This window comes from Paenibacillus sp. cl123 (assembly GCF_900101595.1).
Lineage (GTDB): Bacteria > Bacillota > Bacilli > Paenibacillales > NBRC-103111 > Paenibacillus_G.
This window is the reverse complement of the sequence record NZ_FMYY01000024.1, coordinates 1-103,641: the sequence shown is the minus strand read 5'-3', so window position 1 is coordinate 103,641 and position 103,641 is coordinate 1. Positions and strand designations below refer to the sequence as shown.

The window sequence follows — 103,641 nt, the reverse complement described above, 5'->3', positions numbered from 1 at the left end:
TAATGCTAGCGAGAATTTTCATTCTCTATTTAACACTCACTCGTTGTTCAGTTTTCAAAGGGCAATTTCTTCTATAAATCCTTACTGTTCCGATCGGCTTGTCCACCTCTCGAAGCAGCTCATTTATATTAGCACACTTCCGATGTCGAATGCAAGTTATTTTTTTAAAATTCTTTTCATTCGCTCGTAATCTGCCGGCCGCCTGTTGAAGCGACAAGGAGTAATATATCAAATACAGATAGAAAATGCAAGCTAATTGTCCCAGGAATCTTTTCCCATAAGAACAGCTCCTGATCGGAGCCTATTCGGGGAAGATACATTCGTGTTTAGCGGTAGCTTTTCTTGCGAGAAGAAAGTCCCACCACACTCTATCACTTTTGTGAAGTTAACTCTCAAGAAAACCGTTGAGCGGCAGATGCATACGCCTGCAGCCAACGGTTTCTCATTCGGCAATGTTCTGCTCTAAACGTTCCAACCCAAAAATCTACGACACCGACCACGCTTCCAGGCTGAGCAGCGGCTCGGCCTTCAGATCCATCGGCGAGAACTGCCCCCGCCGGAATTTAAGAAAAGCAGCGGCGGCGATCATCGCCGCGTTGTCCGTGCACAGGGACAGCGGCGGCGCCAGCAGCGGCACGCCGGCCTGTGCGCAGCGCGCCTCCAGCGCGGCGCGCAAACCTTTGTTGGCGGCCACTCCGCCCGCCAACAGCAGCTGCTTCGCGCCGTATTCCTGAACGGCGCGCAAAGCCTTCTCAACCAGGACCTCGACAACCGAGTCCTGGAATCCTTTGGCCACGGCCTCCGGAGCCAGTGGCTGCCCCTTCATGGCCGCGGTGTTCAGCGCGGCCAGCACGGCCGACTTCAGCCCGCTGAAGCTGAAGTCGTACGAGCCCGGCTCCAGCCAGGCGCGCGGAAGAGGCACCGCCTCTTCCGCAGCATGGGCAAGCCGGTCAATATGCGGGCCGCCGGGATACGGCAGCTTGAGCGCGCGGGCTACTTTGTCGTAGGCTTCGCCGGCCGCGTCATCCCGGGTTTGCCCGATAATGCGGAATACGCCTTCGGACTCCACATACACCAGCTCCGTATGCCCGCCGGACACTACCAGCGACATACACGGATACTCAACGCGGTGGACCAGTTCATTGGCATAAATATGCCCCGCAATATGATGAACGCCAATCAGAGGCAGCTCCAAGGCGCATGCAAGCGTCTTGGCGGCTACGACACCGACCAGCAGCGCCCCGATCAAGCCGGGGCCATAGGTCACCGCAACCGCGGACAGCTGACCGGGCCGGACGCCCGCTTTGGCGAAAGCCTCCTCAATGATCAGGGTGATCATCTCGACATGCTGGCGCGAGGCCACCTCCGGCACGACGCCTCCATAGAGCCGGTGCGTCTCGACTTGACTGGATACGACATTGGCCAAAATCTCCGTGCCGTCCCGGACAATGGCCACCGATGTCTCATCGCAGCTCGTTTCGATCGCCAATATATAAACAGGACCGGACTCGGCTCCTGAGCCGCCTGCCTCTTCCTTCCTCATCAAAGCCATCGCTCCCTCATTAATTACGTACTGAATGCCAGCTTACCGCTTCGGCAAATCGGCCCACATAATCAGGGCGTCCTCCTGGTTATCGGTGTAATAGCCCCGGCGTACGCCTACGGAGCGAAAGCCTTTTTTGGCGTACAGCCCCAGCGCCACCTCATTGGAAGGCCGCACCTCAAGGGTCATACGCTCGGCCCCGAGCAAACTGGCTGACTTTTGCATCTCCGTAAGCAGCTTCTCTCCCAGCTTGCGGCCGCGGTAGGCTGCGCCTATCGCAATATTGGTGACATGGGCTTCTTCCATGATCAGCCACATTCCGCCATAACCGGCGATCTCGCCGTCATATTCCAAAACCATGTACTTGGCGAACTGGTTATTCGTCAGCTCATTGTGGAAGGCGGCTGCCGTCCACGGCGTCGTAAACGACTCTTTTTCTATACGACAAATGGCAGGTATATCTTCTACACGCATCTCCCGAAAAGATGCCGTCTCCGCACCGCTTTGTTTCGTCATCCGGCTGTCCTTCACTTGCAATAGCCCCCCTCCCTTACTTGCCTTTGGCGAGAAGCTTCGCTTCGGCTTCCGCCAGCTGCGTATAGTTCGGAACCAATGCATGAACATGCTCCAAATCCCCTCGCTCCCAGCGCATCCTTCCGAGCTCCGCGACAAACCTCGCCCGAATGCCATGCTCTGTCTTACTTACCCGCTCGCCCCATACCCCTTCAAGCGTACCGATCGCTTCCTCATGCATGGCCGTTTCGCCCGCAAACAGCACCCTGTCCGGTCTGTCCTGCTCAGCCATTTGCGTCCACTCGGCGATCCACGGGGCAGTCAGCCTGATGCTGTCTGCCGCCACGCAGCGCCACCCTGCCGGAGATGCTTCATAAACAGACGTAAAAGCTTGTCCACGTCTGGCTTCAATCATCGGCACGATCCAGATCGTCTCCCCCGTATGGCGCACATGGGCGAGCACAGCATCCATCGCATGCAGCCTGCCGCCGTGGACGAGGACGGTGTCCTCCTGTGCGGGCTCTGCTTGCCGGATAGAAAAATAGGCCCCTCCCAGCGCCATCGCCTCCAGCGAAGAAACGCCAAGCAGCGCCAAGCCGTGCGTCCAGGCGAAGGTTTTGGCGACCGTCACGCCAATGCGGACGCCGGTGTACGACCCAGGGCCTACACCTATGGCGAACCCGCCCAGCTCCCGGGAACGAATACCGGCTTCGTCCATCAGATTCTGCAGCGCAGGCACCAGATAAAGCGAGTGATTGCGCTCGGCCCTTGATGTCAGCTCGCCCGACCACAACTCGCCTTGCGACAACGCAGCCGTCATGTAGGCCGTAGAAGTGTCCACAGCCATCATCCATTTATGCTTCTCATAAAGCGGTTCCGTCATCTTCATCTTAACAATCCGTTCTCCTTTAATCGGCTGCACCAGTGAATATAAGGCTCTCCGACCGGCACTAGCCGGAAACGCCTTGCGTGCTCGCTCATATACTCGATGTAGATCGACAGTCTCTCCGCAGGCAGCAGGTCATCGATCAAGGAAGCCCATTCGACTAACGTGACGCCATCCCCGTAAAAATATTCGTCAAGCCCCAGTTCATCGGCCTCTTCCATCGACAGTCTGTACACATCCATATGATAAAAAGGGAGCTCCGTCCCTTCATATTCCTTAATAATCGTAAATGTGGGGCTGACCACCACCCCGCCGACTCCAAGCGCTCGCGCCACCGCTTGCGAGAAAGCCGTTTTCCCGGCTCCCAGATCGCCGTCAAGCGCTACCACCGTTCCCGGCCGGAACAGCGAGGCAAGCTGTGAAGCCAGTTCGGCGGTTTGCGATAAGTCGTCCGCGATGAATTCGTAGGTGTCCATCCGCCTACCTTCCCCTCTCTCATCCTTCGACAAAATGATTATACCCTTTCTTCGCAAGCTCGCTGATTTCTCCCGCATTCCCGACAAGCCGGACGCCGGTATGCTCGTCAGTCACATGTCCGATCAGCTGAAGCGTTAAGCCCGCCTCGGCAAGCTTTAGCCGCAAAGCTTCGGCTTGAGCTGCCGGCACTGTCCCCAGCAGCTCATAATCTTCTCCGCCGCCCATCACGTACTCCAACGGATCACGGCCGACGCTAGCCGCATAATCCCGCAGCTCGTCTGCAATGGGGATCTGCTCTTCGATCAGATCGATGCCGACGCCGGAAGCTTCCGCGATCTCCCAGGCTTCGCTGGACAAGCCGTCGCTTACATCGTTAAGCGCATGGCACATGCCGGACTGGCTGAGCGCCAATCCCGCCTCGATCTGCGGAAGCGGGCGGCAATGGGCGGCGACCAGCTTCGCATAGATGTCTGGCGGGAAGTTAGCGCCCCATTGCACAGAAGGCGTATTCTGCCGCAGCAGCCATTCCAGCCCTGCGGCAGAACGGCCCAAGAAGCCCGTGACAAACACGGCATCGCCAGGCCGGGCGCTGCTGCGCAGCAGCGCCCGGCCTGTCTTGACTTCACCGATGACGGTAACGGATATCGTGATCCCGCCCGCCGACGAGGTTGTGTCTCCACCGACGATGGCTATTCCGTACCGGTCCGCACAATCATATAGCCCGTCATAAATGCGGCGAACCCGCTCCACATCGCTGTCCTTGGGCAAACACAACGCTACGAGGGCGAACCTCGGCCGGCCGCCCATAGCGGCGATATCGCTCACTGCGGAGCCCATCGCCTTGAAACCGATGTCCGCATCCCGCATCGTAATAGGCTTAAAATGAATTTCCTCCGTCATCGTATCGCAGGTCAGAACCCATTGGATGCCGGGATTCACATGGACCACCGCAGCATCGTCGCCGATACCTACCTCGACGCCATCTTCATGCCGGAAGGCATTCGTTTGCTTATCACCCGTGAGCAGTCGGATTAGCGAAAATTCGTCAACAGGGGTCACCGGCTTCCCCTCCACTCCGTATGTATTGACCATTATTATAGACCTTCTTCTGTGCCTGCCGCAAGAACAATCCCCGGGGGTTCGGCGTCCATGCGCAGCATTCGCTGTCCTATCCCGGGCGCGCTTCCGCCACGCAAGCGGGTCGGCTTATTCCGTTTAGTAACCGAAAAAAGGTCGAGCCGGGGCTGATAGCTTGTCCCTGATCTCGACCATTTTGGTTTATGGGTTCCCTGATTGGAGCAGCCCTTGCCAGACGCTTCGGGAGTGGAAGCCGACCGGCAGGCCAAGCGGCTCGGTTCAAGAGTCCATGACCGCCCGCGAGCTTAAACGCTAAAAACAACGACTTCACCCTCGCTGCAAGACCAGCGACTGTCTTACAGACCTGTTCTGCATGCCAAGCGCTAGGATCGAGCGCGCAAGACCGCATGTTCACAACGAGGCCGCGCCGCTTGCGCCATCAACCGTATCGGGAGTTCCGGCGCTCAATCGCGAGACCACTCTGCGCTGCCGGACTTGACCCGGCTATTGTATCTCCTGCAGCCGCTCCACCGGGACAACCCTGGCAGCGGCCGGCCGCTCTTCATCGTGGATCTTGGCGGTTGCCTGCGCTTCATCCACGCTGTCTATCCAGACGGCAACCCCGTTAAGCTCCACATCGATCTTTTGGTCCGCCTGCAAAATTTCCAATGCCCGGTGGACGTTCACTGGTCTTCACCTCTGCTAATAACCGATTCCGGATGGTCCATCGTATCGGTGGTGGAATCGTCGATCAAGCCATTATGCATAGATACTGTGCCGCCGCCAAGCCCTTCGTTGATCATACGGTCGATATCCATAAAATGCGATTCGCGGCCTTCATGGGCGGCATCATCCGGATTGGCATTTGCCGAAGTACCTGCTTCGCTCATGTGTTTGTGCTCCTTTCGCTCTCGATTGGATAAGGTTGAGCTCCAGCCGAAAGGCTCGGCCCACGGGCTTTAGCTTCTCCGAATCTCTGCCCGCCCATGCGCACGCGATTGATTCCTGGGGCATGTAGGCTAAAGGCGGGAACCGTTGCCATACCTGATGATCCGCCCAGCAACGAGCCATACTAACTCCTACAAAGCGTAAACACAGGAGGAACCCTTCATGCATACCGTCTGGAAAGGCGCCATCAGCTTTGGCCTGGTTCATGTCCCGGTCAAGATGTTTTCGGCTACGGAGGATAAGGACATCTCGATGCGCATGATTCATAAGGCATGCAATACCCCTTTAAACTTTGTCCGCAAGTGCCAGCATTGCGACCGGGAGGTGGAGTGGGAGGAAATCGCGCGCGGCTACGAGTATGAACCGGGAGCCTTCGTGCTGTTCGAGAAGGAGGAGCTGGAGAAGCTGACGGGAGAAATCACGAAGGAAATCAAAATATTGGACTTCGTCGACTTGAACGAAATTGACCCGGTTTATTTCCATAAAACCTACTACCTCGCTCCTAACGAAACAGGCTCCGGAGCGTACAGTCTGCTGCTCGAGGCTATGCGGCAGACCGGGAAGATCGGAATCGCCAAAGTATCGATCCGCTCCAAGTCCTCGCTGGCAGCAATCCGGATCATCGACCGCTGCCTTGCGATGGAAACGATCTTCTACCCCGACGAAATCCGTCCGGTCGCTCAGGTGCCGAATTTGCCCGAGGCCAGCAGCATTAACGAGAAGGAACTGGATATGGCCAAGGTGCTGATCAGTCAGCTGTCCACCCCATTTGAGCCTGAGAAATACAAAGACACCTACCGTCAGGCGCTGCTGGACGCAATCGAGCAGAAAGTATCGGGCAAGCAGGTGAGTGTAGCTCCTGAGCCACAACGGGCCAATGTGGTCGATCTGATGTCCGCCCTGCAGGCAAGCCTGGAGGCTGTCGCTCCAGTCGCAACCGCGCCTACGCCTAAAACCAAGCCGAAGAAGAACACAGCCGCCGGTAAAAGCAAGGCCAAAGGAAAAACCGCCAAAGAGACGATTTCCTAAAGCAGCTCGTTTTCAAGAGGCTTGCAGGCTTGTTGTCAAAAGCAATAGGCACAGGCATCAGATACTTTCCAGACGCCAGACCGCGGCGCCAAAGCCGCAAGCGAGTACCGCTTAAGCCCGCCACCTGACTTTTACGGAAACCTGATCTGATCCATGGTACAAGACTCGAGCGGTACATCGGCGAACGCCTGGATGCTGGGGTGCCTCATCGTCATGCCCCCGGTCCATTCGAGAAATTGCACCTTCACGGTCATGCGAGGCTCGAGCCAGACGGCATCCTTGCTCCGCTCCGGAACATTACGGAAGGGGCGCTGCCGAACGATCAGCGGTGCAGCGCGCTCGGTAAGCTCGTACCATTCCCGGACGCTTACTTTGCCCGTCCCTGCGTGCCCGATGTAGATCAAGTCCCCTTGGCTGTTGTACAAGCCGAGCAGCAAGGCGTTGACGACCTTGTCCCGGTAAGTCACACCGCCTACGACCGCATACAGATCATGCATAATTTTGCGTTTCTGCCAGCGCTTGTCCTTACCGCCCATTGTGTAGGTGCCGCTCAAGTCTTTACAGACGACTCCTTCCATCCCGTGCCTAACCATAACTTCCATCAAGGACCCGGGGTCGGAGAAGCTCTGAACCAGTTGAACGTCCGGCTGGGGGATAAGCGCCTCCCCCAGCAGCCGCTGGCGCTCGGCCAACGGGCGGTCCGTTACCCAGACGCCGTCCAGAAACAACAGGTCGAAAACCATATAAGTAACCGGAACTTGGCTCCTCATCCGCTCGACAGACGAATCCCGACGCAGCGCATCGCGTCTCATAATTTCATGAAAGGATGGCCGGTTATTGGCCGGGTCCAGAGCGATCAGCTCTCCATCCAGAATAAATGAAGAAGCGTTGCAGTAACGGGAAGCATCGAGCAGTTCGGGATACTGCGCGGACCGGTCATTCAACCGCCGGTTGACAAGCCGGACATCGGAGTTTTCCCCGTAAGCGAGCATCCGGACGCCATCCCACTTGATTTGCGCGATCCAGTTATCCCCTTCTGGAAAGCGATCGGCGCTTATCGGTTCGAATGGAACGACAGGCTTCATATGCATAGCATTTTAGAGCTCCTTTCTTATGTGCAAGCCGCCGCTGTCTGCAGCAAAATACACCATTTTACTTGAAGGAGGGGCAGAGATGGCGACATCCGCCAAGAACCGGCCGGCAGCCCGAGGCATCGTAACCATCGAGGGCCAGGAGCTGACCATCACGAATCCCGACAAGCTGCTGTGGCCGGAGCAGGGAATTACGAAAGCCGTCTACCTGGAGAAGCTGGCCCTGCTCTCCCCATATTTGCTGACCTATTGCAAGGACCGCTACCTGACTACGATCCGATATCCGCACGGTTATAACGACAAGTCATTTTATCAGAAAAATGCGCCCGAGCCTCTTCCTCCGTTCGTCCATACGGCTGAGCTTGACGGCATCAACTATGTGCATTTGGATTCCCTGCCCACGCTCCTATGGCTGGGTAATCTCGCGGCGCTGGAATTCCATCCTTCGTTTCACCGGATCGGAGAGACGCTGCCTGTGGAATGGCTGATCGATATCGATCCGAGTATCGACCCGGAGCCTCGCATCATGGAAGCGGCGGGCATCATCGGCGAAATTCTGGATGGGATGAATATCCGCTCCGTACCCAAAACCTCCGGCGCGACCGGGGTGCAGATCTATATTCCGCTCCCGCTGGAGAAGGGCTATTCGTTCGAGGATCTGCGCCGGATCGGAGCATTTGTAGCCAAGTATGCGGTGCAAAAACATCCGCGGCTGTTCACGATAGAGCGATTGAAGAAGGACCGCGGCACCAATATTTATATCGATTATTTGCAGCATTGGTACGGCAAAACATTGTCCGCTCCTTATACGCCCAGAGCCAGACAAGCCGCCAGCGTCTCCACCCCGCTGACTTGGGACGAGGTGGCGCTCCGGTGCGATCCCCGGGACTTCAATCTGCATAATATCGTCGACAGGCTCCGGCAGAGAGGCGACCTGATCGCGGCCTTGCCTCCGCAAAATCTGGATCATATCCTCTCCTTTCTTCCGGGAGGCTGAGCAAGAGCCAAGCGTTCGCCTCCCCTTCCCTCAAGCATCTGATAGCAAGTTTACGCCTGAACTGAACTACAGCTCCCAGCCTCGCCAGCCTCACCTGCCTGCCTACCCCCTACATCAACGGAGACAAAAGCCTTCCGGCGACCTCCTTCAGCCGCTGGGACTTGGGACGACGCTCGAATTGGGCCAGCTTCAATTCGCGGCTGTCCTTCAAGTCGAGCAAAAAATCCGTCTCCAGCCGGTGCAGCGTCTCTTTGTCGAACATGACGGCATTGAGCTCGAAATTGCTGTAGAAGCTGCGCATGTCCATATTGGCTGTGCCTACGGAAGCAAGCAGATGATCGATCAGCATCACCTTCGCATGGATAAAGCCTTTCTGATAAGCGTAGAAGCGGACTCCGGCCTGCATCAGTTCCTCCATAAAGCTGCGGGAAGCGTAGTTGACGATTTTCGAATCGGGCGTCTCCGGAAAAATGATGCGAACATCCACCCCGCTGACCGCTGCAGTCTTCAGCCCCATCGAGATGCTGGGGTCGGGGATAAAGTAAGGCGTCGTAATATAAATGCGTTTCTTGGCTGCGGTTATCGCTCCGAAATACATCTCCAGCACGGCATCCCAATGCGCGTCCGGCCCGCTGGACAGGATTTGGACCGGCTTGTTGCCCCGGCAATCATGCTCAGGGAATAGACAGGAATCCGTCAGGCGCTGCCCGCTGGTGAAGTGCCAGTCCGTAAGAAAAGTGTTCTGCAGGGAAAATACGGCATCCCCTTCCAGCTCCAGATGCGTATCGCGCCAAAAACCCAGCTTCGGATTGCCGCCCATATATTCGTTGCCGATATTGATACCGCCCAAGTAGCCTTTGACTCCGTCAATTACCACAATCTTCCGGTGGTTGCGGTAGTTGATCCGTTTGTCGAAGAAAGCTATCAGGGCGGGAAGAAATACATACACCTCGCAGCCGGCTTGCTTGAGTTCCGCGATAAAGCGTTCGCTCAGCTGATAGCTGCCGATTCCGTCAAACAGGCAGCGCACCTTCACGCCTTCTCTCGCCTTGCGGATCAGCACCTCCTGGAATCGGCGGCCTTCCTCATCGTGGCGAATGGTATAAAACTCAAAATGGATGAACCGGACGGCCTGCTCCATCGCAGCCAGCATGGCGGGATACGCCTCGACCGCATCGGTCAGCACCCGGACTTCATTGCGCATCGTAATGAGGGAGCCCGGGATATTGTTTAACAGAGCGAACAGCCGCGGCTCCGAGCGCCAGCCCCGGATGCGGTCCTCATCTATGCCCATCGCCTGGGGCTTCTGTTTCTTCCCGTAATCTTTCAGATCGCTTACATAGCGGTGGCCGATCCGCTTCACTTTCCTGCGCTGCGTATAGTCCTTAGCCAAGAAATAATACACGGCGAATCCGACAACCGGCACGATAAACAAGATGAAGAGCCAAGCCATGGCTTTGGACGGGTTGCGAACCTCTACGAGCAGAATCGTCAATATTTGCATGATAAACAAGACCAGAGCTATGACAAGCCATATCAAAGCACATTCCTCCCACGCATGCCTGCTTTTTCCTCACTAGCTTTCTCCAGTACGCTTTGCCCTATTCGGGCTTCTCTTTGCCTCGGGCCCGCTCCTTTATCCGAGGAAACCTCTGGAAGCTGTCATAATTGGCGGAACTTCGTGCCATAATAGGCAGGACATGCCATGGGCGGGAGCAAGCAAGTATGGCAGCGGAAAGGAGGATGGCTGGCCGTGTTCAGAAAGAAGGGAAACCAGGCAGGCAAAGAAAGCGAGCACTCTTTACTAACCAAGGACTACCGGTTCATCGATGAACTGCGCAAGGTTCCCATCTCCATGGAGCTGGATGACAATCGCGAGTATGTGAAGGGGCTGTTCGACAACTGCTCCGACTTTGTCGTCCGCGACTTGAAGCTGCAGAACAGCGAACAGGCCATTCTCTTCTTCGTGGACGGTATGGCCAAAACCGAGGAAGTCAACGAAGCGATGAAGGCGCTGATGATACTGGAGGGCGGAGAAAGGTTCATCGACGACATCTCCGAATCGGTGCTGCCCGTCTCTCAGATCGGTAAAGTCGACAACTATGGCGACCTGCTCCATGCCGTGCTCGGGGGCGATACGGGGCTTATCGTGGAGCATAACAACAAGGCGCTGCTGATGGGCGTCCGCGGCATGGAGAAGCGCTCGATCAGCGAACCGGAGACCGAGTCCGTCGTGCGCGGTCCGCGGGAAGGCTTCGTGGAAAATATACGCACCAACACATCGATGATCCGGCGCAAGCTGAAGACGCCGCATCTGAAGATGAAGCCGCTTGTCATCGGACGGGAAAGCAACACGAACGTCATCGTGACTTATCTGGAGGATATCGCCGAGGCGTCGATGGTCGAGGAAGTGATGCGCCGGCTGGAGAAGATCGATATTGATGCCGTGCTCGAATCCGGTTATCTGGAAGAGTTTATTCAGGATTCGGCCTACTCGCCGTTCCCCCAGGTGCAGTATACGGAGCGGCCGGATATGGTCGCCGCCGCCCTGCTGCAGGGTCGTGTCGGCATTATTGTCGACGGAACGCCCTTCGTGCTGCTGGTCCCCTTCGTGTTCGCCGAAATTTTGCAGGCGACCGAGGACTACTACGAGCGCTTCCAGATCTCTACTCTGATCCGCTGGCTGCGATATCTGCTGCTCTTTCTCTCTTTGCTCACGCCCGGCATGTACGTGGCTGTCACAACTTATCATCAGGATCTCCTGCCTACCACCCTGCTGCTGTCCATAGCCGCAGCCCGCGAGGCGATCCCTTTCCCTGCGGTGGTGGAGGCGTTAATGATGGAAATTACGTTCGAAGCGCTTCGCGAGGCCGGGATTCGCCTGCCGAAGACGATAGGCTCCGCCGTCTCCATCCTCGGCGCGCTCGTCGTCGGGCAAGCCTCGGTACAGGCCGGGATCGTCTCGGCGCCGATGGTTATCGTCGTCTCGATCACGGGGATCGCTTCCTTTACGATTCCCCGGTTCAACGGCGCGATCGCCATCCGGATGCTTCGCTTCCCGATCATTATCGCCGCTTCGCTGTTCGGCATCTACGGCATTATGACGGCTTTGCTGCTGATCATCGGCCATATGGCCAGCCTGCGTTCATTCGGCATCCCCTACCTATCGCCTCTCGCGCCGCAAGTCGGCTCGGATATGAAGGATATCCTGATCCGGGCTCCCTGGTGGTCGATGGATGAACGGCCCAGCTTCGTCCCTACGCTGGATCAAACCAGGATGGACGGAGAGTTGCAGGATGAGATCATGCAGCAAGCGGGCCAGCGCGGGAAAACAATACAGCATGAGGATCATCGAAAGGAGGAAACGTGATGGCTGCCTTCGGCCGGCTGATCCTGACAGGCGCGTTGCTGCTGCTCTTGACCGGCTGCTGGGATCGGACGGAAATCAATGACCTTGCTTTTATTTTGTCCACCGCTATCGATCTGGAGAAGGACGGGAGCATCCGCTACTCGGTTATGGTTCCGCTGCCGGGCTCGATGGGAGGCGCTTCCGGGGGCGGGGGCGGGACGGCCGGCGGCGACAAAAGCTATTACGTGGACTCGGAGATAGGCTCGACATTCCGCGAAGCGCAATCCAAGCTGCAGAAACGCATGGCGCGCCGCATGGTGCTGGCGCATCGCCGTACGGTTCTGGTCGGCGAGGCGGCGGCCCGGGAGAAAGGCGTGCTGGACATTTTCGACGCTACTCCCCGTTCCCCTGAAAGCCGGATGACGACATACTTCATCATCACGAAAGGAAAAGCCTATGAGATGCTGCAGACCACGCCACAGTTTGAAAGATTCCCGTCCGAAGCGATCCGTGAGCTGGCCAAGTCCAAGATGGTCATCGATATGAATCTGAAGGATTTCGCCCTCGCCTTAAGCATGCCTGGAGGCGATCCCATCGCCATTCATATGGGAGTGAAGGAATCCGAGAAAGGGCTTAAGGATTCCCGCGAGGTAGAAGTGCTCGGTTACAGCCAATTCAAGAGGGATAAGCTTGTCGGGACGATTGAAGGCCGTGCGGCCGCCGGACTGACCTGGCTGCGGGCTGGCAGTATCAATATTTTCGCCGTGCTGCAGATGGACCGTGACCAAGCTATCAATGTAAGAGTGTTCGATACGGCCAGCACAATCAAGGCCAGGCTGGAGAACGGGCAGCTAAGCTTCGATATCAAAGTCAATACGAAAGCCAAAGTCGTCGAGAGCACCCGTTATTACGACTTCAGCCAAACGGATAAGATCAATCAGGTAGAAAAACGGTTGTCTGCGTACATCCAGGAAAGCATCCAGGAAACCTTGAAGCGCATGCTGGAGAAAAATACGGATTCCGCGCAGCTCGGCCAATATGTCTGGCATGCTTATCCCCGCGAATGGAACGAAAAGTATGCGAAATCTTGGCCGCAGGCTCTGAAAACCGCCGAGTTCCATATTGACGTAAACAGCAACCTGACGGAAACCGGCTTGATTTACGACAATATTACGAAATCGGAGATGAAGCCATGAGTGTCAACGAGTTTCTCATCTGCTTCTTCCTTTTGATGTGCTTGCTGCTATTTCTGGACAAAAAGCACTGGAGAACGATGCCCAGAGGGATCAAGAGAGCTTATGTAGGCATGTATATCATTACCCTCGCCTTGTACATGACGGTGGCGCTAGGCATAGATGTTCCGATGCCGACACGTTTTTTCATTAACCAGGTATCCCCCTGGGTGTTCTCCATCGTGCATCCGTAACACACTATGACTTCTGGGAAAAGGAAGTGCTTTTCCGTGTCCGCAAACGTACAGATCATCGGCCAACGACAATTCGCCTGGCTTATCTGCTCGCTGCTCACAGGGGGCGGGCTGCTGAGCATTCAGCATGAAATATTCCGGATAGCGAAGCTGGACGCCTGGATGACCTACTTGTTTCCCATGATTTACGCCTTGTTAGTCGGTTATGTGCTGACGAGGCTGGCCATCCGCTTTCCGCGCAAGCATCTGTTCGAGATCAACAGCATCGTCTTCGGCCGTTTCTTCGGCACATTCGTGAATGTGGTCATCCTGCTTCACTTCTGGTTCATCTTGATGCGCACTACGAAGACGTTCAATCAATTTATCGGGACGACTCTGCTGCCTAACACGCCTCCCGGTATTTTGATCATGCTCTTCATGCTGCTGCTGCTGTTCTATGGAAAAACGAGCGTTGAGGTGGTGGCTCGGGTCAACGAGTTGTTCTTCCCGTTCTTTCTCCTGCAGATTCTTCTGTCGCCGATCGTGCTGTCCAACGAAATAGACCGTCATCTCATCCAGCCGGTGATGACGCTGGATATGACGAATTACTCTTTCTCCAGCATTCTTGGGATCGGCTGGTTCGGCGATATTCTCGTTGCCGGAGCTTTCCTGCACACCTTATGGAGTTCCGGGCAGCTCCGCACTTCCTTGCGCCATGGCATCATTTTGTCGGCCGTGCTGCTGAGTCTGTCCATGTTCATGCAGTTGGTCGTGCTTGGACCTGTCATTCCCGGCAATATGATCTATCCTAATTACAGTCTGGTGCAGCATATCCATATTACCGACTTCCTGGACAGGGTGGACCTCTTTATTCTCAGCATCTGGTATCCAATAACGGCCTGCAAGATCATCCTGATCTATCTGGCCTTCCTTACCGGCATCGCCAGCCTGTTCAAGCAACGCGATTACTCCGTCATCAATTCACCTATCAGCCTCTTCCTGCTGCTGACGACGTTTCTTGCGTTCCGCAGCACGACCGAGGTGCTCAGCTTCGAAAACTTCAGCTCGCCCGTCATCGCGCTCAGCTACCAGCCTTTGCTTCTGATCATTCTGATGATCGGGGCCCGCCGCTTCCCCATAACCAAGGAGACGGAGCATTCCCCGAAAGCAAAGGAGCAGGGACGGCAGGGTGGCCGGGGCGGGCGCAGGAACGAAGTCCGGGAAGGCTGGCTGGAGCGGAGGCCCCCGGCGGTTTGGGGGCTGCTGGGCAATGGACTGCTTGCTCTATGCGTGATCCTGTCGCTTATGGGGTTGGCGCTGGGGAAGAGCTATGCGCTCGCAGGCATCCTGTGCGCCTCCGGGTACGCGCTTTGTCTGCTGATCGCTTTTGCAATCTCGCAGATCGAGCTGAAGCAGACGGCCAAGCTGAATCCAAGACCCCCTTCCGTCCGGTAGCAAGCGGCTATTCCAGCTTCTCCAGACTGACAATCTGCCCGAAGGGGATGAGCATCAGCAGCTCTTCTTCCTCCTCCTCGCGGGTGACAAGCAGCTCGACGAAGTCAAGTCCGCTGCGCACCAGCTTTCCTTCGAACGCGCCGGCGTATACCGTACGCACGATGGCCGCTGCTCCGGTCGCTTCGTGCGGAACGCCGAGCAGCACGATTTCCTGCAAGGTATGCGGGATGAAATACTGGCTGCCGACACGTATGAACCGCTTGCCTGCCTTCTGCAAAACTTCGGGTCCGCCGGCGAAGCCCGGCGCTTGAACGGCCGCCTCATACCCGATATGCAGAGCAAGCCGTTCCCGCAAGGTCATGCGGCTTGTTTTCAGAAAAGACATCGATATCCCTCCAGGACCAACATAGTCGTGTTGTTTCCAAGTCTATGTACGCGCCGGAGATTTCTTGACTGCCCAAGCAGTCAGGCTAAGAAAGAAAATGGATGAAAGGAAGACATCATGAACTTCAAGTGGTTTCGAAGCAAGCTGACGTTCCTCATCATTCCCGGTGCGGACGAAAGCGTGGTACGCTTCAAGCTGTCGCGCGGAGTTGTCTGCTGCGCGCTGCTCTCCGCCCTCCTGGCGGCAGGCTCCGCCGCCTGCCTGCATATCCGTCATCTCAGCTCCGCGGCGTCGACATTCCATCGCACGAGCGAGCTGAGCGGCAAAGCCGTCAAGCTGGAGCAGGCTCTGCAAAGCAAAGACCGCCGAATCGAAGAGCTGCAAAGCGAGGTGTTCGCCCTGTCCAGGCAGGCTGCCGAGGTCCGGATGCGGATCGAGGCTATGAAGAAGCTGGAGCGCGATCTGCATCAGCTTGCCCCCGGCGCTCTGGACCGGAACGCGGGAGAAGGCGCCGCCGCGCTGCCTCTTCCCGCCTCCCAGGTCTTTCTTGGCATGGGCGGCCCCAACTTCCCCGCAGAGCCCGAGGATACGATCCGCATCGCCGCGGCGACAGGCCATACGTTCACCCTGCTGGAACGCGAGATAGACCGCATCGCGACAGGATTGTCGGATTCCCGAAGCCGGCTGCTGGAGAAGCGGGAGCGGCAGCGGCGCACGCCGAGCCTGTGGCCGACCGTCTCGCGGATCGTTACTTCGAGCTACGGATACCGGGAAGATCCCTTTACCGGGAAGCTTAGCTTTCACAGGGGCATCGACATCGCGGGCAAGCTGGATGATCCGGTGTTCGCCGCCGCCAGCGGAGTCGTGCATCAGGCAGGCTACGACAAGCTGCACGGCCATCACGTTATCGTCGAGCACAGCAACGGCTTGCGCACGTGGTACATGCATCTGAACCAAGTAGCCGTCACCCAAGGGGAGCAGGTGGAGCAAGGACAAACGATCGGCGGACTCGGAACAACCGGCAGAAGTACCGGCCCTCATCTTCATTATGAGGTGCTGCTGGATGGGAAAAGCACCGACCCGCGCGTCTATTTGCCAAGCAAACAGATAAGGAAGGAAGGATAATTGTCATGATCGGATTGCGGAAGAAAAGCAAACGCCAGCCGCGGATGGGCAGCGCCGTGACCCTCATCGGCGAAGGCTGCCGGGTGCAAGGCGAGCTCATGAGCGAAGCGGATTTGCGTATCGAAGGAGAGTTCACCGGGACGATTCATGCAGCCGGCGAAGTAGCGGTCGGCGAGCGGGGCGTGCTCCGCTGCCGGGAGCTGCAAGCGAGAGATGTAGTCGTGGCGGGCCGGCTGGAGGGCTCGGTGCAGGCAACCGGCACAGTCCGTCTCACTTCTACGGGCAAGCTTACCGGGCGGTTGTCCGCAGGGACGCTGGTCATCGAGCCGGGCGCCGTGTTCGAGGGGCAAAGCTTCATGACCGGCGAGCGGAAATCCGCCCAAGCGGATATCCCCGAAGCGGACGGGCTGACAGCGGCAAGCGAAGGCGGCGAGAGCGGCATATCCGCCTCTGCCGCCGGCTGAGAGCCGCAGCGGAGCAAGCCCGGATAGCGCCCTCTGCCTGCGCTTCGCCGTCTCCGGGTGCAGCGCTGACGCAAGCCGTGCTATAATGAAAGGCAAAATGCGACAGCGCAAGCGACAGGAGATAAAGCCTTATGATCAAGCAAACGATCCTTTTCGATATGGACGATACGTTGATTCATTGCAATAAATTTTTCGATATGGTGATAGACCAATTCGCCGACCAGATGGAAGCCTGGTTTCACGGCTACCATCTGTCGATCAGCGAAGTGAAGAAAAAACAGGCGGAGCTTGATCTGAACCGGGTGCTGGCCAGCGGCTTCTCGCCCAGCCATTTTCCCGAATCGTTCGTCGAGACATATGATTATTACTCCGACCTGACCGGCCGCCGCAAAACCCAGGCCGAAATCGAGCGGCTGACGGAGCTGGGCTCCTCGGTATATGGACACAGCATCGAGCCTTATCCGTATATGGAACAAACGCTGAAGACGCTGGCGGCGGAAGGACATGAGCTGCATCTGTATACCGGCGGGGATCCGGCCGTCCAGATGCGCAAGATCAAGGAAGCGGGGCTTGAGCGGTTTTTCGCCGATCGCATCCACATTACCCGCCATAAAAATACCGAGTTTCTGGAAGGCATACTGAGCAATAACGGCATGGACCGCAGCCGTACCTGGATGATCGGCAATTCGCTGCGGACCGATATGATCCCCGCCCTGACCTGCGGGATTCACGCGATCTTCATGCCCGCAGAGCTGGAATGGTCCTACAATGAGGTGGAAGTGACCGTTCAGCCGTCGGGCGCCTACTTCACGCTTTCTTCCCTGCACTTGATTCCCGAGACGATCAAAGGATATGTGGAAGGGAACCTGCAAGTCCCGGATACCGGCCTCTCCTCTTCCCCTCCGGCTGCCGCCGAGGAACCGGACGGCTTCAAGAAGTAGCCGCCTCCGCCTGCAAGTCCCGCCAGGCTCTCCACTTGGACAAGTTGAACTCCGTCCAGGCCGGAGGGCTTTTTTTCTCCAGTCTGCTTCGGAACTCCTGCAGCGCCTCGCCCGCCGCCTCGGGCCGCCTGCGGTTCAGCTCCAGAAGATGAGGCACCGCCTCGTAGCCGAGCGAACTCAGATAATCGGCGTCCAGCACCCCCGTCTGCTCGTAGCGGACTACATTGTTTTTCACGATCATCGCGTCGATGCCTATATAGTTCACGATGATATATGAGGCGACCGCTGCGATCAGATAGCTGCGCCCGAGCGGGAGACGATCGCTCCACAGCTTGACAAGCGCCAGGATGAACAACACGAGCAGGAAGATCATGAAGGCATGCACAAGCAATCTGGCTATCGTATAGCCGTAGGCTTCCTCATACATGGACAGCCTTATATAGGCAGAGCTGAGCATAACGCCGGTGCAGCCGACGAGCAAAGCCAGCAGAGCGCGCAGCCAGGTCCAGGCGGGCGGGGAAGGCCGTTTGATGCCGTACAGCGCTCCGACCAGCACCGACAGATTGATCAAGGTGACGACCACCAGCTCCGCGAAGCCTCTGCGCGCATAAGCGGCGTAGGTCACGCCTTCGGGAAGCTCGGCCGCGCCTCCTCCAAAAAAGTAAGAGAACTGAATAAAAACAAACAGCAGATACACGCTATTGAGCAGGATCAGCATCGTGGCGGCTACGGTTGCGTCCATCCTGGGTGCTGCGGTCCGGGGCCGCACATAGGCGGCAGGCGGGCCCGGGTCCCAGGCCGCCGGCGCGGACGAATCGCTTCCTGTCTCCGGCGGCCGAGAGCCACCCGCCGAGGACTGTTCCTCCTGCCCCCGGTAGGCGGATGGCATGAGCTTGGGCCGCAACAGCCCGGCTATATATGCGAATAAGCCCGTCATGATGAATAGCACCCAAAGGATGCGCATGACGGCCGTGAACACATCGACGCCGTTCAGCAAATCAGGCAGCAGCCGGATCGAGCGGCTGAACATGGCATCCGCCGAAGCGAGCAGCCACAGCACGGCCCCCAGCAGAGGAGCGGCCAGCAAGAAGCCCAGCAATACTTTGCCGAAGGCGCGGGAGCTTCCTTTGCCAAGAAGCGAAGACAGCCAGCCGAACACGAGCGCCGCCGGCCGCGGCACATACAGCAAAGACTGGACAAGAACCTGCTCCAGCAAAGAAGCGAGCGGATTGGGCGGCCGATCGGCGCGATAAGCGGTTGTCGTGTGCTGAACGATAAGCAGCGGGATCGCCAAAGCGTTCAACACTGCGAATACCGGATTCGTGTACAGCGCATAGGTAAGCGACAGCAGACCGATCGGCAAAAGCCAGATGGACGACCGGTCGGAGCGAAGCTCCCTGATCCCCGTCCCCGCGGTCCAGAGGAGCAGCAGATAGAAAGCAAGCACGAACAACGGGAAGGATATTCCCCAGCTCCGGTCACAGAAAAACAGATAATGCAGCAAGCCGCCGGCAAGCGATCCCGCAAGCAGCCGGCGTTCGCTAAAGGATGAAGCCGGCGGCAGCGTCACTGTGCTTCCCTCCCGTTCCAGCGCTCGGCCGTCTGTACGGACGCGGCGCTGCTGTTCTCAGCAGAGCCAGCATCTGGCGGCCCATCGCCCGCAGCCTGCCGGCGTGCAGCGTCAGCACGGGCAAGCTGACGGGAACGTCAGCGTCAAGCTGCGCTTCGTACTGCGACAGCATGCGCAGCTCCTGCAGCAGCTGGGCCGGTGTCCGGCTGTACGCGGCCCAACCGCGAAGCAGCTCGCCCCCGCCTGCTCCGGCGCCCTCCAGCAGCGATCCCCCCGCCAGCTTCCCGTAGCCCAGGCGGACCAGACTCCAAACCGCGCGCGCCAGCTCCTCCTTGGCGGAAGCCGCGGACAGCTCGCGTTCGGCCTCCATCAGCAGCTGGTCCTCCCAAGATATCGTTAACGATATGGCAGACATGAATATCTCCTCCCGTTGATTGGATAATCGAATATAAATTGGTTTATTGGCATCGTCGACTGACAGTGACCGCGGTTCCATCCGCCTATAGATTCTATTGTAGCTTGCAAAATAGGAATAAAAGATGTAACTTTTGATTCATGAATTTCGTATTTTCGAAAATTCCGAACGGGGAGGAGATTCGATGAGATTATCCTCGCACTACATGCGCCTGCGCCAGCTTTATCCGTATGCCTCCTTGGATCAGGAGCTGACCGTCACGCTCGGCGAGCTGGCGGACGCCTTGCAGTGTACGCACCGCAACGCGCAGCTGCTGATGAACAAGATGCGGCAGCAGGGCTGGCTCGACTGGGAGCCGAAGCGCGGCCGCGGCAGCAGGTCGTCGCTCATCTTCCGCTCTCCCAGTGAGGACATCGCCTTGTCTGTCGCCAAGGAGCTGGTCGAACACAAGGACCTGCGCGGAGCGCTGGAGCAGCTGAGCCTTTTCTCGCCGGACAGCGCGGTGAAGGAAACGTTTCACCGCTGGCTCGGCGGACAATTCGGATACTCCAGCGAGGTGCAGAACAACAAGCGGCTGGATACCCTGCGGTTCCCGTTAACGCAGCAGCTCCAGTCCCTGGACCCGGCCACCATCCACTTCACGACGGAAGCCCATCTCGTGCATCAGCTGTTTGATCCGCTCGTGCGCTACAATCGGCTGACGCAGACGATCGAGCCTCATCTGGCCCATGCCTGGGAGGTAAGCCCCGACCGGACCGTGTGGACCTTTCATCTGCGCAAAGGGGTTCTGTTCCATCATGGCCGCGAGTTGGCTGCGGGCGATGTGACCTATACCTTCGAGCGGCTGAAGCGGCTGGCCGGAGGCGCCTTGTACAGCTGGGTCCACCGGCAGGTCGAACGGGTCGAGGCCGTCGATCCGATCACGGTCAGCGTCCGGCTGCAAGAGCCGAATGAGCTGTTTCTCCAGTTTGCCGGCACGAACCGCGCTTCGATCGTGCCGGCGGACCGCTGCGCCGAGCTGGGCGAAGCCTTCGCCCTATCGCCGGTAGGCACAGGTCCCTTCAAGCTGTCGCACCGGGACGATACCTTGTGCATTCTCGATGCCTTCGCCCCCTACTTCCAGGGCCGGGCCCATCTGGACCGTGTGGAGCTATGGCATATTCCGGATTTGCAGAAGCAGGACTACGACCGGACGCTGGGCAGCTTCCAGGTGCTGCATAATTACCGGCTGCCTGACGAGGCGTCGGACGCCTGGCAGCAGATCCAGCAGAAGGGCGCAACCTGCCGGTTCCTCACCTTCAATCTCCTGAAGCAGGGGCCTCTGCTCGACCCGGGCGTGCGGGGCCTCGTTATGGCCGCCCTCGACCGCGCCAAGCTGCTGGCTCGCATCGGCGGCGATGCCGTCGGAATCGCCGACAGCTTCCTGGCCGCCGGACAGGTCCCCGGTGCGGAGTCGGCCGCTATGCCTTGCCGCTATGGGACGGCGCGCATCCGGGAGCTGGTGAAAAGCTGCGCCGGCTATCGCGGCGAGCGGCTTCGGCTCTGCACGATCACGCAATATGAGGAGGATGCGCTGCATGTCCAGGCGCTGCTGCAGGAGGCCGGCTTCGCGTGCGAGCTTCAGCTGCTGTCCGCGCAGGAGTTCAAGAGCGAGCAGCGGCTTCACGCCGACCTGCTGTTGTTCTCGCTGATGCTTGATACGGATGTCGAGCTGCGCTTGTTCGACTTGTACACGAGCATGCAGCGGCATCTGGAGCCATCGGTCAAGCAAGCGGTCGGCTCCCTGCTGCGGCAGGTTTTGCTCGAGCCGACGGAACGCGGACGGGCCGAGCTGCTGCAGCGGATCGAGGGGCATCTAAGCGCCAAGCGGGTGCTTTGCTTCCTCTACGAGAAGCGGCTGAAAACGATCTATCACGCGTCGGTCAAAGGCATTTCACTGGACGCCCTGGACTGGGTGCCGTTCAAAAACATCTGGCTGCGGCCATAGGCCAAGCCTTCCGCGCATATGTATGGTAAGAGCATGCATGGCGAAAGGAGCGGAGAGCATTGGCCAGACCGACCAAATTGATTTATAAAAATGACAAATACGGCTTTATCCTGCGATTCCCCTCGTGGTGGAGGCGCTACTGTGTCATAAGCAAGCGGCGGAAAGACCCGGACAGCGAATATGAGCTGCACTTTCGCTTCAAATACAAGGGAAAGATCTATGACGATATTTTTGCTATCCTGGTCTATCGCATGTCCAAGGAGGAGTGGGTACGGCGAGGATACAAGGATTCCCCGCTCACCTATCTGGGCGCGTATGACGGGCGCGTCTTCGCCGCGCTCACCCCGGAGGAGCTTCCCTATGCGTTCGTCGATCCGAAGACCGGCGATTACGACTATAGGAAGTACGGTACCGCGATCGGGCTGCTGAAAAGAATGGTTAACCGGGATGTGCCTGCGCTTGTCAAGACGATTTCATTCCCGCGCAAGCAGATGACCCTGGAGTCCATGCCGCTGCGATCCCGGCAAATTTGCGGCTGCCGATTGACGAGGCGGACTCGCAAGCGCAAGACTTGAGAAGCACAGGACAACTGGCTTGAGCCGCAGGCAGAGCTTGCCCCCCAAGCCGCCGCTTCGATATCCGACCGCCCGGCTCCTGGAAGGAATGAGACCGTGCAGCGCTCTATGCGCCGCACGGTCTATGCGCCCCCAGGCAGGCTGCTAATCCCCTCCGAACCCCCTTCCCTTCCGAAGCTTTTCGCCTATTTTTGACAAAGCCCGACTTGTCCCGTTCTCCCGCTTCCTATCGGATGCTGTCGACATAAAACATCCCGGTTGCCCCCCGCAAATTTTGTGATGATCCTCATGCAGCCCAGCAGGAAATTGTAGATTTTTGACGAATGTTATTGACATATAGCAAATAATGGAGGAACTTCTGGCATGAATGACCGGTTCCGTTCTGAACAAATTACCCGAAGACTGCAGCTCGAAGGCAGCGCCAGTCTGGAAGAAATGCTTGTCGAGCTTTCTCTCAAGCACTTCACCAGCTCCCATGCGGGAGCGTTATTGCTGGATAAAGAATGCAATCTGGTCATCGCCGGAGAATCGCTGTCCAGACAACTGGGCTACAGTCCCGAGCAGCTGCAGACCATGAATCTGCAGGCGCTGCTGCATCCGGGAGAGCTGCTGCTCGGCATGCATCATCTGAGCCAGCTGCTGAGCGGACAGCTCCCGCGCTACGAAGCCGAGATGCGCTGGATCAAGGCGGACGGCGAGGTGATCTGGATGAGCGTCAACGCTTACGGCCTGCAAGGGCAAAATCATTCTCCCGCCTACCTGTATATGCAGACGCAGGACATCACGCAGCGCAAGCGGCTGGAGGAGCAGTCGCGCGCGGCTCTCTCGCAGATGAGTCTGCTCATGGAGATGCTGCAGGATGCTTACATCATGCTCAGCCGCAGCGGCGATTTCGTCTATGTGAACAAAGGCGCCGAGAAGCTGCTCGGACACAGCCGGGACGGGCTGCTCGGGCATAATCTGCATACGGTATTGCCGGAGTGGATCAATTCCGGGTTCTACAAGCAGTGCATGCGCTCGATGGAGGACGCCACTCCCCTCTTCTTTCCTTATTACTTAACGATGCTGGGCAAGTGGCTGGAAGTATCCTGCTACCCTTCCAAGGCAGGTCTGTCGATTTTCATGCGCGACATTACGGCGATGAGGGAGCAGGAAGAGACGCTGAAGGCTGTCAAACAGCAGCTTAACTCCATGATCGAGCATACGGCCGACAATATCGCGATATTGGACAACGAATGCCGCCTCGTTCAGGTCAATCGGACGTTTCTGAAGACATACGGCTACACGGAGCAGGAGATTATCGGCTCCCGGCCTCCCAACGTGCCTGATCATCTCTGGATCGAATCGGAGCTGCTGTTCAGGCAAGGATTGCAGGGCAAGCAAATATCCGGCTTCGAGACGAAACGCCGGCGCAAGGACGGCACGCTGCTGGATATGAGCTTGACGATCTCGCCGGTGGTTGGCCTGGACAATGAGATTACAGGCATCTGCATCATCGGAAGAGACATTACCGAGCGCAAGAAAACCGAAGAGCTGCTCCGAAACTCCGAGAAACTGTCCGTAGCCGGCCAACTGGCCGCCGGGGTCGCCCACGAGATCCGCAACCCGCTGACGGCGCTCAAGGGATTCACCCAATTTATGAAAGCGGGCGCCCGGTATAAGACGCAGTACCTGGATATTATGATCTCGGAGCTTGATCGCATAGAACAAATCATCAACGAACTCCTCATCTTGGCCAAGCCTCAAGCCGTCACCTTTCAGAACCGACCGCTGACGCCCATTCTCCATCATGTGCTGTCACTGCTCGAATCCCAAGCCAATATGACCAATATCGAATTCCATGCGCAAATTCCCGACGAGCTTCCTGCCGTGCACTGCGAAGAAAATCAGCTCAAGCAGGTATTCATCAATATCCTCAAAAATGCTATGGAAGCTATGAGCTCCGGAGGACGAATCGTCATCTCGGCCGTCCAATCGAGCCCAAGCGCCCTTACGATCCAGTTCGCCGACGACGGGCCCGGCATCCCCGCAGACGTGTTGAACCGGCTGGGCGAACCTTTTTTTACCACCAAGGAAAGCGGCTCCGGCCTCGGCCTTATGATCAGTCAGAAGATCATCACCGAGCATAACGGCTGCTTGAAAATAGAGAGCGAGCCCGGCGAAGGAACTGTCGTGCAAATCACACTCCCTCTTACATAAGTGCCTGGAGCCGGCGGACATTCCGCCGCCGGCTCCTTGAGAAAAATGCCTGACGCAGCCTTTAGATGGGCAAAAGGACCGGCAAATGGTCTGTTTGGCTTGACTAGGAGACTCCGAGTTCCGTTTCAAATGGCATTTCGGCCGATTGCATGCGCTTCGGGCGGATGAGTTCCGCTGCGCCCCCTGCTTCCGCAACCTTCCTTTCCGGAAATATTAAACCTGTTATAACGAGTTGGAAAAATCCTTTTATGCTTTCGTTCTGAGCGCATGTTCAGATAGGCGCAGAAAGACCGTCCGGATTTCGCCGGGTCTTGTTCTCATGCGCTTCGCCGCCGGCGCCTCCCCTTGTCTGCATCCGGACCCCGGTGCGAAATATGCCGAAAGCGGGCCTCAAATTTCCCGCCCGTTTTGTCGATATATGTCATGGATAAACCGACATAACAGACGGGGGATGAGGCTATTGACCTGGTTCACAAACAGAAGACTGGGAGTTAAATTAAGCATGGCTGTAGGGGGTGTCATGCTTCTCGTATTCGCGCTGCTGATAGGACTGAACTTGCATCAGCTGTACACCGTCAGCTTGGCGAAAGGCGAACTTGAAGCCCATGCGAAGGGCCAAACGTTCGTGGCCGATCTGGAACGGGAAACCTCCGTTATCCAGTCGGATCTGCTTCTTCTATCGGAGACGATGCAGAGCATGCGCGAACAAAACATGGCAAGCCGCGACTATGTGGTCGGCCTGCTGCAGCAGCATCTGTCTTCCCAGAATGGCCTGGTGGCCTTGTATACGCTGTGGGAGCCGGACCAATTCGACAACCAGGACCGGCTTTATACGCAGAAGAGCGTTTATAGTGACGCTTCGGGCCGCTTCATGCCCTACGTCTATCGCTCGGACACCTCGATTCAGATCGAACCTCTCAATGACTTCGAGAAAGAAGGCAGCTACTATACGCTGACGAAAGCCAATAAAAAGCTGACCATCATGGAGCCCTACCTCTATCGGATCAACGGAGAGGATGTGCTGATCACCTCCATCCTGGTGCCCTTGCTGGATAAGCAAGGACAGTTTCTCGGTATCGTCGGCGCGGACATGACGCTTGATTCGCTTCAGCAGCGCGTAAAAAAATCAAGCGAGCCTTCTTCGTATGTGACTATTCTCAGCGGTACGGGAACCTACATCGCCCATGGCACCGACGACCAAAAAGTGAACGTCCCGTACGGCGATCGGCAGGAAAAGATCGATCTATGGAACGGCGTCAAGAACGGGGTCATGAAAGCCTATTCCTTGAATCCCCAAGGACTGCCGGTCGGCCGAATCTTTGAGGAAATCAAATTTCATGGAAGCGATCAATCCTGGTTTGTGGAGACCGTGGTGCTGAAGGATGAAATTATGTCCACCTTCAACCAGGTGCTGCGCTCCTCCCTGCTGCTGGCCGCCGTGTCCTTGATCGCGATGGCTCTGCTGATCTACGTGGCGATGCGCACGCTTGTAACGCGCAACCTGAACGAAGCGAACCGGATGCTCGGCGTGATGGCGGCAGGCGATTTCACCCAGCAGATGACCGTCCGAAGCCGGGATGAGTTCGGCCAGATGGCCGAGCATTTCAATCACATGCTCGGCTCCCAGCGCAAAATGCTGAACATGGTCTCCGACCTGTCGATGTCAGTGGGAGCGACAAGCGAGCAATTGGCCGCCAGTGCGGAGCAGACCGGACGAGCCGCCGAGACGATAGCGGAATCGGCGCAAAGCGTAGCCGCAGGCGCCGAGCTGCAGGAGACGCAGTCGAAGGAAGCTTCCCGCGCCATGACCGAGATGGCCGTCGGAATCGGCCGGGTGGCGGAATCCTCCTCGGGCGTCACCGAATCTATCCAGGATGTTGCCCGGCAAACGAAGGCGGGAAGCGACCGGATTCATCAGGCTATCCGTCAGATGACAGCCGTGCAGGCGGCCTCGGAGCAATCCGAAGCGGCTATCGCCCGGCTGCAAGTCCTCTCCGTCGAGATCAGCTCAATCATGGGACTTATCTCGCAGATCAGCATGCAAACGAATCTGCTGGCGCTGAACGCCGGCATTGAGGCCGCCCGGGCAGGCGAGCATGGACGCGGCTTCGCTGTCGTGGCCGGCGAGGTTCGCAAGCTGGCCGAGCAGACGAAGGACGCCGCGGTTAAGGTCGAGGAGCTGCTGGATGAGATCCGCACCGATACGGATAAAGCGGCCGCAGCCGCCCGGGCAGGCGCGGACGAAGTCAGAATGGGCGTCCAGTCCGTAACGGAGACCGGGAACATCTTCGCTTCCATCGCCGGCGAGATGGAGTCTGTCCAAGGCCAGATGGAGGAAGTGTCGGCAGCTGCCGAGCAGATGTCGGCCGGCGCCGAGCAGGTGACGGCAACGGTGGAAGAGCTGTCCCGGATTGCCCAGGATGCCGCGAGCCACTCCCAGAGCGTGGCCGCCGCCTCCGAGGAGCAGCTCGCGTCCATGGAGGAGATTTCTTCCTCCTCCTCCGCGCTTAGCGCCATGGTGCAGGAGCTGCTCGATCAGCTCAGCCGGTTCAAAGTATAAACGTATCACGAGGGCAAGCCCGGCAAATGCGGACGTTCCGCTGTGCCGGGCTTTTCCATGGCTCCACGTCTTCTTCAGCGCCCTCACCACGTTCTTCTCCCCCAGCCTCGCCTCACGCCCCACGCAAATAAAAGCACCGGCCGGTATCGCGGAGAAAACCGGAGCTGCCCGCATTTTTCCACGTTAGCGCATATGCCCTGAGCCGCCAATTATGGTATGATAGCCTTCGGATTATAACGGATAACTTACATGAACGGGGTGTTTTCCATTGGCCCAGCTCTATTTCAGATACGGCGCCATGAACAGCGGCAAATCCATTGAGATTTTGAAGGTAGCCCATAACTACGAGGAGCAAAATAAAGAGGTGCTGATGTTCACTTCGGCTGTGGACGACCGCGATCAGGTCGGCTATGTGTCCTCCCGCATCGGCCTCCGCCGGGAGGCGAATCCCATCCATCCGGATACGGATGTGCTGGAGCAGGTAAGACTTCATCCAAGGAAAGTGTCCTGTATTTTGATCGACGAGGTCCAGTTTCTGAACAAACGCCAGATTCTTCAGCTGGCGGCTATCGTCGATGAGCTGCGTATTCCGGTAATGGGCTTCGGCCTCAAAAATGACTTCCAGAACGAGCTGTTCGAAGGCAGTAAATATATGCTGCTGTACGCTGATAAAATTGAAGAGATGAAAACCATCTGCTGGTTCTGCGAGCGCAAGGCGACCATGAATCTGCGGGTGGACAGCCAAGGCAAGCCGGTATATACCGGCGAACAGATCCATATCGGAGGCAATGACGAATATTATCCGGTCTGCCGCAAATGCCATGCCGAGCCCAAACTTTAAGCAAACAGCCGGACATCTGCGTATCGCGGGAAGGGCGAGAAGCGAACTTGTCATTCTTTCCCATCCCCCGCTCTGATTAGCTCCGCTCCTCCCGGTGTATAAAGTAACTAAAAGACCAGCAGATGCCGAGTGAGGAGCGATCGTGGCATGGAACGCATTCAAATCGAAGAAAAGCGGCTCGAAGCCGCTTTATTTCAGTTTATATTTCCTTTCTCGCTGAATACCGAATGTCAGAAGGACTTAAGGAAAACGCTGCTGGACGATGGCTTCATTTTCTTCTCCTTGCCCCAGAGGGAGCACGAAACCGGCTTCTACGGAGAAGGGTATCAGGTTTCCCATCCCCGGCTGGAGCGCTGCTTTCTGCCCTTCGCCAAAGCGATGATCTTCCCCCAGCAGCCAAGCCCGCATTCTTTTCTGCGGTTCTCCAAACGGATGAATCTGGACGCTCGCATGAGCTCCGAGCACTCCGACTGGTCCTTCCGCATCCATGCCGCAGACGTGCTGCATTGTCCGTTCGATATAGGCTTTATTACGCTGCGGGTCGAACTGGAGATGCCGCAGACGCTATCGTCGGCCTTGGAGTTCGCCAGTCTTTTCCGCCGCCTGCAGAGCCTGGAGGAGGAGACCAAGCCGATTCGGCTGACGATAGACGGCTTCGAGTGCCGGGAGGTCGAGATATTTATATTCCAGGCGCTGCTCCCGGCGCTGCGGGGCTTCATCGACGAATCCGACCTGGAGGAATCCGTGTTCGAGGAGCTTCCTTATTTCGTAGACGAGCGAATGTATGTGCAGATGCTGCTGGCCGGAGCCGAAGGCGAAACCTTCACCGATGCGGATCTGTACCGTGCGGTGCGGGTGGACGGATTCAATGAGCAGGGAGAACCGCGGATCAGCGCGGTAAATAAGGATTATGTCGACCGCTTCTGCCGCAGCCATGCGTATGACCGCTGGAGCCCGACTACGTCTTACATCATCGACGAGACCTGCTTCGCCTGCTTGACCAGCGAAAACGGCCCGCGGCTCAAGCAGCTCGCGAGCCATCTGTACGGGGAGTATTATTATGGACTGCTGATCAATCTCTTTCACAAAATCGTCCTGCTCAAGCTGTCCAACCGCTACTCTCATGTCCAGCTGGAGCGGGACCCCGAGAAGATCGAAGCGCTGATCCGCGATATTACGACCTTCTCGGCCAAAAACTATTTTATGGAAGCCACCTCCCAGTCGCAGGGCAAAGAGATGTACACCCGGCTGCGCGATGCGCTGTCCATCCATACGCTGTATGAGGATGTGAAGCGGACGCTGACCGATCTGTTTAAATACCAGGAAAATTTCAGCTCCCGGCGTTCGGAATACTTGCTGCTGATTCTGACCATCTACACGGTCATAAGCGGAATCTTCGGCATGAACCTGGTTACAGACGATCTGGAGGGACCGGTGAATTTCAATCATTTCAAGGAATACTCAGTTTTCCAGCACTTCGCCCTGGTCATCATGGCCTCAGGCATACTCATCGCGCTGGGCCTCGGGATTCATGCCCTGATCCGCCTGATGGCGGAATGGCGGAAGTCCCGGCAGGATTAGCCTTCTCTTCGGTCCTCCAGCAGCCGTGCCAAGCATGCGAGGAAGAAAGCATTTTCTTCCTCCGTACCTACGCTGACGCGGATGGCATGGGGAAGTCCCCAAGCTCCGCCGTACCGGGTGATAACCCCCATGGCCATCAGCGCCTCATAGCGGCTTCCCCCCTGCTCGCCCAGCTCGATCAGCACGAAGTTGCTCATGCTGACCGTATAGCTCAAGCCGAGCCGGTCCAAGGCGGCGTACAGCTGCTTCCGGCCTGCCGTATTGACCTCGCGGGAAGCCGCCAGATGCTCGCTGTCCGTGACGGCCGCCGCCGCTGCAACCTGGGCGAGCGCGTTCACATTAAACGGCTCCTTCACCTGCAGAATGCGCCGGATCACCGCCTCCGGAGCCGCGCCGAAGCCCACGCGTATGCCTGCCAGCCCATAGGCCTTGGAGAAGGTCTGGAGCACGATCAGAGGCAGACCGGCGCGCACGAATTCCAGGCCGTCACTGTAGTCCTCCGCCGTCGCAAAGTGGGAATAGGCGGCGTCGCAGACAAGCACCGCCTGCGGCGGGAGCGCATGCAGCAGACGCTCCAGCTCCCCTCGCGGCAGGTAAGTGCCTGTAGGGTTGTTCGGAGAGCACAGCCATACAAGCTTGGTGCGCTCCGTAACCGCGGCGAGCAGCGCGTCCGCATCGTACCGGTAGCCCGGAGCGAGCGGCACGGAGACCAGCTTGGCGTCCATCAGCAATGCGCCGAATTCATATTCGCTGAACGTTGGGGACGGCGCGACGATCTCATCCCCCGGCTCCAAGAACGTTTCCGACAGCAGCGTAATCAATTCGTCCCCGCCGTTGGTGACGATCAGTTGGCCGGGAGAGAGCTCCAGCGCTTCGGCCAGCGTTTCCCTGAGCGATACGGCCTGCGCATCCGGATACCGGTGAATGTCGGGAAGCGCCGATTGAATAGCAGCCACAGCTTTGGGCGACGGGCCAAGCGGATTTTCATTGGAGGCCAGCTTGACGACCCGCTCTAGTCCCAGCTCGCGCTGCACCTCCCAGATCGGCTTGCCGGGTGAATAAGGCTTGATGCGGTCCAGTACTTTTCTCGTTCGAAGCTCCGTAGACATAAGGCTTTGGCGATCCTTTGATTTCTCCGGTTTGGCAGTTGACATGGCAGCTGCTCCCTCCCTATTTACTTTATCACGATAATGAGATAGTACACTAACGCGTTATTAAAGTAAAGTATTTTCTGTAAGTTATATTCGCTATTTGAATGCGTGAATAGGTCAGCCCGGACCGGGTGCCGCCTTCCTGCATATCCTGCTATCAGGGGTACAAGCAAAGGAGGGGAAGCTGTGATGGCAAAATTTCCGCGTCTATCCCCTCAGCAATGGATCAGCCTGCTCATCACCGTCTATCTGGTCATCTGCTTCATCGGCTGCTTCTGGCTCGGAGGCATGATCAGGAGCGGGCAGCTGACTCACCTGCTCGGCATCCCTTTGCTCAGCTTGAAGCCCTATATTTACTACGCGCTGGCTGGCGCGATCGGCGGCACTTTGTATGCGCTTCGCCTGGTGCATCTCTACTATGACACGCTGGACATGCGCTGGATGTGGTGGTACATGCTGCGCCCTCTCCAATGCGCCGGGGCCGCGGTGATGACGATTGTGCTGTTCCAGAGCGGGATCATGCTGCTGCAGACGGGGGACAGCCTCTATGCCAAAATAAGCATCTCGTTCCTGGTCGGATTCGGCTACGGCAAGCTGATGGATAAGATCAAGTCTCTTACGGAAACGCTGTTCAACGGCTCCAGCTCCAAAGGCCAGCCGCCCGATGACAAGCGCCCGCCCGCTCCATAGCCCGCACCCTTGTCCGTTCCTCCATCACAGCCGGGCCGGTTCGCCGCAGGATGACAAAAAGCAGCATCACCCTCACGGGGCGATGCTGCTTCTCTATAAGGCAAGCCGGAGAAAGCGGATGACGCTTCCCTAGGCTCTTCTAACTACTTCATTCACGACGCGCAACGACAAGCCGGTATGATGGCATACATCCATCAAGCTGGCGCGGGGGTTCTTGGTTAAGAACGCTTTTACCCGATGAGACCGGTCCAGATGCTGCTTGAAACAATCCTTGCACAACGCCGGACTTGAATTTAATTGAAGCTTCCCACAGCCGCTGCAATTCGATAGCTGCATGTCCTCTTCCTCCTCCGGACAAGCCTGGTGCCTGATCCGCTCTCGCTTCACTTTTGTTGCTTCTATCATACCCGTTTCCTTCCCGTCCCGGCCATCCATCATTCCTCCTGTTTATTGCCGCCGGGCCGCATATGTCCGTGTTCACACGTTTTTCCTATTTTTTGATTCCTTAGACCTAACATTCATGATATAACATAATTTAGGAAGATATGGTAAGGAGAGTGGTTGTGATGAGCGCGAAAGTTGTCATATTGGGCGGCGGCGTCGCAGGAATGAGTGCGGCGCATGAGCTCGCCGAACGGGGATTTGAGGTGGCCGTATACGAGATGAAGCGGCTGCCGGGCGGCAAAGCCCGTTCGATGCCGGTGCCGGGGAGCGGCACGGAAGGACGGAAGGATTTGCCCGGCGAGCACGGATTCCGGTTTTTTCCCCGCTTCTACAAGCATATTGTCGATACGATGGAGCGGATTCCTTACGGGACGAACGAACGGGGCGTCGCCGACAATCTGGTGGAGGGCACCCGACTGGGCCTCGCCCGGACCGACGGTCCTCCTGTCGAATTTTTGACCGAGTTTCCTCATTCGCTGAAGGACCTGCGCGATGCGTTCAAGTCGCTGTTCGACAATGGGTTGGGCTTGTCCGAAGAGGAAGTCGAGCATTATTTGGAGCGCATCTGGCAGGTTATGACAAGCTGCGACGAACGCCGGCAGCAGCAGTACCAGAACATCCCCTGGTGGTCGTTCATCGATGCGGATGAGCAATCCGCTCAGTTCCGCCGGGTGTTCGCCGGCATGACCCGCATTCTTGTGGCCGCCAAGGCCAGAGAAGCGAATACCGCCACGGTCGGGACGGTCGGCGCTCAGATCATGCTGGATATGGTAATGCCCGGAGGCAGCGCGGACCGTCTGCTGGACGGCCCTACCAATGAAGTGTGGCTGCAGCCTTGGCTGGACTATTTGCGTCATATGGGGGTCGACTATCATCTGGATGCGAAGGTAGAGAGCATCAGCTGCGATGGAAAGTGGATCACCGGAGCTACGGTAACCGAGCAGGGACGCACCTATGAGGTAAAGGGAGATTATTACATAGCGGCCTTTCCGGTCGAGGTCATGGCGAATTTCGTGACGGATGTTATTTTGGAGGCGGATCCTACGCTCGACGGCATTCGGCAGCTGGCCGATGATGTCGACTGGATGAACGGCATTCAATTTTATCTGAAATCGGACAAGCCTGTCATTCATGGCCATATGATCTATATGGACTCGCCGTGGGCATTGACCAGCGTCTCTCAGAAGCAGTTCTGGCCGGAGTTTGACCTGAGCGATTATGGAGACGGCACTGTGCAGGGCATCCTGTCGGTGGACATCTCCGACTGGGAGTCGCCGGGGGTGCTGTACGGCAAGCCGGCCAAGCAGTGCACCCGCGAGGAAGTCATGCAGGAAGTATGGACTCAGCTGAAGCAGAGCCTCAATGTGAACGGCGAAGTCGTCCTGGAGGACGATAATCTTCATTCCTGGTTTCTCGACGAGGATGTGCAGCTGTCCGGGCCGGACGGCGTCGCAGTGAATCTGGAGCCGCTGCTGGTCAATAAGGTATATACATGGAACCTGCGTCCGCATGCTTACACGGCGATACCGAATCTGTTCCTCGCCGCCGACTATGTGCGGACCAACACCGATCTGGCGACGATGGAAGGCGCAAACGAAGCCGCGCGCCGGGCCGTCAATGCGATCCTCGAACGCTCCGGCTCCCCGGCTTCCTTGTGCAAAATCTGGGACATGTACCCGTTCACCGCACTCTCGCTGTACCAGCTGCATGACGAATCCCGGTTCAAGAAGGGTTTGCCGTGGGACGGCAAAATGTTTGCTTCGATCGGCTAAACCAGGTCCTGCCGGAGTCTTGGCAGTCACAACAGCGCGGAGGACAAGACGCGAGCCACCGCCGTGCCCCGGCCGCCGGGTCCGCCGGCTGCTTCCGCTAATCCAGCCCAGGCTCCAGCTCGCGGTAAAACTGCGTCAGGTACGCCTCCATAAAGGCATGCCGTTCCTCGGCCAGCCTGCGCGCCGTCTCCGTGTTCATCAGATCCTTCAGCTTCAGCAGCTTCTCGTAGAAATGGTTGATCGCGGTGCTTCGCTCCTGACGATACTGCTCGCGGCTCATCGTCGCACGAGGCTTCAGCTCAGGGTCGAAGATAAGCTGTCCCTTCCAGCCCGAATAAGCAAAGGTGCGGGCGATTCCGACAGCTCCGAGCGCATCCAGCCGATCGGCGTCCTGAACGATGCGCCCCTCCAGGGTGGGGAGCTTCCCGCCTTGGCCGCCGCCGTATGACATGCTGCCGATAATTTGCAGCACATGCTCAAGTACGGGCGAAGCTGCCTGCTGCTCCTTCATCCAAGACTCCACCTTGCTCAGCCCTGCTTCCTTGCTCGGATTCAGCTTCTCGTCGGCTATGTCATGCAGCAGCGCCGCCAGTTCGCAGACAAAGGCATCCGCGCCTTCCGTCCGGGCCAGCGCGCAAGCCGTATGCGCCACGCGGGCCGTATGCTGCCAATCATGGCCGCTGCTGTCGGCTTCCAGCTCCCTTCGGGCGAATGCCCTTGCTTCAGTCAATATCGTATCCGTATTCATAAAAAAAGCCTCCCGTCTTGACGATTAGATAAGAATAAAAGCGATAGGCATCCCGCCTATTTTAGCCAGAAAAGGCAGGCGCCCACCCCCAAGGAAGGGCAGGCGCATAGAATGCATTATGTGTCGGGGCTGAAACACCGGCGCAGACGCAGCCTTCGCGGCGGCACAGCCAAGAGGCTTACGACAAATTTTATTCCCGAGGAGGAATGAACGATGGGTGCAGTAGGTGGAGCATACACGAGCACGGGCGCCATTCTGGTTCTTTTCATTTTGTTGGTCATCATCAGCAGCGCATTTGTGATCTAATTGGGGCCGGACTTACCGGACCGCGGCAAGCCAAGGGAATCCCCTTGGCTTGTTTTTCTGCGTCCCTGTCCGGAACGCCGCCGCCCCCTCGCAGCGGGACAGATTGCGTGCATGTTGGACTTGCCTTCGCGCATAGGGTAGTGAAGTAAATCTCTGAGTGAGGTGATGTGATGACAACGGACCAATCCCAAACGTTCGGAGACACGGCTCCGGTAATCTCCGTCCGGCACTGGCTGCTCACCCTGATCGTGCTCGCCATCCCGATCCTGAATCTGGTAATGCTGTTCGTCTGGGCCTTCGGCGACGGCGCCAATCCGAACAAGCGCAATTACTCCCGGGCGGCTCTGCTGCTGTCCGCCATCGCGCTGGCGCTGTACCTGATCTTCCTGCTCGTATTTGTCGTCTTGTTCAGCGCTGCCTTCGGATCTTAGGGCCGCACGCAGAATCGGCCATGGCGGGGCTTATTCGTAAAGCGCCCCGCCGGTGGAGCCGTCCGGATACACAATATAGGTGTAGATGCGGCGCTCCCCGCCGGTCCCTGTCTTCACATACCAGAGGTCATAGCGGTCCACCTGGCCCGCCGAGTTCCACCCGACAAACAGCTGAGCCTCCAATTCCCCTTTCTCCAGCCCCTGCACATCGGCTTCATTCAAACTCCCAAAGCGGTAACCGGGCTTCGCTCCGAAGTCGAAACGCCATATCTGCTGATTCGAGCTGTCCACCCAGGTCACCTGATCCGGGTTTCCGAACAGCTGCTTCACATCCCGGCTTGCCATCCCACGCTCCAGCCGGTAGTGAACGGACCAGACCATCTTCTCCGCTTCCGTCCCGTCCATCGGCTCCTTGTCCACCGAAATGGTCCGGGTCTCCGGATCATATTGGGCGCCTGCGCCAAGCTGCTCAGCCATATATCTCAGCGGCACGTACGTATGCCCCTCATAATTCAGCACCTGATAGCGCGGACCGATCTCGCGGCTTTCGCCGTCGAACTGAAATTTCACCGGGAAGAGCAGCGCCCACACGCCATCGGCGGCATTTATAGTTGTAGTGGCGGTGAGTGCAACCCCGCACAGCAATCCAAGCCAAAACTTCTTCAAGGTATCTCCTCCTTTTTATCCATTATACAGCGGCGGGCGACATCTACATACTCCTTATGTCGAAAATGAAAAAAGACCGTCCCGGTTCCGGGACAGCCTCGCGGCATTTGTCGAAGATTCAGCTGAGCTTAGTTGCGGCAAGCCGCGCCGTTCTTGGCATTCAGCCACTCGCATGTATCGGCGCAATCGCAAAGCGCCTTCTTCACCGAGCACCACGAACGCTTGGCATAATAGATAGGCACTTCCTGCTCCTTGGCCTGCTGCTTGATGACCTTAGTCAAATTATGGTTGACATAATCGGTCAGCACGAGGACGGCGACTACTTTCTCCGGAATGCCCTTGCGCACCATTTGGCATTTGCGGCCGGATACATGCATAACGTCATCGAACCCAATCTCCGCCAAATGATCGGGCATGTTGCCCAGATGATCGGCGCCTACGACTAATATGGAAGCCATGTTACATCTCCTTTGCTTATGTATGTGATCCGTTATCTAAAGGTCGCTGTTCGTCGCCTGATTGGCAGATTCCTAAGGTGATAATCATTCTCATTTCTGTATCTATAGTAATGATAATCGTTCTCAAATATAAAGTCAACCTTTGACGCCATTTTCGGCAAAGGCGGCTTTGCCTTCTGGCAGTACGGAAAAAAACCGCACCGCGCGATGCGGTACGGCTTCTCTCTCAGGTTCTTAAGCCCAGAATACTCCGGCAGACAAAATAATAACCAGAAGAATATACAGCACCAGAATAACGCCAGTGCTCGTGTACAGTCCGCCTACACCAGTTCCGCAACCTACGCCTCCAACACCCACTATGATCCACTCCTTATCGGTACTTGAGCCTGCAGGCTCTAATCCCTTAAGCTCATGGTTCATTATATGACGGGTGCTTCGATCGGTATGGACGATGGCCCGGTGCGGCCAATTATTGCTCCAAATTTACAGAAACAAAATAACGTAGAACACGGCGGCCAGTACGAAACGATAATAGGCGAACCAGGATAAGCTGAGCCGCTTGATGATATTAAGGAAAGTAACGACTGCGATCATTGCAACTACAAACGACGCTACAAGGCCCGCGATAAAAATACCGAGGTCATCCATGGACAGCAGATCCCGGCTCTTATACAGATCCAATCCCGTCGCGCCAAACATAACCGGTACGGAAACCAGAAAGGTGAATTCCGCCGCGGCCTTCTGGCTTGTCCCCAGAAGCATCCCGCCGGAGATGGTGGACCCGGATCTGGAGAAGCCCGGCCACAGGGCCAAGCACTGGAACAATCCGATCCCGAACGCCTGCTTGTAGGAAATATCGTCCATCTTCTCTGCGGTTATCCGCACCCTCGCCTTATCGGCCACGAGGATCAGCAATCCTCCGACGACAAGGCTGACCAGTACGGTAGCGGGTCCGAACAAATGCTCCTTGATCCAGCCATGAATGGCAAGGCCGACAATCACAGCCGGCAGCATAGCTAGCGCCATATGAATCAGATTGATTTTCCCATGATTGCTGAAGCTTTCCTTGAAGTTCAGAAAGCCGATAAACCTCCGCCAGTACAATACCAGCACGGCCAGCACCGCCCCCAGCTGCACGACGATCTCGAAGGTTTTCGCCTTCTCCCCCGTGAAGCCCAGCAGATGCCCGGTCAAAATCATATGCCCTGTGGAAGATACGGGCAGGAACTCTGTCAAGCCCTCTACGATGCCCAGAATTATCGCCGACCAAAAATCGCTCACAGCACTCACACTCCTATACGCACTTAATCTATTCTATTTTTCCACCTCGTCTATTATAGAGGATAGCTTCCCGGGAGAGAAGCGCACAAGGAAGGAATTAAGTTTCTTTTAAGAAAGGTCCCGAATCGAGGAGCTTCCCAGGTACGTCTTGTCTCGGCAAGAAGGGCTTGACGGCATCGCTGCGCTTGTCCTTCCGGCGCGATTTAGGATATGATCCTCTTAAATAGAAACCTGTATAGGAGAGACCTTCATGCGCCTATCCGACGAACGCCTTGAGCTCTGGATGTCCGACCGCTACCTCCGCACGGCGGCTCGGCAGGCGGGGGCGGTCCGCCTGCTCAGTCTCGATATTTTTGACACGCTGCTGCTTCGGGCTTGCGCCCAGCCCTCCGACGTGTTCTTGCTGACCGCCCGGCGCTCCGCCGAAGCCGGCCTGCTGAACGCCGCCATCTCGGCTCATGAATTCCGATCGGCCCGGCAAGCCGCGGAGCGAAGCGCGCGCGACCTTCGGACCCGCGAAGCCGGTCATGATGAGGTGACCCTCGAAGACATCTATGCCGGGCTTCCGGACTTCTTCGGCCCGCGCCGCGCCCTCATGGAGATCGAGCTGGCCGCCGAGCGGGAGGTCTGCTACCTGAATCCCCATATCGTCTCCTTGCTGGAGTGGTGCCGTGCGCGGGGCGTAAAGATCGCCCTGCTCTCCGATATGTATTTGTCGTCCCGGCAGCTCTATGAGCTGCTCGCGGCAGCCGGCCTCGACCGGACAGCGGTCGATACGCTGCTTGTATCCGGCGAGCATGGGATTAACAAATCGACAGGCGGGCTGTTCGAGCTGCTGATGTCGCTGTACCCGGGAATCGCGCGAGCGTCCGTCCTGCATATCGGGGACAATGAACGGGCCGACGTGGACGGAGCTGCCCGGGCAAGCATCCCGGCTCTGCACTACGAGCTGGTGCCGGAGTATGCCGACAGCCCCTATCATTGGGAAAGCGTACGCCATCCCGGAGCGCTCGGACAGCTGAGATCGCTGCGCAAGCTCGCCGGAGCTGCGGTCCCTCCTGCCGGGGCGGCTGGCTCGGCGGCCGACGGCCCGGGCGTGGGCAGGACGGCGACTTCGGCCTCGGCTGCGGGCCGAGCCACGGGAAGCGCTTCGGCTGAGGCGGCCGAAGCGGAAGCGGGTTTTGTCGCTGAGGACAATGCGATCGGTGTGGCGGATGCTGGCGGTGTAACTGGTGAGACTGGTGCAGCTGATGCGAGTGATGCTGAAGACGTGGAGAACGAAGCTTACCGTAGAATCGGAGCGGAGCATGCAGGACCTTTCCTCACGGCATTATGCGACTGGGTCGTCGATATATGCCTGTCGGAAGGGCGTACAGAGGTGCATCCCTTGATGAGGGAAGCGGTTCTGCTCGGTCCGATGCTGGAGCAGGCCGCCAGGCTGAGAGGCGTGCAGCTCCGCGTCATTCCCCTCTACGTTTCCAGGCAAGCCACGTATTTGGCTGCTCTGGAACGGTTCGGAGAAGAGGAGCTTGATCGCCTGCTCCTCACAGGGGGGACGGTGCGGGAGCTGCTGCTTACGCTCGGCATCCCGGAGCTGGCTTCTCTGCTGCCTGTACCGGTCGATCAGTCGCTGCAAGGGGGCGGGCCGGCTTGCCATGAGGCGGCATCCATGCGGGCTGCGCTGCGCGAACGGCTGCTTCAGCCCGATATGCGGTCCGCTGTGGAGCATGCCATCGCCGAAAGCCGACGGCTTCTGCGCGCCTACGTGCTGCGGACGGCCGGCCAGACGGACCGGCTCGTTACCGTAGATATCGGCTTCCACGGGACGATCCAGCGTTCGCTGCATCAGGCGCTCGGCTGCGCGAACAGGGCGGACGCTCAACTGGAGCCGTCCGGCGGAGAAGCGGCCGGCTCAGCATCAATCCATCTGCTAGCCGCAGGCGGCTCAGGCATCGGTGAACTGAAGCTGAAGCATCGGATCGACATCCGCTGCTTCCTGGGCAGCTCCGGCGAGCATGATGAGCTGAGCCGGGCGTTTATCCGCAGCCCTGCTTTCATTGAGGAGCTGAGCATGGGAGAGCTGGGTTCGACGGAGCGTTATGCCGAGAACGAACAGGGCGAAGCGGTTCCCGTAGCCGCCGCTCTGGACTTGCCTGCCTATGAGCTCGCCTGGAAGCGGGCATTTCAAGCCGGTGTCTTATCCTTCCAGCAGTATTACTACGCCTGGGCTGCCGGTTCAAGCGCGGGTCGGCGGACTGCGACCGAGCCCCCCTCCGCCAGTGATTGGTTCAAGCCGCTGCACCGGCTGATCGATATGCCAACCCCCGAGGAAGCGTTCCGCCTTGGCCGGCTGCGTCACCGCGACAATCACTTCGGGGCGGACAGCCGCATCTGCGAGCCTGTAGACGGGCGATGGTTCGCCCAAGGAGGGCTTGCATTTCTGGAAGCCTGCTCGTTCGACGCATCCGTTATGAACGTTTATTGGCCGCAAGGCGTCTTGACGCTCAAGCAGCCATATGAGCTGTATTTGCACCACCTGCGGCAGCTTGACGGCTACGGCCGGCAGGCGATGCTCTGGCGGATGTGCCGGCAGATTGACGGGCAGCTGTCTTCGTCTGCGGACAGGCCGCTGGTCTTGGTCGGCTCCGGTTCCTTCGCCGCAGACGCGCGGACGGCGGCGCTGCTGCACCGGGTTCGCATATCCGGGCAGCTCGATCCCTCCGACAGCGAAGCTTGGCGGCAGGCGCTCCGCCGGCTGGAGCACGCCGCGGAGTGTGCGGAGCCGCTCCCGCTCTTTTGGCTCGCTACGCTGTCGGAAGCTCAGGCGGTCAGTTGGAAGGAGCTGCTGCTGCAGGCTGTCGGCCGAGGCGACAGCTCAGAGGGCAGGCGCTCCTTGGACTTCCTGGACCCCTTTGCCGCATGGCGGGAGCGGTGGTGCTAAAGCGGAGCCAAGAGGAGTTTAATCAAGGCTGGGGCGCTTCCAATCAGCCGATAAGCTCCGGATGCGAAGAATTGGCCGAAGACGCGCTGCTCCAGAAGAACCGGCAGAGCATGCCGGGCCTCCGCACGGGCGGCGAATCCAAATCGGAGGAGAAAACCACTCTGCCTTTATCCGCCCACCTATAGAATGAAGCTGCCAAAAAAGCCCCTCATCTCCCGGGAAAGGATACTGAGGGGGTTGCGGATGACGCCGATTCGGGCCGATTCAATATTTGTAATGAAAATGAAACAAAACTTTGATGTGTCCTTAATATTCAAGGGGTAAGATATAAGCAACCCCCCTTTTTGAAATATAGCAAGCTTGGATGGCCCGCCGTACATAGGCGGGTCTTTTTCTTTGGAAGCCGGGACAGTCTAGGAAACTTGGCGCAGCGCTTCTTCCGTCTTCTCGATGTTCGTCAAGCTTGTCTGATTGCCGTCCAGCAAGGATTCGACCGTAGCCAGCAGCTCCTGCAGAGAAGCGCTTGTCTGTTCGCTTACCGAGGCCAGATAGCCTGTAGAGTCGTTGATCACGCCCACGGATTGCTGGACGGACTGCATCATGCGGTTGTTATTGTCGGACAGCTCGTTGAGCCGGGCAATCGCCTGATTGATCGAGTCAAAGGAGTGGCTGGTCCGCTCCGTGATGCCGAAGTTTTTATCCATGCCCGCGGCTACCTGCTCCATCCGCTGACGGGTCAGATTGGACTGCTCGGACAACTGACGAATTTGCTCTGTAATATGATCGGCGGACGAAGAGGTCATATCCGAAAGCTTGCGGATTTCCTGAGCGACGACAGCAAAGCCTTTGCCCTGCTCACCTGCCCGGGCCGCTTCGATGCTCGCATTCAGGGAAAGCAGATTCGTCTGGTTCGCGATCTCCTTGATCGTCGTGCTGAACGCATTGGTGGAATCAAGCTTGCCGATCAGCTCGCTGATCTCCCCTGACATCGCCTCGATCTCCTTGTTGAATTGCTTAAAGGTTTCATTCAGCAGATGAATATCTTGAGCTCCGGATTCGGACAGCCTGCTCGTCGTTCCCGTCTCCTGCTGCAGCTGCTGCATCGACTCCGACATATGCTCGACCAAGCCCAGCATATGCTGCACCGATTCATTAATCTCAATGGTCGATTCCATCTGGGAGGTGGAGCCCTTCGCAATCTCTTGAAAGGCCGCATTCATCTCCTGGAGCGCAGTCGTGTTTTCTTTGGCTGCCAGAGTGATAACCCCCATATTGCGCGATACGGCTTCAACCAGCTGGAGGATCGATTCCTTCTGCTGTTTTTGCTGGAGCATCAGGCTTTCGGCGTCTCGGCGCGACTCTTCCATCCGGCCATTAAGATGCTGGGTAACCCTGAGAATGCAGAAGACCAGAATATTGATCAGCATAAAATAAATCAGGTAGGTAGGTATGGAGTCTGCCGCCCAGTTAATCTGCTCCGTCTGACCGAACAGCATATAGAGAAGCAATCCGAATGTAATCAGCTGAACACCTGCTGTAAGCTTGAAGTCCATATAGACCAAGGCGAGCAGAATCAAATAATACAGCGTAAATACGTTCATGCTGTCCGGGTTCATGAAGATGGAGAGGACCGACGTGAGGACCGATCCCAGCACGGCTATGTATTTGGTATGCCTAATCAGCTTGCGCTTCAGATGCACATAAGTCATCGTCAGCCAGAGAAGCAGCATGAACGCCAGCAGCGCAACTTTGAACATGCCCGCTCCGGCTTCCATCGAACTTGTGCCCGCAATCGTAAGCAGCGACACGAAGCTGAGCGCTCGGTAAACAATCGCGTTGCGGCGCACCATGTCTCTTTCGGCTGGACTAAGCTTTGAGTCGTCTGCCGTGAACCGTTTCCATACGTTCATCCTGGATTTGGCCGGATTAAGCTCCATCGTTGTCTGCTCCTTTGTTTATGAGGTCTCTCATTGTCGGCAAGAAAGCCATGTATCTCGCTAAGCTTGCGCTGTCGCGCCGCGTAAGACCCGGCTCATTTTCCGGCGCGCCGGTTTTCCCGGATAGCCTACGGCTTGCCTGCAAGTATGTACATCTCCTCTTCTTCGACATGATTCGACCAAGTTATTTGAATCATTTCGACATTTTTCTGGGAATTCCTCCTTTTCCGTGCCTTGAAATAAACAAAAAACCGCCCGTGCGTGTCCGCCGGACGATCTTTGATTAGCTTATAGTTCCTGCTCCGCGCGCTCCAAGCAGCGCTCGTATTCGGCGTGGTCATTGAAGCTGTCTGCCCACTGGGTGAAAAGTCCCACTTCTGCAAACTCCTCCTCCGTCAGCAGCAGAGAAGGGATGCCGCTCAGCCAGCGGATCAGTCCCGTATGAGGCGAGTGCAGCGCTGCCTCCAGCGAAGGCAGGCAGTCGGCGTGATAGACGGCATGCAGCGGATGAAGCCGGCTGCCGATGGACGGGACGGCCGCCCATCTTCCACTCGCGCGAAGCCGGTCCAGCTGCCACAGCGCGGCCGCGCCCGAGATAAATGGCATATCGCTGCCCACCGCCCAGAACCAGCTCCCTTCCGACTGAGCGAGGGCGGCATGCAAGCCGCTCATCGGTCCTCTATGCGGGATCAAATCGGTGATGATGCGAACGGCGGGGTCTGCGGCGGCGGCGAAGGCAAAGTCGGACGGCTCATTGGTCACAATCAGCAGCTGTCCGCATACTTGCTTCATGGCGGCAATCGACCTGAGGACCAGAGGCTGTCCTGCAAAAGGCATCAACCCCTTTACCCGGCCCATTCTTGTATTAAGCCCTCCCGCGACGATGACGCCGGTTAGCGCTAGGTCACACGTGCTCCTTTCTCTTGGCCAGGTCATCGTCCTTCACCTGGCGTCCACATGTTGCCCAACTGCTCATCAATCACGGCAGCGGCAGCTTCCAAAAGCTTCTCCATGTCCTCGATGGGGACAACGGGCAATTCTCCTGCGTACGGTCGCACTTGTTCGACAGGCAGCCAGGTAGCGATGATAGCAGCCGCTGTGACCGTCTCCAGCAACTTCAGATGCTCGGGCTCGCGGATCAGCACCAGCTTCGGATACCGTTCCCGCTTGAATCCTTCGACCAGCACGACCTCCACAGAGGTCATACGGTCCAGCAGCTCGTCCAATGCCAGCGTTCGGGTCTCCGTCATAAAGGTAACACCGGACTGCTCCGAAACGACAGCCGCCACCTCAGCGCCGGCCTCCCGATGCAGCCAGCTATCCTTGCCCTCCGTATCCAGCTCCAGCCGGTGAGCGTCATGCTTCACAGTACCGACGGACAAGCCCTGCTCCTTGAGCCTCTTGATCAGCTCGCATGTCAGCGTCGTTTTGCCGGAATTTTTATAGCCTACGACTTGCAAGATCGCCTGCTTTCCCATTTTCCGTCCTCCCTTCGCGCCTGTCTGCACGCGCTCACAGCCCGGTGATCGACCGCCCGGCCCCCGTCAGCAGCACCTCTACCGGTTCCCCAGCCTGCATTCCGCTGCCGCCTGCCGGCAAAACGAGCAAAGCGGTCGTGTCCTTGATAGATCTCAGGCTGCCCGACTTATCATGCGCGAGCGGATGCGCATACACCCGGCCCTCGCGAAACTCCAGTCTGCTCCGCAAGTAACGCGGATAGGCGTTGACCTTGCCGCAATCTTGACCGAGCAGCGCCTGGATGCGGGGCATTCCGGGGCGCGGAGCGCCCAGCAGCCGATCTACCACCGGCCTGACGAACAATTCAAACCCGACATAACAAGCCCCGGGGTTGCCCGACAGCGCAATAACAGGCTTCCCGTTCAAAATACCGGCGCTGGTCGGGCTTCCGGGCCGTATCGCGACCTTGTTGAATAAGGTATTGCCCTCCCAAGCGGACATCCACTGAGCCATGACATCGTAGTCGCCTACGGATACTCCCCCTGAGGTGACAATCGCATCCGCCTCGGGGATCGCCTCCCGGATGAGGCTGCTTACCGGCTCCACCTCATCTCGAACGGTGCCAAGCAAACGAGGAATCCCTCCCAGACTGCGGACCAGATCAGCCAACATCAAGGCATTGCTATTGCGGACATGCCCCGGTGACAAAGGCTCATTCGCCGACAGCAGCTCGGAGCCCGTCGATGCGATCGCGATGACCGGCCTGCGGCGCGCCCGTACGCTTGTACAGCCAAATGCGGCGAGCAGCGCCGTTTCTCCCGCTCCTACCAAGCTCCCCGTCTCGGCAATAAGCTCTCCTTCGGCCGCCTCTGCGCCGACGGGCGTCACGTTGGCTCCGATCTCGATCGGCTTCGAGATCAGCACGATCGAACTTCCTGCCCGCTGATCGGCAGTTGTCATCTCGAACATGATGACTGCATCCGCCCCTTCGGGCAGCATCGCCCCCGTCATGATCTTGGCAGCCTGTCCGCTCTCCAGCGCCGCTACCGGCACGTCCCCACACGCGATGCAGACGGTTACTTCAAGCGCAACGGGACAATCCCGGCTCGCTCCGGCCACATCCGCAGAGCGGATGGCGTAGCCGTCCATGCCCGACCGGCGGAAATGAGGCAGCGGATGCGGTGCATATACCGGCTCAGCCAAACGCCGTCCGGACGCTTCAGCAAGGGAGACTTCTTCCGCTTCGACCGGACGGATATGAGCTTGGATTCGCCGGACAGCTTCTTCCACCGAAACCGCCCTCCGTGAACCCTGCGCATAGCCATTGTCCATCGTGAACCCTCTCCTTTCAAGTTTGTTTAATTGTTGCGACCGCTTGTTTCTGTATGCTTCATTATGACGGATTCCGGGCCAAAAGGACAGACCTGCTGCTATTTTACCAAGCGGCAGGGATGGACCCGCAAGTCGAACACGGGAAGGTTATCTTGCGGGCGGCTGATGCTCGTGGGCTTGCTTGCGGGGAGGCGGGGGCAGGGGCGCGTTGCTTCGGTGCCAACTTGTCGTTTGTAGAAAAACGAGGAACTCCGGGACGAGTATTCAGTAGGTTGCCGTCTGGGGACTTAAGCTCATTAGAGTTCAGATACGGCTTCGTTCGACGCCGCAGCAGACCAGCTGTCGTTTTACTCAGAAAGGACAGCGCTTGTTAAGCGTCAGCCATAAGCGGCATTGATTTAAACCGAACTTGTTTTACTTCACCTGACGGTGTCCATACGCACAAACGGACGAGAGGCGGATGACGCGACCCATGCTTTTGAACGCGCCAGTCAGACGCATTTATACGGTTTTCCATACAACTCTCATGCCTTTGAACGCCAATCGGACGCATTTATACGGTTTTCCGTACAACTCCCATACTCTTGAACGCCAATCAGACGCATTTATACGATTTTCCGTACAACTCTCATGCCTTTAAACGCCAATCGGACGCATTTATACGATTTTCCATACAACTCCCATGCCTTTGAGCGCCAATCGAACGCATTTATACGATTTTCCGTACACTCGCTTCTCCACTTCAAGCGATTTTTCGGTCGCTGCTCAGATGCCCAGCCCCTTACGAAGGAGACATGAGCAGCAGCAAACTAAAAAAAGCCCTTCTCCACCGCTTCCACACGGTGAAGAAAAGCTTTCTCTCGCTACGAGCGCAGTATGCGCGTGATCGACGCGACGGGCGAAGGAAGGAGCGGCGGGAGTCGGCCTCCGGGCGCTCCGCCCCCCGCCGTCTAACACGCCCGCTCCGGTCAGTCCGCCGCGACCGGCGTAACCGCGTGGTACAGATGCCGCTCCAGCTCGGCGGCGTAGTCTTCCCGCTGCTCGGCTGTATAGCCCAGCAAATCGCTCATCGCTTGGAGCACGCCTTCTTTCCAGGCTCGGACTGCGTCTACCTGGAAGAACAAAGCTCCTGTGCGGCGGATGAAGAAGTCGGCAGGCTTCGCCACCATTTCCCGCTGGATGCCATATTGCAGCGCGGCATAGACGGCGGATGGCAGCCCGTAACGCCCCGCCTGTTCCGCCGCTGCCGGCAGCAGCGCATAGACGTCACGGATGTTCGTTCCGTAGCGCCGGACCAGCTGCTCGGCTTCCGCCTGCGTAAGCCCGAGCCGTACCCCTTGCTGTACCTGCTCGCGCACGAAGCTCGGGAACTTCGCTGAGCCGCCGACATCTCCTCCCGAGATCGGCAGCGTCTTCGTCGCACACGGACGGAAAGGCCCTTGGCCCTCAGCCTGAAGCTCCGCAGCCAGCATGTCCGTGACTGTCTCGGCCATCTTGCGGTAGCCGGTCAGCTTGCCGCCGGCGATCGTGAAGAGGCCGGAGTCGGAGCGGAATACTTCGTCGCGGCGGGACACTTCAGAAGGCGACTTGCCCTCCTGATAGATCAACGGCCGTAAACCGGCCCAGCTGGACTCCACATCCGCTCCCGTCAGCTTAAGCGTAGGGAACATGAAGTTCGCCGCCTGCACGACATAATCCCGGTCGGCCGCCGTCATCAGCGGGTTGGCCGTATCCCCGGTGAAATCCGTATCGGTCGTGCCGACATAAGTTTTCCCGTCGCGCGGAATAGCGAACACCATCCGCTTGTCTGGCGTATCGAAGTAGATAGCCTGCTTCAGAGGGAAGCGCGCCCCGTCGAATACGAGATGAATCCCTTTGGTCAAACGCAGCGTCTTGCCCTTCTTGGACTTGTCGAGCTCCCGCAGCGTATCCACCCATGGACCTGTCGCATTGACGACGCGGCGGGCGCGGATCGTGTAGGTGCCCCCGCCGATCCGGTCGACAGCCTGCACGCCCACCAATTTGCCGCCTTCGTACAGCAGCTGCTCAGCCTTCGTATAGTTGACCGCCAGCGCCCCCGCCTCTACCGCGCGCTTCATGACCTCAATCGTAAGCCGGGCGTCGTCGGTCCGGTATTCCACATAATAGCCTCCGCCCTTCAGGCCGTTTTGCTTCAGCAGCGGCTCCCGCTCCAGCGTCTCGCTGCGGCTCAGCATCTTCCTGCGCTCCGAACGCTTGACTCCGGCCAAATAATCGTACAGCCGCAAACCTACCGAAGTCGAGAAGGCGCCAAACGTCCCGCCCTCATGGAAGGGCAGCAGCATCCACTCCGGCGTCGTCACATGGGGGCCGTTCTCGTAGACGACCGCCCGCTCCTTGCCGACTTCTGCGACCATTTTAACCTCGAATTGCTTGAGGTACCGCAGTCCCCCGTGCACAAGCTTGGTCGATCTGCTGGAGGTGCCCGCCGCAAAATCCTGCATCTCCACCAGAGCGGCGCTCATGCCGCGCGTCGCCGCATCCAGGGCGATGCCCGCTCCCGTGATGCCTCCCCCGATAATCAGCACATCTACAATCTGGCTTTCCATCCGCTTCAGTACGTCCTGTCTCGTCTTACCCGAAAAAAGCTCGCTCATCTGTCATTCCTCCGCATCTTTATTCTTGGCGTCCAGAGCGCCGCTTAATCACGTGCTTGTTCAACCGTTGGTCCGACTCCCGCCCTTCCGTATGGTTGCCGGCATGTTCTACTGGAGCGATTGGTCATGTGACCGGCGGAATGCCGGCATCTGCCGCTCTCCTGCAGCAAATGAAAAAAAACCACAAACAGCCCGCTCCCTGCAGCCGCTGCCGCAGGAGGGGTGTTGTGGTTTTCTCCGCTTCTCCAACCGAAATATTAACTTGTATTCAGTATACCAGCTTTCCGCTATCATTCACAGGCTTTTCGGCAAATAATTTCAGAGCTGCCGAGCGTCGTCTTCCCGCATCGGCCGTCCTTGCTCGGCTTACGGCGAATGCAGTTGAAAGCCAACTCTCCATCCGACTGGAGAAGCCAGGCCGCCCAAACCAACTCGTCCCGGCTTCCCTGCCCGCCTAGCCCCTGGCCGGCTCCTCTCTCCGCCCCTTAACCGAGCGCTGCTGCGCTTAACGAAACGCGGCATCGCGCCATGCATCTGCATCTCTTCGTCCCTTTAAACAAAGGCCATGGCGGCCTTCACCGCTTTCCTCCAGCCGCTGTACAGCTCATCCCTTGTCGATGCCGCCATCGCCGGCGCAAAGGTGCGCTCAGACCGCCACCGCTCGGCGATCTCGCCCCGGTCCTTCCAATAACCGACCGCAAGCCCGGCCAAATAGGCAGCCCCAAGCGCCGTCGTCTCGTTCACTGCCGGACGCTCCACATCGGTCCCGAGCAGATCGCTTTGGAACTGCATCAGGAAGTTGTTCCGGACGGCTCCGCCGTCTACCCGCAGCGTGCGCAGGGTCAGGCCGGAGTCCTCCTCCATCACGCTCGTAACATCCTTCGTCTGGTAAGCCAGCGCCTCCAGCGTTGCCCGAATGAAATGCTCCTTGCTCGTGCCCCGCGTGAGACCGAACACCGCGCCTCGCACCTCACTGTTCCAGTACGGCGTGCCAAGTCCGACGAACGCCGGCACGACATACACGCCTTCGGTCGAAGTAACGCGGCTGGCGTACGCCTCGCTGTCTGCGGCCGACTTGATCATCCGCAGACCGTCGCGCAGCCACTGCAGGGCCGAGCCGGCCACGAAAATGCTGCCCTCGAGCGCATACTCCACTTTGCCTCCGATGCCCCAGGCGATCGTCGTCAGCAGCCCATGACGCGAAGCTACCGCCTGCTCGCCCGTATTCATCAGCATAAAGCAGCCGGTGCCGTACGTGTTTTTCACCATCCCTTTCTCAAAGCAGGCTTGCCCGAACAAGGCGGCCTGCTGATCCCCGGCCATCCCGGCGATCGGCGTCCGGCAGCCGAAGAAATGATGCTCCACCGTATGAGCGTACACTTCGGAGGAGGATCTCACTTCTGGCAGCATAGCGCGGGGGATGCCCAGGATATCCAGCAGTTCCTCGTCCCACTTCAGCTCATGGATGTTGTAAAGCAGCGTGCGGGAGGCATTCGAATAATCCGTCACATGGGTTTTGCCTCCGCTCAGCTTCCATACCAGCCAGCTGTCGATCGTGCCGAAGAGCAGGTCCCCGCGCTCCGCTTTTTCCCTGGCTCCGTCCACATGATCCAGAATCCATTTGACCTTGGTGCCCGAGAAATACGGATCGATCAGCAGTCCCGTCTTGCTGCGGAACAGCTCTTCATGCCCCTGCCGCTTCAGTTCCTCGCAAATGCCGGCCGACTGCCTGGACTGCCAGACGATGGCATGGTAGATGGGATGCCCCGTATGTCTGTCCCAGACGACTGTCGTCTCCCGCTGATTCGTAATGCCAACCGCCGCGATCCGGTCAGCCCGGATCTCCGCCTCGGTCAGCGCCGTAGCCAGTACGCCAAGCACGGATACCCAGATTTCACTCGCGTTATGCTCCACCCAGCCCGGCTGCGGATAAAATTGCTTGATCTCCTGCTGCGCCGTGCTGACGATGTCTCCCTGCCGATCGAAGATGATGGCTCGCGTGCTGGTCGTGCCTTGATCGACGGCTACAATGTACATATCCTGCTCCCCAGTCAACATCTGCTCCCCCTATTCCTTCACCTGCTCGAAATGCTTCCACAGCTCGGCTCTCGATGTCGTCACCGCGGACGCCCCCGCCGCTATCGCCTGCTCCACGTCCTGAACGGAACGAATAAGGCCGCCCGCAAATATCGGGATGCCCGTGCGTTCATGGACTTCCTCGATAATATGCGGCATAACGCCCGGCAGCACCTCGATATAGTCCGGCTTGGTACGCTCCAGCAGCACATAGCTTTTTTCCAATGCATTCGTATCCAGTAAGAACAGCCTCTGGATAGCGAGCAGTCCGTTCTGCTTCGTCTTGGTGATGACGCCCGCCCGCGTCGAGATCAGTCCGGCCGGCCTCACGACTTGACACAGAAACTCGGCTGCGTACTCGTCATTTTTCAATCCCTCGATCAGATCGGCATGGAGCAGCGCCTTCTTCCCGTGCGCTTTCGCCAGATCGACGATGGGCTTGATCTGACTGATATGGCTATCCAGGATGACCAGGTATTCGTAGGAAAGCTTCAGCAGCTTCTCCAGATCCTTCATCTGTCTCGCTGCGGGCAGTATCAGCTGCCGGTGAAACGCCATGAGCCGGCCCCCTTTCTCCAGATGCGCTTTGAAAGAAAAAAGACCACGACGAATCCCATCCCGCTAAGAATGTCATTCGTGTGATCTCCGTCTCTCCGTCACCTGCTATTAACTTGGTTTCATTATATCGACAACGGCCGCTGCAAGTCAACGCTAATCGAAAACAGCTTCCGCTCAAGCCTTCGAACGGGCCAGCAAGTACAAGAAATAGGGAGCCCCGATAACCGCAACCACGATTCCCGTCGGAATCTCCGACGGCTGCAGGAGGACCCGCGCGACCAGATCGGATACGATCAGAAGCAGACTGCCTACAAGCGCGGAAGCCGGCAGCAGATACTGATGCCTCGGACCGACCAGTTGTCTGGCCAAATGCGGGCCGATCAGCCCGACGAAGCCGATAGCTCCGCCGGCGGCTACGCAGGAGCCCGCCAGCGCGACGGCCGCGGACAGCAGCAGCAGCCGCTCGCGGCTAACCCGGGTTCCGAGTCCGATCGCGGTCATATCGCCCATATTCATCACATTCAGCGTCCGGGCCTTGTACAAGACGAAGGGCAGCAGCACAATCACCCACGGAAGCAGCGCCACGACAAATTTCCAGCTCGTTCCCCAAATACTGCCCGCCAGCCAGGTGGCGACAAACTGGTACTGGTTCGGCTCCAGCCTGATGGTCAGGATGATCATGGCGGCTGAGATGCCCGCAGCGACGGCAATCCCCGACAGCACCATGCGAGTGGGCGAGATGCCCTTGTCCTTTTCATAGGAAAGGGCAAATATCAGCGCCGCCGTAGCTCCTGCTCCAAGCAGCGCCAGAAACGGCAGGAAGAAGATCGGCGGCGACTGATTCATCGGGAAAAACGCAATGAACAGCACGACCATCAGACCGGCTCCGGCGTTAATGCCGAGAATGCCCGGATCGGCCAGCGCATTGCGCGTCAGTCCCTGCAGGATGCATCCGGATACGGCGAGCCCCGCTCCGATCAGAATGGAGATAACGATCCGGGGCAGCCGGAATTCGAACAAAATCAGATTCTGCTTGGCCGTACCGGCCCCGAACAGCGTCTTGATCACTTCGACCGGCGACAAGCGGATGAAGCCTGTATTCATACTGATAACAAAGGCAATCACGATCAGGCCCGCCAGAATCGCAAATACGAATAAAGCCCTGATCAGTTTGCGGCGCTCCGTGTTCGACTCCAGATAAGGAAGGGAGGACATTACAGTTCTCTCCTTTCCCTGCGCACCAGGTATAGGAAAAACGGCACGCCCAGAACGGCAATCAGCGCTCCCACCGGCGTTTCAAAAGGAGGGTTGACCATCCGTGCGCCGATATCCGCCAGTACCATCAGCAAGCTGCCCAGCACGGCGGAGCAAGGAATGATCCAGCGATAATCGACTCCTACCAAGGCTCTGGCCACATGAGGGATCATCAAACCGACAAAGCCGATCGAGCCGACGGCAGATACGGCCGCTCCCGCAAGCAAGAGCACGACCAGCGTACAAGACAGCTTGATCAAGCCGGTACGGCCGCCCAGACTCTTGGCGATATCTTCCCCGAGGCTGAGCAGAGTAACCGATCTGGACAACGCCAGGGAGGCGGCCAGCGCAGCGGCCACCCAGGGAAACATCAGCTTCACCTGCATCCATTTCACACCCGCAACTCCGCCCGCGTACCAGAAGGCCAAATCCTGGCCGATCCGGAAGAAGATAGCGATCCCTTCGCTAAGCGCCGACAATAAAGCGGAAACCGCGGCCCCGGCCAGCGCCAGCCTGACCGGCGTTAAGCCTCCCTTGGCCAGCGAACCGACCCCGTACACGACGGCCACCCCGACAGCGGCCCCCAGGAAGGAATACAGGATCAAGTGTTGAAACGGCAGGCCCGGCGCAAAAGCAAAGCATAGCGCAAGCACAAAGCCCGCGCCCGCGTTAAGTCCGAGCAGCCCCGGGTCGGCCAGCGGGTTCCTCGTCATCCCCTGCATGATGGCGCCCGCAACGGCGAAGCAGGCGCCCACCATCGCACCGGCCAACGCCCGCGGCATCCGAAGCTCCTGAATGATTTGATGCTGAGTAAGTTCCGGATTAAAGCGGAACACCGCTTCCCATACGGTGGCGAGGCGAATATCCGCCGCTCCCAGCGAAATGGATACCGCGAGCGAGAGCAGCAGCGCAGCAAGCCCGGCAAAGAGGATGATCGTGGCGGCAAGCGGTCTCGTTTTAAGCACCGGAGACGCTTTGACCGCCTTGGAAGCCGGGGATGATCCCGTAGAAGATGCCATTGAATTCATACCTTTCTTGTCCACTCAAATATGATAACGATTCTCATTGTCATATTAACAGACTGGGACTGTCGTCGCAATTGATTTTTATCATTCGACAATATCCCGAACCCGCGCCGCGCCGCCGTCCAGGCCTGCCTTCTTCATGGAGCGGAAAGCTGCTGCCGGATAGTAAGAAAACCTTCAATCCAATTTCGCCATGGATTGAAGGTTTTCGATTATAGGGGCCTATTCAATTCTCGGTGAAGGCACCAGCCGTTCGTACAAATAGTCAACGACATGCTCCGCCTTCATCCGGCCGCTCAGCCCCTCGCGCTCGATTCCGAGCTGCATCTGCAGCAGGCAGCCGGGGTTGCTGGTCAGCACGATATGGGCCTTCGTCTCCTTCACATGCTCCATCTTGTGGTCCAGCACCTGCATGGACATGTCCGGCTGGGTCAAATTGTAGATCCCAGCCGAGCCGCAGCAGCGGTCCGCTCCCTGCAACTCGACCACATTCACCCGGCCGACCCGGCCGATCAGATTGCGCGGGGCATTGCCGGCCTTCATGACGTTACGCAGATGGCAGGAGTCCTGATACGTAACCGTCTCCCATCCGGCGGCATCGGCGGCAGAGCCTGCCGGCGAAGTCGTCTGCGCCGCGCTCTCCTGGAGCGCGGCCGCCGCTTCTTGCGCGCGGCCGGCTGCGGCGCCCGCCCCGGCATCGAAGTTCAGCCGGTTCGCGCGCTCCAGCAGCAGCTGGCTGACATCCTTCACGCGCCCGGCGAACGCCAGCGCCGAGCTCGCATATTCCGGATCATCGTGAAGCAGATGTCCGTACTCGACCAGCAGTGCGCCGCAGCCCCCTGCATTGGACACCACCGCGTCCATCTTCGCATCGAGGAAGGCGCGGATATTGCTGCGGGCCAGCTCGCGGGCCTGATCCAGCTCACCGCCATGCGCATGAAGCGCGCCGCAGCAGTTCTGCGCCTCGGGGATGATGACGTCATAACCCGCTTCGGACAGCAGGCGCGCCGTGCGCACATTCGTCTCGGTGTACAGGATATCCATGATGCAGCCCCGGAACAAACCGACGCGTCCGATCGGGTTTCCCTTGGCCGGGACGAAGACGCCGAGCTGCTCCACAACGCCGCTGCCTGACGCGTCGGGCAGAATCCGCTCCATCTGGCGCATATGCTCGGGGAACAGGTCCATCATCCCGGAGGAGCGGACAAGCCCGCTCATGCCGGATTTCTGATACAGCCGCAGCGCCTTGCCGAGCAGCTTCATCCGCTTCTGCCGCGGAAACAGATGCTTGAAGGTAATACCGCGCAGAGCGCGAACCCACAGCCGATGCTCGGCTGTCTGCTCAAGCGCCTCCTTCGTCTGCTCGAGCAGGCTGCCGTACTTCACGTCAGCCGGGCAGACCGGCTCGCAGGCCCGGCAGCCGAGACAAAGGTCGATCTGGTCGCGGAACGACTGGTCCGGCGTCATCACATCGTCGACGACAGCCTTCATCAGCGCTATACGCCCCCGCGGGGACGCAGCTTCGAGGCCCGTCTCGCGAAAGGTGGGACAAGCCGGCTGGCAGAAGCCGCACCGCATGCAGTTCGTCAGCTCGTCATAGTCGAGCGCCAGCTTCATGCGCTCGGCGACGGGGGAGCCGCCTTCGCGGGCAAGCTTTTCTTTGATCGATACGGAGCTGTTCACCGGTTCACCACCACCCTTTTGCGCGACTCCTTGGCGAACATTTTGCCCGGATTCATAATATTGTTCGGATCGAAAGCCAGCTTGAGGCTGCGCATCAGCGCAATGCCTGCCTCGCCGACCTTCCACTCCAGGAAAGGCGCCTTCACCGTACCGACGCCATGCTCTCCGGTAATCGTGCCGCCGAAGCGAATCGCCGCCTCGAATATTTCCTCGAAGGCCTGCTCCACGCGGTGAATCTCCTCGGTATCCCGGGCGTCCGTCGTACAGGTCGGGTGAAGATTCCCGTCGCCGGCATGCCCGAACGTGCAGATCTGCAGTTCGTACTTGCGGGCGATCCGGTTGATCTCCAGCACCATGTCGGCGATCTTCGAGCGCGGCACTGTCGCATCCTCCAGAATCGTCGTCGGCCGGATGCGGGACAGCGTGGACAAGGCGCTGCGGCGGGCTTTCATCAGCCGCTCCGCTTCCTCGGCGTCACGGGCCATCTGCACGCTGGCCGCGCCCTCCTCCCGGCAGATGCGGATAATCTCTTCCATATCCTTCGCTACGACAGATTCATCGACGCCATCCTGCTCGATCAGCAGCACGGCCTCCATATCGGTTGGCAGTCCGAGCTTGTTGTAGGCTTCGACGACACGCAGTGTCGGATTGTCTATGAACTCCAGCGTCGCAGGCACGATACGGTGGCGGATAATGCTCGATACACTCCGCGCCGCCGCATGAATATCCGTGTACAGCGCAAGCATCGTTTTCTTATAAACGGGAGCCGCCACCAGCTTCACGGTCGCCTCCGTAATGATCGCCAGCGTACCCTCCGAGCCGACCAGCAGCTTGGTCAAGTCATACCCTGCGACATCCTTGTACAGCTTGCCCCCGGTCCGGATCACTTCCCCCGAAGGCAGCACAGCCTCGAGCCCGATCACATAGTCCTTGGTCGTGCCGTATTTCAGACCGCGCAGCCCGCCTGCGCATTCCATAATATTGCCGCCCAGCGTCGAGATGACCATGCTGCTCGGGTCCGGCGGGTAGAACAAGCCCTGCGCCTCCACCGCCATATGAAACTCCTTCGTATTCAGCCCGGGCTGGAAGGTAGCCGTGAGATTATCCGTATCGATCTCCAGCAGCTTGTTCATCCGGTTCATCACCATCACGATGCCGCCCTCCACCGCCACCGTGCCTCCGCACAGATTGGTGCCGGACCCGCGGCCCACGATAGGAATCCGGTGCTCGTTCGCGAGCTTCAGGACGAAGGCGACCTCCTCCGTCGTCGCGGGAAATACGACACCGTCCGGCATATGCTGGAGCATCGGCGTCGCGTCATAGGAGTAGGAGACAAGCGTCTCCTGATCGTCCCGGAAATAGCGGTCGCCCAGCCGTTCGCGCAAAGCCTGGCGCACTTGTTCATTCAGCATGTAACCCTCCTACTTTCTGTCGACAGCTTTATTTTCCATTTCATTTTGATCAGGTGATCTGATGACTTTTGTTCCATTATAGCTTATGCTTGAATGAGTTGTATAGACGTTTTGTGCGGAGGTACGATAATCACGTGACAATCAAACCGGTTCGCCCCCAAAAAGGAAGCGATCTCGTCCTTCATCATCTGGCGGAGCAGATCCGCTCCGGCCATTATCCGCTCGGCTCCAAGCTGCCGACCGTCGTGGACCTGGCCGCAGGCTTCGAGGTCGGCCGCTCCACCGTGCGCGAAGCGCTGAGCGGTCTGAAGGCGATGGGTCTGGTCGATATCCGTCATGGCGGAGGCACTTATGTGTGCGAGACGCTGCCCGCCGAGACGGCCGGGCAGGAAGGCATGGATTTCTTTCGTCCGATCGAGTCGCTGAAGGAAGTGCTGGAGGTGCGCAAATATATCGAATCCGGCTGTGCGGAGCTGGCTGCCCTGCGCCGGTCGGAGGCCGATCTGGCCGCTATCGAGGCAGTGCTTGTGCGGATGAGGGAGACGCTTGGAGACGAGAAGCTTGCCGAGAAGGCCGACGTGGATTTCCATGTCAAAATAGCCGAGGCTTCTCATAATACGCTGCTGCTGCAAATGATGCTCTCCTTGACTCAGCGGCTGCAGGAGAATATGTCGGACTCTCGCCGGTTGTGGTTTTTCGCCGAGCGGAGCTCGGTCGAGCTGCTGCTGGCTGAGCATACGGGCATCTATGAAGCGATCCGGGATCGCAATACCGCGCTGGCCGGCGAGCGCATGTCGGCGCATATCGGCAAAGTGGACCGGATCGTCCGGCAGCTGTCCCGGGAAGATAAACAGGAGTAGGCTGCCTCTTTACCAGACGAGGCAGCGGAAGGAGACTGTATTTCTATGGCGTTCGGCATACGACGCGAGGAGCTTGTACGCTGGAAGGAAGCGGTCAGCCGCGGCGAGCTTGCCTTTTTGACCCACTATTGGCTGGATGACCGGTTCCCGGGGATATCGACCGTGACCAAGGTCGGCTGCTCCGATCTGGTCCGTCTCTCCGACTGGTGCGTCCGCAACGGACTGAACCCGGCTTATATCCATCATCGCCCGCCCTATCCCCACTTCGACCTGATCGGTCCGAAGCAGAGAGACGTGCTGGAGCGGCAGGGGCTGCACGATCATATCGCGAGGTTCAAGCTGTAACCTACTGCTGCTCGTCCTGCACGACCATCGCCCGGATCGCTTCGAAGGCTACGGGCAGATAGTCCCAGTGCTCGACGCTTACATTCACGTATTGGGTCCCCTCATATTTCTGCCCGTGGATATGTCCGTGAATGTTGACATACGGCATATGCTTGTTCATATACATCGGTTCGTGGGACAGAAAGAAGAAGCCTCCGTACACCAGCGGGTATTCGCTTACCTCGTCAAATCCCGCCTCCAGCCACCAGGCTCTCGGCCGTCCCCGGTCGTGATTGCCCAGCACCAGCGTCTTATTTCCGTTCAGACGCGAGACGATCGCCTTCGTCTTCTCCAGATTGAGGAAGGAGAAGTCCCCCAGATGGAACACCTTGTCCTCCGGTCTCACCACGCTGTTCCACTTCTCAATCATCGCCTCCGTCATCTGCAGGCTGTCCGCAAACGGCCTGGACTCGAAATCGATAATCCCGCCGTGCCCGAAATGATGATCTGACGTTATATAAACCTCGCTCATCGGATGCTCCCCCTTCATGCGCCTAATTGAAGTTGCAGATCAGCTCTGCTATGTGGAATATTACACAGATTTTTACTGTGATTTCTGCTATGATTAAGGTTAGTTTGCAATCTTACATTAAGCCGGATTGGAAGTGAAATTAACGGTATGGAAAGTCAAGAAACCAAGATTATGGCCGCTATCGGCTACATTTTGTTTTTCGTTCCGCTGCTTGCCGCCAAGGACTCTTCGTTTGCCCGTTATCATGCGAATCAAGGGCTGGTGCTGCTGCTGACGAGCTTCGCGGTCAATATCGTGCTCGGTCTGATTCCTTTCATCGGATGGGTGCTGATGTTCCCAGTCAGCGTGGTTATCCTGATATTTGTCGTGATTGGCATCCTGAATGCCGTCAACGGACGCACCAAGCCGCTGCCGGTCATCGGCGGGATTACTATCATCAAGTAGCGCGACCGTCTCTGCACGCTCTGCGTCCGCGCGCTGCCGCGCGGACGAGCGGACGGAGCGCCGGTGGCCGATGCTATCTCCCTCGCTCTCGATCCGCTACCTGCGGCAGGCTTTCCCCTCGCCCTACCATTTCCACGCCTTCCCTGCAGACGCCGTACTGCTCCCATGGACAAGAAGAACAAATCACGCGAATATCATCCGGCTCGATACAGGCCGCTACCTCCGCCAACACCTGCGACCAGACCACCGGCTCGGCCAGCTTCAGTCCCAGCTTCTCCAGCACCAGCGCATCCCGCCTGCCGACGCCCGCTTCCCGGCAATGAACCGGCCGGTCCTGCGGATAATGCTCACAGATGTCATCCGGACCCTCCACCATGACGATCATAGTCTCCGGGTCGATTCGCAGACGCTCATAGATCGCGGTCATATTCACACAGAAGTCGTCGGAATATCCCATCCCCCGATAGCCGAGCAAGCATAATAGATGATGACCCCTCAGCTTGATCACTGCCTTACGCACCTCCCGGCTCGAACACATACAGCTTGCCGTTGGCCGCCGTTCCGAAACGGGGACCGCTATAGCCTCTGCGCAGCAGTTCCCTGCGAAGCTCCATCATCAATGCCGCGTGACTAACGATCAGCACATTCTCCTCATCCCCGGCCAATATGTCATCCAGCATCGACGCCGCCCTTCTGCGAACATCCGCCCTGCTCTCCGGATATACCCGCGGCGCAGCATACCAGCATAACCGGACAAGCACCGCCCATAGCAAAAACGGAAGACGCCGCTGCGAAATTTTCCCGAAATCCGGATAAGGCACCTCGCGAAGCCGTTCCGTGACCTCGATCGGGCCAGCGAACAAATGCCTGGCTGACTTAACGGCCCGTTCCATGCTGCTGGCATAGCAGCGGGCCCATACCATCCCCCGCAGCTCCGTCGTCTCCAGCTCAACGTCCGAAGCATCGTAAGCCTCGAACCAGGCCTTCAGCTCCTGCGGACTTAATATCCCGTGAGTAGGAAACTCATGTTTAACCTTGTAATGTCTGACCAATCCAATTCTCATGCCTGTTACCACAATCCCTTATCCCCAATAAGTCAAGCTTGCTGCTGCAAGCCTTTCTGCCGGTTATTGTACCATATTCTGGCGGTTTGGAACGAAATTCTCCCGGTCCTGACCTTCAGCCGGATACAAAATGATGCGTCCCCGTCCATGCCCGCTTTCTCCCAGCTCGTGAGCTTGTCTGGCTTCCGCCAGAGGGAAGCTGCGAGACGTGCAGGCTTGAAGCGAACCGTCGGCCAGCAGTTCGGCTATGTCCTGCATAATATCCGGATCGGCCAGCTGGCTGTTGAACCGCGTGCGGACCCCCATCTCCTCCGCCAGCTCTGCAAAGGGCAGCCCTACGAGCGATACCAGCGCACCGCCCGGCTTCAGCACCGTCAAGGAGCGCTCCTGCACGCGGCCGCCTACCGTATCCAGCACAAGGTCCACGCCGGAAAGTTCCTGTTCGAATGCGGCGGACATGTAGTCGATCACCTGCTCCGCCCCCAAGCTCCGAACGAAATCCACATTGGAAGCGGAGCATGTCCCGACGACTTTCGCCCCCATCCGTCGGGCAAGCTGAACGGCGAACATGCCGACCCCGCCGGCAGCGCCGTGTACGAGCACTTTCATCCCGGCCTCCACTCCCCCGAATGCCGGCAGCGCCGTCCAGGCCGCCGCCGCTCCTCCCGGAATGGCGGCGGCCGCTGCGAAGCTTAACCCGGCGGGCTTCTGGGCAAGCCGGTCCGCCGGGACCGTCGTATATTCGGCGTAAACGCCGTTCCAGCTTCGCCCGAATACGGCGTCGCCCGGCTTGAATTCGACTGCGCATTTGCCTGCCGACTCGACTATACCCGCGAATGCCGAGCCTGGAATATAGGGCAGCACATGGGGGCGTATATGTTGAAAAATACCCTGTCTCATCCGCCAGTCCGTAGGCAGCACTGCGGCTGCCTGTACCCGCACGAGCACTTCGCCCTCCCCCGGCTTCGGGACAGGCACTCGCTCCAGCCGGAGAACCTCCGGCCCGCCATAGCGATGTACACGTACGGCATTTTGCATCTGATCCGACATCGAGCACCACTCCTTCCGGCAATGCGTCTTTTTCTCCTTCTTACTAGTGTACGCCAAATGACAGTCATATAGAAAGCGTACGCCGCATGCTCAGCTTCGCATCGTCATCATATTGCCAGACGTATACCGTCTAAGCCCGCGGTAGAAAAACCATGTCCCGCCCACGCTCAGCAGCGCCGTCACTCCGAGCGCGCCGAGCAGGAAGGGCAGCTCTACGCTGCGCAGCAGACCGATCGGCAGGTAGCTGATAAATCCCGCCGGGACGACGGTAAACAGCAGCAGCCTCCCCCAGCTGCGGAAAATATCGGTCGGGTAAGTCGCAAAGGCCAGCATACATTGAAACATCTGGTGTGCCAGCCCTTCGGCATTGCCCATGTAGAACGCAAACGCATTGACGATCACGATAAAAAACAAAAAAATCAGCGTGGCGATCAGCAGCGCCAGCCCGAACTTCAGCGCGCCAAGCCACGTCTTCTCGCCAAAAATCGCGAACAACAGAAAGCCAAACACGATATCTCCAATGGCGGACACCGACATGCGGCTGACCAGCACATGAAGCAATACAGGCTTCGGCTGGGCCAAATACACGTCCAGTTGCCCGGTCGAGATCAGCTGGGCGAGCCGATTGGCATTGCCGAAAAACACCGCCATAAACCCGAAGCCCCCGGCGCTGATCGCCCACATCATCATCACATCCTGGAACGCCCAGCCGTTCACCACCGAGAAGCGCTGGAAGTATACGCCCCAGAAAAACACCCACACGACATTATTCACCAGCATCATACCCGCCGTAAGCAGAAAGCTCATCCTAAACTCCATCGCACCGGCCAGATTCAGCTTCCAGAATGTCCAGACGAATGCCGGCAGGCCGCGCCATTTACCCCCCATTGACATGCAGCTTCTTCACTCCCCTCCTGTATACGAGCACAGCCGCCAAACCCAGCACAACAAGCCAGAGCATCTGAATGGCAAGCATCTGAGGCACGCTGCTGCTCTCGTATTGCACGGCCGCCTTGGCCGGGAAATAAAGCACGGCCTGGAACGGCAGCCAAACGCATATTTTTTGCAGCAGCTCGGGAAACATCTCGAGGGGCATCAGCATCCCGCCGATCGTGAACAACAGCTTGTGGTAGACAAATTCAAGCCCCCTCGTCTCCTCCACCCAGAACGCGCAAAGCGCCAGCAGCAGGTTAAGAAAGAAATTGACGCTGAAGCCGAAGACCGCAAGCAGGAAAAACACCGCCCAGCCGGCACCGAAGCCGGGAGGTCCCAGCACCAGCCAGCCGAGCAGGGAGCCGACAGCGAGATTCACCGCGAAGCGGACAGCGATCTCGCTGACATACCCCATATAGTGCAGGCCGATATAGCTGATCGGCTTGGTCAGCTTGTAGCCTACATCGCCGCTTTTTACCTCCTCTTCGATCCGGGTGCACAGGCTTGGACAGGCCATCGTCATCGATTCGGTCAAAATCAAATACCAGACAAGCTGCTTGAAGCTGTATCCGGCGATGACCAGCTCCCCCTCTCCCCGGAAGGTAGCCTGCCAGAGCTGGGTGAAAATATACAGAATAAAGACCAAGAATACCGTCCGCATCAGAAAATCCGCAATGTAGGCCAGATGACGGCGTATAGTGATGCGGCCGACAGCCGCATACTTCGCCGCGATAAGCGCCGCGTTCATGCCGGTTCCCCTCCTTGCCCCTCGCTCGCGTCGGCCCCGGCCTGCGCATAGATGTGGGTAATGACCTCCTCCATCGGCGGATCTTCGATCGTAACGTCCCGGATCCGCACCTGCCCGACAAGCCGGGCCAGCACTGCCTCGATAGGGATGCGCGACGTATTGACCGACAAAGTGACCTTCACGCCTTCATGCGCCTTCACCTCAGCCCCCGGTATATTGACCGCCGCCAGGCCGTGTTCATCGGCCATGATCAGACGAATCGTCTTGTAGGTCAGCAGCTCCCGCTTCATCGACGCTACCTTGTCATCCAGAATCATCCGCCCGTGATTAACGACAATGGCGCGCTCACATAGCTGCTCGACATCTCCCGCATCGTGGGAGGTCAGGAAAACGGTCATCCCCTCCTCCCGGTTCATATCCCGGATCAGCTCGCGGATGTTCAGCTTCACGACCACATCAAGACCGATGGTCGGCTCGTCGAGGAAGACGATGCGCGGACGGTGCAGCAGCGATACGGCAATCTCGCAGCGCATTCGCTCGCCGAGCGACAGCTTGCGCACCGGCGTGTTCCAGTACGGCTCCAGCTCGAAGCGGCGCACCAGCTCTTCCTTTCTCGCCAGATAGTCGCCCCGGGGCAGCTCATACATATGCCGCATCAACTCGAAGGTATCCGCAGGAGGCAGGTGGTACCACAACTGCGATTTCTGTCCGAATACCGAGCCGATCCGGTACGCGAGCTTGTTGCGCTCCTTCCACGGATTACAGCCCAGCACCTCGGCTTGACCGGAGGTCGGATGCAGGATGCCGGTCAGCATCTTGATCGTCGTCGATTTCCCTGCGCCGTTCGGCCCCAGGAAAGCAAGCATCTCGCCCTGCTGAACCGAGAATGAGATGCCGGAGACCGCCTGCTTCTGCTCGTAGACGGGCTTCCAGAGGCTGCGCAGGCTTCCCGCAAGCCCCGGCTGTTTCTTCTTCACTTCGAAGGTTTTGTTCAACCGCTCGATTCTAATGGCCGTCATGCTTTCTCCCCGCCTCCTCCTGTTCCTCTGTCAGGGTAACGCAAAAAAGACCTCCGGCAAATTCACCCGGGGCTTGAATCCGGGCGGAACTTGCCGAAGGTCTTTTATCCCTACGGTGTAGCGCTGCAATCGCGGCGCCGACTTCGCTCGGTTCGGCTTGACCCGGCTCCCTAGAAGTCCTTCCCTGACATATTTAAAAGAGACATTACCACAATCCGGGACCGTCCTGCAACCCTTTTTTGAAAATGTTTCCTACCTTACCGGTAAGAACGGTTGCGGTACGAATCGCCCATAAACGAAGTCACGAACAAAATAATGGCGGTTAAAATATGCATCACCATGCCGACAAACGGAATCCACGCGATCAGCGAGGTCACAATGCCGGCAAGGCTGCCGATCTTGGGACCGCCCTCCCGCAGGACAAGCGCCAGCGTAATCACATGGAGAATAAACATAATGACAAGCGGAGTATAAGACATGCCTAGCACGATCGCCCCTCCCAAGACAGGGATACCGAGAATCGCTTCCAGCAGCGCGGTGATCAGAATAAACACCCGAGACATTTTCATGGAGCATCCTTCCTTTTCGTTTAATGGCTTTATGTCAAGTATAGGTGTTATTTCCTGTTCGCGCCATACCCTGCTTGCTTCTCTTTGGAAACGGGATGGCCCGCTTCTTCTAAAGGTTGCTGTCTGCTGCCCCTGTCCGCTGAATGCCCTCGGCCCTGGCCCTCACTTCCAGCACTCCCCGCGTATCGCCAACCACCCCTTGGACCCGCAGCAGATCGCCCGGCCGCAGAGCCGCGCCAAAATCGCCCAGGACAAGAATGTCGCCGGTTTCATCCTGCAGCTGCACCAGCTGACGCTCTCCCGAGACTGGCCTGAGATTGTGTTTGACGATGCCTTCGACAGCTACATTTTGCTCCAGCATATGTCTGGCTTCCAGTACGGATACGGACGGATACACAGAGTGATCCGGCACGGAGAGCGTGGAATCTCCGGCTGAGGCGGAGGATTTTTGCCTCTCGGAGCCCTCAGGACCGGCTGCGGCGAAATGCTCGCTATTCATCATCCACTGGACAGCCTGGGCCGGCAGGCGGGTTATATTGTTCTTAACGGACAGCGGCAGCGCAGATACGATCAGAAGCGCAAGCAGCAGCCACAAGGCGTATAGTCTCACTATCGGGTTCACTTGAATCGTCCCCTTCCGCAATAACCTTCCTATCTACTATTTCATCATAATTGGCAGATGTTAAACGGGGACGCTGATTAAGTTAAATTCTTGTTAATGCTGCGGGAAGAAAGGGTTGCCTTGATAAACGGAAAAAGACATAGACTCGTCCTGAGTCTATGTCGGTTAATCCCCTCTATGCTATGAAAAGGGATGCTAGCGACATGATTCTTCTAGTATCCCTATGCGGCCGGTTATTATGCGGATTGCAAAATTTTCTCCAGCAGATTCTCCTTAATCATCTTGATCCGCTGCTTGACGTAGAAATCGTAGCTGGCTCCCTTCAGCTCACTGAGAGGCACCTGCAGATCGGTATCATTGTCCGTGATCGTCATCGAACCGTTCTCGAAAAACTTGAACGTATAATCAACCCATGTTTTACCGATGGAATCGAGAACTTTCTCGACCTGCTGATCGCTCAAATGCTCGCTATTCTCCAGGATGGCGCTTCTGAAATAATCCCGCTCGATAAATCTGATCTTAACTGTACCCATGATCTACACCCCTCTCATAATTAGGAACGTTTGTTCTCATATCTCTATTATACCAATTTTCCAGGGCTTGTCAACATTTTACAGAACTTTTGTTCCCATTTTTTCATTCGAGTCCTCTCCGGCGCTTTTTGGGTATGTGCAGCTGGAAAAATTGGCAAGCTATCCTTAGTTGCCTGCTCGGATCTGCGTTGCACTGCCCTGCTCTATTCTGCCTGCTTCATGTCCGCTTTTCTTTGTCTTGACAGACCCCGGTTCCGTTTTTATAATAAAGCGAAACCAAATGGTTTCATTTCAATTCTGCTAGGAGGTATATGAAGATGTCAACGCCAACACATGGGCCTGTTCCCGATATTGTCAAAACCGCTCTGCTCAACGCGCCTATTCAAAAAGTATGGGACGCTGTCGCGACCGCGGAAGGAATCGCCGCCTGGTTTATGCCCAACGACTTCCGGCCGGAGCTTGGCTCTGAATTTTCGCTGCATTCGCCTTACGGAACTTCGCCCTGCCGGGTCGAGGAGCTTGATCCGCCGAACCGTCTCGTCTTCACCTGGGGGGACGAATGGATCGTTTCGTTTAACCTGATCGAGCAGGATGGCAAAACGGAATTCACACTGACGCACTCGGGCTGGGGAGAAGCTCAGGACATTATCGCCCCGACCGGCCAGAAGCGCGGAGAGGTCCGCGACCGGATGGACCACGGCTGGGAGGAGATCGTTGGACAAAGACTGCGCAAGCATGTAGAGGCTTAAACGATGGAAGCGCCTGCGCCTAAGCACGACGTGTTTCAAGCCATCGCAGATCCCACCCGGCGTCAGCTGCTCCGGCTGCTCGGGGAGCAGGAGCTGCCCGTGACTGTGATCAGCAGCCATTTCCCGATGACCCGCACGGCCGTGTCCAAGCATCTGCGCATACTGTCCGACGCCGGACTCGTCAGCGAGCAGAAGGTGGGACGGGAGAAGCGGTACAAGCTGCAGGCGGAGCCGCTGCTGGAGCTGAAGCGCTGGCTTGCCTATTACGAGCGGTTCTGGGACAACCGGCTGGCCGCTCTCAAGCTGCTGGTCGAATCGGATGACTCCGAGGATATCCAGCCCCGAGGTCCTCGCCCGATCAAACAGGAAGAGTAGCATGAGACGGCAAAAAACCTTCGCGTCCGCTGCAGCAGCGGGACGGAAGGTTTTTTGCCGCTTAACTACTTGAGCGGCCTGGCATCCGAGACGGATCGACTCGGACTCGATCAGCCCGGCAGGCGAGCCCTGTCGGCATGCCTGGCCCCTGGCCGGTTTCAGATTCTGACATTACGGAGGCAGCCCGCTATAGTTACCGGCAAAGCAGCGTCTGCGTCACAATATCCGCGTACAGCTCCATGCCGCCCGTCTCCGCTACATGAATAACGTCAGCGAACCGTTCGCCGCCCGGCAGCAGGGCGGCTAGTCGGTTCTCTCGCTCCAGTACGGCTTCAGGATGGAACCGGACATCCCGCCGTCCGTCGAAGATGGCCGCATAGAAGATGCCCGTCTCCACGAGATCCTGGAAGAAATGACTGCCGTACGACAGCTCCGGCGTAAACCCGGCCTCCTCTGACGCAACCTCGCAGATGGCCGTCATATAACACAGCTCCGAGAAATGAACGGGCACGCCAAGCGACGGCGTCGTCGTCCCCCAGCGGCCCGGGCCGATCAGCATCGCCTGTTTCCCCTGCAGCGCGCGGTTGATCTTCCCGATCTGCCGGGCCACCGCATATTTGCCCTGCTCGCTGCGCTCCAGATACGGCTGCGGCCGGACAAAGACCACATAATCGATCGGCAGTCGCACATTGCCGCCCATGAAGCTGCCTTTGGACGAAAAGAAGCATGGATCGCCGTCCGTCAGCTGCGGCAGCTCCACCTGCTGACCCAGCCCCTTCGTTTGCAGCGGACGGCACTGCAGCAGATTGACCTTGAACCGGTTATCCCTCGTAAAATTGGCGGTAAATTCGATATCCACCGGATACTCGTAGACGCGGGACAGCAGCGCGAGCATTTCTTTCATTACTTGCGGGAACTTCGTATGCTTCAGCAGGCGCTGAAAGTCTACAATATGCGGCGTCGGCCGGTCGGTATAACCCAGCTCGCGCAGACGGCCGGCCGTCTCGTCATCCACTGTCGCAAACAAGGTTTTATCCGCCTTCAGGTCATAGGCCAGAAGCTGATCCGCCTTGAGGCTCGCCACGGTATTATCCGTAAGGGAAAGCACGTCCACCCCATGCTGGGAAAACTTCCGGATATCCTCCGCATCCATCGGCGAAGGGCGCAGGGGATTGTCCAGCGCTACAATTTTCACATAATCCCCGACCGTCCGGTCCACAGCCCGCGTACCCAGCCCGAATACAAGCCGGAGCATCCCCGCATCCATATCGACGCCCGAATCCCAGACATACAGATTGGAGGAGTTGCCCACCCCGGCGATATGAGGAAGGAAGGCATCGCGGTAATGATCGCCGGAGACACGCTGCACGAGCAGCGCCATCTGCTCGTCCTTCTCCAGCAGTCCGCGGTTCATCCGGTAAGCGAGCGCGTCCTCGTTCATCATGCTCGCGTACACGGTGCGCACCGCCTGCTCGAACGCTTCGTACCGTTCCTCCGGCGTTCCCTGGTTGACGCAAAACACGCTTTCGTATTTGCCGGCGAACGCATTGCCGAAGTTATCCTCCAGCAGGGAGCTGGAGCGGACGATAATCGGCGACTGGCCGAAATACTCCAGCAGCTGCACGAAGCGCCGGCGGATGCTCTCCGAGAACTTGCCTTGCTTCATCTTCTCCTGCAGCTCGGGCGCCAGGGTGAAGTAACCCTCCTGCGTTCTTTGCCTGGCTCGCAGCTTCCACCAGCCGTTCTGCACCATGTAGGTGTAAAAAACATCCGCTCCGATATAGTAGGAGTCATGCGGCTCCAGCACATCGCGGAGTCCCTCTCCTCCCTCCCGCTCCACAATCTTGCGGGCCAGCAGCATGCCCACGCTCTTGCCTCCGATGAGGCCGGTGCCGACCTCGCGCGAGGCGAGCAGCAGCAGATCCTCCAGCGTGAAATACCGCTCGCACAGCTCCTGCATCCGGGACGCCGGACCGACCAGCAGCGACAACAGCAGCTGCTTCGCCGCCTCCTGCTGCTCGGGCTCCTGCGCAAGCGCCTCCCGCGCCTTGCCGATCGTCGTATCCCAGTAATCCAGCCGCTCCTCTCCGCGGTGTATGGCGGAAAACAGCTCGGCCGCCTGCACGCTGGACGTAATGCTGACGGCTTCCTGCCCTTGGATGAGATGGGGGAAAAACATGCTGGGGGAATACCGGTTCCACACCTTCAGCGGATGAATGTACATATGGCCGTTAACATGGTAGAGATCCAGCAGAAGCTGAGTCGTCTCGCGGATGCCCGCTATCGTGGCGTACGTATGGGTATTGCGAATAATCGCAAAGTAAGCGATCGTGTCCAGCTCATACAGGAACGGACAAGACACGTTGAAGAAGTTCCCGATCATCGCATCGGAGTACCAATACTCCAGCAGCCCGGTCAGGCAGTCGAACACATAAAATGCCCGGCGCCCTTCCTCCTCGATCAAGGAGTGAACCGCTGCCGCGAAGCTTTCGAAGCCCTTCCCGGCATCCAGCACAACCTTGCGAATCCCGGGGTCCTCCTCCAGCAGCGGCTCATGGCTGCCGAAGCGGACATAGATCAGCTTTCTCCGGTCCAGCTTGGCCTGAGCGACGAATGGCTCGATCATCGTCCGGTAATGAGCGACCGAATCGACCTGCCAGACGACGTTATCTCCGAGACGCAGCTTGTCGATCACCTGATCGAAGCCTGTTAAGCCGGTGCTGACCTTATCGTGCATGGAAATATTCATGGGCAGACCTCCTGTTCGGTATGCGGGGGTTGTTTATGTCTCGCGCTTGCCATCGATTCGAGAGGCAGATTTCGGCAGACGGTGCCTGATACGTTGCTTCAAGCCTTCTCTGCTGTTAAGCGGGAAGTGTTTCGTCCGCCAGAAAAATACCTGGGTTCATCTTCACTTGTTCAATCATATGGCCAATACTGCCTTCCCCTGCAAATACGGTCATGTCAAAAAAATTTTGGTTCAAGTCTGACCAATATAAGTCATTTTCATCACCCGAAACCTCTACCTCATCCTTCAATCTGCCGGCATAAACTTCGACATAACAATGCTGGATGTAGTAGGTAAAGTCCATGAGGTGATGCAAAACAATATGCTCTTTTGAAATGCTCGTTTCTTCCAAAAGCTCTCTATAAGCAGCTTCCATTCCGGATTCGCCGATTTCGATTTTACCGCCGACAAAGTTATTTAATCCTTGATAAGGATTTTTTAGCCGCTTGCACATCAACAGACGATCCATATTTTTATTGTATATCATAAGAACATTATAACCTTGCATAAGCTGCTCTCCTCACACTGTTAAATTTTAACTATACTAATATTCAACAGAGTTGCCAATCATCCTGCTCCTTAGCTAATCAAACAACCCTGGCCGTATAGGCGCAGGGCTGCTACATCTTCTTCCTTCAAGCGGCCGTTACTGGTCTCTACGCGGCTGCTTGCCATACATGATGTCAAAATCGAACGTAATCTCGGCAAACCTTTCGGCCGTAGCCTCCCGCACGAGCTCCTGCGGGGCTCCCCAAGCCAGCGGCGTCATCTGGACGATCTGCTCCAGCAGAAGCGGGTCCATCGCCGCCTTATAGGTGACGCGCTCCGTATCGATCAGGTCGAAATAGCGCCCAAACCGCTCTACGACCCGCTCATTGGAGTAGTCTTGACGGGCAGTTTCCCTGTAGAGCAGCTCTCTCAGCTCCCGGAGGTAGCCGCTTGCCGGAACCGCCTTGATAACCGTGCCCTCGTCTGCGAGCATTCTTCCGAACTCGGCATAGTTGGAGGGCGAGCATATGCTAAGCACGAAGTCGAATTGCTTGTCCGCGAACGGGCATCGGGCCAGATCGGCTGCGCACCAGATGGCTTGGACATTCTCCCTGACGGCGAGTCGAATGCCTTCCTTGGACAGGTCGACGCCCACTCCCAGCCAATCGATGGCCGGCGCCTGTCCGGCAAGCCGGTTCAAGATACGGCTCAGATGCGAGCCTTCCCCGCAGCCCGCGTCTAGCATCTTGATGCTTCCCGTTTGGGAAACGATCCGCTCCTGCATACCTTCGCTGATGCGGTCGAGCAGCGGGTCGAAGACGCCGGCGGCATTCACCGCGTTTCGCGCCTTAAACAAGCTCTTGTCATATTTACTCTTCGGAGAGCGGACCAGTAGAGAAATATATCCGGTCTTCGCCATATCAAAGCAATGCCTACGCGCACAAACCAAGCTTTTCCCTTGAACAAGCTGCATCGGAGTCGTGCAGATCGGGCAGGCAAACATCGATGCATATCGAAAAAAAAGGGACGCATCCCCCGGCTGTTTATCCGTTGTGGACATGAAAACACCTCATTCATTCGTTTATAGGGAATGAAAAAGGCACAGTTAAATAAACCTGCGTCATTTTACCAAAAAATGACTGAGGCTTATTTCTTCTGTGCCCTTTTATCCGCGATAACGAATGAACCGGATCATGCCCTTACGCATCATTAACACTCCTAAACTCAAATAGAACGGCTGTCTTCCTTAGGTGAAGACAGCTCTAAGTATATCATAGGCGGAGGAGGCGGGCTTTAAAAACATTCCATAATTATCTTTTTAAAAGTACTATAAAGAAAACTATGTTAATTATTGAGGAGGTAGATATTTTTGTTTGGCATCTCATGGTTTCATCTGATTCTTAGTATTTTTATCATCGCCCTTTTCATATTTTGGATATATAGAATAATAAACAAAAGACAGCGATAAGCGCATCAATGATAATGCCATAATGACCGAGATCCGCACCCATGCGGACCTCGGTCTCCTTCGCTCAAACGCTCCTACTCTGCCGCCGCTGCCAACGCCTCCGCAGCCGCGCATAAGTAATACGCTAGTCCTGTCTGCTGCCCCTCCAGCATCTGACGATGGAAATCATCGCTCAGGAAGAAGCGTGTCTGCGCTGCAAAATCCGCCGCCGATACCGCATGACCATGGCTGTTCATGAACGCAAGATGGGTGCGGATCGCCTGCTGGAGCTGCCCATGATCATGCCGGATGCCCGCCTTCAGCGAATCCGCCATTTCCTTCATAAACGCCGCAGCCTCGGCGGCCTGCTCGTTCATGTCCGGCACCCCGCCCTCCTCTACCTGGAGCGGCTCCATCCCATACGTTTGCCCCAGATGCTGATTTTGCTCCTTCAGCGCTTCGTTCCACGCCTCTTCCGTTTCGAATCCCTTGAACATCTCCCGATCATTCATTGGTTTGCCCTCCCTTATACTTGTCACAGAATGTCTCAATGTGGCGATGACGCCTTCCAACCGCTGCTTGCGCTGCAGCAGCTGCTGCTCCTGCCGCAATAGAAGCGTCAGCCGGTCGTCTTCCTTCTCCAGCAGCTCCTTGATTTGCTCCAGCGGAAATTCCAGCTCCCGGTAAAACAAAATATGCTGCAGACGCTCCAGCTCCTTCGCCCCGTACAGCCGGTACCCGGCTTCGCTGATTTCGCACGGCACGAGAAGTCCAAGCTTGTGGTAATGATGCAGCGCTTTGACCGTTACATGAGAGATGGCGGACACTTCTTTGACGGTGTACAGCATGCGGTTTTCACTCCTTTCTGTTTCTAGTAAAAGGGCTGACCTAAGAGGAGGGTCAAGAGGGGCTGGGAAAAAAGTTGGCGCCGCCTCCCGCCTTTACCAGAACCGGACCAGCAGCGCCATAGCGGCAATACCAACAACGACCGTGGGCAGCAAGCGCCGGGTGAGGACCGCCGCGAGCAGCGTGGGCAGGAGCGCGAGAAGCTTAGGATTGCCGGCCGGAGACAGCCATTCCCCCTCTGCCGTCAGCACTTCCTGCGCCAGCAAAGCGCTCATCACGGCTGCCGGCACATAATGCAGATAACGCAGCAGCCACTCGGGCAATGAAACGCGGCTCAGCACAGCGAGCGGCAGCACCCGGGGCAGCCAGGTGACCAGCGATGTGCCGAGCAGTATCCACCAAAATTCATGGCTTACCGCCATCGTTCCACCGCCATTCCCACGCCCGGCGCAGCCACGATCGCCACGATCACTGCGGTGCCCGCAGGCATCACCTGCAGCGCAGCGATAAAGATGGCGGCCGCCCCGGCCGCTGTCAGCAGCTCCGGCAGCTTGCGGTGCTGGGCCGCAATCTGCATGACCAGCAGCCCGGCGAACATTGCGGGCAGCGCATAGGGCAGACCGACAGCATTCGGGTCGGGTATCCAGGCTCCCAGGTAGGCGCCTGCCCAGGTCGCCGCGATCCAATTCAGCTGAGCGGTCATGTTAAGCCCGAGCATCCATCTGCCGGCCCCTCCGTTCAGTCCCGTACGCAGACGTTGAATGGCTACTCCGAACGTCTCATCCGTCAATTGAGAGCCGAGCAGCACGTTTTTCCAAGCGGAATGGCCGCGGAAATAAGGGGACAACGCGGCGCTCAGCAGCAGATGCCTCATATTGACGAACAATACGGTCAAAATAATTGAGCCTGCGGAAGCGCCTGCCGCAAACATGCCGGACACGACAAACTGGGCTGAGCCCGCGTACAAGAACGTGGACATCAGCACCACCTCCAGGCCGGACAATCCGCTCGTGCGTCCGACTACCCCGGCGGCGAACCCGATGCTGAGATAGCCGAGCAGGGTCGGGACGCAGTCCTTGACGCCCAGCCAGAAGGAGCCTTGAGGGAGGGCGGCCATGGAGCCGTTCTCGCTGGATGGGGCTTCGGTCTTCATCTGATACATCCTGTAATCTCTCCTCTTGCTACGGGCAGCAAAGATTTTATTCTCCATCATACCTACGGCTGTAAAAAATGTCCAGACTCGGCCAGGACGCTCCGTCGCATGCTCCCGCGCTTCCTTCCCGGAGCACGCCAAACAGCCGCCTTCCCTGAAAATAGACAGGAAAAACGGCTGCCAGAAGGCTTTCCTTCCAGCTCTAGAACCGAGCCGGCGGCTGCGTTTGCCGCAGAGAAGGAGACTTATCGCTGCAAAAAGCGGTTAAGATCGGCAGGAGAAAGCTCAGAAACGGTCAAAACCGGTCGTAGCTGACGAATTCGCCGACGGGCTTGCGGTAGCCCCGCGGACGCTGGCGCGAGGTGTCTTCCTTGCCCAAAGCGATCAGCAGCGCAGGCACATAGTCTTCCGGAATATGCAGCGCTTCGCGCAGCGCATCCGGGTCGAAGCCGATCATCGGGCATGAATCCCAGCCTTGATCCTTGGCGGCCAGCATCAGCAGCATGGCCGACAGGCTGGCATTGCGAATCGCCTCGTCGCGTTTGAACGCTTCCCCTCTATCCGTGTAGAAGCTTAGCACGGACTGCACCGTGTCGTCGTATTCCTGCTGGCTCAGTATACCCAGATTCAGCATGCCCTCGTTGAGCCTGGCTACATCACGGTAAGCCTCCTTATGCCCTAGGACCACAATGAGCGCCGATGCGCTGCTCACCTTATACTGCTTGTAGGCAGCCTCGTATACCTTCGCTTTTACCTCGGGGTTTCGCACCGCAATATAATGGGTGTGCTGCAGGTTGAACGCCGAGGGCGCGAACTTCGCCAGTTGAAAAATATCTTCCAGCTGCCGGTCGTTTATTTCTACTCCGGGTATAAACTTATTGGCGGATCTCCGCGCCTTCACCAGCGCTGTCAAATCATAGGTGGTTGTTGTCATAACGTCTCCTCCAGCTTCCTGCGGGATTTAGAATCAAGAACGTCTACTCGGTAACTCGTAGATAGGATCATTTCACTATTAATCTTTATTTTATATGTCTTAAATTAAAGATAAATCACATAGGCAAGTTTTGTCAATCTTTATTCTCAGCTTCTCTATCTTCCGGCGCGCAAAAAGAAATTGGACCGCAGAATCGCTTCTACGGCCCGCTGCATTGAAGCTCATACCGGAAGGAGCAAACCGTCGCTTCTTCCGGATTTATTTATCTTGCATATCCAACAGACCGTGCAGAACCTTCGCTACCTCCGCACGGGAAGCAAACGCCTGCGGCTCAAACCGGCCTCCATCGCGTCCGTTCAGCAGCTTCGCCTCAGCCAGACTGAGGACGGAGTCACGCGACCAACCGCTCAGCTCTTCTTCATCGATGAACGCCGACCCGTCCGCTGCAGGCAGCTTCTTGCCAGCTTGATGCTCCCAAGCACGGGCCAGCATGACCGCCATCTGCTCGCGGTTCAGCTTGGCATCCGGGGAGAAGGTCGTGTCGCTTGTGCCCAGCACCAGCCCTGCGCGGAATGCCGCCGCCACTTCGCCCGCATACCAGGCATCGTCAGGCACATCCGCGAATGCGGCAGACCCGGAAGCTTTCAACCCGAGCGCACGCACCAGCATGGCGGAAAATTCGGCACGGCTGACCAATTGCTCCGGCCCATACAGCGAATTGGACTGTCCCTGTACGATGGAACCGGCTGCCAGATCGGCAACTACCTCAGCGGCCCAATGTCCCTTCATGTCTTCAAACGTTTTATTCACTTCAAGCACCGCATATTTGCTGAAATGCAGCAGCTCCGCCGTAATCGCCGAACCATCCCGGCTCCAGGTGCCGGCTGCGCGTTCCAGGGAACCGTCTTCTTTGACTTGGAAAACCCCGGTTCTCTTCTTGTTCGGCGAGCCTTGGACGCCAAATGTAACCTTAAGCGGCGAATCGAACTGCTTAGGCGCAAACGTCTGGCTGCCCGCCTGAATCGACAGCGAGAAGTCGATGATATCGCCTGCAGGCCGGATGACGGCGTTTAGCTGCCGTCCTGAACCGGTCAGCAGAGCGCTGGCCGTCTCTCCCGAGACCGGCTTGGCCTCCAGCACGATCGAGGCATCGCTTGCGGCTGTCCCGGTAAGCCCCTTCTGCAGCTGCTCCAGCACCTTGGACGGGATGGCAATCTTCACGCCGGCGAAGTTTACTTCAGCCGTTCCGCTGCCCAGCAGCTCGCTAGCGCGGCCCGGCAGCTTGACGCTCGTTGCAGCCTTGGCATCGATAACCGCTGTGCCGTCCTTGCCCGCCGTAAGCGCCTGCTCTACGGATGGCGTCGTTCCCGGAGCCGGCCCCGCTGATGACCCCGATGACCCTGAAGACGAAGACGAGCCGCTCGTTTCATACACCTGGACTTGATAAGAAGCGGTAAGTCCGCCATACGTGGCAGCCGTAGCCGTGATCGTGGCGCTGCCCGGGTTCAAGGCGCGTACCAGCCCTGTTTGGGAAACGCTGGCCACAGTTGGACTTGAGCTTTCGTAGCTAATGCCCTCCGTCAGCACAGCTTCGCTGCCATTGCTGTATTTGCCGGTCACCTTCGTTTGCGTGGAGGAACCTTCCTCCAGCGAAGCTGCTCCCGTGATGGCAATGCCGGTCAATGTCACTTCTTCCGCCAGCACCTCCAGCGCGTACTCCTTGGACTGTCCTTCGTAGTCGGCCCGGATGACCGTCGTTCCCGGAGCGATTGCCGTAATTGTACCGTCGGCATCAATCGCGGCTACCTCTGGATGGCTGCTGTCAAATGCAACCCCCTCTGTTACCGGACGGTCGGTTCCATTGGAATAAAACGCTCTGACCGTCATCGTAAACGTTTCGCCCACTCGAAGAGCCTCAGCCGGACTGCTGATGGAGATCGATTGAAGCGCCGGCGGCACAACCGTCAATACTTGCTCAGCTTCATAGGTGCTGTAGACGGCACGGATGACCGTTGTCCCGCTCTTCCAGGCGCTTACCGTTCCGGTCGCCGATATGGCGGCAATCTCCGTCGCCGTGCTTTCGAACGTCACACCATCGGTCAATGCGGCCGTTGTGCCGTCATTGTACGAGGCTTGGACCGTGAAGTCGCCGGTCGTTCCTTCTTCGAGCGAAGCGGCCCCGCTCAGCGTAATGCCGGTCATGTTCACCTCCGGCTTCAGTACTTCCAGCGTGTACGTCGCCGTTTTCCCTTCATAGAACGCCGAAATGACCGTGGTTCCATAAGCTGCCCCTGTTACCATTCCCGATGCCGCAACCGTAGCGATCGCTTCATCGCTGCTGGCAAAGGCAGCTCCCGACGTAACATTAGCTTCTGTGCCATCCGTGTAAAGAGCGCTCACTTCGGCTTGAAGCGTTTCCCCGACTCGAATCGGATTAAGACCGGTCAGCCTCAACGATTCGACGACCGGCGGCGTCACCTGAACCGTTAACGACGCGGTAAAGCCTTGATGCTTAGCCGTCAGAACCGCAGTCCCTTCCTGCTTGGCCGTATATTCGCCCGTCCCGCTGATCGTCACCACGGACTCGTCGCTGGAGGAATAATTCACGCCTGCCGCAATCGGCCAAGTAGAGCCGTCGGTATAAACGGCTGTGACGACGGCTTGAGCTTTTTGGCCTTTGGACAGCTGACCGCTGCCTTGCAGATCGATGTAAGCCGGAACAGGCTCGTTCATATCGACAATGCGCATATTGGCGTAATAGCTGTTCAGTATCTGGCTGTACGTCCAGCCCTTCCCTCCCAGCATGGAGGCGCCGTATTGGCTCATCCCCACGCCATGGCCGTTGCCGCCGCCGAAGAACGTCACGCCCGTCGGCTCGCCCGCTCCATTTTTGTCAATGTCGAAGCTGAAAAATGCGGAATTGAGAATGCTCGGGTTCAACAGCTTGTAGCCGGCTGCGTAATCCGTTGAATTGCCCTGCGCCCGGTGAAGAACGACGTCGCTTCCCAGCGTATACGTTTTGCTTGGGCGAATCGTGAAGCGAACATTGTATTCCTTTAAAATTTTATAAGTGCCTGTTGTGCCCTCGATCACCAGCTCGACGATATTGCCGCCGGCTCCGCGCTTGGTGACATACATATCCTTGAACGAGCCGATGCCGGCGTCCGGGATCGTTTTGCTCACAAACATCCCCTGTTCGTTTTTCGTCAGAATCGATGTCGGATCTGAGCCATGTCTTACCTTCAGGTTCGCATTGATCGTGTTTTCCAGCTCGGTTTTGGTAAGTCCGACCTTCCAGCGGAAATAATACGATTCCGAGTCGTACCCCTTAAGGCCAAGGTTTTTATAAAAGGCATTCAGCTGCGCTTCATCCGATGTGTCGATCTCCAAAATCTTCGTCTCGTCATTCGGATCGTACGTATAGCTGCGGGCTACCAGATAAGGAATCGGGGTGCCGGGAAACGGGCTTCCGGCGGTGTCCGACCATACCTCATGCTTGGAGGCCCCATAGCCGCCTGAGGTGGAATAAAATCTGGCGTCGACCAGCTCCTCGCCGCTTTTCATAATCTTGCCGGCCGTATCGTTCACGGCTTGCGTCGTCAGCGCGTTCTCCGCGCTGTTGTTATAAACCTGGCTGAGCGTACTGTCGTCGATATGAATGCCGCGGTCGGCGAACCGGTTGCTGTAATAATCGGTCAAGGCGTATGTACGCGCTGCTATCGCTTGCGCCCGCAAAGCCTCCAGTCCGAAGGAAGCCGGCATTTCGCTGGGAACTACTTGGTAGAGGTATTGTTCGATGGTGACTTCATTCAGGAGCTTCATCGTGGTGTTGTCGGCATTGAGGGAAATTTCGATTGTGCCCCGGTAAAGCGGATTGCCCTGCGCCCGCGTGTAGGACATCGCTTGCAGCAGCGAATCGTCGCTGTTCGGAGTCAGGTACAGCCGGTTCTTGGTTGTATAAGGCGCTGTTGCCGACGGATAGGTGACGGAGAGTTGACCGCCGGATACCGTAAAGGTGGCAAGCTCGCCTGCGGGAACGGTCAGTTTGCTGTCCGACTTCTTGTCGGAAATCGTATAGCCCTTGACCGATTTGAAGGAAATCAGCGTATGATTGAATTGCGAGTTATCCGAGATATCGCTGATGTTTTTGCGAAGCCCGATGCGCATCGTTTGAACCGGCTCATGCCCGTTCATGATGATCCGGGACACCTTGTTGTCGCCGTTGAACTCGAATTGCAGGTTGCGGGCGCCGATCATCACTTGACTAAGCGATTTGCTCAGTACCTTGCCGTGGAGATGCTGCTCGACCTTGTAATCGTCCGCCAGCTGCACCACACCTGCGGTTTCCAGCTCGATCGTTTTGGCCGCCGTATCTTTGGCCATAAGCCGGTCCGAAACAGCCGCGGTTCCCGTGCTTGCGGGAGCGCTTTCAAATCCGGCGGCATTCACTGACACAGCAGGCGAGATCAGGGACAGGGCAAGAGCTGCGGCCATCAACGAAGGAACAAGCTGGCGCATAGATAAGTTTTTCACCCATGAAGACACATGCATGCTATCAATCTCTCCTTTGCTTATTCGAAAGATAGGATTGCTACCAGGCTTCGCCTTGGTTTGTACTTCACCGCCTTCCGGTTATCGCCTCAGGTACTCGAAACAATTCTTTACAATAACGACTATAAGATAAAACATAATTTTAGTAAACAGTTATTTTGTGAAATTTTATTTCAGTTTTATGCATAAGGTTAGGGAAATTGGGAATCGTTAGGGTGCCGAAAGCCAATAAATGTCCTTTATTTTGCCGGTCGGCCGGAATTATTGGTTATATCCAAGCTCTCCCAGACTCGACTGGAGGGAATGTCATCCCTCTCGCGAAATAGAAAAGCTATATGTGGGAAAAGCGAAGGAGGACAAAACAATGACTCAGCAATTGCCTCAACATCCCGCAGACCTCACGATAGCCGAGCAGCAAGCCGGCATGGAGAGCGGCGTCTGGACCTCCGAGCAGCTGGTGCAGGCTTATCTCGACCGGATCGCCCGTTATGACGGCCGCATCCGCTCTGTGCTTGAGTTGAATCCGGATGCCCTGGCTATCGCCCGAGGTCTGGATCACGAACGCAAGGTCTGCGGAGCCCGCGGACCTATGCACGGAATTCCCGTGCTGCTGAAAGATAATATCGATACCTGCGATCGGATGCACACAAGCGCCGGGTCCATCGCGCTGCAGCATTGGATTGCGCCCGAGGATGCCTTCATCGTCCGCAAGCTGCGTGAAGCAGGGGCAGTGCTGCTCGGTAAGACGAACATGACCGAGTGGGCCAATTTCATGTCCGACACCATGTTCGCGGGCTATAGCTCACGCGGAGGACAGGTGGTCAACCCTTACGGCGCGGACCTGCTCGTCAGCGGCTCCAGCACAGGCTCGGCAGCCGCGGTGGCGGCCGGGTTCTGCTCCGCCGCGGTCGGGACGGAAACATCGGGCTCCATCATCGCGCCGGCCTGCCGTCAAGCCATCGTAGGGCTGAAGCCGACGGTCGGACTGCTCAGCCGGACAGGCATTATCCCGATTTCCCATAGCCAGGACACCCCCGGCCCAATGGCGCGTACAGTCGCCGATGCCGCGGCGCTGCTCGGCGTCATGACCGGAGCCGACCCGCAGGATGCGGCTACTCTGGAGCGAGTCGAGGGGCCGGCGGCTGTCGCGGCCTTCTCAGCTGAGAGGACGAGGTTGGATGGCGCGAATAGCTCGGATGGACCGGATAGACTGGATGGACTGGACGAATCCGCTAAGGCGGAGATGTTAAACGAATCTGGCGAAGGGGCCGGGCGCCTCTTACCGAACGACTATACCCGCTTTCTGGATGCCGACTTCCTACGGCAAGCCCGCCTCGGCATCCCCGCCTCCTTCTTCCAGTCCCTGGAGGAGGACGTGAAGGAGCTGATGCGTTCAGCGCTCTCCGCGCTGCGTCAGGCGGGGGCTTCGCTTATCGAGGACGTGAGGCTTCCCGCGGAGGAGACGGGGGACTGGTCGGCCGAAGTGCTTCGGCACGAATTCAAGGCTGGCATTAACCGGTATTTATCCCGGTTGGATGCCGGCTATCCCGTCCACTCGCTCACAGAGCTGATCGCTTACCATGAGCAGCATGCGGAGCAAGCTCTGAAGTACGGGCAAAGCACCCTGCTCTGGGCCGATCAGGTGAGCGGATCCCTAACGGAACCGGCCTATCTGGAAAGCCGCGCCCGTGATCTATGGCTTTCGCGGGACCAAGGCATCGACCATGCGCTGCGGACCTATGAGCTGGACGCCCTGCTGCTGCCAGGCGACGGAATTACAGAGGAAGGCGCCATTCTCGATATGGCGGCCAAAGCAGGTTATCCTGTAGTGACCGTACCGGCCGGCTTCGCCCGTCAAGGTCCCGTCGGCCTCCTCTTCATCGGTACCGCGTACAGTGAACCGACGCTGATTCGGCTCGCCTACGGCTATGAGCAGCTCACCTTGCACCGGAGACCTCCCGAGCTTAAGCAGCTTCCGCCTTATCCGCGGCTGAGCTAGGTTCGTTTACTCGCCCGCCGATCATTGGCTGTTCTGTCCATGGTTCATGGCCGTTGGCGGCTCCCTTCGGCAAACGGCTAATTCGGGTTGCCTACCTTCGCCTCCGTTTCAAAAAACAGACCAAACGTTACGGGACACCGGCTAGTATCGGCAGAGCGGACATGGCGGGAGGAGTTCTTTTGGGAAGAACAGTTTGCGGAGGGTTATGGAGGATGAAAAAGGATGACAAGGGGCATATAGCCTGAGGGAATAGAGACATCTGAGTAATGAGAGACGCACGGACGAGGGGATGGCCAACAAGCGAGCAACAAGGAACGCACGGTGGGTGTGAAGAGCAGGTGAGCAGCGCACGGAGGATCGAACCGGAAAAGAGAGGGTAGGGGACTGGAATGAAGAGGAACGCTGTCCTGCCGCGATTCGGCTGGATTTCAGCATCTAGGAGCACCGGCGGGCCTGCACGGCGAAAAGCGGGCCTCGCCACCGCGTCTAAGACCGCCCGCGGGCTTGCAGGCATGAATCACGCCGCGATTCGGCTGGATTTCAGCGTCTAGGAGCGCCGGCGGGCCTGCACGGGCGAAAAGCGGGCCTCGCCACCGCTCTAAGACCGCCCGCGGGCTTGCAGGCATCCATCGCGCTGCAGGACGGAGTGACAGCCCCCTTCCCTCCCCCCGCTCCAATCTCACGCTCGAACGGCCTCACTTGCCGGACAGCCGCGGATTATCTCGGGGCAGCCTGCCTCGTTTGCTCTCTCCAGGCTCGATCTCCTGAGAAACGGCCGACATGCGCGATGTCAACGATTCGAACCATTCCTTGTCACGCGTAACGAGCGCCAGCTCGATCAAAGTGCTCCAATCCTCGGGCGCTGCCGGGCCGGGGTCTGGCAGCCTTCTCAGCCGGTGCTCACGCGTCTGGACCAGCGTATTAATCAATCTCTTGCGATCGCATTGCGTGATTCGGATGAGAATCGCCCCGCCTTCCTCCTTCGGCGCAGAATCGACATAACCGATGAATTTTTCATCCCATACGGAAGTACCGCTTACCCAATCGCCTTCTCGAAATTTCTGTCCGTTCGTCTCCGTCATTTCTCTCACCTCATCCTCTTGGTTGGCCCAGGAGCCGATATCGCCCGGAGCTCATATCTCAAGCTACAACTACAGCATCTGCCTATGAAATCAACATCCACTCATATCGGGGAGAACGGCCGGATAAGACTGCTTTGCAATTGCCACGCCCAACTGTTATTATATTTATGACAGTTCAAAAAGTGGCGGATCGGAGTATACTCCACTTCCAGATGCCGGGCCGGGTATAGGCAGCTGTTGGTCTTCCTATCCCTTGGCGCTTGGCCCGGTTATGTAAGAGTTGGGAACATTGTTCCGGTACAGCCTGCTTCGCTAGACTGTTTGTTAATATAATATACCATTATGGCCCAAATGAAACATTCGGCAAACCATGTCGGCGCTTGGGCACGCCCGGTCTGCCGACAAATAAGATACAGCTGCACACCGGTCTTTTCGCGTTCGGAAAGCAAAACGGGTGCTATATTTTAGGAGGCGAACTTTCTTGATGAAAATTCCAATATCCGTGTTGGATCTTGCTCCGATCGTCGCAGGAAGTACGGCGGCGGATTCCTTCCGCAATACGCTGGATCTGGCCCGGCATGTCGAGCAATGGGGCTACAACCGCTATTGGCTGGCCGAGCACCATAATATGCCCGGTATCGCCAGCTCGGCCACCTCGCTGCTGATCGGCTATGTAGCGGGAGGCACGAGCACCATCCGCGTAGGCTCCGGCGGCATTATGCTGCCCAATCATGCTCCGCTGGTTATCGCCGAGCAGTTCGGCACGCTGGAGACGATGTACCCCGGCCGGATCGACCTGGGGCTCGGCAGAGCCCCAGGCTCCGACCAGTTGACGGCGCGTGCGCTGCGGCGCGGCTCGGGCAGCGACGGGCATGACTTCCCCGAGCAGCTGAGCGAGCTGCGGGCTTATTTGAATCCGGATCGCGACCCGGAATATGATGTCCGCCCGATGGGCGTCAGAGCCGTACCGGGAGAAGGGCTGGATATTCCGATCTGGCTGCTGGGCTCCAGCGGATTCAGCGCACGGCTCGCCGGTCACCTCGGCCTGCCCTTCTCTTTCGCCAGCCATTTCGCTCCGGAATATTTGCTGCCGGCTCTGGAGCTGTATCGCAGCAGCTTCCAGCCTTCGGAAGCGCTGGCCAAGCCCTACGCGATGGTCGGCATCAATATTATCGTCGCCGACACGGACGAAGAAGCCCAGCGCCTGGCTACCTCATCCCAGCAGCAGTTTCTGAATATTATCCGCGGCCGCACCGGTCAACTGCCTCCTCCGGTGGACTCGATGGATGCGCTATGGACTCCCCAGGAGAAAGCGATCGTCCAGTCCAAGCTGAACTATTCGCTGGCCGGCTCGCCGGACACGATTCGGGAGAAGCTGCCGGCCATTATCCGGGAAACCGCGGCCGACGAATTCATCGTCGCCGCTTCCGTCTACGACCACCAGGCGCGGCTGCATTCGTACCGTCTGTTGGCCGAAGCCGTTTCCAGCCTGTAACAAGCTCTGTAACAAGCAATTCCTGATGCAGCGGTTATCTCCGTCTGCTAAGCTGTGACCTTCCCTTGATAAGCCCTGCCTGCATATGGTCAAAGAAGGACCCGGCGAAAGCTCGCCGGGTCCTTCGTCTTTCCGTTATGCTGCGCTGCCTTACAGCTCCTACTCCGGCTTCCCGAAGGTATACACCTTCGTCCAGCTCTGGCCGCCATCCGAAGTCGTATACATCACCGAAGGGTCCGTATTGTCCGTCGTCAGCCACCAGCCTCTTTCCGCATCCGCCATCGCCAGCAAAGCCGGGCCGTAGCCGGTCAGCTCCTGCTTGCCGACTGTCCAAGTCTTGCCTCCGTCCCTGGTCCAGCCGATCGTATTGGGCTTATCGCAAGCCGGGCACTGTCCTCCCATGAAGGCGACTTCCGGACTCACTACGTATAGCGGTCCCGGCTTGGAGCCCTTGTTGGTTTTTCCTTGCGCCTGATCGGCCGGAATACCCGGAGCAGGACCGGCCCCTGCGGTGGAGTTGGCGATTACCGTCCGCCACTGCTTCCCTCCATCGCTGGTATGAAATACCGAATACGAGGTTTGCGACATGCCGGAACCGCCAATCAGCTCGACCCAGGCATCTTCTTTGCCCGCGGAGCGAATAATCGCGCCCGTAGCGGGGACGGCCGTGCTTGTCTTCCACACAGGCTGCCAGCTCTGGCCGCCGTCGCCCGTCCGCTGCACCTGAATTTCGTTCGGGCTCTGGGTGACGGCCCAGCCGATGCCTTCAGCCCGGAAGTAAGGCTCGCCCACCAATTGATCCGGCACGCCCAGCTTCGTCCAGGTTTGGCCCCCGTCCGTGGTTTTGGCGTCTCCGCTGTAGGCTTCCGTTTTGGATACAAAATGAAGGAAGCCCGCATTCGGCACCTCTCCCGCATCCGACCATGTTTTGCCCCCGTTCTCCGTATGAATCAGCCGATAAGGCCCCATCGACTCTTCCTTGTCGGCCAAGGCTGCCCACGCGTCGTTTTCGTTCAAGGCGAACAGCTGCTTAACCAGGCCCGGCCCTTGATACTGGCCCGTCCAATGCTTGCCTCCGTCGTCTGTACGGGCAATCCAGCCGTTCCCGCCGACCCAGCCCTTCTGCGGGTCAGCCAGCCTTACTGCCGTAACCTTGCCCATCTGAATCTGCACCGGCTCCGGATTCTGCGCGCGCTCCGGCTGCGGAGCCGGCTTCTCCGTTTGAGGCTTGTCCGGCCCGTTTGAAGACTGCCCTCCGCCGCCCGCAGGCGGCTGTGTCCCCGTATCGACAGCAGGACTCGCCGTGCAGCCCCCAAGCAGCAAAGAAACGGCGAGCACCGCCGTCGTCCATATTCGATTTGCAGCTATTGCTCGGTTCATTGGATTCCCTCCTTATCTGGCTTAAGCACGCCATATCTGATCCGGTTTCGCCAGGGCCGCTCTTTTTATTTAGCCATTTTCACGGCTCCCTAATCGCGGGGCGGCTTCCGCAGCGGCGCCGGGTTTGTCGCCGGCCCCGCTTACCCGTTAGGCTGTCCTCCCGGCTGGATGTTTATGTCAGTCGAAAAGGTCCAAAAAGCCCGACAGAGCAAATGTCTGTCGGGCTGCGGCTTATGCGCGCGGATGCGGCAAGTTAAGTTAGGGAGTGCTAGATAATGCCTTGCGCGATCGCAGCATCGGCCACGCGGAGGAATCCGGCGATGTTGGCTCCGACGACAAGGTTGCCCGGATGGCCGTATTCTTCGGCAGCCTTCACGCTGTTCCGGTAAATATTGGTCATGATCTCATGCAGCTTCGCATCAACTTCCTCGAAGCTCCAGGACAATCTCATGCTGTTCTGCGCCATCTCCAGAGCGGATACGGCTACGCCTCCGGCGTTGGCGGCTTTGGCCGGTCCGAAAAGCACGCCGTTCTCCAGGAACACTTCGATAGCCTCCAGCGACGACGGCATATTAGCGCCCTCGGCGACCGCTTTAACGCCATTGGCTACCATCAGGCGCGCCGACTCGTCATCAATTTCGTTCTGGGTAGCACACGGCAGCGCGATATCGCAAGGGATCGACCAGATACCCGCACAGCCTTCGTAGTACGAAGCTGTCGGATGCTCTTTTACGTATTCGCTGATCCGGCTTCTTTCCACTTCCTTCAGTCTCTTGACCGTGTCGAGGTTGATGCCGGCCGGGTCGTAAATATAACCGTTGGAATCGCTGCAAGCGACAATTTTCGCGCCGAGCTGAGCGGCCTTCTCGATCGCATAGATGGACACGTTGCCCGATCCGGATACGACCACCGTGCTGCCGTCGAAGCTGAGACCGGCATCCTTCAGCATTTCCTGAACGAAATACACCGTGCCGTAGCCTGTCGCTTCTTTACGGGCGAGGCTTCCGCCGTAGCCAAGTCCTTTACCCGTCAGCACGCCTGCCTCGAAGCCGCCGCGGATGCGCTTGTACTGACCGAACATGAAGCCGATCTCGCGTGCGCCGACACCGATATCGCCGGCCGGCACGTCTTCGTCCGGTCCGATGTATTTGCTAAGCTCAGTCATGAAGCTTTGTGTGAAACGCATGACTTCCCCGTCGGATTTCCCCTTCGGATCGAAGTCGGAGCCGCCCTTGCCTCCGCCGATCGGCTGGCCGGTCAAGGAGTTTTTGAAAATTTGCTCGAAGCCAAGGAACTTGATGATGCTCGCATTAACGGACGGATGGAAGCGGAGGCCGCCTTTGTAAGGACCGAGGTTGCTGTTGAATTGCACGCGGAAGCCGCGGTTGACTTGAACTTGGCCTTGATCGTCCACCCAAGGAACCCGGAAGGTGATAATGCGTTCCGGCTCAGAGAGTCTTTCCAGGATGCCATGCTTCATGTAGACAGGATGCTTTGCGAAGACGGGAACGAGGGAATCGAAAATTTCTTTTACGGCCTGATGAAACTCGCTTTCATGAGCGTTCCGCTGAATAACGGTTTCATACACCCGATGGACATAGTCCTTGGCGACCTGAACGGGATCTTGCGTCATTTCTTGTGTAATAGACATCTGATTATATTCCTCTTTTCCATGAATGGGATAAATGCAGAAGAAGAAATTGCCGATGCAGCATGTTCGCTCCCACTAAAGCGTTAAAGCGAATAACGAGAAGCAACGTTGCAAGAAAAAGATCTCAAAGACGAAAATAGATCGGCCGACACAACTTCGAATTCGAAGCCTTTTCTTTTTTCTTATACTTTACAGGAAGAACAGGCAATTTGACAATCATTCTTGTTAAAATTCTCAAAATTGTTCGGATTTTAGCCGTTTTTTCTGTCAAAATGGATGATTTTAGCCTGTTTTCGGCAGATTATGCAACACCAACATATCAAATTCCTTCCACAGCCCGTAACCTATTTGTCAGCTGTAAGATGAATTGGACAACCCATTCATGGAAAAATCCGCAGTCGAAAGTCTGACCAAAACGTGCAAAAACGGTCCGACTCCACTCTCGTCAGACCGTTTTTTTCGTGTCATTCACAAGATCAAGGAGCGCATCTCAGCCTACAATCCGTCCGCAGCCGATCTCCAGCTCTCCCAAGCCTGCAAGTAAGCGGGCAAATCATGCGGATGATGCCGCACACAGGTTCCGACCCTGCAATAAAGCTGAATGATAGTCTGCTCGATCAGCATGCGGCGATCGACCGTCTCGCGCTCCAGCAGGGCGAAAGCGCCGAGCAGCGTGCCCGGGGTCAAGTCGTCCGGCGAGGAACAGAACGCATATACGAGATCATACCACACAGGACCGATCACTGGCCAGGGGTCGATTACGCCTTGAAGCTCGCCCCGGTCGAACACGAAGTTATGAACGCCGCAATCTCCGTGCAGCAGACAGCGGGTCAGCCAGCTTTCGTCAGCGGGCATCCGTTCCGCCATTTCCCTCACCTGCTGGAGGTCCTCCGGGGGCAGCAGCCCTGCCAGTGTGGCCCCCGCTTCCTCAACGCCTTGACTAATGAAGCAGCGCCAAGAGGAGACCGGCTCATCCGCCGCTCCCCAGTTTCCATCGTCCGCTTCCGAATAAGCCTCATATTGATTCAGCAGCTCCCGGACGAGCACAGTCAGCCAGTCGCGCTTCAAGCCCCTTTCCATATGGGTGACTCCATGGATGTAGCTGTACACCAGGAACGTCCGGGAGGGGTCCATATAAATAAGCCGGGGAAGCAGACGGCTGTGCCTGTAAGCATGCAGCAGCTCCCCGGTCCGCGTCACCGACTGCGGATCGTCCAGCTTAAGCACATAGCGAGGCACGCCCTGCTCCCCGATCATATACACGCGTCCCGCCGTCGTCCCTCGGCTCTGTGCCAGCAGCCTGCTTCCGCTGTCCATTATGCCCTGCTCCTGAAGCTCCGAAACGATACGCCAAGCTTCCCGTTCTTCCTGCATGCCCGCCATCTCCCTGCCCTATGCTGCCGGCTATACGTGACGCGACGCGGCCTTAACCGCTGAGCACGTCTCCTCCGGCATTCGTCTTTACAGCCAGCCTAGAGCATTGGAAGATGAAGGGCAAGGGAAATTTTACTTATGAACCATCCTTCCCGCCGCTGCGCTCCCCGTATGCTGCCTTCGTTCGTTCAATTTGCGCCAGATGAATCGTCACATGCCGGATGAAGCCGTGGAATAAATCCGCTATTGTCACTTCCTTGCCGTTATTGAGGCCGGCGCGTTCCCAATCCCGGGCGTCCAGCCGCTCATACCAGAGCAGGTTGCAGGCCAGCACGGCGTCGAAGGCCGCCAATAAACCGGGCAGCGAAGCTTCATTGGAGCGGGAAGAGCGCACCCAGGCGTCCTGGTCGTACAAAAGAAACGGCGGCTCGCTCTCCGCTGCGATCTTGCGGATGCGAACCGCATGCACCAGGCTGGAATCCACGAGATGGGCGATGATTTCCTTCACGCTCCATTTGTCCTGAGCGGGCTTCCACGCCAGCTGCCGGTCGCTGAGCCCCGCAATGCTTTGTTTTATCTGATCTGACGTTCCACGATATTCGCTAACCGCAGCTTGACCGTTAACGGATCGAAGCGTTGTTTCGCTCATAATGGCCGACTCCCCATTCTTCAAATAATTCGTTCGTATGCTGCCCCTTCCGCGGCGGCTGGCGGTAAATGCCGAACTCGTAGCCCGACAGCTTCACCGGGTATCCGACCGTTGTTGTCGCCGCTCCGTTCGGAAGCTCCAGCTTATGCAGCAGTCCGCTCTCAGCGACGGCCCGGTCGTTCAGAATATCCGCGAACGTATTGATCGGCGCGCACGGCACGCCTCGCCGGTCGAATTCTTCCAGCCACTGGGCGGCCGTCCGTGTAAAGAAGGTTCGCTGCAGCAGCGCTGCCAGCTCCTTCTGATGCCGCGCCCGCAGCGTTTGCGTGGCGAAGCGCGGGTCCGCCGCCAGCTCAGGCCGGCCTACCGCTTCGCATACTTCGCGCCACAGCTTGTCGTTGCCTGCGGCGATGACGAACGGCTGGTCGCTGCCCCGGTAGCCCTGGTACGGAGCATTGCGGGGATGCGCGCTGCCCAGCCGCTTTGGCGCAGCTTGATTGCCATAATATTCGCTCGTCTGCAGAGCCGATATGCCGAGCACGCTGCCCAGCATCGAGCAGTCGATGTAGGCGCCCCGGCCCGTACGCTCCGCCGCCAGCACCGCGGCTACAACCGTGTAGGCCGCATATAGGCCGGCCGTGAAGTCGGCCACCGGGACGCCGCATTTTACCGGATCGCCTTCCTCCTCCCCGGTCACGCTCATCAGACCGCTGATCGCCTGGATCGTCACATCGAACGCTCCCTTATGCGCATAAGGCCCTTCCTGCCCATAGCCGGTGATCGAGCCGTACACCAGCTTGGGATTCCGCCCGGCTAACGCTTCGTATCCGAGACCGAACTTGGCTAGCACGCCGGGCCGGTAATTCTCGATGATGACATCGGCTCGGGCACACAGCTCCTGCAGCCTGGCGAGCTGCTCCGGCGACTTGAAATCTACGGCGATACTGCGTTTGTTGCGGTTGAGCGAGCTGAAGTTGGAGCTGAACGTCTCTCCCTCCGCATTGGCGATAAATGGCGGCCACTCCCGCATCCCATCTCCGACATCCGGCCGCTCCACTTTAACCACATCCGCTCCCAGATCGGCGAACAGCATGCCGGCGAACGGTCCGGCCGCAATTTGTCCGAATTCCAGCACTTTGATGCCCGCAAGAGGTCCTTGCTTCGTTTGTGACATCGTGGCTTCGCCCCTTTCCTTCCGGATTGCCTTCCTATAAAGTAACTGGTTTGGCTTATGACGACGCGGCCGTATGCGAGCTGTACACCGGCGCCTCGTTATCGTGCCGGGTAATGATATCCCGATAATTGCCGGTCGCCACATCGTGGATATGCCGAGGCTGCTTGCCGATATCGGCGCCGTAAATATGCAAAGTGATCGCCGGTTCCCCGAACGGGTTGGACACCCCGTGAATATCATGATCGGGCGGATACACATATGAAATATCTCCGCGGCGCGCAGTCACTTCTCCGACTTCCCGAATCGCATACCGCGGCTCGGCAGACTGTCCCCGATCCTCCCGGCGGTAACGCTTTTCCACCACAGCCCCCTCGTACAGCCCCACCAGCCCCCAGACGAGATGATCGTGAACCGGCGCAACCTGTCCGGGCCCCCAGACGAAGGCAATGACCGAGAAAGCTTCATCATCCGGCTTGTAAAGCAGATATTGCGCATATTTGTCAGGCCGGGGCGTTCGATACGGCGCCGGAATGAGGTTTTTGTTCTGCAGCAACTGCTCCAGCAAAGGCTTGACCTTGTCAATAATCGCCTTGTGATCCGAGGTTTCCTGAAGAATAACTCCGATATCTCGCTCCAGCTGCTTGAATCCATAGGAATGACTCATTTTATCCCTTCTTTCTATAGGAATAGTCGGTGTCAGCACATTGAAACTGATATTGCTCACCCCAGCGACTGCCTGGCAAATAACGGATATATCCGCTCCAGCTTCGCGCGTACCGCCGTCCGCAGTATTGTCAGCTCCAGCTCGGTCGGCGGCTCCAGCTGCTCGACGACAGGGAGCGCCAGCTTTTCTAGCGCCATTTCTCTGGTTTGGGACGCACTCCGCTCTTCCGCATCCGCACATCCCGTCTCACTGCCTCTTGCCGCAGAGGCGGTCCATCCCTCTAAGGCTGCCTTGCCTTCCTCCGCAGCTTGCCCGCGTTCAGCTACACTTGCCCCAGCTGCAGCGGCCGTGTCAGCCGCCCTTGCCCACACGCTGCGCCAAGGGCCTAGCCCCAGATCGAACCCGGTCTGCGCCTGAACGTCGGCGGGCGTAACACCGGGCGCAACGGCGGCAAGACGCAGCCTGTGCTTTCGCCGCTGCACAACCGTGTCCCCGTCCATGCCGTCTTCTTCAGAAGCGCCGCCGTCTTCGGCAATGTCTCCTGCCTCGCCAATGCAACCTTCTTTGGCAATGCCGTCCGCCTCGCCGGTTCTTCCTTCTCCGTTCGGCTTTCCGTCCTCTCCCTGCCCGATCCCCTGCGAAACGCCTTCCATCCAGAGCGGCCTTAGCACGCCCAAAGGAGTGAACACCCCCTCTACCCGCCCGCGCCGAAACACTTGCGGAGCCGAATAAGCGGCGGAGCTGACAAAGTCCAGCTTCTCCGGAAAGCCCTTCGGCCCGTGGTCCGTCTTGAACAGCAGGATGCGGCGGCAAACATAATTCACAACGCCTGAGCCGGCGCCGCCAGGCAGCCGAACCTTCGGCCGGCCGTAGCCGCCGATCGCATGCAGATTAATATTGCCGTAAGCGTCAATCTGCGCGCCGCTCAGGAAGAACACGTCGATGCCTCCGCGCTGCATATAAGCGAAAAACTCCTCTGTCCCTTCAAACGGCCAATCCGGCTGCCCCAGAATATAAGCCGTCGACCCCGGCGCATGCAGCTCCTGAGCCAGCAGCGCTGCGGCTGCCGGGACCGGGGATTGATTGCCTACGCCTATCGTCTCGCCGCTGCGCAGCTGACGAGCGAGCAGGCAGATCAGCCATTCCTCCCGGCTGTATACGGTCCGGCTCGTCATCGGCCCGCCTCCTTCAGCCCTTGCCAGGAGGCTTGACTTTCGTTCGACAAACCGGCTGACTCCGGCGCGCTGCCATCCTGAAGCTTATTTCCCTCCGCAGCTTCCCGGACATAACGGCTCAAATAAGCGTCGAATGCCGCTTCCGACCGGGCGGCCTCCATATACAAACGCATATGCTCCTCGTCGATCCCGTAGCTGCCCGGACAAGCCGTCGGCCAAGCCCCGCCCGGTGCGACGACAACGGCTCCCACATAGACGGAAGGAATGAACGAACCCGGAACAGCACGAAGCTCTTCCGGCGGGACAAGCTCCTCCACCGAAACGATCGTGAAAGCGGAAGCCTGGGCCAGCAGGCGATTGTTCTGAGACGGGCTGGCGACTACATTGCCAAGCCGATCCGCCTTGTAGCCATGCAGCAGCGCCACATCGGGTCGCAGCGCCGGGACGATAGCGATCTCCTCCCGTACGTCATAAGGATTGGCCAGCACGCGGAAATCGTCGCGGACTGCCATATAATCCGTGCCGAGCAAGCCGCGCACCGGAATGAACGGAATGCCCATCGCTCCCGCCTGGAGCGCTGCGGCCAGCGACGGGCACGCATGCTCCCTCGCCCTCGCCTTCCCCTGCTCGAACGCCCGGCGGAAGTTCGGAGCGAAGCCGAATTCCCCCAGCGCAATCTGCGAGAACTCTACCGAATCCGCGAGGCCGGAGCCGATCAGCAGATCGGCATTGACCGCCGCGGCGCCCGCGCAGATCAAGGACAAACCGCGCCTGTCGGAGCGGATCAGCTCGCGGATCAAGGCCATCGGCGACATCTCCATGTTGCCGCTGATCGCAACCCTGTCTCCGTCCCGTATCCGCCCGACGGCTTCCGGCAGAGACAAGACTTTGGAGACAGGGGCCGCTTCCCCGCTCATAGCCGCTCACGCCCCTCGGCCAGTGCGAACCCCGCCTCCTGCTCATTCTCTCCGGCGGCGAACCGGTTGGCCGGCTGCCCCAGTCCGAAATGCCCGCGCAGCGTGCTCGCCGTATACTCGGAGCGGAAGACGCCCCGGTTCTGCAGCTCCGGCACGACCCGTTCGCATATATCGTCCAGCCCGCCCGGCATATAAGGCGCCATCAGATTGAAGCCGTCGCATGCTTCAGCCCGGAACCATTCCGTCAGGCGGTCGGCGATCGCATCCGGCGTACCGGTCACGATGTGATGCGACCGGCTCTGGATATACCATCTGGCCGTCTGCGCCAAAGTCAGCCCCTCCTCTCTCGCCTTGCGGAACACGAACTGAAATCGTCCCCGGCTGCCCCGGATCTCGCTTTCGATATCCGGAAACGGCGCATTCGGATCATGCCGGGACAAATCATAATTCATGCTCCCCGACATAAAGGCCAGCCCCGTATTCGTATCGATCAGCGACTGCAGGTACAGCTCCTTCTCCTGCGCCTCACGCTCCGTCGAACCGACGATCAGCATGGTGCCGGGCAAAATGCTCACGTCGCTAAGCGACCGCCCGCGCTTGACCACCCGGGACTTGAAGTCCCGGTAAAAGCTCTGCGCCGAAGCGATATTCGGCTGCGCGGTGAAGATCAGCTCCGCATGCCGCGCCGCCAGCTCCCGAAACGTCTCCGACGAGCCGGCCTGGATCAGCACCGGATGCCCTTGGGGAGAGCGCTGCACATTCAGCGGCCCCTTCACGTCAAACCACGGCCCGCGGTGATGCACATAATGAATTTTCCGCTTGTCCGCGAACACGCCCCGCTCCTTATCCAGCACGAGCGCATCCGCCTCCCAGCTATCCCACAGCGCGCGGACAACCTCGATAAATTCCTCCGCCCGCTCATAGCGGGTCGCATGGTCGAGATGCTCCGTTTTGCCGAAATTGCGCGCCTCGGCGTCGCTCGTCGACGTCACGACATTCCAGGCCACGCGTCCTTTGCTAAGGTGGTCCAGCGTCGCAAACATCCGGGCGATATGATACGGCTCGTGGTAGGTCGTAGAGGCCGTAGCCGCCAGACCGATATGGGTCGTAACCGCGCCAAGCGCCGAGATCAGCGTCAGCGGCTCCGCCGACAGCGTCGGCCGGTGGGTAACCGTCAGATCGAAGCTGCCTCCGTAGTTGTCGTCAATGGCCAGCTTGTCGGCGATAAACAGCATATCCAGCTTGGCCCGCTCCGCCTGCCGGGCGATTCGGGCGTAAAAATCCAGGTCGAGCGAGCTGCCCGTCACGGCGTCCCGGTGCCGCCAGCCTCCGGCATGATGACCGCCTGCGGCAACGAAAAGTCCTAAATGCATATGTTGGCTCATGTGATATACTCCTGCTTCCTATACGGGATAATGACATGCGGCCCAATGTCCGGGACCGACGCTCGCAAGCTCCGGAGCCGATTCCCTGCACAGCGCCGTCGCTGCCGGGCAGCGCGTATGGAACCGGCAGCCGGAGGGCGGATTGGCCGGCGACGGCATCTCTCCCTGCAGCGGCGCATACACTTTGCGCCTATTCGGGTCCGGCACGGGGATGGCGGATAGCAGCGCATGCGTGTAGTGATGGGCCGGATGGCGGAACAACTCATCCGTAGGCGCCACCTCGACCAGCTTGCCGAGATACATGACGCCGATCCGGTCCGAGATGTAGCGCACAATGTTCAGACCATGCGCGATAAACAGATAGGTCAGCTGAAGCTGCTGCTGGAGTTCCTGCATCAGATTCACGACCTGGGACTGCACCGAGACGTCCAGCGCCGACACCGCTTCGTCCGCCAGCACAAACTTCGGACTCAAAGCGATGGCCCTGGCGATGCCGATCCGCTGGCGCTGGCCGCCCGAGAACTCGTGCGGATACCGTTCATACCATGACGGGTTCAATCCGACGAGCTGCATCACCTGCTGCACCTTCTCGCGCTTGGCCGCGCCACGCAGCGATTCATGCACCCAGAACGGCTCGCCGATAATGTCGCCGACCTTCCAGCGCGGATTGATGGAGCCGTACGGGTCCTGGAAAACAATCTGCATATCCCGCCGCAGCTCCTTCGTCCGGCGGCCGCCCCGGGCCAGCAGGTCCCGGCCCTCGAAGACGACGCGACCCGCGGTCGCCTTCTCCAGCTGGAGCAGCACGCGTCCGAGCGTCGACTTGCCGCAGCCCGACTCGCCGACCAAGCCGAACGTCTCGCCCTTGCGGATATCGAAGGTCACATCGTCCACGGCCCGGATCGCCCCCTTGCCGCGCTGGAGCAATCCCCGCTGAATCGGGAAATATTTCTTGACCCCTTGCACCTGCAGCAGCGCCTGCCCCGGCGCTTCGGCCGTACGGGTCGCGGCGCTTTCTCCATTGGCAGCCCCGGCAAAGGAAGAAAGCCCGGCCTTCCCCGCTGCTTCCAAGCCCCGGGCTGCTTTGGGGCCTCCGCCATGTCCAGCACCTCCGGCGGCTCCACCAATCCCAGCCGCCTCATCCAGCGTGCTGCCGAACACCTCGGCGGCCGCATGATCCAGCCGCTCCGCATGCCAGCATGCGACCTCGCGCCCATGCAGCTCGCGCAGCGGCGGATCCTCGGCCCGGCAGCGGTCCGTGGCATAAGGGCAGCGGGGATGAAACCGGCAGCCGGAGGGCAGGTCGGACAAGCTCGGGATCGAGCCCCGGATCGTGTACAGCCGATGTCCGCGCACCTGATCCAGCGTGACGATGGAGTGAAGCAGCCCCTGCGTGTACGGATGGGCCGGATTGTCGAACAATTGCCGGACGTTCGCCTGCTCGACCACCTTGCCCGCATACATGACGACGATCCGGTCGGCCATCTCGGCCGCGATGCCCAAATCATGAGTGATCAGCAGGATCGACATATTCAATTCTTCCTTCAGCTCCCGCAGCAGAGCGAGTATCTGCGCTTGTATCGTCACGTCCAGCGCCGTCGTCGGTTCGTCGGCGATCAGCAGCTCCGGCCTGCAGGCGAGCGCCATCGCGATCATGGCCCGTTGGCGCATACCGCCGGACAGCTCGTACGGATACTGCTTCGCCCGAATTTCCGGCTCGGGGATGCCGACCCGCCGCAGCAGCGACACCGCCTCCGCGTTCGCCTGCGCCTTGGTCACGGGCTCATGCCGCAGGATGACCTCCGTAATCTGCGAGCCGATGGTGAAGACGGGATCGAGCGCCGTCATCGGCTCTTGGAACACCATCGATATCCGTTTTCCGCGCAGCCCGCTCCACTCGCCCGCCGGCAGCTTGGTCAGACGGGTCCCGTCCAGCGTAATCTCGCCATGGGTGATATGGCCGTTTTCGTAATCGGTCAGCCGCATAATCGCCTTGGAGGTGATCGTCTTCCCGCTGCCCGACTCCCCGACCAGACATACGATCTCGCCTTTGCCGATCTGCAGATCGATTTTGTTTATGGCATTCAGCGAGCCGTCCGGCGTACTGAAATCGACGGAAAGCTCCCGGACATCCAGCAGCTGCTTCATCTGTATCCCTCCTTATTGCATAATTGGCGCTCCGTCAGGCCGCGGCTTGCCGTGGCTTCAGCTTTAGCGTCAGCGAGCCGCCGTCTTCGGATCGAGCTTATCCCGGATCTCATCTCCGAGCAGATTGACCGCTACGACCAGCAGCGTGATTGCAAGACCCGGGAAGGCCGCCACCCACCAGGCCACCGTCATATAATTGCGTCCCTGCGAGAGCATATAACCCCAATCGGGAATTTCCTGCACGACGCCCAAGCCGAGGAAGCTAAGTCCCGTGCCGACGAGAATCGAGCTGCCCACGCCGATTGTGACCATCACGAGCAGCGGAGAGTAGCAGTTCGGTAAAATATGCCGCAGCATAATTTCCAGATGCGAGGTGCCGACCGAACGGGCCGCATCGATGAAGGGGCGGCTGCGGATCGTCATAACCTGGCTGCGGATGACCCTTGCCTTGCTCGGGATCGTGGCGATGCTGATCGCCAAAATGACATTGAAGAAGCTCGGACCGAGCGCCACCGATATCGCGATGGCGAGCAGAATGCCGGGAATCGTCATCAGAATATCGTTCAGCCGCATGAAAATGGAATCCACCACGCCTCCCCAGTAGCCGGCGATCAGCCCGATCACCGTGCCGGCCACTCCGCCGATCACCGCAGAGACGATGCCCATAGCGAGAGACTGCCGGCTGCCGTAGATGACAAGCGACCAGATATCGCGGCCGAATTGGTCCGTCCCGAGCCAATGCGCCATGCTCGGCGCCTGCAGCAGCTTGTCGGTCATCATATCCGTAGGCTCGTAAGGCGCGATCCATCCCGGAGCAATAGCGCAGGCCAGCAGGAACGCGAGCAGGGATACGGACAAGCTCAGATAAATTTTCGAAAACGCAATCGGCGCCACCCTTACCCGGGGCTTGTTTTTCCGCCGGACCGAGCCGGGCAGCACCGTTTCCGTGGATACGGAGTGCAGCAGCATGTTCTAGTCCTCCTTTCGCTATTGGACGGCTGTATGTGGTTTGCGGCTCTTATCCAACCTTCACCCCGAGCGGCGAATGCGCGGATCGACGTACGAATACGAGAGATCGACCAGCAGGTTGGTCACGACGTTAAATACGCCGATAATCAGTATAGAAGCCTGAATCACGGGAATATCCTTCTGATTGATCGCATCGACGACCATCTTGCCCAGCCCTTGCCGGGAGAAGACGGTCTCTGTCACGACAGCTCCCTCCAGCATACCCGCGAACAACAGCCCGATGATCGTGATGGAGGGCAGCAGCGCATTGCGCAGCACATGCTTGTAGAGCACTCCGCGCTCCGACAGTCCCTTCGCCCGCAGCGTCAGCACGAACGGCTCGCCGATCACCTCCAGCACGCTGTTCCGCACCATCCGGGCCAGCATTCCCGCGCCGGTTAGCCCGAGCGCGAGCGACGGGAGTATGAGCTGCTTGAAGCTGCCGTTGCCGATCGCGGGCAGCCACTGCAGATGCACGGAGAAGATCAGGATCAGCAGGATGCCGAGCCAGAACTTGGGCATCGACACGCCGAACAGCGTCGTGACCCGAATGATGTAGTCGAGAACGCGATTGCGGTAGACGGCTGACAGGATGCCTAGTGCGACGCCCAGCGCAACGGCGAACAACGTGCTGACTATCGCCAGATTCAGCGTCGCCGGCAGCTGCTCCAGCAGCCTCTCCAGCACGGGCTGGCTATTGGCGAACGACAGGCCGAAATCGCCCCGGACGCTATTCCACAGATAAGTGACATATTGCTCCCATAAGGGCCGGTCCAGACCAAATTCCTTACGCAAATATTCCACGCGATCCGTGGCCGCATCGTCTCCGGCCAGCATCTCCGCAGGGTCGCCCGGCAGCCAGTGAATGATCAGGAATACGAGCGTCAGCGACCCCAGGATGACCGGGATGGACGCGATCAGTCTTTTTACCATGTAATTCACCATGCCCGGCACTCCTTCCGCTAGTTATTTCTGTATCCAGGCGTCGTAAAATACAGGCCAAGCGGGATAATCGAAGGTGATGCCGCGGACCTCCTTGACCGACGCCACCGTATAGTCGAATACATAAGTCGGGATCGTATACACATTTTCAATGATGTGCTCTTGAACCTTCTTATAAATCTCCTTATTCTTGGCCGGGTCGGTTTCGACCAGCGCTTCCTCCAGCCACTGCTCCAGCTGCGGGTCCTGGGTAGAGGCGATGTTGTCCTTGCCCGAGGTGCCCTTGGTCGAATACAGCTGGCGCAGCACGCTGGCGTCGCCGGAGAACTGGCTGGCCGCTACGAAGTCGTATTCGCGCTTCAGCCTTCTCTCCGAATAGGTGCCCGCCGGCAGATTGACCAGCTTCAGCTCGATGCCCGCCTGCTTCAGCTGCTGGGTCATCACCGCATTCAGATCAAGCCGCTTCTCGCGGTTGCCCTGCGTATCGATGAACTCGATCGTCAGCCGCTTGCCGTTTTTCTCGCGGTAGCCGTCGCCGCCCTTGATCCAGCCGAGCTGCTCCAGTGTGTCGTTCGCATATTTCAAATCATACTTCCATGAATTTTCCAGCGATGGCGTATAGGCGTAATGCTTGGTCGATAGCGGCGCCCACGCCTGCTTCGAGGTGCCCAGGTAGACGGTTTTGACCGCTGTCTCCAGATCGAGGGCGGCCCGCACCGCCTTGCGGACGTTCAGGTCGTTCCAGGGCTCCTTCTGCAGATTGAAGTAATACGTATGGTTCGCCTGCAGCAGCTCGGTTTGCTGAACGTTGAAGTTTTTATCCGACTTGAAGGCCAGCAAATTTTGCGGCGGAATAATATCGGCGACATGCACCTGCTTGCTCTGCAGCACGCTGACCCGGGTCGCCTCCTCGTTCACGTACTTGACCGTCAGCTTGTCGAGATACGCAGGCCCCTGATGGCCGGCCCCTGCGGGCGCCCAGTTATAGTCCGGGTTTTTCTCGAAGTCGACCTGCGCTCCCGGCGTCAGCTTGACGAGCTTGAACGGACCGGTGCCGACCGGGTTCTGCGGATAACGGTCGCCGTACTTCCGGACGGCGGTCGGCGAGACGAAGCCCAGGTCCACCTTGGCTGCATTGCTGAGGAACGGCGCGAACGGACTGGAGAAGTTAATTCGGACCGTATATTCGCCCAGCACTTCCGTCGACACATAAGGTCCGATCTCGGTCAGCGAGATCGAAGCCTTCGTGGCGGGGTCCTTGATCCGGTCGAAGTTGAACTTGACCGCTTCGGCATTAAACGGCGTGCCGTCATGGAACTTGACATCGTTGCGCAGCTCGAAGGTATAGCTCTTCTTGTCGTCCGACAGCTTCCATGACGTGGCGAGCCACGGTTTGATCGTATAGTCCGGCAGCTCGACGACCAGGCTGTCATACAGCGAGCGCATGACGCGCCCGTTCTGGGCGTTGCCGGCTTTGTGCGCATCGAGATTGTCGCTGGTCACGACTCCGCCAAGCGCCCAGATGAGCTCGCCTCCCGGCGTAACGGCCTGCGCCTCCGGTTTGCCGTCCGCCGAGACGGCTCCGGCGTTCCTCTGGTCCGCCCGGTCGGCGCAGCCGGCCAGCAGGAGCGAGATCGCAAGCACGGCGGCGGCGGTTTGAATGATTGATTTCTTCATAAGATGCGTACCCTCCCTTGATGAACGATGTGTGCTAGTCGGTACAATCGGCCTCCGGCCCGTTGCAGGCTGCAGCCGGGAACCGGCGGCTGTTGGCCCGGCCCGGTTGACCTCCGGTTGGCAGTCGACGACATTCCGGTCGATGCGCCGCTGCCTGATCCAGCTGATCCAGCTGTTTCAGCTGCCCGCAGCCGCAGCCGCGTTCGCTGCCTCCACCGCTTCTGCGCGTGCTGCCGTATACCGGTTCACCGGCACCTGCAGACCAAGATGGCCGCGCAGCGTGTCGCTCTCATACTCCTCGCGGAACAAGCCCCGCTCCTGCAAAATCGGCACGACCAGCTCGGTGAAGTCCTGCAGCCCGCCGGGGATGCCGACTCCGATGATAAACCCGTCGGACGCCCCCTCCTCTACCCAGCGCTGGATCGTATCCGCCACCTTCTCCGGCGTGCCCGCGAAATTGCCCTTCGGCGTAGCAAAGCGAAGAGCGACCTGGCGCAGCGTCAGGTTATGCTCCTTTGCAAGGCGCTTGATCTTCTCCGACCCGCCCTGCTGGCTGTTGGCGCCCAAGTCGCCCAGATCCGGGAACGGCTCATCGAGCGGATAGACGGAGAAGTCATGATCATTAAACGGCCGGCCCAGCGCCACGATAGCTTTCTCGATCGATACGAGATTGACGGTTTCCTGATATTTGCGCTCCGCTTCCTCCTCCGTCCGGCCGACAATCGGTCGAATGCCGGGGAGAATGGAAATGTCGTCCGCCGAACGGCCGAACGCTACGGCCCTGCGCTTGATGTCCTGGTAGTAAAGCTTTGCCTCCTCGATCGACTCATGACCGACGAAAATTGCATCCGCATTGCGGGCGGCAAAGTTCCGGCCGTCCTCCGACGTCCCCGCCTGGAAGATAACGGGCTGCCCCTGCTTGGAGCGGGCAATGTTGAGCGGGCCTTGCACGGAGAAAAATTCGCCTTTATGATTCAGCGCATGCAGTTTGTCCGGATCGAAGAAGACGCCGGTCGACTTATCCCGTACGAAGGCGTCGTCCTCCCAGGAATCCCACAAGCCTTTCACCACATCCACATGCTCCTGAGCGATCCGGTAACGCTTCTCATGCGACGGGTGCTCATCCTTGCTGTAGTTATTGGCGCTGCCCGACAGCCAGGAGGTGACGACATTCCAGCCGGCGCGCCCGCCGCTAATATGGTCCAGCGATGCGAACTGCCGGGCCACCGTGAACGGCTCGCTATAGCTTACCGTCAGAGTGCCGACAAGTCCGATGCGGCTTGTCACGGCTGCCAGCGCCGACAAGATGGTGAGCGGTTCGAACCGGTTCAAATAATGGGGACTGGAGTTCGGCGTAATATGTACGCTGTCCGCGATAAAGGCGAAATCAAACTTGGCGGCCTCGGCCGTCTGCGCCTCGCGCTTGTAAAACTCAAAGTTCACACTCGCGTCCGTAATGGCGTTCGGATGCCGCCAATCTTCCCAGCCTCCGCCTACACCATGAATCATCGCGCCTAATTTTATTTGTTTTGCACGTCCCATCCTCATCGCCTCCTGAGCAATTTTTATTATTCCTATCAAATTAGTTGAGTATGGAGTCATCATAATTCACGTTTCAATGTTTGTAAAATTCAAAAAAACGAAGCGACTATTCACTTTTTATGAACCTTCGTCTAGCGCGATACATAAATTCAAAACGATAAAAACAAGTATTCAACTTGGAATAGTAAACATTTATGATATGATACTTGTATTATTGGCGTTTATTTTCGGGTGGAGGCATGCATACAAAGGGGGATTGCTGGAATATGGAGATTCGCACCATCAAAACCTTCCAAACGATTATCAGGCTCGGAAGCTTCCAACGTGCCGCAGAGGAGCTGCAGTACGGGCAGTCCACGGTTACGATGCATATTCAGAAGCTGGAGAACGATCTCGGGGTGAAGCTGCTGGAAAGGGGGAAAAAGCTGAAGCTGACGGAGGCCGGACGGCTCTTCCATCAGAATGCGGATCTGCTGCTCAAGGATTACGAGTATTTGTACGCCTCGATGAATGAGCTGATTCAGGGAGAGGCGGGGAATATGCGACTCGGAGTGATGGAACCTACGGCCAGCTACAGGCTGCCCCATATTCTCGGCCCGTTTCTTCAGCAGCATCCGAAGCTGAAGGTCAGCATCCAGATCGGCAATACGTTCATTCTCAGCCAGATGCTGAATGAAGGCATCATCGATCTGGCGATCTGCTCCACGCCCGAATCCGGACTGGAGCATACCTTCGAGCCTCTGTTCGATGAACGGCTCGCCCTGCTTGTCCCGGATACGCACAGGCTGGCAGCCATGGACCGGGTGCTTCTGCGCGATCTGCAGCATGAGAATATCCTGATCACGACCTCCGTCTGTCCGTACCGGCAGAAGCTTGAAAGCTACCTGCTGGAGAATGGCGGAAGCCCCTACACCGGCATGGAGATCGGCAACATGGCGGCGCTCAAATATTACGTGCAAGCCGGCTTCGGGGTCGCCGTCGTCCCGGTCATTACCGCCACGCCGTCGCCTCCGGGGACAATTCTGAAAAACATCCACGACCTGGATTCGGGACTCGTCACCGGCATGCTGCGCAAGCAGAACGTCAGCTCCTTCAGCTCGGCGGCGGAGAAGCTGGTCTCGCTGCTGCGCAAGGAGCTGCTGGCGGTCTAAGCGGAGGATGGGCCTGGCCTGCTGAAATAGCAGATCTCTATTTGTAGCAGCAAACTGCCTTTTACCGCAATACCTTCGAAAATTTGTGTGTTTTTCCAATCCGAACTTTTGATTGTTGTGGAGAAAACAAGATTAATCACAATCATGAGCGGTCAGCTCGCGGACTGCCTACGAGCCGAATACTTCGGCAAAGCACTACCACTCCCCCTTTGCAATCCCGAGAAATTGGCGGCTGCCGGCATACGCCATCTCGCCTGCTGAACGTGGTGGATGGCCAGGACGGCCACCAAGCTGAAGGCCTTTGCAACTTGTGTGGCTCAGAGGGGCCATCAAGCGATCGAAGAAAAAACTAGTGCGTGTATCGTAATATTATTATTTTGTTCCAGCCTCTTTGTATAGGGTAGTATTCCTTAGCCTTAATTGTTCTAAATGTTTCGGGCGGTCGGGGGAACCTTTCGCGCGCCGCCACGTTACCCGGAATGCCATCTCCGCCGACTCGGCGCGATTGAATGTCTGTCTGCTAGGCTAAGGGGCGGCATGGTAGTCCTTACCCCGGTAAAACTAACATCAGCTAGCTGTGTCTAGATCAGCTGGGCGCGCTGTGGGCTATTTAACGCATATCAAATATTTATTTTGCCCGTTGCTTCAGGTTGCTCTACAAACAGTCTAAATAATTGAACATAAAACACTATGCTGATTAAGGCAAGAATCAGGATAATACTGAATATACCCATTGGTGGTACCCAATTCGACAGGAACACAGTCATCGGCGCCAGAAATTTACTGATTGTATTTTGTAGGCTGTCCATCCCCATATATTGTCCCCTTGCATGTTCTGGAGCATAACGACTAATGAAGCTTTGGGTAACCGGGGTTCGAAAGATCTCGCCAAAGGTAAAGATGATTGTAATGAAGAAGAGAAACCAAATGTTCGAATTCAACCCGATAGCGAAAGTACCTATCCCCGAAAGCAATGAGGATAAGATGAATATGTCGCGCTCCTTCCAGTTTTGAAACCATTTCGTTACAGGCAGAATAAACAGGACGAACAGCAGTCCATTAAATCCTACTAACCATCCATATATTTCTGTACTAGCTAGTACTGGGGAAAGGCTGGTCCAGGGAAAGAGTGTCTGCTCCGGAACTTCATCAATTACGTAAACCGGCATGTACAGGTCGAGTTGCATAATTGGGATGAGGGAGAAAATACCTGCCAAGATATAAACGAGAAATATTCTATCCCGGAAGATAATTCCGTAGCCTTTCCATTGTTGCTTAAACACGACTGTTATGGAATTGGAACCACTGAGACTTTTGTTCGAAAAAGGTAATGTTTCATGAACGAGGTAATAAATGCAGATGAAGTATAGCAGCATGACAAATGTACATGTCCATAATAGTCCTTCCCGATAATGAAAGAAGAAGACGGCACCAAGCGCAGGTCCAAGCACCGCCCCAATATTATTGGCTGTCATAAAGGTCGCGAAGACCTGGCGTCTGTCCTGCGGAGGAACGAGGTCTGCCACCATCGCTGAGCTTGCTGGCTTATAGAAAGCTCCTCCCAGTCCAAGGCCGATAAATGCCAAGAATTCAATCCAATGGGAAGTCGAAATCGCAAACAGGGCGAACATAACGGTCTGAAACAAAGCGCCCGTCAGCATCACAGGTCGACGTCCCAAACGGTCGGCTAGTGCTCCTCCCAATAGGCTTCCGAGCATACTGAAGACAGGAGGGACAGTCATGAGCAGGCCGGCAATATGGTTGCCCATTGCTGAACCAAAATAGACAGTAATGAACGGGAAGTACATCCAAAACAGCATGTTAAACAGCCCGTCACCGATTAAACGAACTTTCAAATTGTTATCCCATAAACGTATTTGCATAGTGTCCTCCTTTCTTCGACACACTGATTCACGCGGAACTCGATCTCGGCCGGGCCGAATATAGACATCTTTATTTCAAAGATGCCATAAATAAAACATTAGTTCGCACTCCTCATACAAAATCTAAATCGCACAGCTACCCCGATTCTGAGCCCCAACTAACACTGGAACCTGTGAGATATACTGTGAATTTCAAGCGAATCTGATGATTGGTTGCAAATACGCGTTTCCGACAGAAGCCAGGGGCAGTTCTATCGTCATCACCTGATGACTTTTAGAACTACCCCCTGTTTGCTTGCATATCAGATTACAATAATCGTTCGACATCAGGCGGATCGGACATGCTTCCGTCATCACTGCCACCCATTATCATGAGAGCAGTGTATATCCCTTCAACATCTGGCGGATCGGTATGGCTTCCTCCATCTGTAACATGAAAACCAAATAACAATAATGCGGCGGCGATAGAGCATCGTAAAGAAAAAAACATCGCTTTCATGTGAACACCTCTATTTCAGACGTTATGAATGCTGATAGAAAAGAACGTACCATTTCCAGTGGTCATGCCGATACAGTAAGCCTTCGGGTTGGCGGGCTGCTTTCGGATTTATACTTTCAGGCAAGCTCCGGCTTAGCCTCTGCT

At 57.8% G+C, this 103,641-nt stretch carries 93 protein-coding genes; 29 read left to right on the top strand and 64 right to left on the bottom strand.

What is annotated here, in order from left to right:
- Positions 1–484: 484 nt before the first annotated feature.
- The 7 genes from tsaD to BLR08_RS25775 form a co-directional block, all read right to left on the bottom strand.
- Positions 485–1,543: a tRNA (adenosine(37)-N6)-threonylcarbamoyltransferase complex transferase subunit TsaD gene (gene tsaD, locus BLR08_RS25805; protein WP_072336950.1), complete on the bottom strand. Its 1,059-nt coding sequence runs from the start codon at positions 1,541–1,543 to the stop codon at positions 485–487.
- A 42-nt stretch (positions 1,544–1,585) separates the two neighbouring features.
- Entirely contained in the window at positions 1,586–2,059 is a 474-nt protein-coding gene (gene rimI / locus BLR08_RS25800; RefSeq protein ID WP_072336948.1) for a ribosomal protein S18-alanine N-acetyltransferase, read from the bottom strand.
- A gap of 34 nt (positions 2,060–2,093) precedes the next feature.
- The gene (gene tsaB / locus BLR08_RS25795) at positions 2,094–2,945 is read right to left on the bottom strand and encodes a tRNA (adenosine(37)-N6)-threonylcarbamoyltransferase complex dimerization subunit type 1 TsaB (RefSeq protein ID WP_072336723.1); all 852 of its coding nucleotides are present in this window, start codon (positions 2,943–2,945) and stop codon (positions 2,094–2,096) included.
- Positions 2,942–3,418 carry a tRNA (adenosine(37)-N6)-threonylcarbamoyltransferase complex ATPase subunit type 1 TsaE gene (gene tsaE, locus BLR08_RS25790; protein ID WP_072336727.1) on the bottom strand — a complete coding sequence of 159 codons (477 nt, stop codon included), beginning with the start codon at positions 3,416–3,418 and terminating at the stop codon, positions 2,942–2,944. Before tsaE ends, tsaB begins: the two co-directional genes overlap by 4 nt.
- A gap of 19 nt (positions 3,419–3,437) precedes the next feature.
- Positions 3,438–4,511, bottom strand: coding sequence for a thiamine-phosphate kinase (thiL, locus tag BLR08_RS25785; protein WP_072336731.1), 1,074 nt, complete (start codon positions 4,509–4,511; stop codon positions 3,438–3,440).
- Positions 4,512–5,000: 489 nt separating this feature from the next.
- Positions 5,001–5,183 carry an H-type small acid-soluble spore protein gene (locus BLR08_RS25780; RefSeq protein ID WP_072336734.1) on the bottom strand — a complete coding sequence of 61 codons (183 nt, stop codon included), beginning with the start codon at positions 5,181–5,183 and terminating at the stop codon, positions 5,001–5,003.
- A complete protein-coding gene (locus tag BLR08_RS25775) occupies positions 5,180–5,386 on the bottom strand; it encodes a hypothetical protein (RefSeq protein WP_072336736.1) in 207 nt (68 codons plus the stop codon). Before BLR08_RS25775 ends, BLR08_RS25780 begins: the two co-directional genes overlap by 4 nt.
- A 220-nt stretch (positions 5,387–5,606) precedes the next feature.
- Between BLR08_RS25775 and BLR08_RS25770 the strand changes: the two genes are divergently transcribed.
- On the top strand, positions 5,607–6,473 hold the full coding sequence (locus BLR08_RS25770) for a non-homologous end joining protein Ku (protein WP_072336739.1): 867 nt from the start codon (positions 5,607–5,609) through the stop codon (positions 6,471–6,473).
- A gap of 131 nt (positions 6,474–6,604) precedes the next feature.
- Here BLR08_RS25770 and BLR08_RS25765 read toward each other — a convergent pair whose 3' ends face one another.
- Positions 6,605–7,564: an ATP-dependent DNA ligase gene (locus BLR08_RS25765; protein ID WP_176835609.1), complete on the bottom strand. Its 960-nt coding sequence runs from the start codon at positions 7,562–7,564 to the stop codon at positions 6,605–6,607.
- A gap of 82 nt (positions 7,565–7,646) precedes the next feature.
- Here BLR08_RS25765 and ligD point away from each other — a divergent pair, with 82 nt between their 5' ends.
- Positions 7,647–8,561, top strand: coding sequence for a non-homologous end-joining DNA ligase (ligD, locus tag BLR08_RS25760; protein ID WP_072336742.1), 915 nt, complete (start codon positions 7,647–7,649; stop codon positions 8,559–8,561).
- A 109-nt stretch (positions 8,562–8,670) separates the two neighbouring features.
- On the opposite strand, the gene cls is transcribed toward ligD, so the two are convergent.
- Positions 8,671–10,101 (bottom strand): cardiolipin synthase, encoded by a 1,431-nt coding sequence (gene cls / locus BLR08_RS25755; RefSeq protein WP_072336745.1) that lies wholly within the window; start codon positions 10,099–10,101, stop codon positions 8,671–8,673.
- 315 nt (positions 10,102–10,416) lie between these two features.
- On the opposite strand from cls, the gene BLR08_RS25750 reads away from it, so the two are divergent.
- From BLR08_RS25750 to BLR08_RS25735, 4 genes are read left to right on the top strand one after another with little or no spacing between them, the layout of a single operon-like run.
- Positions 10,417–11,931 carry a spore germination protein gene (locus BLR08_RS25750; RefSeq protein ID WP_256257777.1) on the top strand — a complete coding sequence of 505 codons (1,515 nt, stop codon included), beginning with the start codon at positions 10,417–10,419 and terminating at the stop codon, positions 11,929–11,931.
- Entirely contained in the window at positions 11,931–13,106 is a 1,176-nt protein-coding gene (locus tag BLR08_RS25745) for a Ger(x)C family spore germination protein (protein ID WP_072336751.1), read from the top strand. Before BLR08_RS25750 ends, BLR08_RS25745 begins: the two co-directional genes overlap by 1 nt.
- Positions 13,103–13,336, top strand: a complete 234-nt coding sequence (locus BLR08_RS25740; RefSeq protein ID WP_072336756.1) for a hypothetical protein — start codon at positions 13,103–13,105, stop codon at positions 13,334–13,336. The genes BLR08_RS25745 and BLR08_RS25740 overlap by 4 nt, the downstream gene beginning before the upstream one ends.
- Before the next feature lie 36 nt (positions 13,337–13,372).
- Positions 13,373–14,770, top strand: a complete 1,398-nt coding sequence (locus BLR08_RS25735; RefSeq protein WP_072336760.1) for a GerAB/ArcD/ProY family transporter — start codon at positions 13,373–13,375, stop codon at positions 14,768–14,770.
- Positions 14,771–14,777: 7 nt separating this feature from the next.
- On the opposite strand, the gene BLR08_RS25730 is transcribed toward BLR08_RS25735, so the two are convergent.
- Positions 14,778–15,155, bottom strand: a complete 378-nt coding sequence (locus BLR08_RS25730; RefSeq protein ID WP_256257773.1) for a hypothetical protein — start codon at positions 15,153–15,155, stop codon at positions 14,778–14,780.
- Positions 15,156–15,272: 117 nt separating this feature from the next.
- On the opposite strand from BLR08_RS25730, the gene BLR08_RS25725 reads away from it, so the two are divergent.
- The 3 genes from BLR08_RS25725 (at position 15,273) to BLR08_RS25715 (ending at position 17,685) form a co-directional block, all read left to right on the top strand.
- On the top strand, positions 15,273–16,280 hold the full coding sequence (locus tag BLR08_RS25725; protein ID WP_072336763.1) for a M23 family metallopeptidase: 1,008 nt from the start codon (positions 15,273–15,275) through the stop codon (positions 16,278–16,280).
- Positions 16,281–16,285: 5 nt separating this feature from the next.
- Positions 16,286–16,744, top strand: a complete 459-nt coding sequence (locus BLR08_RS25720) for a bactofilin family protein (RefSeq protein ID WP_072336766.1) — start codon at positions 16,286–16,288, stop codon at positions 16,742–16,744.
- Positions 16,745–16,875: 131 nt separating this feature from the next.
- Positions 16,876–17,685, top strand: coding sequence for an HAD family hydrolase (locus BLR08_RS25715; protein WP_072336769.1), 810 nt, complete (start codon positions 16,876–16,878; stop codon positions 17,683–17,685).
- Here BLR08_RS25715 and BLR08_RS25710 read toward each other — a convergent pair.
- Positions 17,675–19,255, bottom strand: a complete 1,581-nt coding sequence (locus BLR08_RS25710) for a DUF4153 domain-containing protein (protein WP_256257774.1) — start codon at positions 19,253–19,255, stop codon at positions 17,675–17,677. The genes BLR08_RS25715 and BLR08_RS25710 overlap by 11 nt on opposite strands.
- Positions 19,227–19,670 carry a hypothetical protein gene (locus BLR08_RS25705; RefSeq protein WP_072336772.1) on the bottom strand — a complete coding sequence of 148 codons (444 nt, stop codon included), beginning with the start codon at positions 19,668–19,670 and terminating at the stop codon, positions 19,227–19,229. The genes BLR08_RS25710 and BLR08_RS25705 overlap by 29 nt, the downstream gene beginning before the upstream one ends.
- A 184-nt stretch (positions 19,671–19,854) precedes the next feature.
- Here BLR08_RS25705 and BLR08_RS25700 point away from each other — a divergent pair, with 184 nt between their 5' ends.
- The 6 genes from BLR08_RS25700 to BLR08_RS25675 all read left to right on the top strand — a co-directional run bounded on the left by BLR08_RS25700 (position 19,855) and on the right by BLR08_RS25675 (position 29,413).
- Positions 19,855–21,657 (top strand): ABC transporter substrate-binding protein, encoded by a 1,803-nt coding sequence (locus tag BLR08_RS25700; RefSeq protein ID WP_072336775.1) that lies wholly within the window; start codon positions 19,855–19,857, stop codon positions 21,655–21,657.
- Positions 21,658–21,716: 59 nt separating this feature from the next.
- Entirely contained in the window at positions 21,717–22,232 is a 516-nt protein-coding gene (locus BLR08_RS25695) for a hypothetical protein (protein WP_072336778.1), read from the top strand.
- Positions 22,233–22,595: 363 nt separating this feature from the next.
- Entirely contained in the window at positions 22,596–24,431 is a 1,836-nt protein-coding gene (locus BLR08_RS25690) for a PAS domain S-box protein (RefSeq protein WP_072336781.1), read from the top strand.
- Between the two features lie 502 nt (positions 24,432–24,933).
- Positions 24,934–26,991, top strand: coding sequence for a methyl-accepting chemotaxis protein (locus BLR08_RS25685; RefSeq protein WP_176835608.1), 2,058 nt, complete (start codon positions 24,934–24,936; stop codon positions 26,989–26,991).
- Positions 26,992–27,259: 268 nt separating this feature from the next.
- Complete coding sequence (locus BLR08_RS25680; protein ID WP_072336787.1) at positions 27,260–27,832, top strand: thymidine kinase; 573 nt, start codon at positions 27,260–27,262, stop codon at positions 27,830–27,832.
- A 147-nt stretch (positions 27,833–27,979) separates the two neighbouring features.
- Complete coding sequence (locus tag BLR08_RS25675; protein ID WP_072336790.1) at positions 27,980–29,413, top strand: hypothetical protein; 1,434 nt, start codon at positions 27,980–27,982, stop codon at positions 29,411–29,413.
- On the opposite strand, the gene hisC is transcribed toward BLR08_RS25675, so the two are convergent.
- The gene (hisC, locus tag BLR08_RS25670; protein ID WP_371117712.1) at positions 29,410–30,567 is read right to left on the bottom strand and encodes a histidinol-phosphate transaminase; all 1,158 of its coding nucleotides are present in this window, start codon (positions 30,565–30,567) and stop codon (positions 29,410–29,412) included. The genes BLR08_RS25675 and hisC overlap by 4 nt on opposite strands.
- Positions 30,568–30,753: 186 nt before the next feature.
- Between hisC and BLR08_RS25665 the strand changes: the two genes are divergently transcribed.
- Entirely contained in the window at positions 30,754–31,254 is a 501-nt protein-coding gene (locus BLR08_RS25665) for a hypothetical protein (protein WP_072336793.1), read from the top strand.
- A gap of 566 nt (positions 31,255–31,820) precedes the next feature.
- The gene (locus BLR08_RS25655; RefSeq protein ID WP_072336800.1) at positions 31,821–33,470 is read left to right on the top strand and encodes a hydroxysqualene dehydroxylase; all 1,650 of its coding nucleotides are present in this window, start codon (positions 31,821–31,823) and stop codon (positions 33,468–33,470) included.
- A 97-nt stretch (positions 33,471–33,567) separates the two neighbouring features.
- Here BLR08_RS25655 and BLR08_RS25650 read toward each other — a convergent pair whose 3' ends face one another.
- Entirely contained in the window at positions 33,568–34,218 is a 651-nt protein-coding gene (locus BLR08_RS25650) for an HD domain-containing protein (RefSeq protein WP_072336803.1), read from the bottom strand.
- A 213-nt stretch (positions 34,219–34,431) separates the two neighbouring features.
- Between BLR08_RS25650 and BLR08_RS25645 the strand changes: the two genes are divergently transcribed.
- Together BLR08_RS25645 and BLR08_RS25640 are read left to right on the top strand one after the other, a co-directional pair.
- Positions 34,432–34,524, top strand: coding sequence for a YjcZ family sporulation protein (locus tag BLR08_RS25645; protein WP_083537495.1), 93 nt, complete (start codon positions 34,432–34,434; stop codon positions 34,522–34,524).
- Between the two features lie 170 nt (positions 34,525–34,694).
- Positions 34,695–34,955 carry a hypothetical protein gene (locus BLR08_RS25640; protein WP_072336808.1) on the top strand — a complete coding sequence of 87 codons (261 nt, stop codon included), beginning with the start codon at positions 34,695–34,697 and terminating at the stop codon, positions 34,953–34,955.
- A 30-nt stretch (positions 34,956–34,985) separates the two neighbouring features.
- Here the strand turns inward: BLR08_RS25640 and BLR08_RS25635 are convergent, their stop codons facing one another.
- From BLR08_RS25635 to bacA, 4 genes are all read right to left on the bottom strand, one after another.
- A complete protein-coding gene (locus BLR08_RS25635; protein WP_072336811.1) occupies positions 34,986–35,621 on the bottom strand; it encodes a stalk domain-containing protein in 636 nt (211 codons plus the stop codon).
- A 128-nt stretch (positions 35,622–35,749) separates the two neighbouring features.
- Positions 35,750–36,079: a DUF2325 domain-containing protein gene (locus tag BLR08_RS25630; RefSeq protein ID WP_072336814.1), complete on the bottom strand. Its 330-nt coding sequence runs from the start codon at positions 36,077–36,079 to the stop codon at positions 35,750–35,752.
- A gap of 234 nt (positions 36,080–36,313) precedes the next feature.
- Complete coding sequence (locus BLR08_RS25625; protein ID WP_083537496.1) at positions 36,314–36,436, bottom strand: sporulation protein YjcZ; 123 nt, start codon at positions 36,434–36,436, stop codon at positions 36,314–36,316.
- Between the two features lie 126 nt (positions 36,437–36,562).
- Positions 36,563–37,360, bottom strand: coding sequence for an undecaprenyl-diphosphate phosphatase (gene bacA / locus BLR08_RS25620; protein ID WP_072336817.1), 798 nt, complete (start codon positions 37,358–37,360; stop codon positions 36,563–36,565).
- Between the two features lie 250 nt (positions 37,361–37,610).
- Between bacA and BLR08_RS25615 the strand changes: the two genes are divergently transcribed.
- On the top strand, positions 37,611–40,301 hold the full coding sequence (locus BLR08_RS25615; RefSeq protein ID WP_072336820.1) for an HAD family hydrolase: 2,691 nt from the start codon (positions 37,611–37,613) through the stop codon (positions 40,299–40,301).
- Positions 40,295–40,486, top strand: coding sequence for a hypothetical protein (locus tag BLR08_RS25610; RefSeq protein ID WP_072336823.1), 192 nt, complete (start codon positions 40,295–40,297; stop codon positions 40,484–40,486). Before BLR08_RS25615 ends, BLR08_RS25610 begins: the two co-directional genes overlap by 7 nt.
- Before the next feature lie 228 nt (positions 40,487–40,714).
- Here BLR08_RS25610 and BLR08_RS25605 read toward each other — a convergent pair whose 3' ends face one another.
- The 11 genes from BLR08_RS25605 to BLR08_RS25555 form a co-directional block, all read right to left on the bottom strand.
- Positions 40,715–42,238, bottom strand: a complete 1,524-nt coding sequence (locus BLR08_RS25605) for a methyl-accepting chemotaxis protein (protein WP_083537497.1) — start codon at positions 42,236–42,238, stop codon at positions 40,715–40,717.
- Between the two features lie 288 nt (positions 42,239–42,526).
- Positions 42,527–43,174, bottom strand: coding sequence for a molybdenum cofactor guanylyltransferase (locus BLR08_RS25600; RefSeq protein WP_072336826.1), 648 nt, complete (start codon positions 43,172–43,174; stop codon positions 42,527–42,529).
- Complete coding sequence (mobB, locus tag BLR08_RS25595; RefSeq protein ID WP_072336829.1) at positions 43,171–43,716, bottom strand: molybdopterin-guanine dinucleotide biosynthesis protein B; 546 nt, start codon at positions 43,714–43,716, stop codon at positions 43,171–43,173. The genes BLR08_RS25600 and mobB overlap by 4 nt, the downstream gene beginning before the upstream one ends.
- Positions 43,717–43,750: 34 nt before the next feature.
- Positions 43,751–45,028 (bottom strand): molybdopterin molybdotransferase MoeA, encoded by a 1,278-nt coding sequence (gene glp, locus BLR08_RS25590; protein WP_072336832.1) that lies wholly within the window; start codon positions 45,026–45,028, stop codon positions 43,751–43,753.
- Between the two features lie 968 nt (positions 45,029–45,996).
- Positions 45,997–47,664, bottom strand: a complete 1,668-nt coding sequence (locus BLR08_RS25585) for a glycerol-3-phosphate dehydrogenase/oxidase (RefSeq protein WP_072336835.1) — start codon at positions 47,662–47,664, stop codon at positions 45,997–45,999.
- Positions 47,665–48,216: 552 nt separating this feature from the next.
- On the bottom strand, positions 48,217–49,722 hold the full coding sequence (glpK, locus tag BLR08_RS25580) for a glycerol kinase GlpK (protein WP_072336838.1): 1,506 nt from the start codon (positions 49,720–49,722) through the stop codon (positions 48,217–48,219).
- Positions 49,723–49,731: 9 nt separating this feature from the next.
- Positions 49,732–50,298 carry a glycerol-3-phosphate responsive antiterminator gene (locus tag BLR08_RS25575; RefSeq protein WP_072336841.1) on the bottom strand — a complete coding sequence of 189 codons (567 nt, stop codon included), beginning with the start codon at positions 50,296–50,298 and terminating at the stop codon, positions 49,732–49,734.
- A 174-nt stretch (positions 50,299–50,472) separates the two neighbouring features.
- Positions 50,473–51,513 (bottom strand): FecCD family ABC transporter permease, encoded by a 1,041-nt coding sequence (locus tag BLR08_RS25570; protein ID WP_072336844.1) that lies wholly within the window; start codon positions 51,511–51,513, stop codon positions 50,473–50,475.
- Positions 51,513–52,571 carry a FecCD family ABC transporter permease gene (locus tag BLR08_RS25565; protein ID WP_072336847.1) on the bottom strand — a complete coding sequence of 353 codons (1,059 nt, stop codon included), beginning with the start codon at positions 52,569–52,571 and terminating at the stop codon, positions 51,513–51,515. The genes BLR08_RS25570 and BLR08_RS25565 overlap by 1 nt, the downstream gene beginning before the upstream one ends.
- A 228-nt stretch (positions 52,572–52,799) precedes the next feature.
- Complete coding sequence (locus BLR08_RS25560; protein ID WP_072336850.1) at positions 52,800–54,260, bottom strand: (Fe-S)-binding protein; 1,461 nt, start codon at positions 54,258–54,260, stop codon at positions 52,800–52,802.
- Positions 54,257–55,672, bottom strand: coding sequence for an FAD-binding oxidoreductase (locus tag BLR08_RS25555; protein WP_072336854.1), 1,416 nt, complete (start codon positions 55,670–55,672; stop codon positions 54,257–54,259). The genes BLR08_RS25560 and BLR08_RS25555 overlap by 4 nt, the downstream gene beginning before the upstream one ends.
- A 134-nt stretch (positions 55,673–55,806) precedes the next feature.
- Here BLR08_RS25555 and BLR08_RS25550 point away from each other — a divergent pair, with 134 nt between their 5' ends.
- Positions 55,807–56,532 carry a FadR/GntR family transcriptional regulator gene (locus tag BLR08_RS25550; protein WP_072336858.1) on the top strand — a complete coding sequence of 242 codons (726 nt, stop codon included), beginning with the start codon at positions 55,807–55,809 and terminating at the stop codon, positions 56,530–56,532.
- A gap of 45 nt (positions 56,533–56,577) precedes the next feature.
- Entirely contained in the window at positions 56,578–56,877 is a 300-nt protein-coding gene (locus BLR08_RS25545) for a hypothetical protein (protein ID WP_072336861.1), read from the top strand.
- Position 56,878: 1 nt separating this feature from the next.
- On the opposite strand, the gene BLR08_RS25540 is transcribed toward BLR08_RS25545, so the two are convergent.
- Positions 56,879–57,388, bottom strand: a complete 510-nt coding sequence (locus BLR08_RS25540) for a metallophosphoesterase (protein ID WP_072336865.1) — start codon at positions 57,386–57,388, stop codon at positions 56,879–56,881.
- 147 nt (positions 57,389–57,535) lie between these two features.
- Between BLR08_RS25540 and BLR08_RS25535 the strand changes: the two genes are divergently transcribed.
- Complete coding sequence (locus BLR08_RS25535; RefSeq protein ID WP_072336868.1) at positions 57,536–57,832, top strand: DUF4870 domain-containing protein; 297 nt, start codon at positions 57,536–57,538, stop codon at positions 57,830–57,832.
- A gap of 73 nt (positions 57,833–57,905) precedes the next feature.
- On the opposite strand, the gene BLR08_RS25530 is transcribed toward BLR08_RS25535, so the two are convergent.
- From BLR08_RS25530 to BLR08_RS25490, 9 genes are all read right to left on the bottom strand, one after another.
- Entirely contained in the window at positions 57,906–58,340 is a 435-nt protein-coding gene (locus BLR08_RS25530; protein ID WP_072336872.1) for a DUF1284 domain-containing protein, read from the bottom strand.
- A gap of 4 nt (positions 58,341–58,344) precedes the next feature.
- Positions 58,345–58,896, bottom strand: coding sequence for a histidine phosphatase family protein (locus BLR08_RS25525; RefSeq protein WP_072336962.1), 552 nt, complete (start codon positions 58,894–58,896; stop codon positions 58,345–58,347).
- A 63-nt stretch (positions 58,897–58,959) separates the two neighbouring features.
- Positions 58,960–59,946 (bottom strand): NADP-dependent oxidoreductase, encoded by a 987-nt coding sequence (locus BLR08_RS25520; protein WP_072336875.1) that lies wholly within the window; start codon positions 59,944–59,946, stop codon positions 58,960–58,962.
- Positions 59,947–60,036: 90 nt separating this feature from the next.
- On the bottom strand, positions 60,037–60,834 hold the full coding sequence (locus BLR08_RS25515) for an ABC transporter permease (RefSeq protein ID WP_072336878.1): 798 nt from the start codon (positions 60,832–60,834) through the stop codon (positions 60,037–60,039).
- Positions 60,824–61,627 (bottom strand): ABC transporter permease, encoded by an 804-nt coding sequence (locus BLR08_RS25510; RefSeq protein WP_072336882.1) that lies wholly within the window; start codon positions 61,625–61,627, stop codon positions 60,824–60,826. The genes BLR08_RS25515 and BLR08_RS25510 overlap by 11 nt, the downstream gene beginning before the upstream one ends.
- Complete coding sequence (locus BLR08_RS25505) at positions 61,624–62,646, bottom strand: ABC transporter ATP-binding protein (protein ID WP_072336885.1); 1,023 nt, start codon at positions 62,644–62,646, stop codon at positions 61,624–61,626. Before BLR08_RS25505 ends, BLR08_RS25510 begins: the two co-directional genes overlap by 4 nt.
- A 257-nt stretch (positions 62,647–62,903) precedes the next feature.
- The gene (locus BLR08_RS25500) at positions 62,904–63,215 is read right to left on the bottom strand and encodes a hypothetical protein (protein ID WP_090586511.1); all 312 of its coding nucleotides are present in this window, start codon (positions 63,213–63,215) and stop codon (positions 62,904–62,906) included.
- A gap of 109 nt (positions 63,216–63,324) precedes the next feature.
- Positions 63,325–63,837, bottom strand: coding sequence for a single stranded DNA-binding domain-containing protein (locus BLR08_RS25495; protein WP_143014463.1), 513 nt, complete (start codon positions 63,835–63,837; stop codon positions 63,325–63,327).
- A gap of 236 nt (positions 63,838–64,073) precedes the next feature.
- Positions 64,074–64,370, bottom strand: coding sequence for a hypothetical protein (locus tag BLR08_RS25490; protein WP_072336891.1), 297 nt, complete (start codon positions 64,368–64,370; stop codon positions 64,074–64,076).
- 317 nt (positions 64,371–64,687) lie between these two features.
- On the opposite strand from BLR08_RS25490, the gene BLR08_RS25485 reads away from it, so the two are divergent.
- Both BLR08_RS25485 and BLR08_RS25480 read left to right on the top strand, forming a co-directional pair.
- Positions 64,688–65,119 carry an SRPBCC family protein gene (locus BLR08_RS25485; RefSeq protein ID WP_072336894.1) on the top strand — a complete coding sequence of 144 codons (432 nt, stop codon included), beginning with the start codon at positions 64,688–64,690 and terminating at the stop codon, positions 65,117–65,119.
- Between the two features lie 3 nt (positions 65,120–65,122).
- On the top strand, positions 65,123–65,494 hold the full coding sequence (locus BLR08_RS25480) for an ArsR/SmtB family transcription factor (protein ID WP_072336898.1): 372 nt from the start codon (positions 65,123–65,125) through the stop codon (positions 65,492–65,494).
- A 193-nt stretch (positions 65,495–65,687) separates the two neighbouring features.
- Here BLR08_RS25480 and BLR08_RS25475 read toward each other — a convergent pair whose 3' ends face one another.
- From BLR08_RS25475 to BLR08_RS25440, 8 genes are all read right to left on the bottom strand, one after another.
- Positions 65,688–68,243, bottom strand: a complete 2,556-nt coding sequence (locus tag BLR08_RS25475; protein ID WP_256257775.1) for a PEP/pyruvate-binding domain-containing protein — start codon at positions 68,241–68,243, stop codon at positions 65,688–65,690.
- Between the two features lie 115 nt (positions 68,244–68,358).
- Positions 68,359–68,790, bottom strand: coding sequence for an NUDIX hydrolase (locus BLR08_RS25470; RefSeq protein WP_072336901.1), 432 nt, complete (start codon positions 68,788–68,790; stop codon positions 68,359–68,361).
- A gap of 138 nt (positions 68,791–68,928) precedes the next feature.
- Positions 68,929–69,831 (bottom strand): putative RNA methyltransferase, encoded by a 903-nt coding sequence (locus tag BLR08_RS25465; RefSeq protein ID WP_083537498.1) that lies wholly within the window; start codon positions 69,829–69,831, stop codon positions 68,929–68,931.
- Between the two features lie 482 nt (positions 69,832–70,313).
- A complete protein-coding gene (locus BLR08_RS25460; protein ID WP_072336904.1) occupies positions 70,314–71,066 on the bottom strand; it encodes a MerR family transcriptional regulator in 753 nt (250 codons plus the stop codon).
- Positions 71,067–71,159: 93 nt separating this feature from the next.
- Positions 71,160–71,486 (bottom strand): AzlD domain-containing protein, encoded by a 327-nt coding sequence (locus tag BLR08_RS25455; protein ID WP_072336907.1) that lies wholly within the window; start codon positions 71,484–71,486, stop codon positions 71,160–71,162.
- The gene (locus BLR08_RS25450; RefSeq protein ID WP_256257779.1) at positions 71,477–72,217 is read right to left on the bottom strand and encodes an AzlC family ABC transporter permease; all 741 of its coding nucleotides are present in this window, start codon (positions 72,215–72,217) and stop codon (positions 71,477–71,479) included. The genes BLR08_RS25455 and BLR08_RS25450 overlap by 10 nt, the downstream gene beginning before the upstream one ends.
- 295 nt (positions 72,218–72,512) lie before the next feature.
- Entirely contained in the window at positions 72,513–73,151 is a 639-nt protein-coding gene (locus BLR08_RS25445) for a nitroreductase family protein (protein WP_072336910.1), read from the bottom strand.
- 258 nt (positions 73,152–73,409) lie between these two features.
- Complete coding sequence (locus tag BLR08_RS25440) at positions 73,410–77,702, bottom strand: SpoIID/LytB domain-containing protein (protein ID WP_072336913.1); 4,293 nt, start codon at positions 77,700–77,702, stop codon at positions 73,410–73,412.
- Positions 77,703–78,066: 364 nt separating this feature from the next.
- On the opposite strand from BLR08_RS25440, the gene BLR08_RS25435 reads away from it, so the two are divergent.
- Entirely contained in the window at positions 78,067–79,701 is a 1,635-nt protein-coding gene (locus BLR08_RS25435) for an amidase family protein (RefSeq protein ID WP_072336915.1), read from the top strand.
- 695 nt (positions 79,702–80,396) lie between these two features.
- Here the strand turns inward: BLR08_RS25435 and BLR08_RS25430 are convergent.
- Positions 80,397–80,792, bottom strand: coding sequence for a hypothetical protein (locus tag BLR08_RS25430; RefSeq protein ID WP_143014462.1), 396 nt, complete (start codon positions 80,790–80,792; stop codon positions 80,397–80,399).
- A gap of 475 nt (positions 80,793–81,267) precedes the next feature.
- On the opposite strand from BLR08_RS25430, the gene BLR08_RS25425 reads away from it, so the two are divergent.
- The gene (locus BLR08_RS25425; RefSeq protein WP_072336919.1) at positions 81,268–82,278 is read left to right on the top strand and encodes an LLM class flavin-dependent oxidoreductase; all 1,011 of its coding nucleotides are present in this window, start codon (positions 81,268–81,270) and stop codon (positions 82,276–82,278) included.
- A 159-nt stretch (positions 82,279–82,437) separates the two neighbouring features.
- Here BLR08_RS25425 and BLR08_RS25420 read toward each other — a convergent pair whose 3' ends face one another.
- From BLR08_RS25420 to BLR08_RS25355, 14 genes are all read right to left on the bottom strand, one after another.
- The gene (locus BLR08_RS25420) at positions 82,438–83,658 is read right to left on the bottom strand and encodes a WD40/YVTN/BNR-like repeat-containing protein (RefSeq protein WP_072336920.1); all 1,221 of its coding nucleotides are present in this window, start codon (positions 83,656–83,658) and stop codon (positions 82,438–82,440) included.
- 268 nt (positions 83,659–83,926) lie between these two features.
- Positions 83,927–85,309 (bottom strand): NADP-specific glutamate dehydrogenase, encoded by a 1,383-nt coding sequence (gdhA, locus tag BLR08_RS25415; RefSeq protein WP_176835605.1) that lies wholly within the window; start codon positions 85,307–85,309, stop codon positions 83,927–83,929.
- 495 nt (positions 85,310–85,804) lie between these two features.
- On the bottom strand, positions 85,805–86,683 hold the full coding sequence (locus BLR08_RS25410; RefSeq protein ID WP_072336921.1) for a phosphotransferase: 879 nt from the start codon (positions 86,681–86,683) through the stop codon (positions 85,805–85,807).
- A 136-nt stretch (positions 86,684–86,819) separates the two neighbouring features.
- Entirely contained in the window at positions 86,820–87,332 is a 513-nt protein-coding gene (locus BLR08_RS25405) for a DinB family protein (protein WP_072336922.1), read from the bottom strand.
- Complete coding sequence (locus BLR08_RS25400; protein WP_072336924.1) at positions 87,304–88,506, bottom strand: CaiB/BaiF CoA transferase family protein; 1,203 nt, start codon at positions 88,504–88,506, stop codon at positions 87,304–87,306. Before BLR08_RS25400 ends, BLR08_RS25405 begins: the two co-directional genes overlap by 29 nt.
- Before the next feature lie 55 nt (positions 88,507–88,561).
- Positions 88,562–89,170, bottom strand: a complete 609-nt coding sequence (locus BLR08_RS25395) for a cysteine dioxygenase family protein (RefSeq protein WP_072336926.1) — start codon at positions 89,168–89,170, stop codon at positions 88,562–88,564.
- A 56-nt stretch (positions 89,171–89,226) separates the two neighbouring features.
- Positions 89,227–90,345 carry a CoA-transferase gene (locus BLR08_RS25390; protein ID WP_072336928.1) on the bottom strand — a complete coding sequence of 373 codons (1,119 nt, stop codon included), beginning with the start codon at positions 90,343–90,345 and terminating at the stop codon, positions 89,227–89,229.
- Positions 90,342–91,262: a CoA transferase subunit A gene (locus BLR08_RS25385; RefSeq protein WP_072336930.1), complete on the bottom strand. Its 921-nt coding sequence runs from the start codon at positions 91,260–91,262 to the stop codon at positions 90,342–90,344. Before BLR08_RS25385 ends, BLR08_RS25390 begins: the two co-directional genes overlap by 4 nt.
- Entirely contained in the window at positions 91,259–92,647 is a 1,389-nt protein-coding gene (locus tag BLR08_RS25380; protein WP_072336932.1) for an LLM class flavin-dependent oxidoreductase, read from the bottom strand. Before BLR08_RS25380 ends, BLR08_RS25385 begins: the two co-directional genes overlap by 4 nt.
- 18 nt (positions 92,648–92,665) lie before the next feature.
- Positions 92,666–94,795: an ABC transporter ATP-binding protein gene (locus BLR08_RS25375; protein ID WP_072336934.1), complete on the bottom strand. Its 2,130-nt coding sequence runs from the start codon at positions 94,793–94,795 to the stop codon at positions 92,666–92,668.
- A 69-nt stretch (positions 94,796–94,864) separates the two neighbouring features.
- Positions 94,865–95,764, bottom strand: coding sequence for an ABC transporter permease (locus BLR08_RS25370; RefSeq protein ID WP_072336936.1), 900 nt, complete (start codon positions 95,762–95,764; stop codon positions 94,865–94,867).
- Positions 95,765–95,824: 60 nt separating this feature from the next.
- On the bottom strand, positions 95,825–96,748 hold the full coding sequence (locus BLR08_RS25365; RefSeq protein WP_072336938.1) for an ABC transporter permease: 924 nt from the start codon (positions 96,746–96,748) through the stop codon (positions 95,825–95,827).
- Positions 96,749–96,769: 21 nt separating this feature from the next.
- A complete protein-coding gene (locus tag BLR08_RS25360) occupies positions 96,770–98,422 on the bottom strand; it encodes an ABC transporter substrate-binding protein (protein ID WP_072336940.1) in 1,653 nt (550 codons plus the stop codon).
- Positions 98,423–98,599: 177 nt separating this feature from the next.
- The gene (locus BLR08_RS25355; RefSeq protein WP_072336942.1) at positions 98,600–99,964 is read right to left on the bottom strand and encodes an LLM class flavin-dependent oxidoreductase; all 1,365 of its coding nucleotides are present in this window, start codon (positions 99,962–99,964) and stop codon (positions 98,600–98,602) included.
- A 266-nt stretch (positions 99,965–100,230) separates the two neighbouring features.
- Between BLR08_RS25355 and BLR08_RS25350 the strand changes: the two genes are divergently transcribed.
- The gene (locus BLR08_RS25350) at positions 100,231–101,115 is read left to right on the top strand and encodes a LysR family transcriptional regulator (protein WP_072336944.1); all 885 of its coding nucleotides are present in this window, start codon (positions 100,231–100,233) and stop codon (positions 101,113–101,115) included.
- Between the two features lie 620 nt (positions 101,116–101,735).
- On the opposite strand, the gene BLR08_RS25345 is transcribed toward BLR08_RS25350, so the two are convergent.
- Both BLR08_RS25345 and BLR08_RS30845 read right to left on the bottom strand, forming a co-directional pair.
- Complete coding sequence (locus BLR08_RS25345; protein WP_072336946.1) at positions 101,736–102,998, bottom strand: MDR family MFS transporter; 1,263 nt, start codon at positions 102,996–102,998, stop codon at positions 101,736–101,738.
- A gap of 307 nt (positions 102,999–103,305) precedes the next feature.
- Complete coding sequence (locus BLR08_RS30845) at positions 103,306–103,497, bottom strand: hypothetical protein (RefSeq protein WP_143014460.1); 192 nt, start codon at positions 103,495–103,497, stop codon at positions 103,306–103,308.
- Positions 103,498–103,641: the final 144 nt, after the last annotated feature.

What these genes read in the sequence shown, in the direction of transcription:
- tsaD (WP_072336950.1), bottom strand. Translation starts at nt 1,543, where the DNA reads ATGAGGAAGGAAGAGGCAGGCGGCTCAGGAGCCGAGTCCGGTCCTGTT.
- rimI (WP_072336948.1), bottom strand. Translation starts at nt 2,059, where the DNA reads ATGACGAAACAAAGCGGTGCGGAGACGGCATCTTTTCGGGAGATGCGT.
- tsaB (WP_072336723.1), bottom strand. Translation starts at nt 2,945, where the DNA reads ATGAAGATGACGGAACCGCTTTATGAGAAGCATAAATGGATGATGGCT.
- tsaE (WP_072336727.1), bottom strand. Translation starts at nt 3,418, where the DNA reads ATGGACACCTACGAATTCATCGCGGACGACTTATCGCAAACCGCCGAA.
- thiL (WP_072336731.1), bottom strand. Translation starts at nt 4,511, where the DNA reads ATGGTCAATACATACGGAGTGGAGGGGAAGCCGGTGACCCCTGTTGAC.
- BLR08_RS25775 (WP_072336736.1), bottom strand. Translation starts at nt 5,386, where the DNA reads ATGAGCGAAGCAGGTACTTCGGCAAATGCCAATCCGGATGATGCCGCC.
- BLR08_RS25770 (WP_072336739.1), top strand. Translation starts at nt 5,607, where the DNA reads ATGCATACCGTCTGGAAAGGCGCCATCAGCTTTGGCCTGGTTCATGTC.
- BLR08_RS25765 (WP_176835609.1), bottom strand. Translation starts at nt 7,564, where the DNA reads ATGCATATGAAGCCTGTCGTTCCATTCGAACCGATAAGCGCCGATCGC.
- ligD (WP_072336742.1), top strand. Translation starts at nt 7,647, where the DNA reads ATGGCGACATCCGCCAAGAACCGGCCGGCAGCCCGAGGCATCGTAACC.
- BLR08_RS25750 (WP_256257777.1), top strand. Translation starts at nt 10,417, where the DNA reads ATGGAGCTGGATGACAATCGCGAGTATGTGAAGGGGCTGTTCGACAAC.
- BLR08_RS25745 (WP_072336751.1), top strand. Translation starts at nt 11,931, where the DNA reads ATGGCTGCCTTCGGCCGGCTGATCCTGACAGGCGCGTTGCTGCTGCTC.
- BLR08_RS25740 (WP_072336756.1), top strand. Translation starts at nt 13,103, where the DNA reads ATGAGTGTCAACGAGTTTCTCATCTGCTTCTTCCTTTTGATGTGCTTG.
- BLR08_RS25730 (WP_256257773.1), bottom strand. Translation starts at nt 15,155, where the DNA reads ATGTCTTTTCTGAAAACAAGCCGCATGACCTTGCGGGAACGGCTTGCT.
- BLR08_RS25725 (WP_072336763.1), top strand. Translation starts at nt 15,273, where the DNA reads ATGAACTTCAAGTGGTTTCGAAGCAAGCTGACGTTCCTCATCATTCCC.
- BLR08_RS25720 (WP_072336766.1), top strand. Translation starts at nt 16,286, where the DNA reads ATGATCGGATTGCGGAAGAAAAGCAAACGCCAGCCGCGGATGGGCAGC.
- BLR08_RS25715 (WP_072336769.1), top strand. Translation starts at nt 16,876, where the DNA reads ATGATCAAGCAAACGATCCTTTTCGATATGGACGATACGTTGATTCAT.
- BLR08_RS25705 (WP_072336772.1), bottom strand. Translation starts at nt 19,670, where the DNA reads ATGTCTGCCATATCGTTAACGATATCTTGGGAGGACCAGCTGCTGATG.
- BLR08_RS25700 (WP_072336775.1), top strand. Translation starts at nt 19,855, where the DNA reads ATGAGATTATCCTCGCACTACATGCGCCTGCGCCAGCTTTATCCGTAT.
- BLR08_RS25690 (WP_072336781.1), top strand. Translation starts at nt 22,596, where the DNA reads ATGAATGACCGGTTCCGTTCTGAACAAATTACCCGAAGACTGCAGCTC.
- BLR08_RS25685 (WP_176835608.1), top strand. Translation starts at nt 24,934, where the DNA reads ATGGCTGTAGGGGGTGTCATGCTTCTCGTATTCGCGCTGCTGATAGGA.
- BLR08_RS25675 (WP_072336790.1), top strand. Translation starts at nt 27,980, where the DNA reads ATGGAACGCATTCAAATCGAAGAAAAGCGGCTCGAAGCCGCTTTATTT.
- hisC (WP_371117712.1), bottom strand. Translation starts at nt 30,567, where the DNA reads ATGTCAACTGCCAAACCGGAGAAATCAAAGGATCGCCAAAGCCTTATG.
- BLR08_RS25665 (WP_072336793.1), top strand. Translation starts at nt 30,754, where the DNA reads ATGGCAAAATTTCCGCGTCTATCCCCTCAGCAATGGATCAGCCTGCTC.
- BLR08_RS25655 (WP_072336800.1), top strand. Translation starts at nt 31,821, where the DNA reads ATGAGCGCGAAAGTTGTCATATTGGGCGGCGGCGTCGCAGGAATGAGT.
- BLR08_RS25650 (WP_072336803.1), bottom strand. Translation starts at nt 34,218, where the DNA reads ATGAATACGGATACGATATTGACTGAAGCAAGGGCATTCGCCCGAAGG.
- BLR08_RS25645 (WP_083537495.1), top strand. Translation starts at nt 34,432, where the DNA reads ATGGGTGCAGTAGGTGGAGCATACACGAGCACGGGCGCCATTCTGGTT.
- BLR08_RS25640 (WP_072336808.1), top strand. Translation starts at nt 34,695, where the DNA reads ATGACAACGGACCAATCCCAAACGTTCGGAGACACGGCTCCGGTAATC.
- BLR08_RS25630 (WP_072336814.1), bottom strand. Translation starts at nt 36,079, where the DNA reads ATGGCTTCCATATTAGTCGTAGGCGCCGATCATCTGGGCAACATGCCC.
- BLR08_RS25615 (WP_072336820.1), top strand. Translation starts at nt 37,611, where the DNA reads ATGCGCCTATCCGACGAACGCCTTGAGCTCTGGATGTCCGACCGCTAC.
- BLR08_RS25605 (WP_083537497.1), bottom strand. Translation starts at nt 42,238, where the DNA reads ATGGAGCTTAATCCGGCCAAATCCAGGATGAACGTATGGAAACGGTTC.
- BLR08_RS25600 (WP_072336826.1), bottom strand. Translation starts at nt 43,174, where the DNA reads ATGACCTGGCCAAGAGAAAGGAGCACGTGTGACCTAGCGCTAACCGGC.
- mobB (WP_072336829.1), bottom strand. Translation starts at nt 43,716, where the DNA reads ATGGGAAAGCAGGCGATCTTGCAAGTCGTAGGCTATAAAAATTCCGGC.
- glp (WP_072336832.1), bottom strand. Translation starts at nt 45,028, where the DNA reads ATGGACAATGGCTATGCGCAGGGTTCACGGAGGGCGGTTTCGGTGGAA.
- BLR08_RS25585 (WP_072336835.1), bottom strand. Translation starts at nt 47,664, where the DNA reads ATGAGCGAGCTTTTTTCGGGTAAGACGAGACAGGACGTACTGAAGCGG.
- glpK (WP_072336838.1), bottom strand. Translation starts at nt 49,722, where the DNA reads ATGTTGACTGGGGAGCAGGATATGTACATTGTAGCCGTCGATCAAGGC.
- BLR08_RS25575 (WP_072336841.1), bottom strand. Translation starts at nt 50,298, where the DNA reads ATGGCGTTTCACCGGCAGCTGATACTGCCCGCAGCGAGACAGATGAAG.
- BLR08_RS25570 (WP_072336844.1), bottom strand. Translation starts at nt 51,513, where the DNA reads ATGTCCTCCCTTCCTTATCTGGAGTCGAACACGGAGCGCCGCAAACTG.
- BLR08_RS25565 (WP_072336847.1), bottom strand. Translation starts at nt 52,571, where the DNA reads ATGGCATCTTCTACGGGATCATCCCCGGCTTCCAAGGCGGTCAAAGCG.
- BLR08_RS25555 (WP_072336854.1), bottom strand. Translation starts at nt 55,672, where the DNA reads ATGCTGAATGAACAAGTGCGCCAGGCTTTGCGCGAACGGCTGGGCGAC.
- BLR08_RS25545 (WP_072336861.1), top strand. Translation starts at nt 56,578, where the DNA reads ATGGCGTTCGGCATACGACGCGAGGAGCTTGTACGCTGGAAGGAAGCG.
- BLR08_RS25540 (WP_072336865.1), bottom strand. Translation starts at nt 57,388, where the DNA reads ATGAGCGAGGTTTATATAACGTCAGATCATCATTTCGGGCACGGCGGG.
- BLR08_RS25535 (WP_072336868.1), top strand. Translation starts at nt 57,536, where the DNA reads ATGGAAAGTCAAGAAACCAAGATTATGGCCGCTATCGGCTACATTTTG.
- BLR08_RS25525 (WP_072336962.1), bottom strand. Translation starts at nt 58,896, where the DNA reads ATGAGAATTGGATTGGTCAGACATTACAAGGTTAAACATGAGTTTCCT.
- BLR08_RS25520 (WP_072336875.1), bottom strand. Translation starts at nt 59,946, where the DNA reads ATGTCGGATCAGATGCAAAATGCCGTACGTGTACATCGCTATGGCGGG.
- BLR08_RS25515 (WP_072336878.1), bottom strand. Translation starts at nt 60,834, where the DNA reads ATGGGGGGTAAATGGCGCGGCCTGCCGGCATTCGTCTGGACATTCTGG.
- BLR08_RS25510 (WP_072336882.1), bottom strand. Translation starts at nt 61,627, where the DNA reads ATGAACGCGGCGCTTATCGCGGCGAAGTATGCGGCTGTCGGCCGCATC.
- BLR08_RS25505 (WP_072336885.1), bottom strand. Translation starts at nt 62,646, where the DNA reads ATGACGGCCATTAGAATCGAGCGGTTGAACAAAACCTTCGAAGTGAAG.
- BLR08_RS25500 (WP_090586511.1), bottom strand. Translation starts at nt 63,215, where the DNA reads ATGAAAATGTCTCGGGTGTTTATTCTGATCACCGCGCTGCTGGAAGCG.
- BLR08_RS25490 (WP_072336891.1), bottom strand. Translation starts at nt 64,370, where the DNA reads ATGGGTACAGTTAAGATCAGATTTATCGAGCGGGATTATTTCAGAAGC.
- BLR08_RS25485 (WP_072336894.1), top strand. Translation starts at nt 64,688, where the DNA reads ATGTCAACGCCAACACATGGGCCTGTTCCCGATATTGTCAAAACCGCT.
- BLR08_RS25480 (WP_072336898.1), top strand. Translation starts at nt 65,123, where the DNA reads ATGGAAGCGCCTGCGCCTAAGCACGACGTGTTTCAAGCCATCGCAGAT.
- BLR08_RS25475 (WP_256257775.1), bottom strand. Translation starts at nt 68,243, where the DNA reads ATGAATATTTCCATGCACGATAAGGTCAGCACCGGCTTAACAGGCTTC.
- BLR08_RS25470 (WP_072336901.1), bottom strand. Translation starts at nt 68,790, where the DNA reads ATGCAAGGTTATAATGTTCTTATGATATACAATAAAAATATGGATCGT.
- BLR08_RS25465 (WP_083537498.1), bottom strand. Translation starts at nt 69,831, where the DNA reads ATGTCCACAACGGATAAACAGCCGGGGGATGCGTCCCTTTTTTTTCGA.
- BLR08_RS25460 (WP_072336904.1), bottom strand. Translation starts at nt 71,066, where the DNA reads ATGCTGTACACCGTCAAAGAAGTGTCCGCCATCTCTCATGTAACGGTC.
- BLR08_RS25455 (WP_072336907.1), bottom strand. Translation starts at nt 71,486, where the DNA reads ATGGCGGTAAGCCATGAATTTTGGTGGATACTGCTCGGCACATCGCTG.
- BLR08_RS25450 (WP_256257779.1), bottom strand. Translation starts at nt 72,217, where the DNA reads ATGAAGACCGAAGCCCCATCCAGCGAGAACGGCTCCATGGCCGCCCTC.
- BLR08_RS25445 (WP_072336910.1), bottom strand. Translation starts at nt 73,151, where the DNA reads ATGACAACAACCACCTATGATTTGACAGCGCTGGTGAAGGCGCGGAGA.
- BLR08_RS25440 (WP_072336913.1), bottom strand. Translation starts at nt 77,702, where the DNA reads ATGCATGTGTCTTCATGGGTGAAAAACTTATCTATGCGCCAGCTTGTT.
- BLR08_RS25435 (WP_072336915.1), top strand. Translation starts at nt 78,067, where the DNA reads ATGACTCAGCAATTGCCTCAACATCCCGCAGACCTCACGATAGCCGAG.
- BLR08_RS25425 (WP_072336919.1), top strand. Translation starts at nt 81,268, where the DNA reads ATGAAAATTCCAATATCCGTGTTGGATCTTGCTCCGATCGTCGCAGGA.
- BLR08_RS25420 (WP_072336920.1), bottom strand. Translation starts at nt 83,658, where the DNA reads ATGAACCGAGCAATAGCTGCAAATCGAATATGGACGACGGCGGTGCTC.
- gdhA (WP_176835605.1), bottom strand. Translation starts at nt 85,309, where the DNA reads ATGTCTATTACACAAGAAATGACGCAAGATCCCGTTCAGGTCGCCAAG.
- BLR08_RS25410 (WP_072336921.1), bottom strand. Translation starts at nt 86,683, where the DNA reads ATGCAGGAAGAACGGGAAGCTTGGCGTATCGTTTCGGAGCTTCAGGAG.
- BLR08_RS25405 (WP_072336922.1), bottom strand. Translation starts at nt 87,332, where the DNA reads ATGAGCGAAACAACGCTTCGATCCGTTAACGGTCAAGCTGCGGTTAGC.
- BLR08_RS25400 (WP_072336924.1), bottom strand. Translation starts at nt 88,506, where the DNA reads ATGTCACAAACGAAGCAAGGACCTCTTGCGGGCATCAAAGTGCTGGAA.
- BLR08_RS25395 (WP_072336926.1), bottom strand. Translation starts at nt 89,170, where the DNA reads ATGAGTCATTCCTATGGATTCAAGCAGCTGGAGCGAGATATCGGAGTT.
- BLR08_RS25390 (WP_072336928.1), bottom strand. Translation starts at nt 90,345, where the DNA reads ATGACGAGCCGGACCGTATACAGCCGGGAGGAATGGCTGATCTGCCTG.
- BLR08_RS25385 (WP_072336930.1), bottom strand. Translation starts at nt 91,262, where the DNA reads ATGAGCGGGGAAGCGGCCCCTGTCTCCAAAGTCTTGTCTCTGCCGGAA.
- BLR08_RS25380 (WP_072336932.1), bottom strand. Translation starts at nt 92,647, where the DNA reads ATGAGCCAACATATGCATTTAGGACTTTTCGTTGCCGCAGGCGGTCAT.
- BLR08_RS25375 (WP_072336934.1), bottom strand. Translation starts at nt 94,795, where the DNA reads ATGAAGCAGCTGCTGGATGTCCGGGAGCTTTCCGTCGATTTCAGTACG.
- BLR08_RS25370 (WP_072336936.1), bottom strand. Translation starts at nt 95,764, where the DNA reads ATGCTGCTGCACTCCGTATCCACGGAAACGGTGCTGCCCGGCTCGGTC.
- BLR08_RS25365 (WP_072336938.1), bottom strand. Translation starts at nt 96,748, where the DNA reads ATGGTGAATTACATGGTAAAAAGACTGATCGCGTCCATCCCGGTCATC.
- BLR08_RS25360 (WP_072336940.1), bottom strand. Translation starts at nt 98,422, where the DNA reads ATGAAGAAATCAATCATTCAAACCGCCGCCGCCGTGCTTGCGATCTCG.
- BLR08_RS25355 (WP_072336942.1), bottom strand. Translation starts at nt 99,964, where the DNA reads ATGGGACGTGCAAAACAAATAAAATTAGGCGCGATGATTCATGGTGTA.
- BLR08_RS25350 (WP_072336944.1), top strand. Translation starts at nt 100,231, where the DNA reads ATGGAGATTCGCACCATCAAAACCTTCCAAACGATTATCAGGCTCGGA.
- BLR08_RS25345 (WP_072336946.1), bottom strand. Translation starts at nt 102,998, where the DNA reads ATGCAAATACGTTTATGGGATAACAATTTGAAAGTTCGTTTAATCGGT.
- BLR08_RS30845 (WP_143014460.1), bottom strand. Translation starts at nt 103,497, where the DNA reads ATGAAAGCGATGTTTTTTTCTTTACGATGCTCTATCGCCGCCGCATTA.